This window comes from Mesorhizobium sp. LjRoot246 (assembly GCF_964254115.1).
GTDB lineage: Bacteria > Pseudomonadota > Alphaproteobacteria > Rhizobiales > Rhizobiaceae > Mesorhizobium.
Genome location: NZ_CAXUSN020000001.1, coordinates 5,229,651 through 5,344,993, shown reverse-complemented (window position 1 = coordinate 5,344,993; position 115,343 = coordinate 5,229,651). Strand labels below are relative to the sequence as shown.

100 protein-coding genes, 1 pseudogene and 1 riboswitch (1 of these 102 only partly in view) are annotated in these 115,343 nt (G+C 63.2%); of the genes and pseudogenes, 40 read left to right on the top strand and 61 right to left on the bottom strand.

What is annotated here, in order from left to right:
- The 3 genes in view from ACSQ3L_RS26230 to ACSQ3L_RS26220 are tightly spaced (each overlapping or abutting the next) and all read left to right on the top strand, a layout consistent with a single transcriptional unit that may run on beyond the window.
- A protein-coding gene (locus ACSQ3L_RS26230) for a sensor histidine kinase (protein ID WP_436162544.1) crosses the window boundary here: on the top strand, positions 1-1,044 show its 3' portion. It extends 780 nt beyond the left edge of the window; 1,044 of the gene's 1,824 nt are visible here — the last part of the coding sequence; its start codon lies beyond the left edge, outside the window; the stop codon is at positions 1,042-1,044.
- On the top strand, positions 1,037-2,428 hold the full coding sequence (locus tag ACSQ3L_RS26225; RefSeq protein ID WP_436162543.1) for a sigma-54-dependent transcriptional regulator: 1,392 nt from the start codon (positions 1,037-1,039) through the stop codon (positions 2,426-2,428). Before ACSQ3L_RS26230 ends, ACSQ3L_RS26225 begins: the two co-directional genes overlap by 8 nt.
- On the top strand, positions 2,425-2,850 hold the full coding sequence (locus tag ACSQ3L_RS26220; protein ID WP_436162542.1) for a GNAT family N-acetyltransferase: 426 nt from the start codon (positions 2,425-2,427) through the stop codon (positions 2,848-2,850). Before ACSQ3L_RS26225 ends, ACSQ3L_RS26220 begins: the two co-directional genes overlap by 4 nt.
- Here ACSQ3L_RS26220 and ACSQ3L_RS26215 read toward each other — a convergent pair whose 3' ends face one another.
- The 9 genes from ACSQ3L_RS26215 to murA form a co-directional block, all read right to left on the bottom strand.
- Positions 2,851-3,966 carry an anhydro-N-acetylmuramic acid kinase gene (locus ACSQ3L_RS26215; protein ID WP_436162541.1) on the bottom strand — a complete coding sequence of 372 codons (1,116 nt, stop codon included), beginning with the start codon at positions 3,964-3,966 and terminating at the stop codon, positions 2,851-2,853.
- Positions 3,967-3,975: 9 nt separating this feature from the next.
- Complete coding sequence (locus ACSQ3L_RS26210; RefSeq protein WP_436162540.1) at positions 3,976-4,974, bottom strand: serine hydrolase domain-containing protein; 999 nt, start codon at positions 4,972-4,974, stop codon at positions 3,976-3,978.
- Positions 4,975-5,203: 229 nt separating this feature from the next.
- On the bottom strand, positions 5,204-6,952 hold the full coding sequence (locus ACSQ3L_RS26205; protein WP_436162539.1) for an ABC transporter ATP-binding protein: 1,749 nt from the start codon (positions 6,950-6,952) through the stop codon (positions 5,204-5,206).
- On the bottom strand, positions 6,949-7,788 hold the full coding sequence (locus ACSQ3L_RS26200; protein WP_436162538.1) for an ABC transporter permease: 840 nt from the start codon (positions 7,786-7,788) through the stop codon (positions 6,949-6,951). Before ACSQ3L_RS26200 ends, ACSQ3L_RS26205 begins: the two co-directional genes overlap by 4 nt.
- On the bottom strand, positions 7,788-8,747 hold the full coding sequence (locus tag ACSQ3L_RS26195; RefSeq protein ID WP_436162537.1) for an ABC transporter permease: 960 nt from the start codon (positions 8,745-8,747) through the stop codon (positions 7,788-7,790). The genes ACSQ3L_RS26200 and ACSQ3L_RS26195 overlap by 1 nt, the downstream gene beginning before the upstream one ends.
- Before the next feature lie 37 nt (positions 8,748-8,784).
- Positions 8,785-10,308, bottom strand: coding sequence for an ABC transporter substrate-binding protein (locus ACSQ3L_RS26190; RefSeq protein ID WP_436162536.1), 1,524 nt, complete (start codon positions 10,306-10,308; stop codon positions 8,785-8,787).
- A 98-nt stretch (positions 10,309-10,406) separates the two neighbouring features.
- A complete protein-coding gene (gene murQ, locus ACSQ3L_RS26185; protein ID WP_436162535.1) occupies positions 10,407-11,330 on the bottom strand; it encodes an N-acetylmuramic acid 6-phosphate etherase in 924 nt (307 codons plus the stop codon).
- A 178-nt stretch (positions 11,331-11,508) separates the two neighbouring features.
- Entirely contained in the window at positions 11,509-12,393 is an 885-nt protein-coding gene (locus tag ACSQ3L_RS26180) for a BadF/BadG/BcrA/BcrD ATPase family protein (RefSeq protein ID WP_436162534.1), read from the bottom strand.
- Positions 12,390-13,646, bottom strand: coding sequence for a UDP-N-acetylglucosamine 1-carboxyvinyltransferase (gene murA / locus ACSQ3L_RS26175; RefSeq protein ID WP_436162533.1), 1,257 nt, complete (start codon positions 13,644-13,646; stop codon positions 12,390-12,392). Before murA ends, ACSQ3L_RS26180 begins: the two co-directional genes overlap by 4 nt.
- Positions 13,647-13,779: 133 nt before the next feature.
- Here murA and ACSQ3L_RS26170 point away from each other — a divergent pair, with 133 nt between their 5' ends.
- The 5 genes from ACSQ3L_RS26170 (at position 13,780) to ACSQ3L_RS26150 (ending at position 18,707) form a co-directional block, all read left to right on the top strand.
- The gene (locus tag ACSQ3L_RS26170) at positions 13,780-14,640 is read left to right on the top strand and encodes a MurR/RpiR family transcriptional regulator (protein ID WP_436162532.1); all 861 of its coding nucleotides are present in this window, start codon (positions 13,780-13,782) and stop codon (positions 14,638-14,640) included.
- Between the two features lie 153 nt (positions 14,641-14,793).
- A complete protein-coding gene (locus tag ACSQ3L_RS26165) occupies positions 14,794-15,483 on the top strand; it encodes an SDR family NAD(P)-dependent oxidoreductase (protein ID WP_436162531.1) in 690 nt (229 codons plus the stop codon).
- Between the two features lie 206 nt (positions 15,484-15,689).
- Entirely contained in the window at positions 15,690-16,529 is an 840-nt protein-coding gene (locus tag ACSQ3L_RS26160; protein ID WP_436162530.1) for a substrate-binding periplasmic protein, read from the top strand.
- A 1-nt stretch (position 16,530) separates the two neighbouring features.
- On the top strand, positions 16,531-17,892 hold the full coding sequence (locus tag ACSQ3L_RS26155; RefSeq protein WP_436162529.1) for a dicarboxylate/amino acid:cation symporter: 1,362 nt from the start codon (positions 16,531-16,533) through the stop codon (positions 17,890-17,892).
- Positions 17,889-18,707 carry an aspartate/glutamate racemase family protein gene (locus ACSQ3L_RS26150; protein WP_436162528.1) on the top strand — a complete coding sequence of 273 codons (819 nt, stop codon included), beginning with the start codon at positions 17,889-17,891 and terminating at the stop codon, positions 18,705-18,707. Before ACSQ3L_RS26155 ends, ACSQ3L_RS26150 begins: the two co-directional genes overlap by 4 nt.
- Here the strand turns inward: ACSQ3L_RS26150 and ACSQ3L_RS26145 are convergent.
- The 3 genes from ACSQ3L_RS26145 to ACSQ3L_RS26135 all read right to left on the bottom strand — a co-directional run bounded on the left by ACSQ3L_RS26145 (position 18,704) and on the right by ACSQ3L_RS26135 (position 22,240).
- Positions 18,704-19,665 (bottom strand): IS630 family transposase gene (locus tag ACSQ3L_RS26145; protein WP_436160203.1). Its coding sequence is split into 2 segments (ribosomal slippage): positions 18,704-19,324 and positions 19,327-19,665, totalling 960 coding nucleotides; the frame shifts between segments, so codons are not numbered across the junction. The two genes, ACSQ3L_RS26150 and ACSQ3L_RS26145, sit on opposite strands and share 4 nt — an antisense overlap.
- A gap of 90 nt (positions 19,666-19,755) precedes the next feature.
- Entirely contained in the window at positions 19,756-21,111 is a 1,356-nt protein-coding gene (locus ACSQ3L_RS26140; RefSeq protein WP_436162527.1) for a glutamine synthetase family protein, read from the bottom strand.
- A 430-nt stretch (positions 21,112-21,541) separates the two neighbouring features.
- Positions 21,542-22,240 carry a GntR family transcriptional regulator gene (locus ACSQ3L_RS26135; protein ID WP_436162526.1) on the bottom strand — a complete coding sequence of 233 codons (699 nt, stop codon included), beginning with the start codon at positions 22,238-22,240 and terminating at the stop codon, positions 21,542-21,544.
- A gap of 402 nt (positions 22,241-22,642) precedes the next feature.
- Here ACSQ3L_RS26135 and ftsZ point away from each other — a divergent pair, with 402 nt between their 5' ends.
- From ftsZ to ACSQ3L_RS26095, 8 genes are all read left to right on the top strand, one after another.
- Positions 22,643-23,680 (top strand): cell division protein FtsZ, encoded by a 1,038-nt coding sequence (ftsZ, locus tag ACSQ3L_RS26130; RefSeq protein ID WP_436162525.1) that lies wholly within the window; start codon positions 22,643-22,645, stop codon positions 23,678-23,680.
- Between the two features lie 410 nt (positions 23,681-24,090).
- Positions 24,091-25,113, top strand: a complete 1,023-nt coding sequence (locus ACSQ3L_RS26125; RefSeq protein ID WP_436158213.1) for an IS110 family transposase — start codon at positions 24,091-24,093, stop codon at positions 25,111-25,113.
- Between the two features lie 413 nt (positions 25,114-25,526).
- Positions 25,527-26,570 carry a substrate-binding domain-containing protein gene (locus tag ACSQ3L_RS26120; RefSeq protein ID WP_436162524.1) on the top strand — a complete coding sequence of 348 codons (1,044 nt, stop codon included), beginning with the start codon at positions 25,527-25,529 and terminating at the stop codon, positions 26,568-26,570.
- Between the two features lie 37 nt (positions 26,571-26,607).
- Entirely contained in the window at positions 26,608-27,879 is a 1,272-nt protein-coding gene (locus ACSQ3L_RS26115) for an ABC transporter substrate-binding protein (protein ID WP_436162523.1), read from the top strand.
- A gap of 87 nt (positions 27,880-27,966) precedes the next feature.
- A complete protein-coding gene (locus ACSQ3L_RS26110; protein ID WP_436162522.1) occupies positions 27,967-28,812 on the top strand; it encodes a carbohydrate ABC transporter permease in 846 nt (281 codons plus the stop codon).
- Positions 28,809-29,654 (top strand): carbohydrate ABC transporter permease, encoded by an 846-nt coding sequence (locus ACSQ3L_RS26105; protein ID WP_436162521.1) that lies wholly within the window; start codon positions 28,809-28,811, stop codon positions 29,652-29,654. Before ACSQ3L_RS26110 ends, ACSQ3L_RS26105 begins: the two co-directional genes overlap by 4 nt.
- 21 nt (positions 29,655-29,675) lie before the next feature.
- Positions 29,676-30,716, top strand: a complete 1,041-nt coding sequence (locus ACSQ3L_RS26100; RefSeq protein ID WP_436162520.1) for an ABC transporter ATP-binding protein — start codon at positions 29,676-29,678, stop codon at positions 30,714-30,716.
- Between the two features lie 22 nt (positions 30,717-30,738).
- On the top strand, positions 30,739-32,061 hold the full coding sequence (locus tag ACSQ3L_RS26095; RefSeq protein ID WP_436162519.1) for an amylo-alpha-1,6-glucosidase: 1,323 nt from the start codon (positions 30,739-30,741) through the stop codon (positions 32,059-32,061).
- A 129-nt stretch (positions 32,062-32,190) separates the two neighbouring features.
- Here ACSQ3L_RS26095 and fba read toward each other — a convergent pair whose 3' ends face one another.
- The 3 genes from fba to ACSQ3L_RS26080 all read right to left on the bottom strand — a co-directional run bounded on the left by fba (position 32,191) and on the right by ACSQ3L_RS26080 (position 35,350).
- Positions 32,191-33,255: a class II fructose-bisphosphate aldolase gene (gene fba / locus ACSQ3L_RS26090; protein WP_352631487.1), complete on the bottom strand. Its 1,065-nt coding sequence runs from the start codon at positions 33,253-33,255 to the stop codon at positions 32,191-32,193.
- 164 nt (positions 33,256-33,419) lie between these two features.
- A complete protein-coding gene (locus ACSQ3L_RS26085) occupies positions 33,420-33,893 on the bottom strand; it encodes a 6,7-dimethyl-8-ribityllumazine synthase (protein ID WP_436162518.1) in 474 nt (157 codons plus the stop codon).
- Positions 33,894-33,970: 77 nt separating this feature from the next.
- Positions 33,971-34,115: riboswitch (FMN riboswitch) on the bottom strand.
- A 65-nt stretch (positions 34,116-34,180) separates the two neighbouring features.
- Positions 34,181-35,350: an MFS transporter gene (locus ACSQ3L_RS26080; protein WP_436162517.1), complete on the bottom strand. Its 1,170-nt coding sequence runs from the start codon at positions 35,348-35,350 to the stop codon at positions 34,181-34,183.
- Positions 35,351-35,399: 49 nt separating this feature from the next.
- On the opposite strand from ACSQ3L_RS26080, the gene ACSQ3L_RS26075 reads away from it, so the two are divergent.
- Complete coding sequence (locus ACSQ3L_RS26075; protein ID WP_436162516.1) at positions 35,400-35,939, top strand: Lrp/AsnC family transcriptional regulator; 540 nt, start codon at positions 35,400-35,402, stop codon at positions 35,937-35,939.
- Between the two features lie 10 nt (positions 35,940-35,949).
- On the opposite strand, the gene mtnA is transcribed toward ACSQ3L_RS26075, so the two are convergent.
- On the bottom strand, positions 35,950-37,044 hold the full coding sequence (mtnA, locus tag ACSQ3L_RS26070) for an S-methyl-5-thioribose-1-phosphate isomerase (protein WP_436162515.1): 1,095 nt from the start codon (positions 37,042-37,044) through the stop codon (positions 35,950-35,952).
- Positions 37,041-38,315 carry an S-methyl-5-thioribose kinase gene (mtnK, locus tag ACSQ3L_RS26065; protein WP_436162514.1) on the bottom strand — a complete coding sequence of 425 codons (1,275 nt, stop codon included), beginning with the start codon at positions 38,313-38,315 and terminating at the stop codon, positions 37,041-37,043. Before mtnK ends, mtnA begins: the two co-directional genes overlap by 4 nt.
- Before the next feature lie 135 nt (positions 38,316-38,450).
- On the opposite strand from mtnK, the gene ACSQ3L_RS26060 reads away from it, so the two are divergent.
- The 4 genes from ACSQ3L_RS26060 (at position 38,451) to ACSQ3L_RS26045 (ending at position 43,088) form a co-directional block, all read left to right on the top strand.
- Positions 38,451-39,962 carry a sugar ABC transporter ATP-binding protein gene (locus ACSQ3L_RS26060; RefSeq protein WP_436162513.1) on the top strand — a complete coding sequence of 504 codons (1,512 nt, stop codon included), beginning with the start codon at positions 38,451-38,453 and terminating at the stop codon, positions 39,960-39,962.
- Positions 39,963-40,043: 81 nt separating this feature from the next.
- Complete coding sequence (locus ACSQ3L_RS26055) at positions 40,044-41,039, top strand: ABC transporter permease (RefSeq protein ID WP_436162512.1); 996 nt, start codon at positions 40,044-40,046, stop codon at positions 41,037-41,039.
- Between the two features lie 49 nt (positions 41,040-41,088).
- Positions 41,089-42,141, top strand: a complete 1,053-nt coding sequence (locus ACSQ3L_RS26050; protein ID WP_436162511.1) for a substrate-binding domain-containing protein — start codon at positions 41,089-41,091, stop codon at positions 42,139-42,141.
- A 101-nt stretch (positions 42,142-42,242) separates the two neighbouring features.
- The gene (locus tag ACSQ3L_RS26045; RefSeq protein WP_436163528.1) at positions 42,243-43,088 is read left to right on the top strand and encodes an acyl-CoA thioester hydrolase/BAAT C-terminal domain-containing protein; all 846 of its coding nucleotides are present in this window, start codon (positions 42,243-42,245) and stop codon (positions 43,086-43,088) included.
- A gap of 53 nt (positions 43,089-43,141) precedes the next feature.
- Here the strand turns inward: ACSQ3L_RS26045 and ACSQ3L_RS26040 are convergent, their stop codons facing one another.
- Positions 43,142-45,196, bottom strand: coding sequence for a bifunctional aldolase/short-chain dehydrogenase (locus ACSQ3L_RS26040; protein WP_436162510.1), 2,055 nt, complete (start codon positions 45,194-45,196; stop codon positions 43,142-43,144).
- A 92-nt stretch (positions 45,197-45,288) separates the two neighbouring features.
- Positions 45,289-46,254, bottom strand: coding sequence for a sugar-binding transcriptional regulator (locus ACSQ3L_RS26035; RefSeq protein ID WP_436162509.1), 966 nt, complete (start codon positions 46,252-46,254; stop codon positions 45,289-45,291).
- Positions 46,255-46,443: 189 nt separating this feature from the next.
- On the opposite strand from ACSQ3L_RS26035, the gene ACSQ3L_RS26030 reads away from it, so the two are divergent.
- The 4 genes from ACSQ3L_RS26030 to ACSQ3L_RS26015 all read left to right on the top strand — a co-directional run bounded on the left by ACSQ3L_RS26030 (position 46,444) and on the right by ACSQ3L_RS26015 (position 53,435).
- Complete coding sequence (locus ACSQ3L_RS26030) at positions 46,444-48,084, top strand: acyl-CoA synthetase (protein ID WP_436162508.1); 1,641 nt, start codon at positions 46,444-46,446, stop codon at positions 48,082-48,084.
- 189 nt (positions 48,085-48,273) lie between these two features.
- Positions 48,274-48,882, top strand: a complete 609-nt coding sequence (locus tag ACSQ3L_RS26025) for a TetR family transcriptional regulator (RefSeq protein WP_436162507.1) — start codon at positions 48,274-48,276, stop codon at positions 48,880-48,882.
- A 76-nt stretch (positions 48,883-48,958) separates the two neighbouring features.
- Positions 48,959-50,086: an efflux RND transporter periplasmic adaptor subunit gene (locus ACSQ3L_RS26020; RefSeq protein WP_436163527.1), complete on the top strand. Its 1,128-nt coding sequence runs from the start codon at positions 48,959-48,961 to the stop codon at positions 50,084-50,086.
- Positions 50,087-50,288: 202 nt separating this feature from the next.
- Complete coding sequence (locus ACSQ3L_RS26015; RefSeq protein ID WP_436162506.1) at positions 50,289-53,435, top strand: efflux RND transporter permease subunit; 3,147 nt, start codon at positions 50,289-50,291, stop codon at positions 53,433-53,435.
- A gap of 66 nt (positions 53,436-53,501) precedes the next feature.
- Here ACSQ3L_RS26015 and ACSQ3L_RS26010 read toward each other — a convergent pair whose 3' ends face one another.
- The 16 genes from ACSQ3L_RS26010 to ACSQ3L_RS25935 form a co-directional block, all read right to left on the bottom strand.
- Complete coding sequence (locus ACSQ3L_RS26010) at positions 53,502-55,211, bottom strand: APC family permease (RefSeq protein ID WP_436162505.1); 1,710 nt, start codon at positions 55,209-55,211, stop codon at positions 53,502-53,504.
- A 255-nt stretch (positions 55,212-55,466) separates the two neighbouring features.
- Positions 55,467-57,836 carry a DUF1989 domain-containing protein gene (locus ACSQ3L_RS26005; RefSeq protein WP_436162504.1) on the bottom strand — a complete coding sequence of 790 codons (2,370 nt, stop codon included), beginning with the start codon at positions 57,834-57,836 and terminating at the stop codon, positions 55,467-55,469.
- Between the two features lie 150 nt (positions 57,837-57,986).
- A complete protein-coding gene (locus ACSQ3L_RS26000; RefSeq protein WP_436162503.1) occupies positions 57,987-58,610 on the bottom strand; it encodes a sarcosine oxidase subunit gamma in 624 nt (207 codons plus the stop codon).
- Positions 58,603-61,584: a sarcosine oxidase subunit alpha gene (locus tag ACSQ3L_RS25995; RefSeq protein WP_436162502.1), complete on the bottom strand. Its 2,982-nt coding sequence runs from the start codon at positions 61,582-61,584 to the stop codon at positions 58,603-58,605. Before ACSQ3L_RS25995 ends, ACSQ3L_RS26000 begins: the two co-directional genes overlap by 8 nt.
- A 202-nt stretch (positions 61,585-61,786) precedes the next feature.
- A complete protein-coding gene (locus tag ACSQ3L_RS25990) occupies positions 61,787-62,062 on the bottom strand; it encodes a sarcosine oxidase subunit delta (protein ID WP_436162501.1) in 276 nt (91 codons plus the stop codon).
- Between the two features lie 16 nt (positions 62,063-62,078).
- Positions 62,079-63,332 (bottom strand): sarcosine oxidase subunit beta family protein, encoded by a 1,254-nt coding sequence (locus ACSQ3L_RS25985; RefSeq protein ID WP_127270293.1) that lies wholly within the window; start codon positions 63,330-63,332, stop codon positions 62,079-62,081.
- 35 nt (positions 63,333-63,367) lie between these two features.
- Positions 63,368-64,675, bottom strand: coding sequence for a type III glutamate--ammonia ligase (gene glnT, locus ACSQ3L_RS25980; protein WP_127397470.1), 1,308 nt, complete (start codon positions 64,673-64,675; stop codon positions 63,368-63,370).
- Positions 64,676-64,738: 63 nt separating this feature from the next.
- The gene (locus tag ACSQ3L_RS25975; RefSeq protein ID WP_010914750.1) at positions 64,739-66,067 is read right to left on the bottom strand and encodes an FMN-binding glutamate synthase family protein; all 1,329 of its coding nucleotides are present in this window, start codon (positions 66,065-66,067) and stop codon (positions 64,739-64,741) included.
- Positions 66,068-66,073: 6 nt separating this feature from the next.
- A complete protein-coding gene (locus ACSQ3L_RS25970) occupies positions 66,074-66,799 on the bottom strand; it encodes a protein GlxC (RefSeq protein ID WP_436162500.1) in 726 nt (241 codons plus the stop codon).
- 4 nt (positions 66,800-66,803) lie between these two features.
- Complete coding sequence (locus ACSQ3L_RS25965; RefSeq protein WP_436162499.1) at positions 66,804-67,700, bottom strand: class II glutamine amidotransferase; 897 nt, start codon at positions 67,698-67,700, stop codon at positions 66,804-66,806.
- A gap of 104 nt (positions 67,701-67,804) precedes the next feature.
- The gene (locus ACSQ3L_RS25960; RefSeq protein ID WP_436162498.1) at positions 67,805-68,128 is read right to left on the bottom strand and encodes a hypothetical protein; all 324 of its coding nucleotides are present in this window, start codon (positions 68,126-68,128) and stop codon (positions 67,805-67,807) included.
- Complete coding sequence (locus ACSQ3L_RS25955; RefSeq protein ID WP_436162497.1) at positions 68,125-68,814, bottom strand: hypothetical protein; 690 nt, start codon at positions 68,812-68,814, stop codon at positions 68,125-68,127. The genes ACSQ3L_RS25960 and ACSQ3L_RS25955 overlap by 4 nt, the downstream gene beginning before the upstream one ends.
- Positions 68,815-68,859: 45 nt before the next feature.
- Positions 68,860-70,254 (bottom strand): APC family permease, encoded by a 1,395-nt coding sequence (locus ACSQ3L_RS25950; RefSeq protein ID WP_436162496.1) that lies wholly within the window; start codon positions 70,252-70,254, stop codon positions 68,860-68,862.
- Between the two features lie 14 nt (positions 70,255-70,268).
- Complete coding sequence (locus tag ACSQ3L_RS25945; RefSeq protein ID WP_292180450.1) at positions 70,269-70,430, bottom strand: hypothetical protein; 162 nt, start codon at positions 70,428-70,430, stop codon at positions 70,269-70,271.
- Between the two features lie 14 nt (positions 70,431-70,444).
- Positions 70,445-70,822 carry a hypothetical protein gene (locus ACSQ3L_RS25940; RefSeq protein WP_013532899.1) on the bottom strand — a complete coding sequence of 126 codons (378 nt, stop codon included), beginning with the start codon at positions 70,820-70,822 and terminating at the stop codon, positions 70,445-70,447.
- Positions 70,823-70,835: 13 nt separating this feature from the next.
- Positions 70,836-71,123 (bottom strand): hypothetical protein, encoded by a 288-nt coding sequence (locus ACSQ3L_RS25935; RefSeq protein ID WP_436162495.1) that lies wholly within the window; start codon positions 71,121-71,123, stop codon positions 70,836-70,838.
- Positions 71,124-71,409: 286 nt separating this feature from the next.
- Between ACSQ3L_RS25935 and ACSQ3L_RS25930 the strand changes: the two genes are divergently transcribed.
- Genes ACSQ3L_RS25930 through ACSQ3L_RS25915 form a run of 4 tightly spaced genes read left to right on the top strand, consistent with a single transcriptional unit; the run spans position 71,410 to position 75,190 of the window.
- Positions 71,410-72,543, top strand: a complete 1,134-nt coding sequence (locus ACSQ3L_RS25930; protein WP_436162494.1) for an aminomethyltransferase family protein — start codon at positions 71,410-71,412, stop codon at positions 72,541-72,543.
- A 38-nt stretch (positions 72,544-72,581) separates the two neighbouring features.
- A complete protein-coding gene (locus ACSQ3L_RS25925; protein ID WP_436162493.1) occupies positions 72,582-73,178 on the top strand; it encodes a dimethylamine monooxygenase subunit DmmA family protein in 597 nt (198 codons plus the stop codon).
- Positions 73,175-74,140, top strand: coding sequence for a PDR/VanB family oxidoreductase (locus ACSQ3L_RS25920; protein ID WP_436162492.1), 966 nt, complete (start codon positions 73,175-73,177; stop codon positions 74,138-74,140). The genes ACSQ3L_RS25925 and ACSQ3L_RS25920 overlap by 4 nt, the downstream gene beginning before the upstream one ends.
- 9 nt (positions 74,141-74,149) lie before the next feature.
- On the top strand, positions 74,150-75,190 hold the full coding sequence (locus tag ACSQ3L_RS25915; RefSeq protein ID WP_127270288.1) for a heme-dependent oxidative N-demethylase family protein: 1,041 nt from the start codon (positions 74,150-74,152) through the stop codon (positions 75,188-75,190).
- A 158-nt stretch (positions 75,191-75,348) separates the two neighbouring features.
- Here the strand turns inward: ACSQ3L_RS25915 and ACSQ3L_RS25910 are convergent, their stop codons facing one another.
- Positions 75,349-76,065: a helix-turn-helix domain-containing protein gene (locus ACSQ3L_RS25910; RefSeq protein WP_436162491.1), complete on the bottom strand. Its 717-nt coding sequence runs from the start codon at positions 76,063-76,065 to the stop codon at positions 75,349-75,351.
- Positions 76,066-76,523: 458 nt separating this feature from the next.
- Between ACSQ3L_RS25910 and ACSQ3L_RS25905 the strand changes: the two genes are divergently transcribed.
- Entirely contained in the window at positions 76,524-77,882 is a 1,359-nt protein-coding gene (locus tag ACSQ3L_RS25905) for an NAD(P)-binding domain-containing protein (RefSeq protein WP_436162490.1), read from the top strand.
- Between the two features lie 15 nt (positions 77,883-77,897).
- On the opposite strand, the gene ACSQ3L_RS25900 is transcribed toward ACSQ3L_RS25905, so the two are convergent.
- The 10 genes from ACSQ3L_RS25900 to ACSQ3L_RS25855 all read right to left on the bottom strand — a co-directional run bounded on the left by ACSQ3L_RS25900 (position 77,898) and on the right by ACSQ3L_RS25855 (position 90,457).
- Entirely contained in the window at positions 77,898-78,275 is a 378-nt protein-coding gene (locus tag ACSQ3L_RS25900) for a GFA family protein (RefSeq protein ID WP_436162489.1), read from the bottom strand.
- Between the two features lie 30 nt (positions 78,276-78,305).
- Positions 78,306-80,288, bottom strand: a complete 1,983-nt coding sequence (locus ACSQ3L_RS25895) for an ABC transporter permease (RefSeq protein WP_436162488.1) — start codon at positions 80,286-80,288, stop codon at positions 78,306-78,308.
- The gene (locus tag ACSQ3L_RS25890; RefSeq protein ID WP_436162487.1) at positions 80,285-81,370 is read right to left on the bottom strand and encodes a quaternary amine ABC transporter ATP-binding protein; all 1,086 of its coding nucleotides are present in this window, start codon (positions 81,368-81,370) and stop codon (positions 80,285-80,287) included. The genes ACSQ3L_RS25895 and ACSQ3L_RS25890 overlap by 4 nt, the downstream gene beginning before the upstream one ends.
- Before the next feature lie 77 nt (positions 81,371-81,447).
- Positions 81,448-82,422 carry an ABC transporter substrate-binding protein gene (locus ACSQ3L_RS25885; RefSeq protein WP_436162486.1) on the bottom strand — a complete coding sequence of 325 codons (975 nt, stop codon included), beginning with the start codon at positions 82,420-82,422 and terminating at the stop codon, positions 81,448-81,450.
- 417 nt (positions 82,423-82,839) lie between these two features.
- Positions 82,840-83,604: an SDR family oxidoreductase gene (locus ACSQ3L_RS25880; protein WP_436162485.1), complete on the bottom strand. Its 765-nt coding sequence runs from the start codon at positions 83,602-83,604 to the stop codon at positions 82,840-82,842.
- A 119-nt stretch (positions 83,605-83,723) separates the two neighbouring features.
- On the bottom strand, positions 83,724-84,830 hold the full coding sequence (locus tag ACSQ3L_RS25875) for a mandelate racemase/muconate lactonizing enzyme family protein (RefSeq protein WP_436162484.1): 1,107 nt from the start codon (positions 84,828-84,830) through the stop codon (positions 83,724-83,726).
- Positions 84,831-84,865: 35 nt separating this feature from the next.
- On the bottom strand, positions 84,866-85,558 hold the full coding sequence (locus tag ACSQ3L_RS25870; protein ID WP_436162483.1) for a GntR family transcriptional regulator: 693 nt from the start codon (positions 85,556-85,558) through the stop codon (positions 84,866-84,868).
- 309 nt (positions 85,559-85,867) lie between these two features.
- Positions 85,868-87,019 (bottom strand): efflux RND transporter periplasmic adaptor subunit, encoded by a 1,152-nt coding sequence (locus ACSQ3L_RS25865; RefSeq protein ID WP_436162482.1) that lies wholly within the window; start codon positions 87,017-87,019, stop codon positions 85,868-85,870.
- Positions 87,020-87,038: 19 nt separating this feature from the next.
- A complete protein-coding gene (locus ACSQ3L_RS25860) occupies positions 87,039-90,215 on the bottom strand; it encodes an efflux RND transporter permease subunit (protein WP_436162481.1) in 3,177 nt (1,058 codons plus the stop codon).
- Positions 90,209-90,457: a hypothetical protein gene (locus tag ACSQ3L_RS25855; RefSeq protein WP_436162480.1), complete on the bottom strand. Its 249-nt coding sequence runs from the start codon at positions 90,455-90,457 to the stop codon at positions 90,209-90,211. The genes ACSQ3L_RS25860 and ACSQ3L_RS25855 overlap by 7 nt, the downstream gene beginning before the upstream one ends.
- Before the next feature lie 242 nt (positions 90,458-90,699).
- Here ACSQ3L_RS25855 and ACSQ3L_RS25850 point away from each other — a divergent pair, with 242 nt between their 5' ends.
- Positions 90,700-91,290 carry a TetR/AcrR family transcriptional regulator gene (locus tag ACSQ3L_RS25850; RefSeq protein WP_292180380.1) on the top strand — a complete coding sequence of 197 codons (591 nt, stop codon included), beginning with the start codon at positions 90,700-90,702 and terminating at the stop codon, positions 91,288-91,290.
- Positions 91,291-91,630: 340 nt separating this feature from the next.
- Here ACSQ3L_RS25850 and ACSQ3L_RS25845 read toward each other — a convergent pair whose 3' ends face one another.
- The 14 genes from ACSQ3L_RS25845 to ACSQ3L_RS25780 form a co-directional block, all read right to left on the bottom strand.
- Positions 91,631-92,653: a LacI family DNA-binding transcriptional regulator gene (locus tag ACSQ3L_RS25845; RefSeq protein WP_436162479.1), complete on the bottom strand. Its 1,023-nt coding sequence runs from the start codon at positions 92,651-92,653 to the stop codon at positions 91,631-91,633.
- Between the two features lie 138 nt (positions 92,654-92,791).
- Entirely contained in the window at positions 92,792-93,583 is a 792-nt protein-coding gene (locus tag ACSQ3L_RS25840) for an ATP-binding cassette domain-containing protein (RefSeq protein WP_436162478.1), read from the bottom strand.
- A gap of 3 nt (positions 93,584-93,586) precedes the next feature.
- Positions 93,587-94,573 carry an ABC transporter permease gene (locus ACSQ3L_RS25835; RefSeq protein ID WP_436162477.1) on the bottom strand — a complete coding sequence of 329 codons (987 nt, stop codon included), beginning with the start codon at positions 94,571-94,573 and terminating at the stop codon, positions 93,587-93,589.
- Positions 94,574-94,690: 117 nt separating this feature from the next.
- Positions 94,691-95,626, bottom strand: a complete 936-nt coding sequence (locus tag ACSQ3L_RS25830) for a substrate-binding domain-containing protein (RefSeq protein ID WP_436162476.1) — start codon at positions 95,624-95,626, stop codon at positions 94,691-94,693.
- Positions 95,627-95,845: 219 nt separating this feature from the next.
- Positions 95,846-96,868, bottom strand: coding sequence for an ABC transporter permease (locus ACSQ3L_RS25825; RefSeq protein WP_436162475.1), 1,023 nt, complete (start codon positions 96,866-96,868; stop codon positions 95,846-95,848).
- The gene (locus tag ACSQ3L_RS25820) at positions 96,865-98,403 is read right to left on the bottom strand and encodes a sugar ABC transporter ATP-binding protein (protein WP_436162474.1); all 1,539 of its coding nucleotides are present in this window, start codon (positions 98,401-98,403) and stop codon (positions 96,865-96,867) included. The genes ACSQ3L_RS25825 and ACSQ3L_RS25820 overlap by 4 nt, the downstream gene beginning before the upstream one ends.
- Positions 98,404-98,655: 252 nt before the next feature.
- On the bottom strand, positions 98,656-99,816 hold the full coding sequence (locus tag ACSQ3L_RS25815; protein ID WP_436162473.1) for a fumarylacetoacetate hydrolase family protein: 1,161 nt from the start codon (positions 99,814-99,816) through the stop codon (positions 98,656-98,658).
- A gap of 162 nt (positions 99,817-99,978) precedes the next feature.
- On the bottom strand, positions 99,979-100,848 hold the full coding sequence (locus ACSQ3L_RS25810) for an aldose 1-epimerase (protein WP_436162472.1): 870 nt from the start codon (positions 100,846-100,848) through the stop codon (positions 99,979-99,981).
- A gap of 16 nt (positions 100,849-100,864) precedes the next feature.
- A complete protein-coding gene (locus ACSQ3L_RS25805; RefSeq protein ID WP_436162471.1) occupies positions 100,865-101,620 on the bottom strand; it encodes an SDR family oxidoreductase in 756 nt (251 codons plus the stop codon).
- A gap of 16 nt (positions 101,621-101,636) precedes the next feature.
- On the bottom strand, positions 101,637-102,368 hold the full coding sequence (locus ACSQ3L_RS25800) for an ATP-binding cassette domain-containing protein (RefSeq protein ID WP_436162470.1): 732 nt from the start codon (positions 102,366-102,368) through the stop codon (positions 101,637-101,639).
- 3 nt (positions 102,369-102,371) lie between these two features.
- Complete coding sequence (locus tag ACSQ3L_RS25795) at positions 102,372-103,349, bottom strand: ABC transporter permease (RefSeq protein ID WP_436162469.1); 978 nt, start codon at positions 103,347-103,349, stop codon at positions 102,372-102,374.
- A gap of 76 nt (positions 103,350-103,425) precedes the next feature.
- On the bottom strand, positions 103,426-104,403 hold the full coding sequence (locus tag ACSQ3L_RS25790; protein WP_109662062.1) for a sugar ABC transporter substrate-binding protein: 978 nt from the start codon (positions 104,401-104,403) through the stop codon (positions 103,426-103,428).
- Between the two features lie 25 nt (positions 104,404-104,428).
- Positions 104,429-105,631, bottom strand: a complete 1,203-nt coding sequence (locus tag ACSQ3L_RS25785) for a mandelate racemase/muconate lactonizing enzyme family protein (protein ID WP_436162468.1) — start codon at positions 105,629-105,631, stop codon at positions 104,429-104,431.
- Positions 105,628-106,350 carry a FadR/GntR family transcriptional regulator gene (locus ACSQ3L_RS25780; protein WP_436162467.1) on the bottom strand — a complete coding sequence of 241 codons (723 nt, stop codon included), beginning with the start codon at positions 106,348-106,350 and terminating at the stop codon, positions 105,628-105,630. Before ACSQ3L_RS25780 ends, ACSQ3L_RS25785 begins: the two co-directional genes overlap by 4 nt.
- Before the next feature lie 100 nt (positions 106,351-106,450).
- Between ACSQ3L_RS25780 and ACSQ3L_RS25775 the strand changes: the two genes are divergently transcribed.
- The 9 genes from ACSQ3L_RS25775 (at position 106,451) to ACSQ3L_RS25735 (ending at position 115,065) form a co-directional block, all read left to right on the top strand.
- Positions 106,451-107,356 (top strand): SMP-30/gluconolactonase/LRE family protein, encoded by a 906-nt coding sequence (locus tag ACSQ3L_RS25775; protein WP_436162466.1) that lies wholly within the window; start codon positions 106,451-106,453, stop codon positions 107,354-107,356.
- Positions 107,357-107,499: 143 nt separating this feature from the next.
- Positions 107,500-108,783 (top strand): NAD(P)/FAD-dependent oxidoreductase, encoded by a 1,284-nt coding sequence (locus ACSQ3L_RS25770; RefSeq protein WP_436162465.1) that lies wholly within the window; start codon positions 107,500-107,502, stop codon positions 108,781-108,783.
- Between the two features lie 101 nt (positions 108,784-108,884).
- Complete coding sequence (locus ACSQ3L_RS25765) at positions 108,885-109,769, top strand: ABC transporter permease (RefSeq protein ID WP_436162464.1); 885 nt, start codon at positions 108,885-108,887, stop codon at positions 109,767-109,769.
- On the top strand, positions 109,766-110,635 hold the full coding sequence (locus tag ACSQ3L_RS25760) for an ABC transporter permease (RefSeq protein WP_436162463.1): 870 nt from the start codon (positions 109,766-109,768) through the stop codon (positions 110,633-110,635). Before ACSQ3L_RS25765 ends, ACSQ3L_RS25760 begins: the two co-directional genes overlap by 4 nt.
- Positions 110,620-111,714: an ABC transporter substrate-binding protein gene (locus ACSQ3L_RS25755; RefSeq protein ID WP_436162462.1), complete on the top strand. Its 1,095-nt coding sequence runs from the start codon at positions 110,620-110,622 to the stop codon at positions 111,712-111,714. The genes ACSQ3L_RS25760 and ACSQ3L_RS25755 overlap by 16 nt, the downstream gene beginning before the upstream one ends.
- Positions 111,715-111,978: 264 nt before the next feature.
- The gene (locus tag ACSQ3L_RS25750) at positions 111,979-112,587 is read left to right on the top strand and encodes a cupin domain-containing protein (protein WP_436162461.1); all 609 of its coding nucleotides are present in this window, start codon (positions 111,979-111,981) and stop codon (positions 112,585-112,587) included.
- A complete protein-coding gene (locus ACSQ3L_RS25745; protein WP_436162460.1) occupies positions 112,577-113,662 on the top strand; it encodes an ABC transporter ATP-binding protein in 1,086 nt (361 codons plus the stop codon). The genes ACSQ3L_RS25750 and ACSQ3L_RS25745 overlap by 11 nt, the downstream gene beginning before the upstream one ends.
- A gap of 286 nt (positions 113,663-113,948) precedes the next feature.
- Positions 113,949-114,578, top strand: a complete 630-nt coding sequence (locus ACSQ3L_RS25740; protein ID WP_436162459.1) for a 2'-5' RNA ligase family protein — start codon at positions 113,949-113,951, stop codon at positions 114,576-114,578.
- 133 nt (positions 114,579-114,711) lie between these two features.
- Positions 114,712-115,065, top strand: a complete 354-nt coding sequence (locus tag ACSQ3L_RS25735) for a SnoaL-like domain-containing protein (RefSeq protein ID WP_436162458.1) — start codon at positions 114,712-114,714, stop codon at positions 115,063-115,065.
- Between the two features lie 98 nt (positions 115,066-115,163).
- Here ACSQ3L_RS25735 and ACSQ3L_RS25730 read toward each other — a convergent pair.
- Positions 115,164-115,298 (bottom strand): annotated as a pseudogene (locus tag ACSQ3L_RS25730) (SRPBCC domain-containing protein); the annotation flags it as partial.
- Positions 115,299-115,343: the final 45 nt, after the last annotated feature.

The following is a 115,343-nucleotide window of genomic DNA, read 5'->3' as shown; positions in this document are numbered from 1 at the left end:
GACAGTTCTGGAAAGCCGCGCCGGTTCGTCGAAGTGGTGCAGGACCTGCCGGGCGCGGTCCCCGGCTGGCGCCTCTGGCTGCTCACGCCCGCTGACGCTGCTCTCTCGTCCGCCGCCAACACGGCGCGCCTGACCACGCTGCTCGGCTTGCTGCTTTTGGGCTTGATCGGCTTCGTGCTCACCCGGCGCCGGCGAACCCGCAGGCTGAGGCAGGAAGCGCTGGCGCGGATGAATGCCGAACTGGAGAGCCGGGTCAGCACGCGAACGGCCGAGCTGACCCGCTCCAACACCGCACTTGCAGGCGAAATCGCCGAGCGTGAAAATGCCGAGGCCAAGGTTCGCCGGTTGCGCGACGATCTCGCCCAGGCCAACCGGCTTTCCATCCTTGGCCAGATCGCCGCCGGTGTGGCGCATGAGATCAACCAGCCGGTCGCGGCGATCCGCACCTATGCCGAGAATGCCGGCCGCTTTCTCGACAGCGGCAAGACCGAACCGGCCAGCGGCAATCTGACGTCGATCGTGTCGATGACCGAACGCATCGGTGCGATCACCAGCACCTTGCGCACTTTCGCCCGGCGGCCGGGCGTCGCCGCCTCGCCGCTGCCGGTGCGCGAGGCGGTCGACGGCGCGCTGTCGCTGCTGTCGGGCCGCATCCGCGATTCCGGCGTGACCATCATCAAGCCGCGCGGCAACGCCTCGCCGGTGGTCATGGCCAGCCGCATCCGGCTGGAGCAGATCCTGGTCAATCTGTTGCAGAACGCGCTGGACGCGATGAAGGACCAACCCGATCCGCGCATCGAGATCGAGCTTGCCGAGCGCGACGACAGGGTGCTGATTTCGGTGCGCGACAATGGTCCCGGCCTCGGCCCGGAAGCCGCCGGCAATCTGTTCATGCCGTTCCAGACCACCAAGGAGAAGGGGCTTGGCCTCGGGCTGGTGATCTCGCAGGAGATCGCCCAGGAATTGGGTGGCACGCTGCGGCTCGATCCCGGCAAAGGCACCGGTGCATCCTTCACCATCGATTTGAGGCGAATGAATGATTGAGGGATCAGGGCTGGTCGCGCTCGTCGATGACGATGCGGACCTGCTGCACGCCACAACGCAATTGCTCGAGCTTGCCGGCTTCACCGTGGTCGCGCGCGACGCCGCCGAGGCAGCGCTTGCCGTCGTGGACAGGAATTTCGAAGGCGTGGTCGTCAGCGATATCCGCATGCCGGGCATGAACGGGCTGCAGCTGTTCGACCGCATCAAGGCGATCGATCCGGATATACCGGTGATCCTGGTCACCGGGCATGGCGACGTCGATCTCGCCGTCGCCGCGCTCAAGGATGGCGTCTACGATTTCATTCCGAAACCCTATGCGGGAGACCGCCTTGTCGAGGCGCTGAAGCGGGCGAGTGAGAAGCGGCGGCTGGTGATGGAAAACCGGCGGCTGCGCGAAGCCGCTGCACTGGCCGCCGACGGCCTGCCGCTGATCGGCGAGGCGCCTGCCATCAAACGGTTGCGCGAGACCTTGCGCCAGATCGCCGACATGGATGTCGACGTGCTGGTCGAGGGAGAAACCGGAACCGGCAAGGAAGTGGTGGCGGACCTCCTGCACAGATGGGGGCGGCGGCGCGCAAAACCCTTCGTGGCGCTGAACTGCGGTGCACTGCCGGAGACGGTCATCGAGAGCGAGTTGTTCGGCCACGAGGCAGGCGCGTTCACCGGCGCGCAGCGGCGGCGGATTGGCAGCATCGAGCATTCCAGCGGCGGCACGCTGTTTCTCGATGAGATCGAATCGATGCCGCCGGCGCTCCAGGTCAAACTGCTGCGGGTGCTCGAAACGCGCAGCCTCACCCCGCTTGGCTCGAACGAGATCCGGCGCATCGATCTCAGGGTCGTCGCGGCGACCAAGGTCGATCTCGGCCTTCAGGATCAGCGCGGGGATTTTCGCGAGGACCTGTATTTTCGCCTCAACGTGGTGACGCTGCGCATCCCGCCGTTGCGCGAACGGCGCGGCGATATCCCGATGCTGTTCGGGCATTTTCTCGGCAAGGCGGCCGAACGGTTCGGCCGGCCTGTCTCCAAAGTGAATGCCGCGGTCAGCGATCATCTCCAGTCGCATGACTGGCCGGGCAATGTGCGCGAACTCGCGCATTTCGCCGATCGCGTCGCGCTTGGTCTTGGCCCGGACGACGAGACGAAAACGGTTCCCGCGCACGCGCCGGAGCCAGAGGCAGCATTGCCCGAACGGGTCGGCCAATACGAGGCGCAGCTCATCCGCGATGCGCTGCGCGATCATGGCGGCGATGTGCGCGGAGCCATCGACGCACTCGGCGTGCCGCGCAAGACCTTCTACGACAAGCTCAAGCGCTACGGCATTGCCGCGTCCGAATTTCGCAATGGCGGCGACCCGGATTCACAACCCATCTCGGAAAAGCGATGAACACGACACTGGAAACGACGGCAAATCCCTTGCCGGAAGACCTCACCTTTCTCGCCGAACGGCTGACGGCGTTCAACGACGGCGATGTCGGCGCATCCGAAAGAAAGGCGCTGGCCGTGTTCGTGCGCGACGAGCACGGCGCGGTCGTCGCCGGCATTTCGGGTTACACCGCCTGGGGCTGGCTTTATGTGCAGTGGCTCTGGGTCGACGAGAGGCTGCGCGGCCAGCACATGGCCGGCAAGATGCTCGCTGCGGCCGAACAGGAAGCGGTGGCTCGTGGCTGCCGGAACGCCTGGATCGACACCTTCAATCCGAACGCCGCCAAGGTCTATCAGCGCAAGGGCTATCAGCCCTTTGGCACGCTCGCCGACTTCCCTGTCGGCCGCAGCCGCATCTTCCTGCAGAAGAAATTGGTTGCCTGATCAACCCGCGAGTTTTCCGCCGCGCATGGGTTGCGGCGCGCCGGTCGTGCTCGGGAAACTGATCGGCAGGCCGCGCAGCACGCGGACCGCGAGGAAGGCAAAGCACTCCGCCTCCACCGCGTCGCCGCTCCAACCGAGGCTTTCGGCCTGTACCACCTCGACGCCGGCGCGGCTGGCCAGCATCGCCATCATGGTCGGGTTGTGGCGGCCGCCGCCACTGACGACCAGTTTTTTCGGCCGGTGGGGCAAAAGGTCGAGCGCTTTGCCGACGGCCGCTGCGGTAAAGGCGGTGAGCAGGGCAGCGCCATCCTCCGCATTCAGCCCGTCCGCCATCGCGGCGCCGAAGTCGAAGCGGTCCAGTGATTTGGGATAGGGCTTGCTGAGATAAGGGTGCTGCAGCAGCTTGGCCAGCCGTTCCTCGTCCACCTTTCCCGCACGGCCAAGCGCGCCGTCGCGGTCCATTTCGCCGAGCCCTTTCGACTTGATGAAATCGTTCAGCGGCGCGTTGGCGGGGCCGGTGTCGAAGGCAACGACATTGTCGGCGCCGTCCCACCAGGTGATGTTGGCGACGCCACCGAGATTGAGCACGGCCACCTCGCCGCTGGCGCCGGCGCTGCGCATCAGCGCGGTGTGATAGGCCGCGGCCAACGGCGCGCCTTGCCCGCCGGCGCGCATGTCGGCCGAGCGGAAGTCGTAGGCGACCTTGGTGCCCAATAGGGCATGCATCAGTTCGCCGTCACCGAGCTGCCTTGTCTGACCAAGCCGTCCGACCTGCGGCGCACGGTGCAGCACGGTCTGGCCGTGAAAACCGACGACGCCGATATCGGCCATCCTCATGCCATAACCTTCGACCAATTCCTTGACCGCCGCCGACTGGGCTCGCGTCAGGGCTTCCTCCGCGGTGCGAAAAATCGCCGGCTCTGGCCCGACAAAATTCCAGGCCCGCGCCTGCGTCAGCGTCTCTTCCAGCAGGGAGCGGATCGACGCGGGATAGGGCATCAGCCGATAGGTGCCGAAATCGTCGATCCGTTCGCCGTCGGTCTTGATCAGCGCGACGTCGATGTTGCCGTCCAGCACGGTGCCGGTCATCAGGCCGACGGCCCAGATTGGTTTCATGTTCACTTCCTAGTCCCCATTGACGAGATCGCCGACCGCCTGCCGAAGCGAAACGATGCCGCTGTCGAAATGACGTGTCGGATGGATCCGGTTGGTGAGCAAGGTCCACGCCTTGCCTCTGTCGAAGTCGATCCACAGCCCGGTGCCGGTAAAGCCGGTATGGCCGATGGTTTCGGGGCTGCACAAGGCTCCGCCCGACCACCCTCCATAGGGGCGCTCCCAGCCATGCGTGCGGGTGGCGGACAAGGGCGTGCGCATCAGCGCGATGGAACGCTCGGTTGCGCCCGTCAGCAGCCCCTGCGCGAAATCCAGCACCGACGCGGCCGTCCCGAACAGGCCGGCATGCCCGGCACCTCGCAGCGCCGAGCAATTGTCGTCGTGCACCTCGCCGGACAGCACGCGATGGCGCCAGGTGCAGTCCTCGGTCGCCGCCGCGACGTCGGGCTCTGTCGACCAGGCAAAGCCCGGGCCGGGATCCATGTCCCGGATGGTCTTTCCCGACAGCCGCTCCAGCGCGAAGCCGAGCAGCATGAAGTTGATGTCGGAATAGACCGGGTCCCGAGCCCGCCATTCGCGCTGCAGGATGAAGGCGCGCAGCAGTTCCGGGTCACGCCCATAAGTGTAGATCGGCTCGACGGCAGGAAACGGCGTCTGGTGGCCGAGGCACTGGCGAAACGTCACCGTCCGCTCCCAGGCCTGCGCATCATACTGGCGCAGGTCCGGCAGGACGGAGACCAGCGGTGCATCGAGATCGATGACGCCGTCTTGCGCCAGCGCCAGGATGCGCGGGGTGGTGAAGATGACCTTGGTCAAGGAGGCCAGGTCGAACCAGGTGTTGTCCTGCATGGGGCGGGAGTTCGGTACGAGTTGCGCCGCGCCGATCGATCGGATGATGCGGTCGCCGTTGCGGTTGACAATGCCGAGCACGCCGCCGGGGATGCGCTTGGTGGAAACTGCGGTTGCCAGTGGCTGGAATGCGCGATCGAAGAGTGGGGGGAGGTCGCTCATGGGCAGCCTCCATCGGAGAGGCAGCGATCCTTGGCGCCCCCCTCTGCCCTCCCGGGCATCTCCCCCTCTAGGGGGGAGATTGGCAGCTTTGACGTGCCGCCCGCACTCCAACGTTGGAGATTGGCGAAAGCGATGGCGACATCCAATCTCCCCCCTTGAGGGGGAGATGTCCGGCAGGACAGAGGGGGGCGCTGTCCCGCCGACCTCACGTACTTTGGCTCACCACCCATCACACCTCCGCCCGCGCCATGTGATCCGCCCCAAACTGCTCCCACCTTGCCGGAGCCGGCTCAAACCCTTGTGGGCGCACCAGCGAGGGCACCTGCCGCGTATCAAGCTCGAAATGCTCGTGCCGCCGGTCGATGGTCGGAACGGCAGCAATGAGCTTCTTCGTATAGGAATGCTTCGGCTTCGACAGCACCGAGGCCGCATCGCCGATCTCGACGATCTGGCCGGCATAGATGACGGCGATGCGGTGGGCGATGCGCTCGACGACCGCCATGTCGTGCGAGATGAACAGATAGGCCAGCCCAAACTCGCGCTGCAAATCGACCAGCAGTTCCAGCACCTTGGCCTGCACCGAGACATCCAGCGCCGACACCGCTTCATCCAGAACGACCACCGAAGGATTGAGCATCAGCGCGCGGGCAATGCACAGCCTTTGCCGCTGGCCGCCGGAGAATTCATGGGGGTAGCGCTCCAGGCTGTTCTTGGGCAGGCCGACGCGTTCCAGCAGGCTTGCCATCCTGGCCCGCGTTCCGGCATCGACCCGGCCGCCGGTGGCGATCACCGGTTCGGCCAGGATGCTCTCGATGCTGAGCCTCGGGTTGAGCGAGGCATATGGGTTCTGGAACACCATCTGCACGGGCAGCGCGCTCTGCTCAGCCGAAGCCTTTCGAGCGCCGACCGAGAAACTGCCGCGCGTCGAGCGCACCAGTCCCAGCACGGCGCGCGCGGTGGTCGATTTGCCCGAACCGCTCTCGCCGACGATGGCCAGCGTCTCGCCCGGCATCAGGTCGAAGTCGACGCCGTCGACGGCATGCACCGCGCCCGTGGCTCGGCTGAAGAAATTGCCCTTGAGCGGAAACTGCACCACCAGGCCGTCCACCTTCAAGGCCGGTTCCGTGCCTGCGCCCTTGTCGCGCCGCCCGTCCGAACGCGTCGTGCTGCCGTTGGTGAAATGCGGCACGTCCTGCAGCAGATGTTGCGTGTAGGGGTGCTGCGCATTGTCGAGGATCTGGTTCAGCTCGCCCTGTTCCACGGCCTGACCGTTCTGCATCACCATCACCTTGTCGGCGATGCCGGCCACGAGGCCGATGTCATGCGTGATGAAGATCATCGACATGCCGGTTTCCCGCTTCAGCTCGGCCAGCAGCGCCATGATCTGCGCCTGCACCGTGACGTCGAGCGCCGTCGTCGGCTCGTCGGCAATGAGCAGGCGCGGATTGCAGGCCAGCGCAATGGCGATCATCACTCGCTGCAGCATGCCGCCCGACAGCTGGTTGGGGGTGTATTTCAGCCGCCGTGCGGCATCGGGAATGCGCACCCGGTCGAGCGCATCCTTGGCCGCCGCGGTGGCTTGCCTGCCGGTCAGGCCACGGTGCAGCCGGAACGATTCCTCGATCTGCGAGCCGATGCTCAGCACCGGATTTAACGACGTCATCGGCTCCTGAAAGATCATGCCAATCTCGGCGCCGCGAATGCCGATCAGTTGCCGTTCGGTCGCGCTCATCAGGTCGAAGATGCCGCCGTCGGCGCGTTTCAGCTTCATCGCGCCGCCGGTGATGCGGCCGCCGCCAAAATCGATGAGCCGGTTGATCGACAATGCGGTGACGGATTTGCCCGAGCCGCTTTCGCCGACAATGGCCAGCGTCTCGCCATCGGCGAGGTCGAAGCTTATGCCGCGCACCACCTCATTGGCTTGCGGATTGCGGCCGAAGCCGACGCGCAGGTCGCTGACGGACAGCAACGGTGTCATGCCGGCGCCCTCCGCATCTTCGGATCGAGGATGTCGCGCAGAGCGTCGCCAAGCAGGTTGAAGCCGAGGATGCTGATCATGATCGTCAGCCCCGGAAAGATCATCAGCCAGGGCGCGGTCTCCATCAGATTGCGGCTGTCGCTCAGCATCAGGCCGAGCGAGGCGGCGGGCGGCTGTGTGCCGAGACCAAGAAAGCTCAGACCGGCTTCGGTCAGGAGAGCCCAGGCCAGCGCCAGCGTCACCTGAACGGTCAAGGGCGCCACCAGATTGAGCAGCAGATGGCGTGTGACGATGTAGGATGAACTGCTTCCAAAAGTGCGCGCGGCGTCGACGAATTCGCGCGCCTTGAGCGACAGAGCAGGGCCGCGCACCACGCGGGTGAAGATCGGCGTGTAGACGATGCCGATGGCAACGATGCTGGTCCATGTGCCCGGCCCGGCAACGGTGACGATGAGCAGCGCCAGAAGGATTGCCGGGAAGGCCAGCAACACATCCATGATCCGCATCACGACACCGTCCCAGCGGCGCCCGAGCCAGGCTGCGGCCAATCCCAGAACCGTGCCGGCAAGAGTCGCAAAGGCGACGGAAAAGAAGGCAACCGTGAACGACTGGCCGATGCCCGCCATCAGCCGGCTGGCCACGTCGCGGCCGAACAAATCGGTGCCCATCCAGTAGGCGCCATTGGGCGCATGCAGCCGGTCGACGCGGAATTGCGTGATGGGGTTGTGCGGCGTCAGCCCCAGCATGCCGAGGATGGCTATCAGCAGATAGACGCCGACGATGACGCCACCGATGCGGCCGCTGCCGTGGGCGAAGATGGCGCGCAGGATGCGCATCAGGGTTCTCCCAGCCGGATGCGCGGATCGAGCGCGACATAGGCGAGATCGACCAGGAGATTGACGATCATGAAATTGAAGGCGATGAACAGCACGCTTCCCTGCACCAGCGCATAGTCGCGCTGCTGGATCGCGTCGAGCACCATGCGGCCAAGGCCCGGCAGGGCGTAGATCTGCTCGACGATGACGGCGCCGCCCAGCAAATAGCCGAACTCGATGCCGCTCAGCGTCACCACCGGGATCAACGCATTGGGCAGCGCGTGTCGCCAGATGACGCTGCGCGCCGAGGCGCCCTTGCTGCGCGCGGTGCGGACGTAATCGTCGCTCAACACGTCGAGCATGGCCGAGCGCGATATGCGGGTGACGGACGCTGCGAAGGCAAAGCCGAGCGTAATGGCGGGCAGGATCAGCTGGCTGAAATTGCGCAGGGGATCCTGCCAGAGCGGCGCGAATTCGCCCATCGCCGGCAGCACGCCGAAGCCGGCCGACAGCGTGTAGATGATCAGCAGGCCAAGCACGAAGCTCGGCGTCGACTGGCCGATCATGGCAAAGATGCGCACGCCCAGATCGGACAGTTTCTCATTGTGCGTGGCGGCATAGATCCCGGCCGGCATGCCGACCGCAAGCGCGATGATCATCGACAGGACGGCCAGCTCGAGCGTCAGCGGGAAGCGCTCGAGGATGACGTCGAGCACCGGCCGGCCATAGGTGACGGAGATGCCGAAATTGCCGAGCAGGATGCCGCCGATCCAGCGCCAGTACTGGACGAACCAGGGCTGGTCGATGCCGAAATAGGCGGCGAGCGAGTCACGTTGCGCTGGCGTCAACAGCCCGGCCTCGGTGCCTAGCATCGCCGTGATCGAATCGCCCGGCACCATCCGGATCGCCACGAAGACCAGGATGGACACGCCAAGCAGGACGAGAGGAAACGTCGCCAGTCGTCGCATCAGATAGTTCACGCGAAGAAGTCCTCTCGTCCGATACCAGAGCGGGCGGCTACTGCTGGATGGTAACCTTGCTCAGGCTGAACAGCGTGCCGGTCGGCGTCGGCACGAAGCCGGCGACGTTCTTCTGCTGGGCCGTATAGCTGTACGAGGTATAGAGCCAGATCCATGGGGACATCTCGGCGAGGTGCTTCTCGAACTCGGCGAAGATTACCTTGCGTTTCGCTGGGTCGGTCTCGGCGCGGCCCTTCTGCATCTGGCTGTCGAGCGTGTCGTCGATGTAGTTCGCCACCTTCTGCAGATTGCCCGCCTTGGTCCAGTAGCGATTGTACATGGTGTAGGGGTCGGCGCGGCCGCCATTGAGCGCGATCGCCATGTCGAAATCGCCCTTCAGCCAGGCGTCGACATAGACGTTGAGCTCCATCATCTTGATGTCCAGCTTGACGCCGATTTCAGCGAGCTGCGACTGGATGATCTGGGCTTCCGCCGCCGCCGTCGGCGGCTCGCCGGTGGCGCCGATCACGGTCGCCGAAAAGCCGTCGGCATAGCCGGCCTCGGACATCAGCTGCTTGGCCTTTTCGACGTCGCGCTTGTAGCAGAACAGCTGGCTCGGATCGGTCGCCAGAGCGGGAATCGTCAGCGGTCCAGTGACTTTGCCTTCGCCGAGCGAAGCGGTGTCGAGCACCTCCTGCCGGTCGATGGCGCAGGAGATCGCCTGGCGCACCTTGAGCTCGGTCATCGGCTTGCGCGACGGATTGAGCTGCAGCACGTGATAGGCCAGCACCGGCACACGGTTCAGCTGCAGGCTTGCCTCCTTCGGCACCAGCGTGGCGACGAGCGGATCGTTGAGCAGGGCGAAATCGATCTGCTTGGTGCGCATTGCGGCCAGGATCGCCGCTTCATCGGGAAGCACGCTGATCTCGATGCCGTCGACACCGGTCGCGCCGCCGGCCCAATCCTTGTTGGCGCTCAACACTTCCTTGGCGTTGGGGTCCCATTTGTCGAGCTTGAACGGGCCGGAGCCGAGCGCCTTGGTGCCGATCGAGCCGGCCTTGATCTCGCTGGCCGGAACGATGGCCGCGTTGGCGTCGCTCATCGCCGTCAGGATCGGCGCATCGGGCTGCGACAGATGGAACACCACGGTCGCCGCATCCGGCGTGTCGATGCTGGCGATCGACAGGAAGTTGGCGCGTGCGGCAGCACCGGTCTTCTCGTCGAGGATACGCTCGAACGAGGCCTTGACGTCGGCCGAGGTCAGCGCGGTGCCGTCCTGGAATTTCGCCTTGGGATCGAGCTGGAAGGTCAGTTCCTTGCCGTCCTTGGAAAACTCCCAGGACGTGGCGATGGCTGGGATGATCTGCAGGCTGGCATCGACCCGCACCAGCGGCTCATAGATCAGCTCCAGCAGCCGCAGCGACGAGAACGCCGTCTGCTTGTGCGGGTCGAGCCCGGTGGCGTCCTGCGACCAGGCCATGTGCAGCGTTGCCGCATTCGCCTGCGTTGAAACCGCAGCCAAGCCGAGCATCGCCGCCAGCGTGATACCCGACAGCAGCGTTCTTGTGAGATGCCCTATCATTTTCGTCTCCCATTGTCGTTGAACTCGATGCCTTGCAGTTTCTGCCGACCGCTTCCAAGACACACATGCTTTGGACTATCGGCCCAGTCTATGCGGCCTCATGCCTTTCTGTCGCTGATTGCCTTGCGCAGGAAGCCTCCTGCCTTGCCGAGAGCCGCGCGCGCCTCTTCGGCGCCCATGCCGGTGATGGTCACCAGGATCGCCAGTTTCACATCATTGCCGGTCTGGGCGAGCGCCTGTTTGGCCTGCTGCGCAGCGCAGCCGGTCGTCTGCATGACGATCCGGATCGCCCTGGCGACCAGCTTCTTGTTGGAGGGGTTGAGATCGACCATCAGGTTCTCATAGCTCTTGCCGATGCGGATCATCGAGGCGGTGGTCAGCATGTTGAGCACCAGCTTCTGCGCGGTTCCCGATTTCAGCCGCGTCGAGCCTGTGAGCACTTCCGGACCGACCACCGGCGAGATGGCAATGTCGGCGATGCCGGCGATGGTCGAGGCCGGATTGCAGGACAGCGCGACCGTCGTGGCGCCCACCTGTTTGGCATAGTTCAATCCGCCGACGACATAGGGCGTGCGCCCGCTGACCGCGATGCCGACCACCACGTCGTCCGATGTAAGTCCGATCTCCTGCAAGGCCTTGGCGCCCAGCTTGGGATTGTCCTCGGCGCCTTCCGTCGACCGCAACAGGGCGTCGGACCCACCGGCGATCAGGCCGACGACCATGCTTTCGGGCACGCCAAAGGTGGGTGGGCACTCCGAAGCGTCGAGCACCCCAAGCCGGCCGCTGGTGCCGGCGCCGATGTAGATCAGCCGCGCGCCTTTCTGGAAGGCAAGCACGATCCGGTCCACGGCGGCTGCGATTTCAGGCAGGACCTTTTCGACCGCCGCCGGGACAGCCTTGTCCTCGTCGTTGATCTTGCGCAGCACGTCGATGGTCGGCAGCAGGTCGATGTCCATCGTCTTCGGGTTCCGGCCTTCGGAAACCAGCCGATCCAGCTCGGACATCAACCCTTGTTCGGTCATTCCAGTGCTTTCAAAACCATGCGGCACAGCCGATGGCGAGGATGGCTCGCCGACTGGCGCTCACATACGGACGATGGCCCGTTGCCGTTACCCTGTTTTCTTTTGTTAACTTTTTAGAATTGAATATTCATAGCGTCAACAGAAATTTGGAATATTTTATTCCTCACCTGACAACGCGCTATCGTCCGCCGAGGGATCTCTTGGCAAGGATGATCGCGCCCGACACGGCATCGCCGTCGGCGGGCTTCAGGCGGCGCCGGACATCGGGGGAGAGCCAGGGTTCGAGCGGACTGGCGAGGCCGCCGAGCAAGGTCACCCGCGGCGCACCTTGTTCGAACAGCACCCGCACCAGCGTGTCGATCTGCTCGGCGGCACTTTGCACGATACGCCGTCCGACCGGATCGCCCTGGTCGGCATGGCGCATCACCATCGGCGCCAGGGCCGCATAGTCCGTTGCGGTTGCCCGATCCATCCAGGCGACCGCTTCCATTGGGTCGCTCTGGAAACGCTGCATCACCTCCGCCAGAAGTGCTGTCCGCTCATGCCGGCCGTCATGGCCGCGCAGCGCCAGCTGTACCGCCTTCAATCCAAGATCGGCGCCGCTGCCCTCGTCGGAGATCGGAAACCCGTAGCCGCCGACCCGCAGGTCGCGGCCCTCGACGAAGCCCAAGCCGATCGAGCCGGTACCGGCAATGACGATGGCGCCGTCCTGACCTGAATGCGCGCCCAGGCAGGCGCCGACGCCATCGCTGACGAAATCGATGCTGGCAAAGGGATGCGCGATCGCCCTGAGTGCTTCCAGCGCGCCCTTGCGGCCGATGCCGGCAAGGCCGATGCCGGCGTGAATTCCAGCGATTTCGGCCGATCCCAGACCTGCTTCCTCGATCGCCGTGCCAAAGGCTTTCGCGACCGATGCCCAGGCGGCATCGATGCCGAGCCGCGTTGTCGCCGGACCGGACAGGCCTTGCCCGAGCACCGTCCCGCCAGCATCCTCGATACGAGCCCGGCAGCCGGTGCCGCCGCCGTCGACACCGAGAAAATAATGTTTGGCGCTGGCGCTCATGCGCTCAGCCGCTCGATGTCGGCGCCGCACAGACGCAGTTTCCTGTCCAGTTGCTCATAGCCGCGGTCGAGGTGATAGACGCGGTTGATGATGGTTTCGCCCTCGGCGACCAGCGCCGCCAGCACCAGCGACACCGAAGCGCGCAGATCGGTGGCCATTACCGGCGCGCCATGCAGTTTCTCGCCACCACGCACCAGCGCCGTGGTGCCCTGCAGCTTGATGTTGGCGCCGAGCCGCATCAGTTCGGGAACATGCATGAAACGGTTCTCGAAGATGGTTTCACGCAGCAGCGATGCACCTTCGGCGCAACACATCAGCGCCATGAACTGCGCCTGCAGATCGGTTGGAAACCCGGGATAAGGTTCCGTAGTGAGATCGACGGCTTTCAGCGGCCGGTCGCGTGATACGATGAGCCCGCGGTCGCCGGGCCAGACGCTGACACCGGTGGCCTCCAGCAATTGCACCACCGAGGCCATGTGTTCGAGCCGGGCATGGGTCAGTTCAAGCTGGCCGCCGGTGATCGCCGCGGCGATGGCATAGGTGCCGGCCTCGATGCGGTCGGGGATGATGTCGTGCGTGGCTGCATGCCAGTTGGTGTCGCCGGCAATCAGGATGCGGTGCGTGCCGGCGCCCTCGATGCGTGCGCCCATGGCGTTGAGGCAAGCGGCGAGATCAGCCACTTCGGGCTCGCGCGCCGCGTTGAGGATCTCGGTTTCGCCCTTGGCCGTGGTCGCCGCCATCATGGCTGTCTCCGTCGCCCCGACCGATGGCGAGCTCAACACGATGCGCGTGCCGGTCAGTCCGTTGGGCGCAGAGGCGACGATTGAACCGTTCTCGATGGCGATCCTGGCGCCCAGTGCCGCGAGTGCCGCGACATGCATGTCGACCGGCCGCGCGCCGATCGCGCAGCCGCCCGGCAGCGAAACCCGCGCATGGCCGAACCGGGCCAGCAGCGGCGCCAGCACGAGCACCGTCGCCCGCATCTTCCGCACCGTGTCGTAGGACGTCTCCTTGGAAACGGCGGCGCTGGTGTCGATCGTCGCGGCATGCGCCGACCGCGTCACTTCGGCACCGTGCAGCCGCACCACGCCGAGCATGTTTTCGACGTCGGTCACATCTGGCAAATTGGTCAGTTCGAGCGGGTAGGGGCTGAGCAGCGCGGCCGCGATCTGTGGCAAAGCGGCGTTCTTGGCGCCGGATATGGTGACCGCGCCTTCCAGTCTCTGTCCGCCGACGATCCGCAATCTGTCCATGGGCTGAAACCTTGTTTCACGAGAGCCGAACCGCACTCGGGCCAATCGAGAAATTAATTCTACGTTCTTGGCTGTCAATCGGAATTGGAATAATTTATTCCTTGGCCCGGCATCTGAAGCGCGAGGGAATCCCGTGTCCGTTCTGAAAAGGATCAATGCGAAGCTCGACGGCATGGCGCCTGGCGATCGCGAGATCGGCCGCTACATCGTCGACAATCCCGACCAGATGCTGCGCCTGTCGACGGCGGCGCTCGCGGCCGAGATCGGCCGCAGCCAGTCGAGCGTCGTCAAGTTCAGCCAGAAGCTCGGCTATGCCAGCTACCAGGAGCTCAAGCTCGCCGTCAGCCAGGCCAAGGCGCGGGAATGGCAGGTGCCGGCGGGCGTGATCCACGGCTCGATCGAGGCCGGCGACAGCTACCAGGTCATCCTGAAGAAGCTGATCGGCAGCAAGCTTCTGTCGATGCAGCGGACCGCCGAGGCCAACACCGAGCGCATCATCTCCAGGACGCTTGAGCTGCTGGATGGCGCGCGCCGCATCCACCTGGTCGGCGTCGGCGCTTCCTCGCTGGTGGCGCGCGATTTCTCCTACAAGCTGATGAAACTCGGCCGCAATGTCCTGCATGACAGCGACAGCCACATCCAGATGGCCAATGTCTCGACGTTAGGCCCTGACGACGTGCTGTTCGCGCTGTCCTATTCCGGCGCCAGCATCGAAACCTTGCGTATCGCCGAACTTGCTCGCAAGCGCGGCACGACGGTGATCGCCGTCACCGGCCTGCACGACAATCCGCTGAGCCGCGTCGCCGACATCCGCCTCTACACCATCGCCGATGAGGAGCGTGCGCGCTCCTCATCCATCACCGCGCGCGACGCGCAGCTGACGCTGACCGACCTGTTGTTCATCCTGCTGGTGCAGAAGCAGCCGGATGCCAACGACTATGTCCACAACAGCGAAGCGGCGGTCTCGGTGCTGAAGGCCGAGCGGTCTTCGTAGCGCCACAGCCGATGCTGGACTGCACAGCGCCGGTTCTGCAGCCTCCTGGCTCAACAACCGCAGCGATGCCACCTCTTGCCTGTCGGCCCCGAAGGCGCGACCCTGCCTGATCTGGCGAAACGCTCCCGCAGAAATTCGCAAGGAGAGAAAATCATGACATCTGATGTGGCCGTCATTGCAGGCGCGGGCGCTGGTCTGAGCGCCTCGCTTGCGCGCCTTCTCACCCGGGAAGGCTTTCGCGTGGTTCTGGCAGCCCGCAACGTGGAGAAGCTGAGCGCTCTGGTCGACGAGACCGGTGCGCTGGCCGTCGAGACGGATGTCGCCGACACCGCGTCCGTCGCCAGGCTGTTCGAGGCCTCCGACAAGGCCGGCCCGTTGGCGCTTGCGGTGTTCAACGCCAGCGCGCGCACGCGCGGCCCGATCGCCGAACTCGATGCCGAAGCGGTCAAACAGGCGTTGCTGGTCGGCGCCTATGGCGGCTTCCTGGTCGGCCAGCAGGCGGCGCGCCGCCTACTGGCGCGCGGTTCCGGATCGATCCTGTTCACCGGCGCCACCGCCAGTGTGAAGGGGTTCTCCGGCTCGGCCGGCTTTGCCATGCCGAAATTCGGCCTGCGCGGCTTGGCGCAGTCCATGGCCCGCGAACTCGCCCCGCAGAACATCCACGTCGCCCACTTCATCATCGACGGCCAGATCGAGCCGCCCGGACAGGCCGGCGACCCCGACCGGCCGGACCGCCGCCTGTCGCCGGATGCCATCGCCGAGGCCTATCTCGCGGCCCATCGCCAGCATCGCAGCGCCTGGAGCTCGGAGCTTGAGCTGCGGCCTTGGGTCGAGACGTTTTGACAATCCAGCTGATCGCCTAGGGGTCAGCTGATCGCCTAACGGAAAGTAACGCGATCCCTCCGCTGCTCCTATATACATTAGGCAATTCTCATATTTTGTAGTGCTAAGCTGCTTATCCAATACATAAAAAAGCACAGTGTAATATACACGTTTGTTTAACGTCGGTTGTGCATGTTGCGGCTTTCCCGGGCTAATTGAGAACGCGCATGCCGGTCACACGTCGTACACTGCTTGCGGCCGGAAGCGCTGGGTTGCTGATCTCGCAAGCCCGGGCAGCCAGCACTCCGGGACAGCAGGCGGAGAACGCCCCAAATCCTATAGCCAGCGGCAATGCGTTGCGCATCGCAATGCCGGCCTTCGCTTCCAATCCGTTCTTCCCGGCCGACGGATCGGGGGACAATGGCATAGACATGGAACTGGCCCACGGCATCGCCGCGGCGCTTGGTGTCGAGCCGGTGTTCGACCGATCCGCCGCAACTTTCGACGATATCGTGAAACAGGTGAGTTCCGGTCAGGCCGACATGGCGATCGGCAAACTCAGCCGGACCCTTCAGCGCGGCCGGTCGATCGTCTATTCCCGGCCCTACGCCATGTTGCGCCAGGGGCTGATCGCCAACCGCCTCAACCTGGCGCGTATTGCGCAGGGAAAGCCGCCCGAACAGATCGTCCGCGATTTCTCAGGCGATCTCGGCGTCATCGAGGGCTCTTCATTCGCCACCTACGCGGCCACAACCTTTCCGCACGCACAAATCCGCCGCCTGGCAAGCTGGGATCTGATCATCGATGCGATCCGGAACGGGACGATCGACATGGCCTATCGCGACGATTTCGAGATCAAGAAGCTGATGGTCGACGATCCGTCCATGACGGTCGTCGCGCGCTCGATCACGCTGACGGACAAGGTCGACACGATCGCAATCGGCGTGCGGCCGGACAACCCGCATCTCGCGGCCTTTGTCGATCTCTATCTCGATCTCGCGCGGGGTCAGCAGGTTCTCAACACCGACGAGATCATCGCCCGCTATCGCCAGGGGAGCAAAGCCTGACATGGCCATCTCCGAGGTAGCCGGACCCCTGCCTTTCGATTGGCGCCTCGCGGCAAGGCGCATCCTGCGCTCGCCGGTGACGACGATCGCGATGATCGCGGCAGGGATCCTGTCCGGCCTCTACTATCCAGGCTTTGCCCATGCGATCAGTCCTGTCGCACAGCTCTACCTGAATTTCCTCAAGATGGTCGTCCTGCCCTACCTGGTCTCCTCGGTCATCTTCTCCATCACGGCGATGGTCCAGGACCCGAAATCGGTCCGCTACCTCGGCAAGGTGGGTATTGCCGTGCTGCTCGTGTCGTTCCTGGCCGTGCTGGTGAGTGGCACCTTGTCGCTGATCCTGCAGCCGGGCCAGATCGAGAATCCCCAGTCGCGCATCGAGCTTGGCGAGTTCATCAATTCGCAAGGCAGCGTGTCCACCGATCTCGCCTTCCCGTTCCAGCCGCCGCCCTCCAATGGGGATCCCAGCGGCGGGCATTCGATCCTGCTCGACCTCGTGCCGAACAACGTCTTCAATGCGCTGGCCTCTGGCCAGACTATCCAGGTGCTGCTGTTCTGCCTACTTTTCGGGCTTGCCATGGGGAAGATTCCCCAGCCCTCGTCCATGAGCCTGACCCAGGCGCTCAACGCGGTCTACCGGGCCTGCACGGTCCTCACCAACTGGTTCATCTGGGGATTGCCCTTTGCAACCTTCATCCTGATCGCGGACCAGACCGCGTCGACCGGAACCAAGCCGCTCACGCTCATGGGCGGTTACCTGCTGGTGATGGGTCTTTCCTGCCTCACATTCGTTGCCGGTGCCTTTGCCATTATCGCCATCCGGTCGCGACGAAGCTATTGGACGACGATCAAGACCTGCCAGCCGCTTCTCATGGTGGCCATCACCACACGCTCTACGGTCGCCTCGCTGCCGTGGGTCATCAACCTTTTGAGCGAGCGCCTGCGGTTCAGCCTGGTGGTCGTCGAACTGCTGGTGCCGCTGCAGGCGGCATTGCTGCGCACAGGCCCGGCGCTGCTCTATACGTCGGGCGCGTTGTTCATCGCCCAGCTCTACGGCCATCCGCTTGCAGTCGCCGACCTCGTGCTCGTCGGCATCATCTCAGCGCTTCTCGCGCTCACCACCGGCGGCATGGGCAGCCTGCTCATCCTGTCCCAGATGTCCATCGTCTGCGGCTACCTGAAGCTTCCCTTCGAGGCGGCGTTCGCCTTGTTCGTCGCGGTGGATGCGGCCGTCGACACGTTCATGACGCTGGCCAGCGTCTGCACCGTCGCGGCGAGCACGGCAATGATCGCTCCCAGCCACAGGGAGACGACGCAGCCTGACGCCGCTTCGGACCAGCTCGAAGCCGAGCCTGCCGGATGATCGACGACAGCATCCGTCCCCAGCTCGGTATCATCGGCGGCCTCGGGCCGCTTGCGTCGGCCGACTTCTACTTCAAGCTGACCCGAATGACCCAGGCGTTCAGAGACAACGAACATGTGCCTGCCGTCATCCTCAGCGTCCCGCGGCTGCCCGACAGGACCGAAGCGATCCTTGCCGGCCATGACGGCCCGCTGGCGCCTTTGAAAGCCGCGGTCGCGACGCTCGATGCGCTCGGAGTCGCCTGTATCGCGATGCCGTGCAACACCGCCCATCATTGGTACGGTCAACTGGCGGCGAATTCGCACGCGGAAATCATCCATATCGGCGACGCGGTGGTGGCGGAAACGCGTCGCAGCCTGGACCGGGGCCGGATTGCTGTCCTCGCCACCCAAGGCACGCTGGTCTCCGGCTTCTATCAGGACAGGATGTCGGCGGCGGGATTTGAGCTCTGCCTTCCCGCGAACACCGAGTTTCAGCAGTGTGTCGACAGCGCAATCAGCCTCGTCAAGGCGGGTTCGATCGCGGACGCGGCGGTCGAAACCGAGCGCGCGCTCGACATCGCGCAAGCGGCCGGCGCCGATGCCGCCCTTCTCGGCTGCACCGAATTGTCGGTGGTGGCCGCCAGCCTCAACGATGTCAATGGATTGGTCGTCATCGACAGCAATGCGGCCCTGGCGCGAGCCTGCCTGACGCGATTGGGTTTCGGTGTGCAGGAAGCCCGAGGCCTACCGACCGTATCGCGGCCGCCTGGACATGACCGACCGATGCGGGCCAGCTCGGTCGCACTGGCCCAGCTATCGGTGAGTTCGATCTAGAGCGGGATGAATTTAGGTTGGGCATAGCCTGCCTCTGTGAAGTAATTTCTGCATTCGGTTGGAGTGACGGTGCCGAGGATTTGGCCGATGGCGTCACAGACGGTCTCAACTGTTCGCTTGGCGGCCTTGCGCAGCCAATGCTTGAGCTTGGCGAAGAGCTTCTCGATAGGGTTCAGATCGGGCGAGTATTTCGGCAGGAGGAACAACCTGGCGCCGGCCGAGCGGATGGCGCGGCGCACGGCCTTGCCCTTATGTGAGCCAAGATTGTCCATGATGACGATGTCGCCGGGCTTGAGGGTTGGGACAAGAACCTCATCGACATAGAGCTGGAAGCGCTCGCCATTGATCGGTCCGTCGATCAGCCATGGTGCTTCGACACGGTCGTGGCGCAGCGCCGCCAGGAAGGTCATGGTCTTCCAGTGGCCGTGCGGCACCTTGGCTTTGATCCTCTCGCCGCGCGGCGCCCATCCCCTGAGCGGGGCCATGTTGGTCTTGGTCCAGGTCTCGTCGATGAACACCAGGCGGGAAGGATCGATGCGGTCCTGATACTTGGTCCACTGCGCCCGCCGGCGCGCCACATCGGGGCGATCCTGCTCGGCCGCGATCAGCGTCTTTTTTTGTGACTGAGCTTCTCGGCGTGGACGAACTCCCACACCGAGCGATAATCGACCTTCAAGCCGCGCTCGCCAAGTTCGGCCACAAGGCCACGCAACGTGAAATCAGCGGCCCGGCAGCGCAGCAACAGCCACTCCCGATGCTCTCCGACAATGTTCTTGGGCCTGTGCCCACCCATCTTGCCGGGCGCAAGACTGCTCGTCTCGCGCAAGCGGCTTACCCATCTGATGACGGTGCTGATCCCAACCTCAAAGCGCACTGCCGCCTGCCGCCGCGACAGGCCATCCCGCTCAACTGACGCAACAACCCGTTCGCGAAGATCCATCGAATAAGGCTTGCCCATCCATGCTGGCCTCCTGATCCAGCCAGCAGGTTGAATCAGATTTGCAAGCCTAAGGGAATCCCCGCCGATTCAGCCTCAATTCATTCCGCTCTAGACGCTTTCGAGATAGGTCTCGATCTCGAAATCGCTGACATTGAGCGCGAACGTGTTCAGCTCCTGGCGTTTGCAGGCGACGAAAGAGTCGCGCAGGATTGCCGGGAAGATCTCCGCTACATGCGTCCCGCTTTCAAAGGCGGCGATCGCGGACGCCCAGTCCGGCGGCAGCTTTGCCGGCGGAAGTCCCTGGCCGTCGCTGCCGGTCGGATCACCTGGCGACAACTGCCTTTCAATGCCCGTTAGAGCGGCGCCCAATATGGCCGCCAGCACCAGGTAGGGATTGGCGTCCGCTCCTGAAACGCGATGTTCGATGCGGCGCGCGGCGGTCGGTCCGCCGGGAATGCGGATCGCCACCATGCGGTTCTCATAACCCCAGGCGACCGCGGTCGGTGCGTAGGATCTTGGGCGCAGCCTGCGGTAGGAATTGAAGTGCGGCGCGAACACCAGCGTGCTCTCGGCCATTGCCGCAAGCAGGCCGCCGACCGCATGGCGCATGATCTCCGAGCCCTGGTCGGTGCCGTCGTCGAAGACGTTGCGCCCTTCGCCGTCGACCAGGCTGAAATGAACGTGAAAGCCGTTGCCGGCGCGGTCGCCATAGGGCTTGGCCATGAAGCAGGCGGCAAAGCCGTGCTTGCGGGCAATGCCCTTCACCGTGCGCTTGAACAGTACCGCATCGTCAGCCGCCCGCAGGGCGTCCGCGACATGGTTCAGATTGATCTCGAACTGACCGACGCCGTTCTCGGCGATGGCGGTGTCGACGGGAATGCCTTGCGTCCGGCAGGCCTCGTAGACGTCGTGTATGAAGGACTCGAAATCGTCGATCTCGTCGATCGACAGCGCCGCATCGGAATCGAGACGGCGCCCGGTCACCGGCGAGACAGGTCCGACCGGCCGCTGCGATTGCGGATCGACGAGGTAGAATTCGAGTTCCGTTGCCGCGACCGGGGTCAGGCCCAGGGCCTTGTAGCGATCGAGGATGCGGGCCAGCGCCCGTCGCGGGTCGCCGAGATAGGGCGCGCCGCTTTCGTCGGCAAGCCAGAGCGGGACAAGCGCCGTCGGATGGGCGGTCCAGGCCACCGGCAGAATGCCGCGCCCCGTCCATTGGCACAGTCCGTCGGCATCGCCGGTCGAGAACACCAGTGTGTTGCCTTCGATGTCCTCGCCCCAGACATCGAGCCCGATCAGCGAAAAAGGCATGCGCAGCTTGCCTTCCAGCGCCTTCCTTGCCTGCTCGACGGGGATGCGCTTGCCGCGCATGATGCCGTTGAGATCGCACACCGCCGCCCTCAGGCTCTGGATGTCGGTTCGGCTTTCAAGCCAGTTCAAAACGTCCGCAATTGCATCGCTCAATTTATAACCTCTGGTTTTTTGAAGGTGCCGCAGCCTGACCGGCCGCACTGTCCCTGGTAAAAATAGCTTGTGAGTTTTGGGAAAGCATATCCGGCTGCGCCGGATATTTTTTCTTATTTTTTCAAGTCACTAGCTGGGATGTCGGGAGGCATTTCAAAACCAATTGCGCGATCTGCGATCGCAACATAGAGGCAAGAGAAGGGAAAGCCAAGGGGCATTCGGGCAGTGATGTCGGACGCAAACGCCCTTCGCGTCGTCATCCACGGCGGAGCAAGGAGCGCAGCGACGCAGCGCAGACCCGAGGATGACGAAGGCAGGGAGGGCGTCGGCCAATCGCGAATGCTTCTGATGGTCCACCGCGTTGAACGATGAAATTCCCGACTGCAAAGAGGCCTCCAATCCAACCCGTCAAATCCTCTGCGCTGCGGTTCTAATTCCTCGTTTGCGGAAACCTAGCCTGCTGCAGGATATGCGAGGCGCCTTCGTCGATATCGCGCACGATGGCCGCGCGGGCGCGCTCTCCGTCCTGGGCTTCGATCGCCGCGACGACTTCCTCGTGATAGTCGATGTCGAGAATGGAGGCGAGGTCATCCTCGAATCCCATGGCAAGGTTCCTGAGAAACGGGCCGACTTGCATCCATACGGTCTCGATCAGGAAGATCATCTGCTCGTTGCCGCAATGGCGGTAGATCGAGAATTTGAAGTCGTGATTCTTGCGCAGATAATCGTCGATATCGCCCTTGCGGGCCGCCAATGTCAGATCGGTGGAATGGCGTCGGATCGTCCGCAGATTGTTGCCGTTGATGCGTTTTGTCGCCAGTTCGGTCGCCGAACCTTCGAGGATCGTGCGCACCGCGGTCAACTGCGAAAACCGGTCGGCCGATATCACCGGCACCTCGACGCTGCCGTTCGGCATCGGGCTGAGCGCCCGCAGCGCCTGCAGCCGCATGAAAGCGCTGCGCACCGGCATGTCGCTGGTGCCGAGTTCCCTAGCGAGTTTTCGCGACGTCAGCTTCTGGCCCGGCACGAACTGGCCGGACATCAGCGCCCGCACGAGTTCCAGATAGACTTTCTCATGCAAGGGAACGGTGTCGACGGCGGTCAACCCGAATTGTGTTTTGTCGGCCATTGGCGGGGGCGCTGCTTCATTCGTTCTGAAATCTACCCTGATGACAACAGCCGCAGATAATCTTGCTTTGCCAAGCGCGGCGAGAACGCCGAAGTCAGCGATTTATCAACGCATGATAGACGCTTCGATCGTTGCGCGGCAAGCCAGCTCGTCACCCTGCCGGCAGTTGCACCCAAGGCTAGGCGGCCTGGTTCTCAGGCGAGCGGCGTCTCTGCCATGCTGTGCAAAACCGTCATCACAAATCTTGACCTTGCGCGCACTTGCACCTCTGGCCGCTCTCTGGCTTTTTGGGGTACCCATCCGAACGGACTGATTCGCGTCACGCCGCTCGATTGCAATGTCCCCAAGGCAGTCTGCGGGTGGATCGTGAAGCGCGCGCAATTTGGCGAAGGAGAAACAGGCATGGCCGAGTTCAAGAAGCCCGAAATCTCCGAGATGAGACCCAAGATCACCGTCATCGGCGTTGGTGGTGGTGGCGGCAATGCCGTCAACAACATGATCGCGGAGCAGCTTCAAGGAACCGAGTTCATCGCCGCCAACACCGACGCGCAGGCGCTGACCATGTCGAAGGCGACGCGGCTGATCCAGCTTGGCGCGCATGTCACCGAAGGATTGGGCGCCGGATCGCTTCCCGAGATCGGCCGCGCCGCGGCCGAGGAATCGCTCGACGAGATCATGGATCATCTGGCCGGCACGCATATGTGTTTCGTCACCGCTGGCATGGGCGGCGGCACGGGAACCGGTGCTGCTCCAATCATCGCCCAGGCGGCGCGCAAGGCCGGCATCCTGACGGTGGGCGTCGTCACCAAGCCTTTCGCCTTCGAGGGCAGGCGCCGCATGCAGATGGCCGAAGAGGGCATCGAGCGGCTGCGCGAGAGCGCCGACACGGTCATCGTCATCCCGAACCAGAACCTGTTCAGGATCGCCGATGCCAAGACCACCTTCGCCGATGCGTTCGTCATCGCCGACCGGGTGCTCTATGCCGGCGTCAGCTGCATCACCGATCTCATCGTCAAGGAAGGCCTGATCAATCTCGACTTCGCCGATGTCAAATCGGTGATGCGCGACATGGGCCGCGCCATGATGGGTACCGGCGAGGCGTCCGGCGAGGGCCGGGCGATGAAGGCGGCGGAAGCCGCGATCGCCAATCCGTTGCTCGACGAAGTGTCGATGAAGGGCGCCAAGGGCGTGCTGGTTTCGATATCGGGCGGCAGGGACATGACCCTGTTCGAGGTCGACGAGGCCGCCACCCGCATCCGCGAAGAAGTCTACGAGGACGCTGACATCATCGTCGGCGCGATCTTCGACAAGGGCATGGAAGGTCGCTTCAGGGTCTCGGTGGTGGCGACGGGTCTCGACCGTGCGTTTGGAGCCGAGGATGGCGATGCCGGCATCGCCCGGGACCACGCCGGCCAGCCGCCGGCGCGGACGCTGCAGTAGGATCTGCCTGATCCGGATTGATTGGGCTGCTTGCGGCCCTGGTAGCGCTGCGCAGAGGATTTGACGGGTTGGAGCTGTTGGTCATCGCCCGTTTCGATGAACCACCTCGGCACTAGGCCGGGCTTCCCCAATGTCGTCATCCCTGGGCGGAGCAGCCGCGAAGCGGCGTCGCGTAGACCCTGGGATCCATGCCGCGACCTTGGTCGCGGAGTGCTGCGGAGCAGAATTCTGCACCGCAGCAGTGCTTTGAAGTCGCGGCATGGATCCCTTGGGCTGCGGAGCAGATCCTCGGGTCTGCGCTGCGTCGCTGCGCTCCTTGCTCCGCCCGTGGATGATGGGTGGACGGCCCCTTGCGGCATCGAATGTGCCAAACTGGTCGTGTTGAACCCAGCGGAAGGAGACCGTCCGTCATGCAAGTTATCAGATTTGGAATCGATTTGGCCAAGAATGTGTTCCAGGTGCACGGGGTGGATGCGACCGAGCGAGTGGTCGTGCAGCGCCAATTGCGCCGCGCGCAGGTGGTGAAGTTTTTTGCCGCGCAGCCGCCGGCGCTGATCGGCATGGAGGCCTGCGGTTCGGCCCATCATTGGGGCCGCACGCTCAGCGCGCTCGGCCATCAGGTCAAGCTGATGCCGCCGACCTATGTGAAGCCCTACGTCAAGCGCAACAAGAACGATACCCGCGATGCGCAAGCCTGTTGCGAGGCGGTGAGCCGGCCCGACATGCGCTTCGTGCCGATCAAGACGGTCGAACAGCAATATGCCCGCGCGCTGCATCGTGCGCGTGACCTTCTGGTACGCCAACGCACGCAGCTGGCCAATGCCATTCGCGGCCATCTCTACGAAATGGGTCTCGCGAACGCCAAGGGGGCGGCGGGCATCGAGGGCCTGCTGCAGCTCATCGAAACGGCCGATGAAGCCATCCCCGCGGCGTTGTTGATCTGCCTGCTGCCGCTGGCCGGGCAATGGCGGGCGCTGGATGGCGAGATCGGCAAGCTGGACAAGCAGATCCTGGCTCAGGTCAGGCAGCAGCGGGCGGCCTTGCGGCTGATGACGATCCCGAGCGTCGGCCCGATCATCGCGCATGCGACGATCGCCGCCATCGGCGATGGCCGCCAGTTCGCCTCGGCCAGGGACTTCGCCGCCTGGGTCGGCCTGACCCGCAAGAACCACGACACCGGCGGCAAGCACAGATTGACAGGCCATATCAGCCGCGCCGGCGATGGCGGCTTGCGAAGGCTGCTCATTCTCGGCGCCAGTTCCTGGTTGCGGCAGGTCAGGGCCAAGCCCGACAGAGGCTCGCCCTGGATACGCGGCCTGCTGGCCAGGCGGCCGGTCAAGGTCGCCGTCGTCGCCCAGGCAGCCAAGACCGCCCGCATCATCTGGGCAATGCTGAACTCGGGACAGGAATACAGGGCACCGGCTGCGGCATAAACCGCAAAGCAAGGCCCTTAACAGCGTAAGGAGCAAAAGGCAGCACGGCAAAATGGTCAGGACCTGGGTCGGGACACTCCGCCTTCGTCATCGCGATACAAGAGCGCGTGTGGATGATTGGAACCCGATCCGCGTAACCCTTGAGGGCCAGCGGTCCAAATTCGACCGCATCAAAAGGCCGAATACATGACCGCTCCAGACTATCTGCCGAATATGCCAATTGCACCTTGCCAACAGGGGGCCGTCCATACATGACGAAGTGACGGTGTTCCGCCAATCGCTGGGGCACGCCCCAACCTCCACCACGCCGATGTTTGGATTGCTTGTCAGCCCAGCCTCAGTTCAAATTTAAAACGTTTGCAATTTTGCGAAAGGCAATTACAAACGTTTCAAACTCGTTCGAGGGAGAAACGATGACGACCCGCGTCATCACGCTCAAGGAGCTTGCCTCTAGTCTAGATCTGTCGATCACGACGGTCTCGCGAGCGCTTGCCGGCCATGAACAGATCGCGCTGAAGACGCGCGAGCGTGTCGCGCAAGCGGCGCGTCAGGCCGGCTACGTGCCCAACACGGCGGCGCGCACGCTTGTCTCCGGCCGCAGCGGTTTCGTCGGCCTTGTGCTGCCGATCCGCGGACCGAACCTTGTCGACTCCTTCCTTGGCGAATTCGTCACCGGGCTTGGCGAAGGGCTGGTGTCGCACGGTGCCGACCTGATCCTGGCCACCGCGGCCTTTGGCCATTCGGAACTGTCGGTGCTGCGCCACGTCGTCGAATCCGGGCGCGCCGATGGCGTCGTTGTTACGCGTATCGCCGAAACCGATGAGCGCCTGGCCTACCTGCGCCGGCGCGGCTTTCCGTTCGTTGCCCATGGCCGGCTGCTCGACAGCGACTTCGGCTACAACTGGCTAGACACCGACGGCGCCCATGCCTTCGGCGAGGCTTTCGACATGCTCTACGACCTCGGCCATCGCCATTTCGGTCTGGTGACGATTTCCGAGCCGATGACGTTCCGGCATCTCAGACAAGACGGCCTTGCCGCCGCCATTGCCCGTCGCGGCGATCCGTCGGTGCGGCTCGATGTGGTGACGGCGCCGCGCTTCGATAACGAGGCCCGCATCCAGGCCGTCAACCGCATGCTGCAAGGGCCTGACAGGCCGACAGCCATCGTCGCCCTGTTCGACGAACTGGCGCTGACCGTGATGGAGGAGGCCGCCCGGGCGGGTCTCAGCGTGCCGCGCGATCTCTCCGTCATCGGCTTCGACAACATCGCCGCGTCGGCCTACGCGCCGCCCGGCCTCACCACATTCGACGCCTCGATCCGCCAATGCGCGCGTGAGATCGCCGACATGCTGCTCACGGTGATCGCCGACAGGCCGGCCGCGCCGCTGACGCGGCTGGTCCGGCCGACGCTGGTTGCGCGCGCCAGCCACGGACCCGCACCGCAGACAAGAAGCTGACGCCGCCATGTCGGCGCTCAATCCAGGGAGGAAGACCATGATGAAGACGTTGAGAAGCTTGGCGGGTGCCGTGCTGGCGCTGTCGTTTGCCGCCGGCGGCGCGCAGGCGCAGCAGGTGCTGTTCTGGTCGACGCAGGCGCGCCCGGTCGAGGAAACCCAGAAGATGCGCGACGAGGTGCTGAAAGGCTTTGACGGCTCCGTCGACTATCAGGTCGCCGAGGACGGTCCCTGGCTCACCCGCCTTCAGGCTGAGCTGCAGGCCGGCTCCGGCACCATCGGCCTGCTTGGCGGCCTGCATGGCGATTTCTCCACTGTCGGCGCGAACCTTGTCGATCTCACAGGCGTCGATGTCGGCAGCGTCAAAGTCAACGAAGCCTACAAGAAGCTCGGCATGCTCGGCACCGGAGAGCAGAAATACCTGCCGTGGATGCAGGCCACCTATTTGATGGCGGCAAACAAGCAGGCCTTGCAATATCTGCCGGCCGGCGTCGATCTCAACACCATCACCTATGACCAGTTGATCGAATGGTCGAAGAACATCGCCGAGAAGACCGGCTCGCCGAAATTCGGCTTTCCCGCCGGTCCAAAGGGACTCAAGCACCGCTTCTTCGAGGGTTTCCTCTATCCGTCCTACACCGGCTCGATGGTGACCAAATTCCGCTCACCGGAAGCCGAGATCGCTTGGAACAAGTTCAAGGAGTTGTGGCAGTACACCAACCCGAACTCGACCAACTACGCCTTCATGCAGGAACCGCTGCTGTCAGGTGAAGTCTGGGTGGCGTTCGACCATGTCGCGCGGCTTGCCGATGCCTTCAACAAGAAGCCGGACGAGTTTGTCGCCTTCCCGGCGCCGGCCGGCCCCGCGGGTCGCGGCTTCATGCCTGTGGTGGCCGGCGTCGCCATTCCGAAGACTTCGCCGGACATGGACAAGGCCAAGGCGCTGGTCGCCTATATGCTGAAGCCGGAGACCCAGATCGCGACGCTCAGGGCGACCAATTTCTTCCCGGTCGTCGAGGTCAAGCTGCCCGACGACATGCCGGCTTCGGTGAAGGCTTTCGGCCCGGCGATCGCTACCATGACCGGTGCTCCCGATGCACTGCCGGCTTTGCTGCCAATGGGGCTTGGCGATCTCGGCGGCAAGTTCAACCAGATCTACACCGACAGTTTCGAGCGCATCGTGCTCGGCGGCGAGGATGTGCATGGCGTCCTCGGCGAACAAGCGACGGCGCTCAAAGCAATTATCGATCAGTCGAAGGCGCCATGCTGGGCACCCGACAAGCCGTCAACTGGCGCTTGCCCGGTCGACTGAAATCCTCCCGAGGGGGCGCCCGGAGTTTGTTGCACTCCGGGCGCCCAGACCGTCGCACTCGACCGCCCTACAGCAAAGGACACAACCATGCACGGCAAGGCTCTGCCCTATCTGCTGTTGATGCCGGCAACGTTGTTCCTGTGCATCTTCTTCCTCTATCCGTTCGCGTTGGTCGCCTTCGAGGCGGTGACCCGCGACGGCGCCTTCACCCTCGACAATTTCCGCACCATGGCCGGCAGCTGGAAATTCCCCGTCACGGTCCGCAACACGCTGCTGCTGGCGGCCATCGTCGTGCCGATCCAACTGGTCATGGCACTGCTGATGGCGAGCGTGGTGTCGCGGCTGGAGACCGGACGCAGTGCGGCGCTCTATGTGTTTGCCATTCCGCTCGGCATTTCCGATCTTGCCGCCGGCTTGATCTGGCTCGCCATTTTCGACCAGTCCGGCTTCCTCAACACGCTGCTTTCCAGCCTTGGCGTCGTCGACAAGCCAATCATGTTCCTCGGCTACCAGAGCAAGCTGACCATCTTCATCGCCGTGGCGCTCGCCGAGATCTGGCGGGCCACTGCGATCATGATGGTCATCCTCGTCGCCGGCATGGGCCTGATCCCCAGGGAATATTACGAGGCGGCGGAAGTGTTCGGCGCCAGCCCATGGCAGCGCTTCTTGCGCATCACGCTGCCACTGCTTCGCCCCAGCCTGCAGACGGCAATCATCCTGCGCGTCATCCTCGCCTTCGAGGTCTTTGCGGTGGTCGCAGCCCTTGGCGGCACCAATCTGCCGGTGCTGATGGGCGAGACCTACAATTGGCAGTTCACATTGCAGGACCGCAACGTCGCCGCCGCCTCGGCGCTGCTCATCCTCGCCATCTCGATCGGCTTCACGCTGTTCTTCCTGCGGGTGCTGCGCGTGCCGAAGGAGGCGCGGATATGAGCGCCATCACCGAAGTGCCGGCTGCCGCGACAGCCGATGCGCGCAAGGCCGGCGACTGGCTGCTGATCGCCACCGCCATCCTGCTCTGCGTCTGGGTGCTGCTGCCCATCTACCTGTTGATCGCCAACGCGCTGTCGTCGCCGGGGGAGGTCACAGCCTTTCCCAAGCGTTTCTTTCCGTCCTTTGATTTTGGCAGCCTGTCCTTCTTCGTCGAATTCGCCGGTGTCGCCAGGGCGTTGTGGAACTCGGTGCTCGTCGCCACCCTGACGATGATCCTGGCCATCGGCTTCGGTGCGCCGGCTGGTTACGCGCTATCGCGCTTCGACTTTCCAGGCAAGGAGACCTTCCGCCTCCTGGTGCTGATGACGCGCGCCTTCCCGTTGCCCCTGCTGGCCTTGCCGCTGGCGGTGATGTTCATCCGCACCGGCCTCGACGACACCGCCATCGGGCTGGCGCTGGTCCACACCACGCTGGCGCTGCCATTCGCCGTGCTGATCACCTTCTCGCTGTTCTCAGGCATTCCCGTCGAACTCGAGGAGGCGGCCTGGACGCTCGGCTGCACACGGCTTCAGGCCTTTCGCAAGGTCATCCTGCCGCTGGCGCTGCCCGGCATTGCCGCCTCGGCGGTGTTTGCCTTCACCATCTCCTGGAATGAAGTGTTCGCCGCCGCCGTGCTCACCATCGAGAACCGCACGCTGACCGCCTTCCTGCTGCAGAGCCTCGGTGAATCGCCGCTCTATCTCAAATTCGCCGGCGGTGCGGCACTGGTCGTGCCGGCGCTGATCTTTATCTTCGCCGTCCGGAAATACCTGTTTGCCATGTGGGGGATCGCCAACCGATGACGCAGGGCACGGAGACCGCTCATGGCTGAAATTGCGATCAAGGGCGTGGCCAAGCGCTTCGGCGGCTTCACCGCGCTGCATCAAGTCGATCTCACCATTGCCGATCAGGAATTCATGGTGCTGCTCGGCGCCTCCGGCTGCGGCAAGACCACGCTGCTCAGGATCGTCGCCGGGCTGGAGACGCTGAGCCAGGGCGAGGTCTGGATCGGCGGTCGCCGCGTCGACCATCTGCCGCCGCGCGACCGCGGCATCGCCATGGTGTTCCAGAACTATGCCGTCTTTCCGCATCTGACCGTGTTCGAGAACATCGCCTTCGGCCTGCGCATGAAGAAATTGCCGCAGGCCGACATCGAGCGCCGCGTCACCCGCACCGCCGAGCTGATGCATATCGAGCAGCTTTTGAAGCGCTATTCGGGCCAGCTGTCCGGCGGCCAGCGCCAGCGTGTCGCCGTCGCCCGTGCGCTAGCGATGGAACCGGACGTCATCCTGATGGACGAGCCGCTGTCGAACCTCGACGCGCTGCTGCGGTTGGAAATGCGCGCCGAGCTAAAGGGCGTGCTTGCCGCGTCGAAGACCACCACCATCTATGTCACCCACGACCAGGTCGAGGCGATGAGTCTTGCCGATCGTATCGCCGTCATGCATCAGGGCCGCATCGTCCAGGCCGCGTCGCCGGTCGAGGTCTACCGCAATCCGGCCGCGCGTTTCGTCGGCTCGTTCATCGGCAACCCGCCGATGAATTTTATCCCGGCGACGAAAGCCGCGAATGGAGACTGGACCGTCGCCGGCCTGACACTGCCGGGTCCTAAATCAGAAAAGCAGAGAATAGAATTCGCCATACGCCCCGAGGATGTCGACGCCGGCGGCGAGGGCCTGCACGCCACCGTGCGCGTCATCGAGCCGCTCGGACCGCACACGCTGGTCACCTGCGACGTCGAGGGCGGCCTGTTTCGCGCCATCCTGGACTCGAACGCCGGCGTCCAGGTCGGCGACCGACTGCGCCTTGCGCCCAAACCCGACCGCATCCGCTGGTTCGATCCTGAAACCACCAACGCCCTTTGATAGTGAAAGCCTCTGAACTCCCATGACTGCTTCTGCCACCAGTGACATCATTGCCCGCGCCGTCGAGGTGCTGAAAGAGAACGACCAGGGCGCCTACACCATCCCGACCAAGGGCCTTTATCCGTTCCAGTGGAACTGGGATTCCTGTCTGACCGCGCTCGGCCTTGCCCATTATGACGAGGCGCGTGCCTGGACCGAGATCGAGACGCTGTTCGCACACCAGTGGCCGGATGGCATGGTGCCGCATATCGTCTTCCATGTCTGGAGCGACGGCTATTTCCCTGGACCCGAAGTTTGGCAAACCGGCCGTCCGACGGCCACATCAGGCATCACCCAGCCGGCCGTCGCCGGCTTTGCCGTGCGCCGCCTGTTCGACCGCGCCAGGGACAAGAAATTGGCTGCGGAGCGGGCTCGTGCGCTGCTGCCGAAGATCGACGCCTGGCACCGCTGGTTCTATGAAAACCGCGACCCCGGAGGCGAGGGGCTGGTCGCCATCATCCATCCCTGGGAATCCGGCCGCGACAACTCCATCGACTGGGACGATGCCTTCGAGCGTGTACCGACCGAGGGCGTCGAGCCCTACACACGCCGTGACACCTTGCATGCCGACCCGGCCCACCGTCCGACACAGCAGCAGTATGACCGCTACATCTGGCTGCTGCAGCATTTTCGCGGACTTGGCTGGGACAATGCCAGGCTGCATGACGCCTCGCCATTCCAGGTCGTCGATCCCGGCTTCAACGCAATCCTGATCCGCGCTTCGACCGATCTTGCCGATCTAGCGCAAGCGCTGGGCGAAACCGGGATTGCCAGTGCAAACCGCGCCCGCGCTGAAAAGGGCCTCGCGGCCATGGAGCGCCTGTGGAGCGAGGCGCACGGCCAGTATCTCTGCCTCGACCGCGTCACCGGCAAGCTCATCGACAGCGCCTCCGTCGGCGGCATCCTGCCGGCCTTCGCGGCCATACCCGGGGCTCGCACGGCTGCGCTGGCCGCCACCGTCGAGCGACTTGCCGGCAGGGCGGGCTACGTCGTGCCGTCGCACGATCCCGACGATCCGCGCTTCGATGCCAAGCGCTACTGGCGCGGCCCGGTCTGGCTGGTGGTCAACTACATGATATCAGACGGCCTTGCCGACGCCGGCCATAACGACGCCGCACGGCGCATCACGCAATCCAGCCTGAATCTGATCCGGGAGAGCGGCTTTGCCGAATACTACGATCCGCTCACCGGCGACCCGCTCGGCGGCGGCCGCTTCACCTGGACGGCGGCGATGGTGATCGAATTTTTGCGGGAGGCACCTCTCTTGCCTTCTCCCCTTGTGGGAGAAGGTGGATCGGCGCGATAGCGCCGAGACGGATGAGGGGTGTTCCAGCGGAGTGGGACGCTGATGTTTCCTGGAGCACCCCTGATCCGTCGCCTTCGGCGACACCTTCTCCCACAACAAGGGGAGAAGGCAAGGCTGCGCCAATGCAGACTATCCAAACTTCGGGTCGAGGCTGCCCGACTTATACCGCTTGGCCATTTCCGCGACCGGCAGCGGCTTGATCTTCTGCGCGTTGCCGGCGGTGCCGAACTGTTCGAAGCGCTCCTTGCAGAGCTTGCGCATCGCCGCCATCGCCGGTGTCAAATATTTGCGCGGATCGAACTCGCTCGGGTTTTCGGTCAGCACCTTGCGGATCGCGCCGGTCAGCGCCATGCGGTTGTCGGTGTCGATGTTGATCTTGCGCACGCCGTGCTTGATGCCGCGCTGGATTTCCTCGACCGGCACGCCCCAGGTCGGCTTCATCTGGCCGCCATATTTGTTGATGATCTCCTGCAGATCCTCCGGCACCGAGGACGAGCCGTGCATGACCAGATGCATGTTCGGCAGCCGGCGGTGGATTTCCTCGATGACGTTCATGGCCAGCACCGCGCCGTCGGGCTTGCGCGAGAATTTGTAGGCGCCATGGCTTGTGCCCATGGCAACCGCCAGGGCATCGACATGGGTGTCCCTAGCGAATTCCACCGCCTGTTCGGGGTCGGTCAAAAGCTGGTCATGGCTGATCGCGCCTTCGACGCCGTGGCCGTCTTCCTGCTCGCCGCCGCCGCTCTCCAGCGAGCCGAGCACGCCGATCTCGCCTTCCACGGACACGCCGCCCCAATGCGCCATGTCGACGACGCGCTTGGTGATGCCGGAATTATAGGCGTAGTCGGCCGGCGTCTTGCCGTCTTCCTTCAGCGATCCGTCCATCATCACCGAGGTGAAGCCGTACTGGATCGCGGTCACGCAGGTGGCTTCGTTGTTGCCATGGTCGAGATGCATGCAGACCGGAATGTCGGGATGGATTTCGACCAGAGCGTCGATCAGCTTGGCCAGAACCACGTCATTGGCATAGGCGCGCGCGCCACGGCTTGCCTGCAGGATGACCGGCGACTTGGTCTCCTCGGCGGCCTCCATGATGGCAAGGCCCTGTTCCATATTGTTCATGTTGAAAGCGGGCACGCCGTAGCCGTATTCGGCGGCGTGGTCGAGCAATTGTCTCAGTGTTATGCGAGCCACCCAATAGTCTCCCGTATCTGGTTTCAAGCGCAACGTCACGGGCCGGCCGGTTGCCGGCCGGCCCTTGATGCTTCTGGCCGGATTTCGAGCCAACCGCAACCTTCAGCGCTCTTCTCGATCGCAATTCTTGTTGCAGGGCTGAAATCCGGCCTGTTTGAGAGACCTCAGGCCGCGATCTGTTCCCGCGCCGCCAGGAGCTGCACGCAGGCATTGGCCGCCTCCTTGCCCTTGACGGTGAAGTGCTCGAAGAAAAAGCGGTGGTGCTCGGCGCTGTCGTGGTAGTTGTGCGGGGTGAGAACCGCCGACAGCACCGGCACGCCGGTCGACAGCTGCACGTTCATCATGCCGTCGATGACAGCACTCGCGACGAATTCATGCCGGTAGATGCCGCCATTGACGACAAAGGCTGTGCCGAGGATCGCGCCATAGCGGCCGGTCTGGGCCAGGGTCTTGGCATGCAGCGGGATCTCGTAGGCGCCCGGCACGTCGAAGACATCGACAGTGAAGCGCTCGCCTGCGATGTCGGCCAGTTCTGCCTGGAAAGCCTGCACGCACTGGTCGACGATATCGGCATGCCAGCGCGCCCTGATAACGGCGATGCGGGTCGTTTCGTAGTCTTTATGGGAATGCTGATTCATGGGTCCATCCTTCCGTTTCGAACCAGAATCAGGACGCACGATACGGATTAAGCCCGCGAAAAGCGGGCCGGCTTCCGTTTCGTTCTCTTCCATCCGGACTGTAACCGTCGGCTCCGGAATCACACCGGATCTGCTGACCTTTCCGAAACCGGAAAGCGCTCGCGGGCTCAGGCCGAAACCTTTACCGCCGGTGGGGACTTTCACCCCGCCCTGAGAACATTAACGGCTTTGTATGGAAGGGCAGGGCGCAGCTGTCAACCGTGAGAAGGTTGGGCCAACCCGGTCGACTACCGCGTCCGCCAGGCCGCCGCAGCAGCGGCGATCAGCATCAGCAATGCGGCAACCATTGCGCAGGTGGCAAAGCCGAAGGTCGAATAAAGCGGGCCGAAGCTGGTGGTGCCGACGAAGACCGCCAGATAGGTCACCGCGCTGTTCAGGCCCATGATCGTGCCGCGCCGCGACGGATCGAGTGCAGACAGGCGCATCACCAGGACGTTCAGGCCAAAATGATTGGCCAGTCCCCAGATTGCCACCATGGTCAGGGTCAGCCCGAAACTGCCGCTCGTTGCGGCCATCGCGACGTAGACGACGGCAACCAGAAGATAGGCGAACGGCATGACGCGCCGCGCACCCAGCCGATCGATGACGCCATCGAGGAGAGCGGCTGTACCGAACCCGATGCCATAGGCGACCGCCGCCAACCCATTGGCGCTGACCGGCTCCCCAAGCCCAGCGTGGAGGTGGTCGCCAAGGTAGCCATAGACACCGTAGAAAGCGGTCATGAAGGCGGCGCAGGCAATGAGAAGCGGGACGATGCCGGGAATGCTGAGCGCCTCCAGCGGCGTCGGCGCCGGACCGCTCTTCCTGACGTCGCTCAGCGACGACAGTGTGAGGCCGGCCAATGCAAGAATGGCCAGCAGCGCGACCGCTGCGAAAACGGCGCGCCAATGCACCAGATCGGCAAGCACCGCCGACAGCGAGACGCCGGCCACCATGCTGAGCGTCCATCCGGTGAGCACGACGCCGATCGTGCTGCTTTCACGGCCCGGCGGAGCGATCGCCGCCGAACTCCCATAGATTGCCGGCATGGCGATACCGGCAGCGATGCCGGCGACCAACTGGGCCGCGACCAGCATCGCCACCGTCGGCGCCACGGCACTGGCGGCGAGCGCTATCGCCAGCAACAACAGTGCGCCCTGCAGCATCCGGCGTGCGCCGAGCCGGTCGATATAGCGGGCTAGGAACAAGGCGCTTGCGGAGGTGCCGAGGCCGAACGCGGCCGCCGCAATCATCACGGCCGGCACGCTGGTTCCGAACGACGAGGCCACGGCAGGTGCAATCGGACCCAGCACAAGCGAGTTCGAGCCGATGACCGCGATGCACCCGGTCAACAGATAGGCAAGCGCCGGAATCGGTGCTCGGGCAGTCAATGGCGCGACTTGATCAATGTTCGACATATCAGCATAATGGCCGTATTCTATTCAGTGGAAAACCAGGAATTTCGCCATGGATGAAGAAACAGATGGTATTCCGCAGAACAAGGCTGCGGCCCGCGACCTCGACGCGATAGACCGAAGAATATTAGGCGTCCTGGTCGATGATGCCACGATCAGCTACGCCGAACTCGGCGATCGCGTCGGTTTGTCGCCACCCGCGGCGCATGAGCGGGTCAAACGGCTCCGGCGCAGCGGCGCCATCAGAAACACCGTCGCCATCATCGATCCCCGGGCGGTGAAAAAGCCCTTGCTTGCCTTTGTCCATATCGACACCAAGGGCTGGGGAAAGACGCCGGAGCTGATGGCGGTCTCGCAATATCCCGAAGTCGAGGAGATCCATACCGTCGCCGGGGATACCTGCATGCTGCTGAAGGTCCGCACGGAAGACACCAGGGCACTCGAAGGCCTTTTGGCGCGCCTCTACGAAACACCGGGGGTCACCTCGACGCGCAGCTATGTGGTTTTATCGACCTATCTCGAGCGGCCGGTGCAGCCCGGCATCACGGAGACGTGGCCGACCCCGAAGCATATGGCCGAGCCTCTGTACTAGAAGCGAGCGGCTACGCTCGCTCGGGGAACATCGCCTTCAGGCCCTCGCGCGACGCTTTGGCGACGCCGCGTTCGGTGATCAGGCCGGTCACCAGCCGCGCCGGCGTCACGTCGAAGGCCGGGTTTGCCGCCGGTGTCGTCTCCGGCGAAATGCGCACCTGGGCGATCTCGCCGCCGGCTGTCTTGCCCCAGACCAGCGAGACTTCGTCGGCCGAGCGCTGCTCGATCGGGATTTCGGCCAGACCGTCATGCACCGTCCAGTCGATGGTGGGCGAGGGCAGCGCGACATAGAACGGCACGTCATTGTCGGCGGCGGCGAGTGCCTTCAGATAGGTGCCGATCTTGTTGCAGACATCGCCGTCGGCGGTGGTGCGGTCGGTGCCGACGATGACCATGTCGATCTCGCCACGCTGCATCAGATGGCCGCCAGCATTGTCGACGATCAGCGTGTGCGGCACGCCGTGGCCGGCCATCTCCCAGGCGGTCAGCTGGGCGCCCTGGTTGCGCGGCCGTGTCTCGTCGACATAGACGTGGACCGGAATGCCGGCCTCCGTCGCCAGATAGATCGGCGCGGTGGCGGTGCCGTAATCGACGGTGGCCAGCCAGCCGGCATTGCAATGGGTCAGGATGTTGACCGGTTCGCCCTTCTGCTTGCGCGCCGCGATCGCCTTGATGATGGCGAGACCGTTCTCGCCGATGGCGCGGTTGAGGCCGACATCCTCGTCGGCGATCTCTCCGGCACGCCGATAGGCGGCTTCGGCGCGTTGTTCTGTCGGCAGGGGCCGCAGGAAGCGCCGCATCTCGTCGAGCGCCCAGCGCAGATTGATCGCGGTCGGGCGCGTTTCGTGCAAGGTCTCCCACACGGCGTCGAGCGCTGCATCCGACGGGTCGTCCGCCATCTGCATGGCGACGCCATAGGCAGCGGTGACGCCGATCAGCGGCGCGCCGCGCACCCACATGTCGCGGATGGCGGTGGCGATGCCGGCAACCGTGCCGATGGTCTCGATGCGGAAATCATGCGGCAGCCAGCGCTGGTCGACAATATCAACCGAACGCCCGTCGTCGCTCAGCCAGATGGTGCGATAGTGGCGGTCGCCGACGTTCAAATGCTGCTCTCCTGTTCGATCAGCGCGGCCAGTTGGTTGACCTCGTCGATGCTGTGGATCTGGCGCCGGTTGACGGCGAGATGGCGGCCGAATTTCAGCGCCTTTGCCTCACAACTGGCGCGCAAATCCTCGTCGGCAATGGTCTCGAAATCGGCATTGTGGGCGAGGCCGAGGATGCGCCTGTGCACCTCGATGCCGGCAAAGCCGAGCAGGTCGGTCCAGATCTGGTGCAGCACATGGTCGAGCGCCTGCTCTGAGGCAAGGATGTCGCCCTGATCTTCGAACAGGCTCCTCTGGTAGAGCATGCCGGTGCGCTCGGTGCGCCACAGATGCGAGAATTCGGCGCGGAACACGGCCCAGGTCTCGGTCGTCACCCCGAGCAGATAGGCGCGCATGGCGTCGCGCTTGCCCTCCTGCTCGTGGCCGCGCTGCGAGAAGAACGACATCCAGAAATTGGCGAGCAGCATGCCGACATCGAAGGCCATCGGGCCGTAGAAAGCGAATTCCGGATCGATCATCCGGGTTTCGGTGTCGGTGACCATGATCGAGCCGGAATGCAAATCGCCATGCAGCAGCGTTTCGGCATTGGCGGCGAAGATGTGTTTCAGCCGCTGCGCCTCGACCTTGAGGTCGCGGTCGGCGCGGAGTTCGGCGACGAGGCCGTCGAGCTGCGGGCTCGTATGCCGGTTCATCTTGGCATCGAAATAGGGGTCGGAGAACACCAGGCTCTCGGTGATGTCGCAAAGCTCGACATTGTCGGCGAACAGCGCCAGATCGGCCTTGCGGTCCTTGGCAGCCATATGCAGGTCGGAGCCGCGAAACAGCGTGCGGGCCATGAACAGGCCGATATCCCGGGCAATGTTCGGCAACTGGCGGCCATCGATCAGGGCGCGGCGCAGGATGATGTGCGGCGGCGCAAGATATTCCATGATGATCAGCGCCTGGCGTTCATCGAAATAATAGATCGCCGGCACCGAGCCCGGCGCGCGCGCCTCTTGCCTTGTCAGCGCGTGATATTCGAAGAAGGAGCGCTTCAGCGGCAGCGGCCAGCTGTCGCCGACCAGGCGGACGTAGGGCAGGGCCTGCTTGACCACCACAGCGCCGCTGCCGCCCTCGACGATGAACACCAGGTTGAGATTGCCGTCACCGACCTCGCGCACCTTCCAGGCGCCAGTGTCCTTGCCGATCTTCGCGCACAGCGGATCGTTGCCGCCAAGGCGGGCAGCCAGGGTTTCGACCGACAGGGCTTCGAACGGCAATTCTTCAGTCATCGTCATCCTCCCGCATATGCGCTCCGAACATAACGGAGGCATGGCGGCCGAGCCAAGCTAGGAAGCGATCTGGCAATTGTCAATCGTGTTGACAATTGCCGATGTAGCCCATAGCGTCATGTCAGGGAGGAACGCATGGTCGGCAATGGCGTGTTCCGCGTAGAGGGACTGAGGAAATCCTTTGGCCATAACGAGGTGCTTGGCGGCGTCTCGCTTGAATTGCATGCCGGCGAAGTGACCGTGCTGATGGGCGCCAACGGCGCCGGCAAATCCACCCTCGTCAAGATCATTTCCGGCGTCTACGAACGCGGCGGCGGCACGATGGCTCTCGTCGGCCAGGATTTTGCACCCAACACGCCGGCCGAGGCGATCCGTGCCGGCGTCGTCACCGTCCACCAGAATATCAATGACGGTGTCGTCGCCGATCTCGACGTCGCCACCAATTTGACGCTGGACCGCCTGAGCGGCAGCGGCGCGCCGACCCTTTTCAATCCGGTCCGCGTGCGACGGGAGGCAAAGGCCGTTGCCGACCGCATGGGGCTGGTCATCGATTTGAAGGCGCGCGTCAGCGATCTTTCGCTAGCCGATCGCCAGATGGTGGCGATTGCCCGCGCGCTGGCGCACCAGCCGAAAGTGCTGATCCTCGACGAGCCAACCTCGTCGCTGTCCAGCGCCGAGGCTGATCGGCTGTTTGCGTTGATCGACAGGCTGCGCGAGCAAGGCGTGGCGATCCTCTACATCTCGCACCGCATGTCGGATATCAGGCGGCTGGCCGATCGCATCGTCTCGATGCGGGACGGCAATATCTCAGGCGCTTTCGACAGGAAACCGCTCGACTATGAAGGCGCGGTCAACGCCATGCTCGGCCGCAAGATCCATCTCGACCAGATCGTCGTCAGGAATTCGGCCAAGGCAATCTTGACGTTGGACGGACTGCGGATTGCACAAGGTGCCCGGCCGATCTCGCTCACGCTCGGCGATGGCGAGGTCGTTGCCATTACCGGCCTCGTTGGGGTCGGCAAGACGGCGCTGGCCGAGACGCTGTTTGGCGTGCGCCGGCCATTGTCCGGCACCATGATGATGAACGGCAAGCCCTATGCGCCGAATTCGACGGGTGAGGCGATCGCCGCCGGTGTGTTCCTGGTCGCCAAGGACCGCGGCGAGAACGGCATCGTCGGCGGCTTCAACATCCAGGAAAATATTAGCCTGCCGTTTCATAAGCGCATGTCGCGTTTCGCTGTTCTCAGGCGCCGTCTGGAACGCGCCACTGCGCGCCGGCAGATCCAGGATCTGGGCATCGTCTGCCGGTCCGAGAAGGACGACATGTCGGAGCTCTCCGGCGGCAATCAGCAGAAGGTGATGGTCGCCCGCTGGATGGCACAGGATGCGAGATTGTTCATTCTGGACGAGCCGTTTCAGGGCGTCGATATTTCCGCCCGGCGCGACATTGCCGCCAAGCTCCGGGCCAGCGCAAACGGCCGCGCCACGCTGTTGTTCGTCACCGAGCTCGACGAGGCGCTAGAGACCGCCGACCGCATCCTGGTCATGTCGGAGCAGACCATCGTCGGCGAACACCGCAATGCCGATGTCGATCTCGATCGCCTGCTGGCCGAAGTCGCCGGCGGGCCGTTGCACAGCGCGGCCTGAAGGGCGCGAAAATGGGAATTGGAATGGAGAGAGCATGGGTTCGAGTTGGGTAAAGACGGCAGCGGCGCGCGGGAGCGCTGAATGACGTTGCGCGACCACGCTATTCGCTACGGCTTCATCGTGCTCCTGTTCGGGCTCGTCGCCTATTTCGCGATCGCCGCCGACGGTTTCGTTTCGCCGCAAAGTGCCGTCTTCATCTTCCAGTCGGTCGCCATCACCGGCGTGCTGGCGCTCGGCGTCACCGCCACGCTCGTCGTCGGCGGCTTTGATCTCTCGATCGGCTCGGTCGCCACATCGGCCATGATGGCGGCGGCCTATGTGATGGTGGTGCTGGAGCAGAACGCCCTTGTCGCGGTCATCGTCTGCCTGCTGATCGGCGCCATGGTCGGCCTGATCAATGGCTGGCTGATCGTCTACATGCGCGTGCCCGATCTGCTGGCGACGCTCGGCATGATGTTTCTGCTCGTCGGCCTGCAGCGCATCCCGACCGAAGGCCGTTCGATCGCCACCGGCATGACGATGCCGGATGGCTCGGTCGCCAACGGCAAATTCTCCGATGCCTTCCTGGCGCTCGGCCGTCACCGCTTCGACTTCTTCATTCCCAATCTCATTCCGGTGTCGGTGGTGGTGCTGCTCGTGCTCGCCGTGCTGATCTGGTTCTTCCTCGAATACACGCGCTTCGGCCGCATGATGTATGCCGTCGGCAGCAACGAGCGGGCCGCCGAACTCGCCGGCGCGCCTGTCAAGGCATACAAGATCTGGGCCTACGTTATTTCAGGCGTTTTTGCCTCGATCGGCGGCATTTTGCTGGCTGCCCGGCTTGGACGCGGCGACATCGCCTCGGGTAATAATCTGCTGCTCGATGCGGTTGCCGCGGCGCTGATCGGCTATGCGGTGCTGGGCGCCGCCAAGCCGAACGCCTTCGGCACAGCCGTCGGCGCGCTGTTCGTCGGCATCTTGCTGCAAGGCCTGACGATGATGAACGCGCCTTACTACACGCAGGATTTCGTCAAGGGCGTGGTTCTGGTCGTCGCCCTTGTCTTCACCTTTGCGCTTTCGGGCAGGGGCAGGAGGTAGTTTCGACCGGGACAGGATTTTCGAGTTCAACAAGAGTGGAGGAAACAAAGTGAGCATTACAAGAAGACTTCTGGGGAAGGTGGCGCTCGGATTGGCCGGCGCAACCGTGCTGATGCAGTTCCCGGCTTTTGCCGCGGACAAGCCAGCGCCCTTCGACAAGCCCGGCGTCAAGATCGCGCTGGTGCGCTATCTCTCGACCGGCGACTTCTTCCAGGCCTATCTCTCGGGCGTCGAGGCGCAGTCGAAGGCGCTCGGCATCGACCTGCGCGTGCTCGACAGCCGCCAGGACGCCGCCCTTCAGTCCGACATGGTCGACCAGGCCATCGCGCTTGGCGTGCAGGGCATCATCATCCAGCACGGCCTGACTGAATCGATGAAGGACGCCGCCCAGCGTGCGGTCGATGCCGGCATCAAGGTGGTGGCTTTCGACGTCAATGTCGAAAACCCCAAGATCCCGCAGGTCGAACAGTCCGATCGTGACTTGGCCCGCCTGGCGCTCGAGCAGGCGGTCAAGGACAATGGCGAGAGCTGGAATGCCGGCTATGTCTATGTCGCCGGCATCGCGCCGCTCGACCGCCGCAACGAGACCTGGGTCGACGTGAAGAAGAAATATGCAGGCGTCAAGGAAGTCGCGATGTTCGGCACGCTCGACAATCCGATCGCAAACTCCGTCGCCAACCAGGCGCGCTCGGTGCTGTCGGCCCATCCCGACATCAAGGTGATGTTCGCCCCCTATGACGAATTCGCCAAGGGTGTGAAGATCGCGGTCGACGAGGCCGGCCTGAACAAGGGCATCAAGATCTATTCGGCCGACATCTCGACCTCCGACATATCAGCGATGCGCGAACCCGACAGCGCCTGGGCAGCAACCGCCGCGACCAATCCGGCAGTTGTCGGCCAGGTCTCGGTGCGTGCGCTGGCGCAGCTGCTGGCCGGTGAAGACCCCGGCCACAACGTCGTCGTGCCGCCGACGCTGATCACCCAGAAGGACCTCATCGACAAGGACATCAAGAATATGGAGGACCTGTCTGCCAAGCTGCCGCAGTTCGCCCATGCCGATGTCGCGATGCCGGCCTGGATGCCGAACCCGAACGCGAAGTAGGGTTCGCTATCGAAGGCCGCTTGCAGCAGCTTGCCGCAGGCGGCCTTTTTGCCGAATATTTGCAGAGCCAATCCGCAGGTTCTGGAAGGTTCGGTGCGCATATGGAAGCACAAGCGGTAATCGAGGAAAGCCTGTCCGGCGCCGTCGCCGGAAGATTGTTTCGATGCCCGCAAGCCACCACGGGTGTCGTCGTACTGAGTGGATCGAGTGGCCGCGTCGATGTCGGGCGCGCGCGGCTCTTTGCAAACGAAGGCTCGTCGGCCTTGGCCCTGCAATGGTTTGGCGGCCAAGGTCAGGCTCCCGGAATATGCGAGATTCCTCTCGAAACCTTCTTCGCGGCAACCGATTACCTCCTTGAAACAGGATGCCGCCGCGTCGTCTATGTCGGCACATCCAAAGGTGCCGAGGCCGCATTGCTCGCGGCGGTCCATGACCCGCGCATCAACGCCGTGGTTGCAATCAGCCCATCATCGGTGGTTTGGGGAAATATCGGCGTGGGCCGGGATGGTGTCAGCTGGCCGGAACGATCCTCATGGTCGCTCGACGGTGTCGCGTTGCCGTTTGTGCCAACGGATCCGAATTGGACACGAGAATACGCAGATGGCCTGGTGTCTTACCGCGGGCTTTTCGAACATTGTTTGAAAACCTTCGAGCGCGAAGCAGAGGCGGCAACCATCCCCGTCGAGACCGCATCGGCCGAGATCCTGCTTGTCGCAGGCGGCGACGATGCGCTGTGGCCCTCCCTATGGTTCGCGACGGATATCGTCCGGCGGCGAGACAACACGGGCAAAGTCACACATCTCGTTTCGTCGCCCGATGCTGGCCACCGCATTCTGTTGCCGGGAGAGGACACACCACGCTCGACATTGCATGCACATGGCGGCAATGACGAGGCCGATTCACGGTTGGGCAGAATGGCATGGGAAGGCATCCGAGAACTGCTGTAGCCGCAGGTCCCGAATACTTTCGCCTGTTTTGCGTCAGTCTCGGCCGGTTCTGCCTACCGCAGCGCAGCCGCGATGTTGCCGCCATCGACCGTGGTCACATCGGCGGTGGTCCGGTCGGCCAGTGCATGATGCAGGAACGCCTGCGCCACGTCCTGCGCCGTCACTTCCTGGCCGAGCAGGTTGCCGGACATGTAGTCCTTCTCCGACACGCCGCGCGCGCCCGAACGGCTGGCGATCATGGCGTCCGTCAGAAGACCCGAGCGGATGCGGTCGGCATTGACCGCGTTCGAACGGATGCCGTGCGCGCCATAGTCGAGCGCGTATTGCCTGGACAGGAACAGCGTCGCCGCCTTCGGCACGCCATAGGCGCCGAACTTCGGACCCGGATTGACCGCCTGCTTGGAGGTGTTGAACAACAGCACGCCGCCGGTGCCCTGTTCGAGCATGATGCGCACGGCATTCTGCGCCACCGACTGGTGGGCGAAGAAATTAAGCTCGAAGCTTTTGCGCAAAAGTGCGTCGTCGAGTTCGCCGATGCGGCCTTCCCAGGCAGCACCGGCATTGGACACCAGGATGTCGACGCCGCCGAACACGGCGACCGCCTTGTCGAAGGCGGCACGCACCTGTGCCGGGTCGGTGATGTCGGCGGCAACGCCGATCGAATTGTTGCCGGCCTTCTTGGCGGCTTCAGCGGCCTTTTCGGCATCGAGATCGACGACAACGGCATGGGCGCCATTGTCGGCGAACAATTTGGCCGTCGCGGCACCGATCGCGCCGGCGCCGCCGGTGATCAGCACGACCTGGCCGGTCAGCGGCTTCGGCTTGTTGGAGGCAAGCTTGGCCTGCTCCAGCGACCAGTATTCCAGCGGGAACAGGTCGGCCTTGGAGAGCGGATGGAAACGGCCGACCGCCTCGGCGCCGCGCACCGCCTCGATCCACATCTCGCCGACATCCGACGCGATCTTTGCGTCCTTCAGCGTGCGGCCATGGCCGAACATGCCGAGGCCCGGCACCAGCGTCAGCCGCGGCATCTGGTCGAGCATGGTGCGCTTGACGTCATCGAGCGCGTCATTGGTTTCGAAATAAGCGCGGTAATCCTTGGCGAAGGCGTCGACATGGCTTTTGATCACGGATTTGTAGTCGCCGGCCTTGTCGGCATCGGGCGCCGGCAGCGCCATCGGTCCGGTCTTGATGCGGATCGACAAATCGGGCGTCGACACGCCGCGCCCGGCATAGTCGGCAATCTCGGATGAATTGATGAAGTCGACGATTGCCGGCGAAGTGCGGAAATCGCTGATCATGCGGTCGTAGCGGCCTTCGCCGCGCGCTACCGCCACCGCGCCGCGCAGCGTCGGCGCGATCGAGGCTGGTGTCGCGAGCTTTGCCGGCAAGGCTGCCTTTGCAGCCTGAGGCTTGCCGTGAGTGGCGATGTAGTCCTCGGCGACGTTCACATAGTGGATCATCCGGTCGTAGGCCTGTTTGGCATCGTCGCCGAAGGTGAAGATGCCGTGCTTGTCGAGGATCAGTCCCTCGACATCAGGGTCGGCGTCGAAGATGTCGGCCGCCGCCTTGGCGAGGTCGAAGCCGGGCATGATGTAGGGCACGTAACCCATCTTCGACCCGAAGACCGTCTTCACCAGCGGCCTGGAGTCTTCCTGGTCGACGATGGCGAGGATAGCGGTCGAATGCGTGTGGTCGACGAATTTGTGCGGCAGGAAGGCGTGCAGCAGCGTCTCGACCGACGGGTTGGGCGACGACGGATCGATGAGGTTGACACGCTGCAGCGCGACCATGTCCTCGTCGGCCAATCTGCTCAGCGCGCGCGCCTTGAGCAGCGGCTTGAGCTTGACCGCCGGCAGGCCCTGCGGCTCGATGACGCCCATGTCCCAGCCGCTGCCCTTGACGCACAGCACGTCCCACTGGTCGCCGACGAGATCGGTGGCCGTCGTCTTGCAGGAGGTGTTGCCGCCGCCATGCAGGACCAGCCGTGGTTCGCCGCCGAGCAGCCGGGTCGTGTAGACGCGCAAGGCCAGGTCGCGGCCGACACCCTTCTTTGCATAGTCGGCAACGAGTTTTTCGGCTGCGTCGTCATTCCACAAATTCTTCATGTTCGCTTCGTCCGGTTGTTGTCTTTGATGGTGAAACAGGAATGCCGCGACGCTTTGATGACAATGCGTCGGCGATGGAAATTTGTGCTTTTCTAGGAGGCCTTTTCTGTTGCGGCTCGGGCATGATCGAGCAGCCGCTGCGCCATGCGCGCGCCGACCACCAGATGCGTGCAAAGGCCGCCGGCGATCGCCGCGAGCAGCGGTTCGAACTTGCTGTCTTCCTGCACCACCATCAGTCGCCTGGCGATGGCGCGCAGCGAGGCCAGTTCGGCGGATATTACCCGGCGGTTGTAGCTGCAGTCGAGCAGCTTGCCGTCGGCGTCGATGATCTGCCCGGCGATGACGCCGGCAGCGCCTCGGCTGCGCAAGTCGGCCATTTCGCCCGGTGTCAGCGCACCGCATTTGACCAGATGGCTGTCGGCATCGACCGCGCCGACCGAGTACAGCGCCAGGTCGCATTCGCTTACGCCCGACAATTGTTCGCGGATCACCGGCTCGTCGCGCAGCGCCCGCGCCAGCTCTTCCGTCGACAGCACCAGCGGCGCGTAGAAATTGAGCCCCTTGGCGTTGAGCCGCCGCGCGATTTCCATCGTGCATTGGTCGGGCCGGTAGGAATAGGGCGCGCCAAGATTGCCGCAGAGCTGCACCACCGTGACGTCCTGCAGGTCGGCATAGGACATGACGTCGGCGATCATGTAGACGGTGCGGCCCCAGGCGACGCCGATGCGGTCGCCCTTCTTGACCAGTTCGAGGAAGACGCTCGCCGCCAGCACGGCGATTTCCGTCGACGGATCGGCGATATGGGCGTTTTCCGGCGCGATCCAGACCGCGTCGAGGCTCAGAGCATCCTCGAGCTTGCGCGCCAGCACATCGTCGGTGAAAAGTTGGGTCGAGGTCGAGATGTTGACGATGCCGGTCTCGCGCGCCTTGCGCAGATACATGGCGACCGAGGCACGGGAAATGTTAAGCTGGCTCGCAACCTGGTCTTGCCGCAGGCCATGGGCGTAATAGAGCCAGGCGGCCTTGTGGATGAGCTGTTCTGCCGGTCGGATCGCCATGCCGTCTCCTTGGCTGACATTATTCACGGCTCTCGACAAAAGTCAAATTAAGCTGGGGTATGCGATGCCATTTGGCGCGGCGAATCTGGATCATCATTGCGCCAAATGCGCCCTATCGTGGCATCGTTGATGGTGACGCGGCCCGAGCCTGCGATTAGAAGGTCTAAAGAAAAGCGCGGGGAGCATGGGATGGGCAATCCTTACGAACAGGATCTCGACAAGAACGCGGCCAACCACCAGCCTTTGACGCCGCTCACCTATCTGGAGCGCGCGGCCAAGACCTATCCCGACCATACTGCCATCATCTATGGCAGCCAGCGCATCGACTACCGCAATTTCTGGCGCCGCTCGCTGAAGCTCGCCTCTGCGCTCGACAAGCGCGGCATCGGCAAGGGCGATACGGTCACCGTCATGCTGTCCAACACGCCGCCGATGCTGGAGGCGCATTTCGGCGTGCCGATGACCAAGGCGGTGCTGCATTCGCTAAACACCCGCCTCGATGCCGCGGTCATCGCCTTCCAGCTCGATCATGCCGAGACCAAGGTGCTGCTCGTCGACCGCGAATTCTCCGGCGTCGTCAAGCAGGCCCTGGAGCTGGCCAAGGTCAAGCCGTTGGTCATCGACTATGACGATCCCGATTTCGCCGCCGACGCGCCGTATCCGAAGGGCGACCGGATCGGCACGCTCGACTATGAGGCTTTCGTTGCAGGCGGTGATGAGGATTTCGCCTGGTCGATGCCCGATGATGAGTGGGATGCGATTTCGCTCAATTATACTTCGGGCACCACGGGCAATCCGAAGGGCGTGGTCTATCACCATCGCGGTTCGGCGCTGATGGCCTACACCAACACCATCCATGCCGGCATGGCCAAGCACGCCGTCTATCTGTGGACGCTGCCGATGTTCCACTGCAATGGCTGGTGCTTTCCATGGACGCTGGCGGTCCAGGCCGGCACCCATGTCTGCCTGCGCTGGGTGCGGCCGAAGCCGATCTACGATGCCATCGCCGATCACGGCGTCACCCATCTGTGCGGCGCGCCGGTCGTCATGTCGGTGCTGATCAATGCCAGGGACGAGGACAAGCGCGAATTCCCGCAGACCGTCACCTTCAACACCGCGGCCGCTCCGCCACCGGAAGCAGTGCTGTCCGGCATGGCCGATGCCGGATTTGCCGTCACCCATCTCTACGGCCTGACCGAGACCTATGGCCCGGCGGTCGTCAACGAATGGCACGGCGAATGGGACGATCTCGAAAAGGGCGAACGCAGCGCCAAGAAGGCACGGCAGGGCGTGCGCTATGCAGCCCTCGAAGGCCTGACTGTCATGGATCCCGATACGATGCGGCCGACGCCGGCCGACGGCGAGACCCTCGGCGAGGTCATGTTCCGCGGCAACATCGTCATGAAGGGCTATCTGAAGAACCGCAAGGCCAGCGACGAGGCCTTCGCCGGGGGCTGGTTCCATTCCGGCGATCTCGGCGTCATGCACCCCGACGGCTACATCCAGCTCAAGGATCGCTCCAAGGACATCATCATCTCGGGCGGCGAGAACATTTCCTCGATCGAGGTCGAGGAGGCGCTTTATAAGCACTCTTCCGTTGGGTCTTGCGGCGTCGTCGCCAGGCCCGACGACAAATGGGGCGAGGTGCCGGTTGCTTATGTCGAGCTGAAGCCTGGCAAGACCGCGACCGAAGCCGAGATCATCGATCATTGCCGCGCGCTGCTTGCCCGCTTCAAGGTGCCGAAAGCGGTGATTTTTGCAGAGATCCCGAAAACCTCAACGGGAAAGATCCAAAAATTCCGGCTACGGGAAATGGCCAAGCTCGCCTGAAGTCTCCGACTGCCTGTCGCGAAAATATTTTCTGCGGACCGCATCCTCGGACCGCCTTGTGACGTCTATTGGATGTCACCATCTGTCACCAATCGTACGCGTACGTCGAAATCCCGTTGACAGGTCGCTCATTTCGATTTACGAGTGACGAAAATTGAAATTCGTCACTCGTAAAAACAACAGAGAGCCATGTCCGAAACCGCCATCATAGTTGCCGACACCGCCCGCCAGGAGAATGTCACCCGCATTCTCGATTGCGCCGAGCGCCTGTTCCGGCATTACGGCTACGGCAAGACCAATGTCGCCGACATTGCCCGTGAACTCGGCATGTCGCCAGCCAACATCTACCGCTTCTTCGCCTCCAAGGTCGAAATCCACCAGGCCGTCTGCGCGCGCATGCTCAACACTTGCTATCAGATCGCCTACGATGCCTGCCACGCGCCGGGCAGCGCCAGCGAGAAGCTTCGCCGCTATGTGCACAGGCACTATCAGTGGACCCTCGACACCATGCTCGACCAGGAGAAGGTGCATGAGATGGTCATCGTTGCCATCGAGCGCGACTGGCATGTCATCGAAAAGCATATCGACAGCTTGCATGACTTGGTGGCCGAGGTGATCCGCGAGGGCATCGAAGCTGGGGAATTTGTCGATCAGGATCCGGTTGTCGCGTCGAGATGTTTCGCCGCGGCCACCATCAATGTTTGCCACCCTCAGATGGTGGCGCAGTGCCTCGCCAAGAAGAACCGGGCGGAGCCGGACGACCTCATCGAATTCGCGATCAGAGCCTTGATGAAGTGAATTCTGCCGAGCCTTGCGTTCGGTGGTTCATTTCCGCAGTTTCAGGAGTACGCAATTGTCTTCGCCCCAGTCCACCATCCCAGGCAGGCTATCAGCCATCATCTTGGCATTTGCCGGCGTCGCCGTGCTTGCTGGCTGCAGCCAGGAAAAAGCCGAAGTCAAGGACATCATCCGCCCGGTCAAGGTCGTCGAGATCGCGAAGGCGCATGACACCCGCACGCTCTCCTATTCCGGCTCGGTGCGTGCCCGCACCGAAAGTGCTTTGGCTTTCCGCGTCAACGGCAAGATCACCGATCGCCTCGTCGATATCGGCCAGCATGTGGCCTCGGGCGATGTGCTCGCCCGCATCGATCCCATCGACTACGACCTTTCGGTAAAGAGTGCGCAGGCGGCACTTGATGCAGCCGATCGGCAGGTCGAGACATCAGAACTATCCCGCAAGCGCGCCGAGCAGCTGTTTGACAAGAAGTTCGCGCCGAAATCGCAGCTCGAGCAGGCAACGCTGAGCTACGACCAGGCTGTCGCCACCCGCGATTCCGCCCGCTCGACCCTTGCCCAGGCCAGGAACCAGGTTGGCTACACCGACCTCAAGGCCGACAGGGACGGCATCGTCACCGCGGTCAGCGCCGATGTCGGCCAGGTGGTCGGCTCCGGCACGCCGGTCGTCACCGTCGCCGTCGACGGCGAAAAGGAAGTGCTGATCGCGGTGCCGGAAATGGAAATCGCCGAATTCAAGCCGGGCAAAATCGTCAAGGCGGGCTTCTGGTCCGACGACGCGCTGGCACTCGACGGCAAGGTCCGCGAGGTCGCCGGCAGCGCCGATCCGCAGTCGCGCACCTTTGCCGTCCGCGTCAGCCTGCCCAATGATCCGCGCGTGCTTCTTGGTATGACCGCCAGCATCGAAGCGTCGGCGGCCAATGAGCGGCAGCTCGTTTCGATCCCGCTGAGTGCATTGGCTGAGAAAGACAGCCAGTCGATCGTCTGGACCGTCGATCGTGGCGCCGACACCGTTCATGCCCGCCCGGTCAAGGTCGCCGAATTCGCCGCCGATGGCGTGCGCGTTGCCGAAGGTCTGAAGCCCGGCGACGTCGTGGTCGCCGCCGGCACGCAGTTCATGACCGAAAACTTGAAAGTGAAACCCGCCGGCGACGCTGCGCTGCAGTCCGCTTCCGCGGCAGACGGCGACGCCAAGCAGGTGCGCTGACGACAGACAACCGGCTGCGCGTTCCCGCAGCCACTGGTTTCCGGGCGGCAGGAGCCCGATCTGAGACGCTCGATTGATGTAACCCCCACATCGATTTTCGCGTCCCACCGCGATGAGTGTTTCTCCGCTCGGAGAGCCTTGCCGCCCGGAAGCCATTACCGAACCCTCGATTTTGTTGCGCTAGATAGATGGACCAGCGTCGATGACCAATTCCACGGACGAGAAGCGGCCCTTCAACCTGTCGCGCTGGGCAATCGGCCATCCCGCCATCGCGCGGTTCCTGTTTGGCCTGATCATCATTTCCGGCGCGCTCGGTTTGATGCGCATGGGCCAGAAGGAAGATCCCGATTTCACATTCCGGGTCATGGTCGTCCAGGCGATCTGGCCGGGCTCCTCGATCAAGGAGATGGAAGACCAGGTCGTCAACAAGATCGAGCGCAAGCTGCAAGAGACGCCGCATCTCGATTTCGTGCGCTCCTTCACCCGCGCTGGCAGCGCCATCATCACGGTGCAGATCAAGGGCGACACCAACACCGCCGAGGTGACGGACGCCTTCTACCAGGTGCGCAAGAAGGTCGGCGATATCCAGGGCGACCTGCCGCAGGGCCTGCTCGGCCCGTACTTCAACGACGAATTCGGCGACACCTTCATCACTCTGCACTCGATCAGCGGCGATGGCTTCAGCTATCCCGAGCTGAAGAAATTCGCCATCCAGGCGCGCGACATGCTTTTGACGACGCCCGGCGTCGAAAAGGCCGTCATCATCGGTGACCAGCCGGAAAAGCTCTATATCGACGTCTCGTCCAAGGCGCTGGCCGAACGCGGCCTGACGCTGACTGATCTGCAGAACGCGATCAAGGGACAGAACAATGTAGACCCGGCCGGCTCCGTCGACACCGGCACCAATTCGGTGCGCATTTCCGTCGAAGGCGATGTCGGCAAGGTCGAGGACATCAGGAACCTGCGCCTGCGCGCCGGCGGCCAGGTCACAAGGCTGGGCGACATCGCCACGGTGACCTCGGGGCTGGAAGATCCGTTCCAGCGCAAATACCGCTTCAACGGCCATGACAGCGTGCAGCTTGGCGTCGTCATGGCCAAGGGTTTCAAGGTCACCGATGTCGGCAAGGATGTCGAGGCGACCTACAAGCGCTTCGAGGAGGCACTGCCTTACGGCGTTTCCGTCGACCAGATTTCCGACCAGCCTGGCGTCGTCACGGATGCGGTGGCCGAATTCATGCATGCGCTCGGCGAAGCGCTGCTGATCGTGCTCGTCGTCTCGTTCCTGTCGATCGGCTGGCGTTCCGGCCTGGTCATCGCCATCGCCATTCCGCTGGTGCTGGCCGCGACCTTCGCCATCATGTACGAGCTCGGCATAGACCTGCAGCGCATCTCTCTCGGCGCCCTGATCATCGCGCTCGGGCTGCTCGTCGACGACGCCATGATCGTCGTCGAGATGATGGAGCGCAAGCTGGAGGAGGGGCTGGTCAAGGTCGAGGCGGCGAGCTTCGCCTATTCCTCGACCGCCTTCCCGATGCTGACCGGCACGCTGATCACCACCGCCGGCTTCATTCCGGTCGGCTTCGCTGCGTCGACGGCCGGCGAATATGTCCGAACGCTGTTCTACGTCGTCGGCATCGCGCTGATCGTCTCCTGGTTCGTCGCGGTCTATTTCACGCCGTGGCTCGGCAACATGATCCTCAAGCAGCGTAAGCATGCCGGCAGCCATCACGATGTCTTCGACACGCGTTTCTACCGCCGGCTTCGCGCTACCGTCAGCTGGGCCGTACGCCATCGCATCATCGTCCTGGTGATGACGCTGGTCACCTTCGGCACCAGCCTGTGGGCGTTCCAGTTCATCCCGCAGAACTTCTTCCCGCAATCGTCGCGGCCGGAAATCCTCGTCGATCTCTGGCTGCCTGAAGGCACCAGCATCAAGGAGGTCGAGGCGCAGGCCAAGGCGCTTGAAACCAAGATGATGGACGACAAGGACAAGCGTTTCATCGCCACCTATATCGGCGAAGGCGCGCCGCGCTTCTTCCTGCCGCTCGACCAGCAGCTGAGCAATCCGAACTTTGCCCAGCTCTTGGTGATGGCCAATGATGAGCCGGCCCGCGAACGGCTGATCGTCAAGTTGCGCACCGTCCTGGCCGAAGACTTCCCGTCTATCCGCGCCAAGGTCGACCGTCTGTTCCTCGGTCCGCCGACCGGTTGGCCGGTGCAGATGCGCGTCATGGGGCCGGATCGCCAGGAGGTGCGCCGCATCGCCGACCAGGTGAAGGCGAAATTCCGCGAGGATCCGCTGCTGGGCGCCGTTCATGACGACTGGCTGGAGCCGGTGCCGGCGATGAAGCTGGTCATCGACCAGGATCGTGCCCGCGCACTCGGCGTCACCTCGCAGCGCATCCGCCAGATGCTGCAGGCGGCAATGTCCGGCGCGTCGCTCGACGACTTCCGCGACGGCGAGGAAACGGTGTCCATCGTCGCCCGCGAGCCGGATGCCAGCCGCAGCCTGCTGTCCTCGGTCGACTCGGTCTATATCCCGACCGATTTCGGCGGCTTTGTGCCGCTGTCGCAGGTGGCCAAGGTGGTGCCGGTGCTTGAGCAAGGTATCGAGTGGCGCCGCGACCGTCTGCCGACCATTAGCGTGCGGGCAACGCTGCCCGACGGCATCCAGTCCAACGACGTCGTCACCAAACTGTACAAGGACATGCAGGGCCTGCGTGACGGGCTTGCGCCCGGCTACAAGATCGAGATCCAGGGTGGTGCGGAGGATTCGGCTGAAAGCCAGGCTTCGATCGCCGCCAAGGCGCCGATCATGCTGGCCGTCATCGTCGTGCTTTTGATGATCCAGCTGCAGCATTTCGGCAAGGCGATGCTGGTTCTGGCGACCGGTCCGCTCGGCATCATCGGTGCTGCAGCGGCGCTCTTGATCAGCGGCGCGCCGTTCGGCTTCGTCGCCATCCTCGGCGTCATCGCGCTGCTCGGCATCATCATGCGCAACTCGATCATCCTGGTCGATCAGATCGACCAGGACATCGCCGCGGGCATGGATCGTTACGAGGCGATCATCGGTTCGGCCGTGCGCCGCTTCCGGCCGATCACGCTGACGGCGCTGACGGCGGTGCTGGCGTTGATCCCGATCTCGCGCGGCGTCTTCTGGGGACCGCTCGCTTACGCCATGATGGGCGGCATCCTCGTTGCCACCGTGCTGACCATCCTTGTCCTCCCGGCGGGCTACGCCCTGTTCTTCGGCCGGGAGCCGAAGAAGCGTGGGGCCGAGGGGCGGACGGACGAGTTGGAACTGAGCCAGGAAGCCGAAAAGCCGCAACTGGCACTGGCCGCCGAATAGATCGACTACGCCAGCCGAAAAGGATCGGGCGCGCCGAAGCGCGCCCGATCCTTTTCATTCACGAGGTCAGATGACGAAATACCAGTTGGCGAGTAGCATCACCGCGACACCGGCAACCAGCGTCAGATAGGGCAGCATACCCGCCTTTTTGACCGAGAGGTCGGCCCCCGCCATGCCGAGGTCGGCCAGCATATGGTCGGGGAATTTCCCCTTGTCCTGGATGTAGTGGCGGAAGCAGAACACCGGGATGATCAAGGCTGCGGTGATGAGCCCGGCCCACAGCGCCATCGGGTTCCACACCTTGGCGCCCGCGCCCATGAAGATCGCGTTGACATAGGCGAAGATGGCCCCGATCCCCAGTAGCCAGCTCGGCGCCTTCCAAGGCCGCGCGATGTGGCCGTTGTCGATGCGGTGGATCCAGCCGGCGTTGAGGTTGAGGAAGTTGAAGATGATGTAGCCGCAGTTCGACACGGCGAGGATGAAGAAGAAGCTCGTCGCGTCGGCCGATGCGATGGCCAGCACGATCAGGTTGAAGACGAGATCGGTCCACATGGCGCGGGTCGGTGCGCCATGTTCGTTGACGTGGCTGAGATAGCGCGGCAGCCAGCCATCGACCGAGCCCTGGTACAGCGTGCGCGAAGAGCCGGCCATCGCCGTCATGATGCAAAGCACCAGGGCCAGGATCATCAGCATCACCAGGAGGCTGTGGATCAGCGCGCCGCCGCCGACCATGCCTGCCAGTGCGTCGGCGACACCGGAGCCGTCGACGATCGGCGTCGCCAGCATACCGTTCAGGCCAAGCACGCCCTGGAAGGTGAACGGCACCAGGATAAACAGCAGCATGCAGAGCAGGCCGGAATAGAAGATGGCCTTGAACGTGTCGGTGCCCGGGTTCTTGAACTCGGACGTGTAGCAGACGGCGGTCTCAAAACCGTAGGTCGACCACGCCGCAATGAACATGCCGCCAAGAACCAGTGTCCAGCCGGCAATGTTCCAGGCGCCGGGTTCAGGCGCATAGGCGGCGGCCAACGGCACCAGCGGCGAAAAATTCGCCCAGTTGATCTGGCCGGTGATGATCGGCACGACGCCGACGATCAGCATCGGGATGATCACCAGCAGGCCGATATATTTCTGCACGTTGGCGGTGCCGAGGATGCCGCGATGCTGGATGGCGAAGATGATCAGCATCAGCACCGCGCCGATAAAGAAGGTCGCGTTGAAGGTGAACGAGACCGGACCCAGTGTGTGGCTGTAAAGCGTCCAGTTGCGGATTGCCGGCGTCGCCGCCGCGGTCACCGCCGTGATGGCGTCGGCGGCACTCGTCCCGGCATGGGCCGCGATATAGGCGACGACATCGGGCGAGGTTTCGGTGAACAGCGGCACCGGCGCCAGCGCGTTGAGGATGTAGGCGGCCGCGATCGAGCAGCCAAGTGACAGCACCGGCGACCAGGCGAACCAGTTGCACCAGACCGACAGCGGGGCGATGAACTTGGAATAGCGCAGCCAGGCGGTGGCGCCGTAGATCGAGGCGCCGCCCGACTTGTTCGGGAACAGGCCGGCGATCTCGGCATAGGTGAAGGATTGCAGGAAGCCCATGATCATGGAGAAGATCCAGATCGCGAAGGCCAGCGTTCCGGTCGTGCCGGCAATGCCGCCGATCGAAAACAGGACCAGGGCCGGCACGCCGCTCGCCACCCAGAAGGCGCCGCGCCAGTCGATATTTCGGTGCAACTTGCCCTCCGCAGGCTGCTCCAGGACAGTGGTAATCGTGCTCATGTGTTTGGCTTCCCCATTTTGATGTTCCCCGTTCGTGACGGCCGCGACTTCGCGAGGCTTCATCATCGACGCATGCGGTGAGCGACTGCCGGTGTTTCCACTCAGTCGCATTTTTTTCTTATGAGTGAAGATTGATCCGACGCGCTTTCAGGTCAAGCGATTTATGAAGCCGTGCACATCACGCTTGCGAGCGCGCGGACTTTACACGCTCGCGAGCTCACCGACCGGCCGGCCTGTCCGTCGCGAAAGTGGCCGTCAGGAGCGCGGTTTGGTCTTCTGCGGATCGTAATGCGCAAAGGCAACGACGCGCGCCGGCAGCCGCTTGGCATGGCCGTCGAGCTTGCCGATCTCGACCTCGGTGCCGATGGCTGAATGGGTGACGTCGAGCCTGGCCAAGGCGATGGTTTTGTTCAGCACCGGCGAGCGCATGCCCGACGTGACGGTGCCGATCTGGGCGCGGCCGACATGCACGCAGTCGCCATGGCCAACGTCGACATTGGCGTCGATGTCGAGGCCGACCAGCTTCGTCTGCGGGTGCTCCTTGCGGCGGATCAGCGCCTCGCGGCCGATGAAATCGTCGGTCTTGCTCTTCAGCGGCACGGTGAAGCCGATGCCAGCCTCGAACGGGTCGGTCTGGTCGGAGAATTCGTAACCGGCAAAGATCAGCCCGGCCTCGATGCGTACCATGTCGAGTGCCTGCAGCCCCATCGGCTTCAGCCCATGCGGCTGGCCGGCCTCCCAAATAGCGTCGAACACTTTTTCGGCGTCGCGCGGGTGGCACCAGATCTCGTAGCCGAGTTCGCCGGTGTAGCCGGTGCGCGAGACGACGACCGGAATGCCGTTGCCGCCACCGATGCGGGCGACGGCGAAACGGAACCATTCGAGCTCGTCGATCGACGGCTGCAATGGCGAAGTCCAGATGACTTCCCGAAGAATGTCGCGGCTCTTCGGTCCCTGCACGGCGACATTGTGCATCTGGTCGGTGGAGGAGCGCACCAGCACGTTGAGGCCGAGTTTCGTCGCCGTCTCGCGCAGCCATTCGCCGGACAGGTCGTCGCCGCCGACCCAGCGAAAATTGTCCTTGCCGAGCCGCAGCAGCGTGCCGTCGTCGATCATGCCGCCATGCTCGTAGCACATGGCCGAATAGACGACCTGGCCGATGCCGAGTTTCTTGACGTCACGGGTCAGCGTATACTGCAGCAGCGCTTCCGAATCCGGGCCGGTGACCTCGAACTTGCGCAGCGGCGACAGGTCCATGATCACCGCATCCTGCCGGCAGGCCCAGTATTCGGCGATCGGCCCGTCCTTGGCGAAGGAGTTGGCCAGCCAATAGCCTCTATACTCGACGAAATTGCGGGTGTGCTTGGCAAAGCTCGAATGAAAAGCGGTCTCGCGGGTCATTTTCGGTTCCGAATCGGGCGTCATGCGTCTGGCGATCGCTCGCGAGAATTTGTGCTGGCCGGAATAGGTCCGCACATGGATGTCGGTCGGGTTCCAGCCATTGGCTGGCGTCGTGTCGTCGGGGCAGGCGGAGGACACGCAGACGATGTCGGTCAGAGCACGCAACAGCACGTAGTCGCCCGGCCGCGACCACGGCTCGTCGGACACCATCACGCCATGCGCGTCGATCGCCGTGTTGAAGAAGAAATTGATCGCCATCCAACCGGCTCGGGGATTGACGCCTCTGTCCGCCAGTGCGCAATTGAAATTCTCGGAGCAGTTGGTGTGGCCGGGATAGCCGATGTCGTCGTAATATTTCGCTGCGCAAGCGAGTGCGAAAGCGTCGTGACGGCCGCATGTGTCCTGCACCACCTCGACCAACGGCTCCATGTCCTGATCGTAATATTTCGAATGCAGGCCAGGCATCGGATAGCTCGCGCCCATCAGCGTGCGCGTCGTCGTCACGTCGAGTGGATGATCGCGACCCTTGTCCAACTTGCGCGCTGAAAAGCACTGGAAGTCGGTGCACTGGCGTCCGTCGACATCGATGATCTGCAGATAGTCGCCAGCCTTGACGAAATAGGCCTCCGCGGTCGCCGAATGGACGCGCAGATCGAGCACAGGGTCGGCCAGCGGGTCGGCCAACTGCGATTTCGCCGCCGGTCGGATCGTGGCGCGGCGGACGATGACGGTCAGCGAAGTCGCCGTGTCATGGCCATCGACCAGCATCGGCCCGCCAGGAGCGGCAATCAGCATTGCGCCATCGCGCGCGATCGTGAAGGCCTGTTCGGTGCCGGCGGGAGTCGCGCCGCCGAACACCCGCACCGCCTTGGCCTGATCGAGTTGCACCTGCCGTCGCGCGAGCCCGCGACGCAGGGAAGCGAGGCTGTCGTCGCCCTCTATGAGCAGGGCCTTGATGCCGGCGGCGTTGCTGTTCGACGTCTCGCCAAAAATGCTGGGATCGGTCGCGCCGGTCTTATCCCAGGCCAGAAGTTCGCAGGCCTGGCCACCCTCGACATTACGCACGGTGATCGTATCACCGGCCTCGATCTCGATCAGCACCGCGCCGTTGCCCTGGACCGTGTAACGCTCCATGCCCGGCGGCAGCGCGATCTGGCCCGGCCTCTGGATGAGGCTTGGCCGCGGCGGTCCGGCTGCAATTACGGGGTAGGGCGACTGGCTCATCTCAGCCTTGCGGTTAGAGAAACAAGTTTGCCTGTGTGTAAAATTACTTTAGCAGCAAGAATAGGCAGCATGGTCGGATTTGGCAAGGCGGAGGTGGCACAAGCTCCACCTTCTCCCACAAAGGGGAGAAGGGAAGAAGTGCGCAATCCTCTACGTCAGTTCCTCGGAATGGCTAATAGCAACTCCATACTCGGCACCCGCGTCCAGCATCGTGTGCCACAGGCTTTCGGCGAACGTCGCAAACACCAGAAGGTTGAACACAGCCTGTCCATCCGACTTGTCGCCGCCGCGCCACAGCGTGACGCTGGTGTGATCCATCGATGTCGCGGCGGCGGCGCCAACCGGGAACGATGTGGCATGCAAGTCGATCGACGACAGCTTGGCCAGCATGGCGCGCGCCTTGGTTCCGGAAATGCTGATCAGGACGCGTGCATGCGACTGGTCCGACAGCGAGCCGGACAATGCCGGCGCCAGCGTTTGCATCGTGTGCTTGCCGCCCTTCGACAGCACGAAGAACTGATCCGGCCCTGACCAGACAAGCGTTGCGTCCGAAGTCTGGGCCGCCTTCGGCGCATCCGGTGGCGCCACGCCAAACCGGGCCTTGGCCGCCTTTGCCAGTTCGGCCGCTTGGCCGCGCCGTGCCATCACCTGGATCAGGTCGAAATTGCGGATCTCGGTCAGCGAGACGCCTGCCTCGATACCGCGCGCGCCATGCGCGCCGGCGACAAGCGCATGCTCGACGGGACTGCGGGGAGCCCAGGAAAAATCAGCCACGCTGGCGCCCTCCATCCGGATCGTAGAAGACGGGATTGCAGAGTTCGACGTCATAGTCCTCGCCACGAATCGGATCATGCGCATGGACGATTTCGCCGATGCGCTCGCGGCCGCGCTCGACCAGGCCAAGACCGATCCACTGGTCCGATGTCGGCGAGAAACAGACCGAGGTGACGTAGCCTTGGTCGTTACCGGGGCCGGGTGTCTGCCCTTTCGGGATGATGTGCGCGCCGGAGCGCAGCCGGCGTGCCTTGTCCGTCGGCTTGATCCCGACCACGACCTGGCGATCGGGGGCGATCAGCGCCTCGCGGCCGGCCATGACGCGGCCGATATAGTCCTTCTTGGTCGACATCATCTTGCCCAAGCCGAGATCGGCCGCCGTCGTCGTGCCGCTCAGTTCCGGTCCGGCGATGTGGCCCTTTTCGATGCGCATGACGCCAAGCGCCTCGGTGCCATAGGGCGTCACGCCGAACGGCGCGCCAGCCAGCATCAGATTGCGCGCCATGGCATCGCCGAAGCGCGCCGGCACCGAAATCTCGAAGGCCATTTCACCGGAGAACGAGATGCGAAACAGCCGTGCCCTGAGACCACCGCGCAAGCGGACTTCGCGCGCGCCCATGAACGGAAAGCCTTCGTTCGACAGGTCTTCGGCCGGGTCGACGATTTCCTTCAGCAGGTCGCGCGTTTTGGGTCCGGCGATCGAGAATTGCGCCCACTGGTCCGAGACGGAAGTGAGCTGCACATCGAGTTCGGGAAACAGCACCTGCCGACAGAATTCGAGATGCTGCATCACCAGCCCGGCTTTGGCTGTGGTGGTGGTCAGGAAGTAATGGTCCTCGGCCAGCCGCGACGTGGTGCCGTCGTCATAGACGATACCGTCCTCGCGCAGCATCAGTCCGTAGCGTGCCTTGCCGACAGCGAGGCTGGAGAAGGTGTTGATGTAGACGCGGTCGAGGAAGGCGCCGGCATCGGGGCCGTGCACGTCGATTTTGCCGAGCGTCGAGACGTCGCAGAAGCCGACGCCACTGCGCACCGCCTTGACCTCGCGGGTCACCGAGTCCAGCCAGTCCTTCTCGCCGGCGCGGGGATACCATTGCGCACGCTTCCACAGGCCGGTGTCGACGAAGACGGCGCCCTGTTCGGTAGCCCAGTGATGCGATGGCGTCAGCCGCGTCGCATGGAACGTCTCGTCGCGGTGATGGCCGGCAAAGGCGCCGATGGCGACCGGCACATAGGGCGGCCGGTAGATCGTCGTGCCGGTCTCGGGAATGGACCGGCCGCTGACGGCAGCCATGATGGCAAGGCCGGCGACATTCGAGGTCTTGCCCTGGTCGGTCGCCATGCCGAGCGTCGTGTAGCGCTTCAGATGCTCGACCGATTCAAAACCCTCGCGCTGCGCCAGCTCGATGTCTGACGCCGTCACGTCGTGCTGATAATCGACAAAAGCCTTGCCCTTGCCGGCGACATGCCAGAGCGGTGTCAGCGAAAAAGCCTCGTCGTCGGCGACAGGTGCCGTGCCCACCGTGCCGTTGTGTCCGGTGTCACGCGCGGCTGCCGCGCCGGCGGCAAATCCCTGGCTTAGGCAGGCGCCGAGGCCAAAGTCACCGTTGGCGGCGCCCGCTGCGACCATACCAGGCGGCGCGCCGTCCGGTACGAAAGCAGCAATTTCGTCGCGCCATTTCGGCCGGCCACGGTGGTAGGAGGTCAGTCCAACCGCCGGGTTCCAGCCGCCGGAAACGGCGAGCCCGTCGGCTTCGACCTCGGCGCGCGCGCCGCCAGTCAGCGAGACCGCGACTTTCCTGACGCCGTCCTTGCCGCCGTCGACGCTGCTGACGGAACCGTGCAGCACGGGGAAGCCACCCTTGGAGGCCAGCGAGCGATGCGCCGACGAAACGTCGGGCCGCGCATCGATGACCGCCGCGATCTGCAATCCTGCCCCAAGCGCTTTCTCGACCGTGCGCCAGCCATCCTCATTGTTGGTGAACAGCGCGACGCGTTTGGCCGGCGTCGCCGCGTAGCGCGCGACATAGGTCCGCATGGCGGACGCCATCATCACGCCGGGCGTGTCGTTGCCGGCAAAGACGATCGGCCGTTCGATGGCGCCGGCCGCGACCACGCAGCGCCTGGCCACGATCCGCCACAGGCGCTGGCGCACCTGGTGCTCGGGCGGCGAGGGCAGGTGGTCGTTGACCCGCTCGATCGCGCCATAGGTGCCGCCATCGTAGACGCCGAACAGCGTCGTGCGGGTCATGATGCGGACGTTGGGCATTGAGCCGAGCTCGGCCAGGGTCCGCGAAAGCCACGCGGCTGCCGGTTCGCCGTCGATCGTGTCGCCATCCGAAAGCAGGCGGCCGCCGAGAGAGAAATCTTCCTCGCACAGGATGACGCGGGCGCCACTGCGGCCGGCCGCCAATGCCGCCGCCAGCCCGGCCGGACCCGAACCGGCGATCAGCACATCGCAATGCGCCCATGCCTTGTCGTAGTGGTCGGGATCGGCGATGCCTGCGGCGCGGCCGAGACCGGCGGCGCGGCGGATCGCCGGCTCGTAGAGCGCTTCCCAGAACTTCGCTGGCCACATGAAGGTCTTGTAGTAGAAGCCGGCGACGAAGATCGGCGCGAACAGCTGGTTGACCGACATCAAATCGTGGCGCAGGGACGGCCAGCGGTTCTGGCTGGCGGCCTCCAGCCCCTCGTAGAGTTCCGCCGTCGTCGCCTTGGTGTTCGGCTCGCGCCGTGCGCCCGTGCGCAGTTCGACCAGCGCGTTGGGCTCTTCCGAACCTGATGTCAGGATGCCGCGCGGGCGATGGTATTTGAACGAGCGGCCGACCAGCTTGACGCCATTGGCGATCAGCGCCGAAGCGAGCGTATCGCCCTGGAAGCCGGAGAAAGCCTTGCCGTCGAAACGGAAGGTGAGCGGCGCCGAGCGGTCGATAAGACCGCCGGAGGTGAGGCGATGGGATTGGCTGGAAGTCACGATTGCCGGCCTTCCGCGAGTTCCATGAAATGCGAGACGGTTGCGCTGCCCCTTACCCTCCCCCTTGTGGGGAGGGTCGCTGCGCAGCAGCGGGATGGGGGTGCGGCGCTGACCCCCACCCGGACCTGCGGTCCGACCTCCCCACAAGGGGGAGGTAGAGGGTTGGCGCTTTTCGCAACGGCGCCGACCTGGACAAGAATACTCATTTCGCAACCTGCCTCGCCCCAGCACCGGGCGCCGACTCAACCGAATAAACCTCGTGCGTCAGCGTGTTGCGGGTGACCTCCAGCCAGGCCCGGCAACCGCCGCCATGGTACCAGTATTCGCTGGTCTCGCCGGCGACGTTGTCGCGCAGATAGACATAGTCGAACACCTTGTCTTCCGAGGCGCCAGCCACCGGCCGCACCGGCTTGGCGTCGCCGAGATAGGTGAATTCGCCGAGTTCGCGTTCGCCGCAGAAGGGACAGACAATGCGCATTTCTTCTAGACCGCCTTCAATGCAGGTTCGGTTGGGCGCCCTGGCCCTTTTCGTCGATCATGGCGCCAGTCCGGAACCGGTCGAGGCGGAACCGCGCCGCCTCTTCGTGCGATTCATCGCGGGCCAGAAGGTGGGCAAAGACGAAGCCGGAGCCAGGCGTCGCCTTGAAGCCGCCATAGCACCAGCCGGCGTTGAGATAGAGCCCGTCGACCGGCGTCTTGTCGATGATCGGCGAACCGTCCATCGACATGTCCATGATGCCGCCCCACTGGCGCAACAGGCGCACGCGGCCGATCATCGGCATCAGCGCCATGCCGCCCTCGCAGACATCCTCCATCACAGGCATGTTGCCGCGCTGGGCGTAGGAATTGTAGCCGTCTATATCGCCGCCGAAGACGAGGCCGCCCTTGTCCGACTGGCTAACATAGAAATGGCCGGCGCCGAAGGTCATGACGCCAGGGATGAGCGGCTTGATCGCCTCGGAGACGAAGGCCTGCAGCACATGGCTTTCGATGGGCAGGCGCAGGCCGGCCATTGCCGCGACGCGCGACGAACTTCCGGCAACAGCCATGCCGACCTTGCCGGCGCCGATCTTGCCGCGCGATGTCTCGACGCCGGTCACCTTGCCATTGGCGTCCCTGACAAAACCGGTGACTTCGCAATTCTGGATGATATCGACGCCGAGTTCGCTCGCCGCGTGCGCATAGCCCCAGACCACAGCGTCGTGCCGCGCCGTGCCGCCGCGCCGCTGCAAGAGCCCGCCTTGCACGGGAAAGCGCGCATTGTCGAAGTTCAGGAAAGGGATCATCTTCTTGACGGCAGCGAGGTCGAGCAGTTCGGCGTCGATGCCGTTGATGCGCATGGTGTTGCCGCGCCGCGCATAAGCGTCGCGCTGTGCGTCGGAGTGGTAGAGATTGATGACGCCGCGCTGGCTGACCATCGCGTTGTAGTTGAGGTCCTGCTCCATCCGCTCCCACAGCTTCATCGACAATTCGTAGAAGCCGGTATTCCCAGGCAGGCCGTAATTGGAGCGGATGATGGTGGTGTTGCGGCCGGCATTGCCGGAGCCGATCCAGCCTTTTTCGAGCACGGCGACATTCTTGATGCCGTACTCGCTGGCCAGGAACCATGCGGTTGCCAGGCCGTGGCCACCGCCGCCGATGATCACCACGTCGTAGCGATCCTTCGGCGTGGCGTCACGCCAGGTGCGCTGCCAGTTCTTGTGGCCGGACAGGGCAGCACGGGCGAGCGAGAAGATCGAGTATTTCATACGTTCATTCCGAGGCCGCTCGCGTCGCGCTGGGGTCAGATGTCCAGCGTGTGGTCGCGCTCCCATTGCGTGAAGTGCGAAGCATAGGAATTCCATTCCTGGTGCTTCAGCTTTAGGTAGGCCGACGAGAATTCCTCACCCAGCGCCGCCTTGAGCGATTTGTCCTTGTCGAACTCGCGCAAGGCATCGAGCAAATTGAGCGGTAGCTTCGGCGCGCCCTTCACCGTATGGCCGTGCTGGTACATGTCGATGTCGTAGCGCTTGCCGGGGTCGGCCTTCGAGCGGATGCCGTCGAGACCGGCCGCGATGATGACCGCCTGCAGGAGATAGGGGTTGGCCGCGCCATCAGGCAGGCGCAGTTCGAAGCGGCCAGGGCCGGGCACGCGCACCATGTGGGTGCGGTTGTTGCCCGTCCAGGTCACCGTGTTCGGCGCCCAGGTCGCGCCCGAAATGGTGCGCGGCGCGTTGATACGCTTGTAGGAATTCACCGTCGGGTTGGTGATCGCGGCCAGTGCCGAGGCATGCTTCATGATGCCGCCGAGGAAATTCCGGCCCTTGGCAGACAGGCCGAGTTCCATCGCATTGTCGGCGAAGACGTTGGTCTTGCCGGATTTGTCCCAGACCGAGATATGGGCATGGCAGCCATTGCCGGTCAGGCCCTGGAACGGTTTGGGCATGAACGTCGCGCGCAGGCCATGCTTCTCGGCGATCGACTTGACCATGAACTTAAAGAAGGAGTGCTTATCGGCGGTCGCCAGCGCGTCGTCGAAGGCCCAGTTCATCTCGAACTGGCCGTTGGCGTCCTCATGGTCGTTTTGATAGGCGCCCCAGCCGAGCGCCAGCATGTGGTCGCAGATTTCGGCGATGACGTCGTAGCGCCGCATCACCGCCTGCTGGTCGTAGCAGGGTTTTGAGGCCGTATCGTATTCGTCGGAAATCGTCTTGCCGTCGGGCGAGATCAGGAAGAACTCGGCCTCGACCCCGGTCTTGACATGCATGCCGTCGCTGGCGGCCTCGGCGATCAGCCGCTTCAGCGTGTTGCGCGGCGCCTGGTCGACCTCCTTGTCGTCCATGATGCAGTTGGCGGCGACCCAGGCGACCTCCGGCTTCCACGGCAGCTGGATCACCGAATCCGGGTCCGGCACTGCCAGCATGTCGGGATGCGCCGGCGTCAGATCCAGCCAGGTGGCGAAACCGGCAAAGCCGGCGCCGTCCTTCTGCATGTCTGCGATTGCCTGCGCCGGCACCAACTTGGCACGCTGGCCACTGAACAAGTCAGTGTAGGAAATCATGAAATATTTGACGTTTTTCGCCCTTGCGAATTCTGCAAGATCAGTTGCCACGGTAGTTCCCCATTTTTTGTCGATTGTTGGCCCCAGAGCGTGTGGGCTTCGGCCCTTCGTTGATCAGAAGCCGTTCTTCCCCGGTATCCAGTTGGTGCCGGCCAGCGGCACGCCAGCCATGGCGGCTGCCTCGATCGTCAGCGCGACGAGGTCCTCTGGTTCAAGATTGTGCAGGCTGTTCTTGCCGCAGGCACGCGCGATCGTTTGAGCTTCCAGCGTCATCACCTTGAGGTAGTTCGCCAGCCGGCGTCCGGCGGCGACCGGATCGACCCGCTTCATCAGTTCGGGGTCTTGCGTGGTGATGCCCGCGGGGTCGCGGCCCTCGTGCCAGTCATCATAGGCGCCGGCGGTGGTGCCGAGCTCGTTGTACTCCGCCTCCCAGCGGGGATCGTTGTCGCCGAGTGCGACGAGGGCAGCCGTGCCGATCGAGACCGCGTCGACGCCGAGCGCCAGCGCCTTGGCGACGTCGGCGCCGTTGCGGATGCCGCCGGAGACGATCAATTGCACCTTGCGGTGCATGCCGAGATCCTGCAGCGCCTGCACCGCCGGCCTGATGCAGGCAAGCGTCGGCTGGCCGACATTTTCGATGAACACTTCCTGGGTGGCGGCGGTGCCGCCCTGCATGCCGTCGACGACGACGACATCGGCGCCGGCCTTCACGGCAAGCGCTGTGTCATAATAGGGGCGGGCGCCACCGACCTTGACGTAGATCGGCTTTTCCCAGTCGGTGATTTCGCGCAGTTCGAGGATCTTGATCTCGAGATCGTCGGGTCCGGTCCAGTCGGGATGGCGTGAGGCCGAGCGCTGGTCGATGCCTTTCGGCAGCGTGCGCATTTCGGCGACACGGTCGGAAATCTTCTGGCCAAGCAGCATGCCGCCGCCGCCCGGCTTGGCGCCCTGGCCGACGACGACCTCGATCGCATCGGCCCGGCGCAGGTCGCGCAGGTTCATGCCGTAGCGCGACGGCAGATATTGATAGACCAGCTGCTTGGAATGGCCGCGCTCTTCCTCGGTCATGCCGCCATCGCCGGTGGTGGTCGAGGTGCCGGACAGCGTCGCGCCGCGCCCGAGCGCTTCCTTGGCGGGACCCGACAGCGAGCCAAAGCTCATGCCGGCGATGGTGATCGGGATTTTCAGCTCGATCGGCTTCTTGGCATGGCGCGATCCCAGCACCACGCTGGTGTCGCAGCGCTCGCGATAACCTTCGAGCGGATAGCGCGAGATCGAGGCGCCGAGGAACAGAAGGTCGTCGAAATGCGGCAGCTTGCGTTTGGCGCCGGCGCCACGGATGTCATAGATGCCGGTCGCCGCGGCACGGCGGATCTCGGAAAGCGTGTAGTCGTCGAAGGTCGCGGATTTGCGCGGCGTCGTCGGCGGGTTGCGATAGGTCATGCTGCCTCAATACGCGTCGGCGTTGTCGATATTGAAATTGTAAAGCGTGCGCGCCGAGCCGTAGCGCTTGAACTCCGACGGCTTGACGCCTGTGACGCCCGCACGGTCGAGCAGGCCCTGCAGCAATTCCAGATGCTCGGTCCGCATCTCCTTGGCGATGCAGTCGGCACCCAGGCTGTCGACCTTGCCGCGCACGAAGAGCCGCGCCTCGTAGATGGAATCGCCCAGCGCGTCGCCGGCATCGCCCAGCACCACCAGATTGCCTGACTGTGCCATGAAGGCCGACATGTGGCCGATATTACCGTGCACAACGATGTCGATGCCCTTCATCGAAATGCCGCAACGCGACGAGGCATTGCCTTCGATGACCAGCAGGCCACCCTTGCCGGTGGCGCCGGCATACTGGCTGGCGTCGCCTTTGACGGTGATCGAGCCCGACATCATGTTCTCGCCGACGCCGGGTCCCGCCGAGCCATGCACGGTGATCGCGCTGCCGGAATTCATGCCGCCGCAGTAATAGCCAACGCTGCCGCGTACATCGATGGCAACGGGCTGGTCGACGCCGACGGCGACCGAATGACTGCCTTTCGGGTTCAGCACTTCCCATGCCGTTTCGTTCGAGCCGGGGGCCAGATTGTGCAGCGCCTGATTGAGTTCGCGCAGCGACAGCTGGTCGAGATCGAAAACCCGAGGGTCGTGCGCCGTAGTCTTTGAAAGCGTGATTGCCGGCATGAACTCAATGCTCCCAGAAATAGACGGTCGCGGGCTCGGGTTCCCAGACCCTCGCATTGTCTATGCCGGGCAGTTTGGTCAGCGCGCGATATTCCGAGCCGAAGGCGACATACTGGTCGGTCTCGGCCATCACGGCGGGCTTGCAGGCGATCGGGTCGCGCACCACGCCAAAACCGTTCTTGGTGCCGACGACGAAGGTGAAGAAGCCGTCGAGATCGGAGAGCGTGCCCTCCAGCGCCTCGCCGAGATTCTTGCCGTGTGCCATCTGCGAGGAGAGATAGGCGGCGGCGACTTCGGTGTCGTTCTCGGTCTCGAACGTCATGCCTTCGCGGATCAGCTCGCGGCGGACGTTGTTGTGGTTGGACAGCGAACCATTGTGCACTAGGCACTGGTCGGCGCCGGTCGAGAATGGATGCGCGCCCATCGTCGTCACCGCCGATTCCGTCGCCATGCGGGTATGGCCGATGCCATGCGTGCCGGTCATCTTGCGGACATCGAAGCGGTCGACGACCGCCTCCGGTAAGCCGACTTCCTTGTAGATCTCGACCACGTCGCCGGCGCCCATGATGCGGATGTCGGGGCGCAGCGCCTGGATGGTTTCGCGCGCCTCGTCGATCTTGGCAGGAGTGGTCCTGACGACCGCATGAGTGGATTTCACCGCGATCGTCACCGGCGTGCCGATGGCCTTGGCGAGCTCCGCCTCGAGGCCGCGGAAATCGCGGTCGGGCCTGGCCGACTGGATGGTGATCTTGGCCTCATTTTTGGACGGGGCGCCATAGATGGCGATGCCGGCGCTGTCGGGACCGCGATCGCTGAGCGAGATCAGCATCTGCGACAGCATCGCGCCAAGCTGGGGTTCCAGCGCCTTGTCCTTCAAAAACAGTCCGACAATTCCACACATGTCAGCCTCCCCGTGTTTTGTAGCTAAGAGATCGTTTGTAGCTAAGAGATGATGTATCGAATGAGTCCCATAAATTCAATCGTATGAAAAAAATTTTCCTGTAGTTACGTATGCGTCTCGATGTCGCTCTGCGCACTGCCGCCGTCCCGCCGGGCATTGTGAACCCATTTTGCGGTGCGGATGCGGGCGATCTTGTAGGCGTCGAGGATCGACAGCGCATAGATAAGAAAGCCGCCGGCATGCCGGCCGACGAAGCTGGCGTCGGGCGGCGCGATCTTGGCCGTGACCCATGCCAGGATCACCATGAAGAAAAGGAACTGCAGCCCGCGCACGGGCACGCCCAGAATGACATGTCCGCTTGCCGGCAGCACGATTGCGGCACCAAGAACAACATAGGGGTTGGTGGGTGCGGTGGCGGAACTGGTCATGCGGCCTGCCGTTCGCTTTTGTTGATCGCGTCGCGAAGCGCCGACGCCGACACCAGCAGCCTTTCGATCAGCGCGGGATCGAGTACGGCGTCGCCGAATTCGGCCTGCCGAAAGACGCCATAGCGCGCCCGCTCGGCCTCCGCCAGCAGCCAGACGATGCGCACCCCTTTCGGGGTGATCAGCAATTCCTTCGCGCGCCCTTCGGAAAAGATCGCGATGTGGCTGGCAATAAGGCCTTGTGGAAAGCGCGCCGCCCTGCGGTCGGTGCGCAGCACCGCCTCGGCTGGAAATCCAGGCGCCTTGGGCAGCGTATGCTCGAGGTGATCGAAATTGGAGAAGGTCGTCGGCGAGCCCGGCCGCATCATCATGTCGAAGGTGGCCGGCACCGCGACCTCTTCGGTGATCGAAACACTGAGCCAGCGCGCCGGCAGTTTCCGAGTCGCCAGCGTATCGACGATGGTGCGCACCTGGACATGTTGGCTGTTCCAGGATCCTTCCCAGGTGGTGACACCGGCGGTGCCGTCCGAGACATTTGCTGCGTCGGCGATGATGGTGCGGATATTGGCCTCGTCGATGGCGAGCGCCATCGATGCCCTGTTGTGGCTGGCGCGCGCCTGCCAGGCAAGGTGGAGGACAAGAGCCAGGACAATGGCCCCGGCCAGCAGTGCTGATGTCAACTCGGACATTTTCTCATGCCAGACCCGCCCGGGATCCGGACGGGTCTTCTCCCATCAATACCCCTGCGGCTTCGGCCACGGCATGGTGAACTGGTCGCCCCGCCGGACGAATCTGTAGCGATAGAAATGGAACCACAGCGAGATCAGGAAGTAGAAGGCGACCATCGCGATCAGTTGCGAGCCGAAGCCGAGGAAGATGGCGAAGAAGGTCACCACGCACAGGCAAAACAGCACGATGGCCGGGATCGGGTGGAAGGGGTGCGTGTAGCCGCGGCGGATCGAGCCCAGCGGCCACTTCTTGCGGAACATGATGATGTTGATGCTCATGAACGTGTATTGCAGCACGCCCGAAAGGATCGAGAAGGTGATCGCCTGGTTGAGGTCGGCGATAAAGGCGAAGGCCAGCGCGATCGGCAGCAGGAACAGGATCGAGCGATACGGCGTGCGATATTTCGGATGCACGGCCGAGAACCAGGTCGGCAGATAGCGGTCGCGGCCGAGCGAGAACCAGGCGCGCGCCGCATCGTTGATGCAGCCATTGGCCGAGGCCAGTGCGGCAAGCAGCGTGGCGACGAACAGCAGGTTCTCGAGCAGCGGACTGCCGGTCAGCTTGCCCGCGTCCCACAGCGGATAATAGGTGATGCCCAGATATTCCCACGGCATCATCGAGGCGCAGACATACCAGGTCATTGCGGCGGCGATCAAAAGCGTGATCATGCCGGCCATCGTGCCGTAAGGCAGCGAGCGGGCGGGCGAGCGCACTTCCTCGGCGGCCTGCGTGGTGCCCTCGATGCCGAGATAGTACCAGATACCGAACTGGAAGGCGGCGATGACGCCGATCCACCCATACGGAAGCGCATTGCCGGGCGTGACCAGTTCGTTCAGCTTCAGCACCGCGCCTTGCGTCCACGGGCTGACCGAAAAGAACAGGATGACGATCGAGATATAGGCGATCGCGGTGATGACGAAGTTGACGTTGAGCGTCATCAGAACGCCGCGATAGTTCAGCCACGCCAGCACGACGATGGTCGCGGCGATGAAGGAATTGTGGGTGAGCCCTTCGACCCCCGCCTTGGCGACGATGGTGTCGCCGAGCAGGATGGCGTCGGACACTTCAAGCATGGTGTAGGCAAAGACCAGGAACAGCGCGACATTGAAGGCCATCAGCGGTCCGACGATGTGCTTGGCCTGCGCATACTGGCCGCCGGCGGCGGCGACGGTCGATGTCACCTCCGAATCGATCATGGCGACCGAAGTGTATAGCAATCCGACGACCCAGCAGACGATCAGCGCCGCCAGTGCGCCGCCCTTGTCGGCGGCAAAATTCCAGCCGGTGAATTCGCCGACGAGAACGATGCCGACGCCGAGTGCCCAGACATGGGCCGGGCCGAGCACGCGAAGCAGTGAAACCCTGTCCCCGTGGACTGCCGGTTCAAGTGCGATCGTCATTGTTCAATCCCCACTCAGATCCGGTGTTTTTCGGAAACGGCTTCCAGCTCACCTTCGCGCGATGAGGTCAGCACCTCTTCGGAGAAGGTCGTGTCGACCTTGAACCAGTCGTAGAGCATCCACAAAGCGAGCACGATCGAGATGCCCCAGCATGCGTAAGAGAGTGCCACCCACATGATCGTGTCTCCCGTTACTTGTCGTCGAATTTTTCGTTGATGACGTCGCGATATTCGCGGTCGGATGCGCGAAACAGGAAGACGAAATAACCGATCAGCACCGCGGCCATGATGATCAGCGTCGGCCAGTCGATGACATAGTGGAAGCGGTTCTGGATGATGTCGTGCGCGGTCTCGGGCGTGTAGCCGAGCTTTTCCCAGATCGAGGCCATGGTCGGGTTCTGGCCAAGCGCCTCCCAGGTCTTGGCATCGAGCGCATCGATGGATTTCGCCGCACCGGCGAGGCCCAGTTTCAGCGGCAGCCACAGCGCCACGAAAATGGCGACCACGACGACGGCGATGTCGAAAACCTGCCCGGCTTTGCTTTGCTCTGGCGGCGTGTAGCGGGACATCTCTTCTACCCCCTCAGGACTTGCGGTTGCGGAACGCGTCGGCATTCTTGATATCGAGCCCGTAGATGAATTCCTTGTCTTCCTTGTAGTGCTTGACCATCGCCAGGATCGCCGCGGTGTTGAAGATCAGCACGGCGGCGGCGGCGATCGCGACGACGGCCTTGATGCCGCCGTGCGGGATGTAGGACCATGTCATCAGGAGGACGAAGAGGATCGTCGCCCACAGGCAGACGATCAGGAGCGCGGATCCGCGCACGTCGGAACGGTACAGCGCTTCGATGCGCTGATGCATGTCTGACATCGGTTTTCCCCTTTTTCCAACGCTCGACCCCGAATTGGCCGGCCGCTGCCCTCTTTCAAGAGAGTGAAATTTTTTTCACAAATTCCGTCCGAATTCCGCAATTGTCAAGCGCGATTTACGCGGGGTTAACCGTTTGCTTGGCGCAACGAATTTTGCCTGACAATGAAATTAATTGCTTATGGGTATTGCGGCGCCGTGGCGTTTGCGATCAATATTCGGTCAAAGCTCTCGCCGCTGCGCAGGGGGCAGGGAACAGCAGAGAATTATCGAAACGGAGGACGAGCGGATGACGGCATCCTGGAGATTTTCGACCTTGGCGGATCGCCACCGCGCGCTCGGCTCGAGGCTCGAAGACTGGAGCGGCATGGGAACCGCCTGGACCTACGACAAGGATGCCGACGAGGAGTACATCGCCATCCGCACCAAGGCCGGGCTGATGGATGTGTCGGGCCTCAAGAAGGTCCACATCACCGGGCCGCACGCCTCGCACCTGATCGACCTGGCGACGACGCGCGATGTCGAAAAGATCTACCCCGGCAAGTCGGCCTATGCCTGCATGCTGAACGAAGCGGGAAAATTCACCGACGATTGCATCCTCTACCGCACCGGCCCCAACGCATGGATGGTCGTGCATGGTTCGGGCACCGGCCATGAGGAGCTGCAGCGGGCGGCGATGGGGCGGGATGTCTCGCTGCGCTTCGACGACAGTCTGCACGATCTTTCGCTGCAGGGGCCGACCGCCGTCGACTATTTCTCAAAACATGTGCCTGGTATTCGCGACCTCAACTATTTCCATCATATGCAAACGCAGCTGTTCGGCCTTCCGGTGATGATCTCGCGCACCGGCTACACCGGCGAGCGCGGCTACGAGATCTTCTGCCGCGGCCAGGATGCCGGCACGATCTGGGACAGGATCCTCGACGAGGGCAAGGGCGCCGGCATCATTCCCTGCCGCTTCACCACGCTCGACATGCTGCGCGTCGAAAGCTATCTGCTGTTTTATCCCTACGACAATTCGCAAAAGTATCCGTTCGAGAATGAAGGCCCTGGCGACACGCTGTGGGAACTCGGCCTCGACTTCACCGTCAGCCCAGGCAAGACCGGCTTTCGCGGCGCCGAGGAGCATTACCGCCTGAAGGGCAAGGAGCGCTTCAAGATCTATGGCGTTCTGCTCGACGGCAAGGAGCCGGCCGACGAAGGCGCGCCGGTCTATCGCGACGGCAAAAAGGTCGGCGTGGTGACCTGCGCCATGTATTCGCCGCTGGTCGAGAAATCGATGGGCATCGCCCGGCTCGATGTCGACTGCGCGATCAAGGATACCAAGCTCGAAATCCGCAACAAGAGCGGTGCCATCAAGGCCACCGCTCAGCCATTGCCGTTCGACGATCCCAAGAAGACCAAGCGCACGGCGAAAGGTTGAGGCATAGTTAGGCGAGGGGTTCGAGGCACGAAGAGAGAATGGCAGCCAAGACGATCATCAGCCGGCCGGTTTACGGAACTTTGTCTCCGCAGCCCGGAAAGCATCATCTTTTCGTGGCGGATGCGGAAGGGGCGCTGGCGATAAGGGACATGACTGGGAGCGCGCCGACCGGGTTCTTCGACGAGGCCGAGATCGTCTTCATTCCGGGGCCGAACGACAAGCACGTCGCCGCGCTCGAAGCGCTGAAGCCGGCACAATTTCATCAGGCGCCGTCCTTCGCCAGCCTGCTGCCTCGGCTCAGGCAGACCCTGGCCAACGCGCATATGGGCTTGCGCCTATACCTCGCCGGCACCGAAGGCCTGATCGGCCAGGCGATGCAGGTGGCACTTGAAGCCGGCATCGACCACACCTCGATCCAGAGCGAGCATCGAGGCTCCCTGGCGCGGCGCATGCAATGCGTCCACTGCAAGGGCATCACCGAGAATGTGACGACGCAGCCAGCGACCTGCGCGCATTGCGGGCTTCTGCTCTTGGTGCGCGATCACTATTCCAGGCGCATTGCCGCTTTCCAGGGCGTCTGCATCAACGCGGAAGATCGCTCGGAGATTCCTCCGATGGAGGAGATTTTCCGATGAGCACCGGCACAACAAAACTCGATGTCGTCGTCAGTGACGTCGTGCCGGTCAACGACTTGGTCACCCGTTTCCATTTCCGCCGGCGCGACGGGCAGCTTTTGCCGACCTTTTCCGGCGGTGCCCATGTCGTGGTCGAGATGCGCGATGGCGAGCGCACCAGGCTCAACCCCTATTCGCTGATGGGCTCGCCGCTCGACACGCGCGAATATACGATCTCGGTGCGCCGCGACGATGTCGGCCGTGGTGGCTCGCTGTTCATGCACCGGAGCGTCAAGCCCGGCATGGAGATGGTGGTCAGTTATCCCGTCAATCTGTTCTCGCTCGACCTGCGCGCCAGGAAGCATCTGATGCTGGCCGGCGGCATCGGTATTACGCCATTCATGGCGCAGACCGCGCAACTGGCGGCCGAGGGCGGCAATTTCGAGCTGCACTACACCTGCCGCACCGCATCGCTCGGCACCTATGCCGATGTGCTGCGCGAGCGCTATAACAGGCGCATCAGGCTCTATCATGACGACCGCGAGGAGCGCATCGAACTCGACCGGCTGCTGTCGACACAGCCGCTCGGCACGCATCTCTATGTCTGCGGCCCGGCTGGCATGATCAACTGGGTGCGCGATCACGCAGCAAGCCTTGGCTGGCCAGCGGAAACCGTGCATTTCGAACATTTCGCGGCACCCCAGCCCGGACTGCCTTTCGACGTGACGCTCGCCGTCAGCGGCAAGTCGATCAGGGTCGATGAACAGCAGAGCCTGCTCGAAGCGATCGAGGCGGCCGGCGTCGATCCGCCCTATCTCTGCCGCGGCGGCGTCTGCGGCCAGTGCGAAACCAATGTCATCTCGCATGACGGCAAGTTCATCCACAACGACCACTGGCTGAGCGAGGAAGAGCACCGTTCCGGCTGCAAGATCATGCCGTGCGTGTCGCGCTTCGAGGGCCGGTCGCTAGTCCTGGAACGGTAGGAGAAAATCATGGGCATCACCTTTCGCAAGGAAACGTTCCGCGACGACTTCACCTTCAAGAACAGCCCGGAGCACATCAGGCGGTTTCCGTTCCCGTTCCACGAAGACGCCTACATGTATGCGGTCAACATCGAGCCGCATGTCGTCGGACCCAGGGGCAGCGTGCTTGAAAACCTGATCGACGTCGACGAGCATTATGTCGCCGAGATGCAGGACCGCGCGCTGGTGCTGGCCGAGGATCCGCTGCGCTGCCAGTCGCTGCCGCACATGACGCTGGCCGGCTGGGACCTGCTGGAACTGCTGATGGAGCAGCAGGCGCTGGGCTATCCCGAGCATTTCACGCTGACGCGCGACGGCGATCGCTGGCGCTGGATCAACCGGCCGCTCGGCATTGACGACACCTTCACCTTCGGCGACACCTCGACGCTGCCTTACGGGCCGATGGAATACATCACCCGGCAGAGCCAGGGCGATTTCTGCATCCTCGACCAGCGCGACGGCAATCTGTGGATGGATGCCGGCATGGTCACCACCCAGGCCGACTGGTCGCTCGATTTCGACATCGGCATGAACTTCTTCGAGTGGCATGCGCCGGTGCCGCTGGCGCATGAGAAGGGGATTTTCGTCAGGGCGCTGAAATTCCTCACCAACATCCAGCAAGGCAAGCCGGCCCGGCGGCTGAACTGGACGATGACGATCAATCCGCGTCTCGACACCAGCCCCGAAAATTATCACAAATGGGGTCCGGACCGGGCGACGGTGACGCCGGAGAATGTCGGCGACAAGGTGCACCTGCGCGTCGAGTTACAGAGCTTCTGGCGCCTGCCACGCTCCAACGGCATCGTCTTTCCCATCCGTTGCTATCTGATCAAGATGGACGAGCTGGTGACGCAGCCGAAATGGGCACGGCGCCTGCACCGTGTCATCCGCGACCTTCCCGACGAACTCGCCAACTACAAGGGCCTGACGCGCTATCGCCCGGCGTTGGTCGAGTGGTTGTCGAAGCTGGATGATGGCAGTGCGACCAGCCCGGGGTTTGGGCCGGACTGAAGACCCCCTCATCCGGCCGCTTCGCGGCCACCTTCTCCCCGAGGGGAGAAGAGATCGCCAACGCTAGCTCCTCTCCCCTCGGGGAGAGGTCGGATTGCCCCGAATTGCCCTTCGCAATTCGGTTGGCAATCCGGGTGAGGGGGCTGCTTGCGTCCTGCTCAACCCGCGCTCTGCGGATAGCAGATGATCGACAGATAGCGCATCGGCAGCTTCGTCAGCTGCTCCGGCCCGTGCGGCGCGTCGGCGTCGAAGAACAGGCTGTCGCCGGGCTTCATCGGATAGAGATTGCTGCCGTGCCGGTAAACGACCTCGCCTTCGAGCATGTAGAGGAACTCCATACCCTCATGCTGGAAGGTCGGAAACACATCGGAATCCTCGGTCAGCGTGATCAGATAGGGTTCGACGACGACGCCGCTGGTGTTGGAGCCGATATGGCCGAGCAGATTGTACTGGTGGCCGGCGCGGGTGCCACGACGCTCGACATCGAGGCCTTCGCCGGCCTTGACGAAGACGGCGCTCCGCTCTTCCTCGAAGCGGCGGAAGAAGGCTGTCACCGGGACGCCGAGCGCGCGTGACAGCGCCTGCAAGGTGGTCAGCGACGGCGAAGTAATGCCATTTTCGATCTTCGACAGCATGCCCAGCGAAATGTCGGTGGCGACCGCGAGATCGGCGACGGTGATGCCGAGCTTCTTGCGGAACGCCCGTACCTCGCGGCCGATCGCCACCTCCAGAACTTTCTCGCGGGTGTCGCGAATGGCATGCGGGTTCTGCGTCAGCGGCGCGCGAATGGTTTTCCCGTCGGCCGAAACTTTTGGCAGCGGCTTGGCCTTTGGACCGGCAGGACCAGCCTTGGAATCGGAAACTGTCTTCGCCATGTCGCCCCCGGCACTTTGCGGATTTATTTCACTCTAGGTGAACATGTCAGGTGCCGATACAGGAGCGCAACCGCGACGGCAAGTCGCCTGAAGGCGCATGCAGGGCTACGAACTCGGGCTAACGTGTTCCTTCGGAGCCTTCGCTGGCGCGTAGGCTGACGGAGTATTAAACGAAAAACCCGCCTCTGCGGCGGGTCACTGGCGCAAATCAGCACCATAGGTAAATATGTACCATAGCTGACGTCACGGAGTCAAGAAAAAATTCCTATCATGGATTTTCGCCTGAAATCCACCACCGCGGAACCTTGTTTCCGCACGGGGCTGTTGACAGCACGAAAGGGCCAATTACTGTCCTGTGAGTGAAATTTGTTTCGTAAGAGCAATTCCAGGAAATCGCAAAACAGTTCCGTCGGGATTTGCGTCGAGACAAAAGCCGAAATCAGATCGGGAGGCCTGCCATGAAAAGTCGCGTTGCCGTCATCGGAGCCGGACCGTCCGGCCTGGCACAGCTCAGGGCCTTCAAATCGGCCGCCGATAAAGGCGCCGACATTCCCGAAATCGTCTGCTTCGAAAAGCAGTCCGACTGGGGCGGCCTGTGGAACTACACCTGGCGGACCGGCCTCGACGAGCATGGCGACCCGGTGCACGGCTCGATGTACCGCTACCTCTGGTCGAACGGACCGAAGGAATGCCTGGAATTCGCCGACTACACTTTCGAGGAGCATTTCGGCCGGCCGATCGGCTCCTATCCGCCGCGCGCCGTACTGTGGGACTACATCAAGGGCCGCGTCGAAAAATCAGGCCTGCGCAAATGGGTGCGTTTCAACAGCCCGGTGCGCATGGTCACCTTCTCCGAGGCGACGAAGAAGTTCACCGTCACCGCGCATGACCGCACCAACGACGTCACCTACTCGGAAGAGTTCGACAATGTCGTCGTCGCCTCCGGCCACTTCTCGGTGCCCAACGTGCCCTATTTCGAGGGCTTTTCGACCTTCAACGGCCGCATCCTGCACAGCCATGATTTTCGCGACGCGATGGAGTTCAAGGGCAAGGATATTCTGATCATCGGCCGCTCCTATTCGGCCGAGGACATCGGCTCGCAATGCTACAAATACGGCGCCAAATCCATCACCTCCAGCTACCGCTCGAAGCCGATGGGCTTCAAATGGCCGGAGAATTGGAAAGAGGTGCCGCTGCTGCAGAAGGTCGTCGGCAAGACCGCGCATTTCAAGGATGGCACCACGAAAGACGTTGATGCCATCATCCTGTGCACCGGCTACCTGCATTCCTTCCCCTTCTTGACCGACGATCTGAAGCTCAAGACCGCCAACCGCATGTGGCCGCTCGATCTCTATGAAGGCGTCGTCTGGGAGAAGAATCCGCAGCTCTCCTATATCGGCATGCAGGACCAGTTCTACACCTTCAACATGTTCGACGCGCAGGCCTGGTTCGCCCGCGACGTCATCATGGGACGCATCAAGCTGCCGTCGGCCGAGGCGATGGCGGAGCACGGCGCGAAATGGCGGGCGCGCGAGGAGACACTCGAAGACGCCGAGCAAATGATCTGGTTCCAGGGCGACTACACCAAGGAATTGATGGACCAGACCGACTATCCCGGCTTCGACGTCGAGGCGGTCAACCAGACCTTCATGGAGTGGGAACACCACAAGGGCGAAGACATCATGAGCTTCCGCGACCACGCCTACCGCTCGCTGATGACCGGCACCATGGCGCCGCTGCATCATACGCCATGGCTGCAGGCGCTGGACGATTCGATGGAGAGCTATCTCGAGGTGAAGGGCGTCGCGGCGGAATAACGGATCGGTTTGCCGTCAGGCCGGCACCGCGACCCAGCCGTGGCGATTCTCGCCGTAGACGGACTGCGTCGGCGCTGGGAATGACGGGTCTCCGAAACAGCCGACAGCGACGGCCACCGCCGCCGATTTTCGTGATGGATACCAGAAGACCGTCGAGCCGCACGTTCCGCAGAAATGGAAGGTGACGGGAAAGCCGCTGTCGGAATCGCGTTGGTACGTCTGGAATGAGCCGCTGATCTCGATCGCTGCGGCATCGAAGAAAGCGGCGATCCCGAACGGACTGCCGGTTCGCCGCTGGCAGTCCAGGCAATGGCAAAGCGACACCTTGGCCGGCTCTTGCGGGCAGCGGATTTGCAATTGGCCGCAGGTGCAGCGCGCTGTCCGGTCGGTCATCACTCTCTCCTGTGTTGGGGCAGCAGAATCCTACCCGAGCCTTGCCCTGGCCTTCGCCGTCCAGGCGCTGAACAGCCGGTCGGCGACGATGCCGATGAAGGCGATGGCGAGGCCGGCGACGATGCCGCGGCCGGAATCGGCCTTGGACAGCGCGATGAACACTTCCTGGCCGAGATCGCGCGTGCCGACCATGGCGCAGATGATGATCATTGCCAGTGCCATCAGGATCGTCTGGTTGACGCCAAGCATGATCTCCGGCAGCGCCAGCGGCAACTGCACGCGAAAGAAGGTCTGGCGCGGCGTGCAGCCGGAAACCTTGGCCGCCTCGATCAGCGCTGGCGGCACCTGCCTGATGCCGTGATTGGTGTAGCGGATCGCCGGCACCACGGCGAAGGCTATCGTTGCGATCATCGCGGTGACGTCGCCGACCCGAAACAGCATCACCACCGGAATGATGAAGCAGAAGGACGGCAGCACCTGCAACGTGTCGATGATGGGTGTGACGATCTTCTCGAAACGGTCGCTGCGCGAAGCCATCAGGCCGATCGGGATGCCGATCAGGCAGGCGATGAAGGCCGAGATGCCGCAGAGATAGACCGTTGCCATGGTCTTTTCCCACAGGCCGGTGATGGCGCAGAAGGCGGTCAGCGCCGCGACGAGAACGGCCAGCCGCGGCCCGGAGAGTTGATAACCGGCAAGGCCGAGCAGGAACACCGCGCCGAGCCAGGGAAAACCTTCGCAAAAGGCGCGCAGCGGGTTCAGCAAATTGAGGATGAGCGCCACACGAAACGCTTCGATCGTGTCGAAGAAATTGATCGTCACCCAATTCACCGCCGCCTTCCACAGCGGCGCCGTAGTGAAGGTGATCGCTTTCGGCACCGCCGCGAAGGCCGGCACAAACAGGCCGAGCAGCGTCGTCACGACAAGGATGGCGATGGCCAGCGACAGATTGGGGTAGCGCCGCCAGAGGCTCGGGCTCATCTCCCGATGGACATGGCCCTTGGCCTGCTTGTGCGCGATGGCCTGGCTCAGCCGGTCGAGCGCGATGGCCAGCGCGACGATGGCGAGGCCGGCTTCCATCGCCTCACCGACCTTCAGTGCGCGCAGCGCCAACAGCACGTCGTAGCCGAGGCCGCCGGCACCGATCATCGAGGCGATGATGACCATGTTCAGCGCCAGCATGATGACCTGGTTGACGCCGACCATCAGCGTCGGCCGCGCCGAGGGCAAAAGCACCCGCCACAGTTTCTGCCGCGCCGTGCAGCCGGCCATCTCGCTGAAATCGTCGATCTCGGAGGGTACACGCGACAGCCCCAGCATCGTCGCCCGCACCATCGGCGGGGTGGCGAAGATGGCGGTCGCGATCATCGCCGAGACCGGGCTGTTGCCGAACAGCAGTAGCATCGGAATGAGATAGGCGAAGGTCGGGATCGTCTGCATCAGGTCCAGGGCAGGGGAGACGATGAGCCTTTCGGCCCACGGCTTGCGCCACGCCCAGATGCCGGCGAACAGCCCGGTGACGATGCAGAACGGCACGGCGATCGAAATCAACGCCAGCGTCAGCATGGCGCTGGTCCATTGGCCGAACAGCGCGATGTAGAGAAAGCAGCCACCAACCAGCAGGCTGAGCTTTCTGCCGCCAACGGCATGTCCGGCGAGGAAGGCGGCAGCGCAGACGCCGACCCAGGACAGGCGCGGCAGGAGATAGGCCTCGGCGCCATGGCCGATCTTGAAATTCTTGGCCAGCAGATCGAGCGCGAAATCGAGGGGAACGCCGAGCACCGCGGTAATCGAGCGGGTCAGCCACGACAGGTTCGACTTGATCCAGCGCATCAGCGCGCTGACCCAGTCGGCGACCGGCACGACGGCGCTGGCCGGATAGTTGACGGCCCACGGAATTCTGTCCTGCAGCAGGAAAACGACAAGCACGGCGGCAAGCGCGAACGCCCAAATCAGCAGCCAGATCTGAATTGGCCGCGACCTTGCCTCGCTGGCGCTTGCCGTCACCGTCATGCGCCGGCTCCGGGACGCTCAATGCCGGCCAGCAGATCGATCACCGCTTGCGGCGTCACCTCGCCGATCGGCTTGCCGGTGCCGTTGATCACCGCGAACGGCTTGTTGGCAGCAACGATACCGGCCGAGAAGCTGGCGATCTTGGCATCTGGGGTAACCGTGCCACCATGCTCCGAGCCGTCGCAGGCGCGCATCAGGCTGCGTGCAGAGATCACCTTGGCGCGGTCTACGTCACGGGTGAACTCGGCGACATAGTCGGTCGCCGGATTGACCACCAGTTCTTCCGGCGTGCCGATCTGGATGACCTCGCCGTCCTTCATGATGGCGATGCGATCGGCCAGGCGGATGGCCTCGTCGAAATCATGGGTGATGAAGACGATGGTCTTGTGCAGCATTGTCTGCAGCCGCATCAGCTCGTCCTGCATTTCGCGGCGGATCAGCGGATCGAGCGCCGAGAACGGCTCGTCGAGGAACCAGATTTCCGGTTTTGTCGCCAGGCTGCGCGCGATGCCGACACGCTGCTGCTGGCCGCCGGACAATTCGCGCGGATAGAAATGCTCGCGGCCACGGAGCCCAACAAGCTCGATAACCTCGTGGGCTCGCGCTTCACGTGTCGCCCGGTCCTGCCCCTGAATGCTTAGCGGGAAGGCGATGTTCTCCAGCACGTTGAGATGCGGCAAGAGGGCAAAATTCTGGAACACCATGCCCATGCGATGGCGCCGCAATTCGATCAGCGCCGCATCCGAGATTTTCAGGAGGTCCTTGCCCTCGAATTCGACCTTGCCATGGGTGGGCTCGACCAGCCTCGACATGCAGCGCACCAGCGTCGACTTGCCGGAGCCCGACAGGCCCATGATGATAAAAATCTCGCCCTGGCGGATTTCGAGGTCGACCGCGCGCACCGCGCCGACCAGCCCGGCCGCGGTGACATCGGCCATGCTGGCCTTGCCGTCGCGTTCGCGGATGAAATTGGCCGCGTTCGATCCGAACAGCTTCCAGACATTGCGGCAGGCAAGCTTTATCGGACGGGCATCTTTTGGCGTGCCCGCCCCATTGGACCCCTGTTCAGTCTTGTCCGTCATTCAAATTTCCTTCTGGAATATCAACAAGTGAGGCCCGGCTGATCAGCAGCCGGGTCTCATTTTTCCAGTCGGAACGGTCACTGCGCCCAGGCTTTCCAGTCTGCCTCATGGGCGGCGATCCAGGCGGCGGCGATGTCTTCCGGCGTCTTGCCGCCGAGGTCGATCTCGCCGCTCATCTTGTTGAGCTCGTCGGTGTCGACCGTGTAGGCCTTCGCTACCTTGTAGGCGACCGGCCATTTGTCCTTCATGCCGGCCCAGGAGTATTTCCAGATCTCGCCATGCGGCTTGCCGCAATCATATTTGGCGTCGGGATTGGTGCCCCATTTCGGGTCGCTGTAGCACTCGGGCGTGTATTCGGGGAATTCAACCCACTCGCCCTTGTATTTGGCCGGCGCCCAGTGCGGCGAGTAGATCCACAGCATGATCGGCGCCTTGCGCTGATAGGCCGAGTCCAGCTCGGCGAACATCGCCGCGTCGGTGCCGGCATGGATGACGGTGAAGGGCAGTTTCAGCGCCTCGACTCGCTCGTCGTCAAAGCCTTCCCAGGTCACCGGGCCACCGAGATAGCGACCCTTCGGTGCGGTCTCCGCCGTCGAGAAGGCTTCCGCGCATTTCGGATCCTTCAGCGCTTCCCAGTTGGGCAGGCCGGGGCATTTCTCCTTCATGTATTCGGGAAACCACCATTCTTCCTTGGCCTTGGGGCCGAGCTTGCCGAGCCGTTCGGTCTGGCCGGTCGCGTCGGAAGCCTTCATGGCCTCGCCGGCGGTCGTGTCCCAGAATTCCAGGCCGACATCGAGATCGCCATTGGTGAGGCCCGTGGTCAGGCTGGAGAGATAGTCGGCGGTCGGATATTCGACGGTGTAGCCGAGTTTTTCCAGGATGCCGCCGAGGATCTTGGCGTTCAGATTGACGCTGGTCCAGTCAAACAGGGCGATCTTGATCGGGTCGTTGGATTCGGGTGCGGCGGCTTGGGCGGACGGTGTCAGCAGGCTTAGCGTCGCGAGCGCGACGGCGCCCATCGACAGTTTCGAGATCTGGCTGCGAAATGACATGCTTGTTCTCCTTCAAGCTGTGAAATTATCGTTCGTTCCCTTCTTGCGGCTTTTCTTGATTGTGTTGGAAAGGCTGGTCTTTGCGCAAGGCCGTCGGCACCAAATTGTTGCCCTGGCTTTGGCCAGCGCAGGCAATATGGTGCTCAATTCTGGTGATGGCGGAATAGGACTGAAGTGCCAGCGTCATGGCTGCCGACGGATCGCTGCGGCAGCGATCATCTGCGGATCAATTGCTACTCCTGCGGCGCCTTGCAAGATGCGAGCCATCAAGGTTCCCATGCTCTCGGCTGTCGGCCCGGCAAGCCCCTTCTCGCCAAGGCAGTTTCATAGGATGAAATTATATATACCAAGGTTCATGCCGCGCAACGACTAACGCCTCGCGGGATGTATAATTCGGACTGCAAGCTACGTCGAACCCTACCAGCAGACGTAGCCGCCATCGACGATCAGGTCGAGGCCGGTGACGAAGCTCGAGGCGCGGCTGGCCAGGAACACGGTCGGCCCGACCATTTCCTCAGGCGCAGCCATACGCCCCATCGGCGTGTCGCGCTTGAAGATCTTCACCTCTTCGGCCACCTCCGGCCGCTTGTTCATCGGCGTCAGCGTGTAGCCCGGGCTGACGACATTGACGCGCAGCCCGCGATCGGCCCACTCCATGGCGAGGCTTTTCGACATGTGGATGACGGCGGCTTTCGACGAATTGTAGTGCGCTTGCGTCAGGCCACGGTTGACGATGGTGCCCGACATCGAGGCGATGTTGATGATCGAGCCCTTGCCTCGCGCCAGCATCTTGCGCGCTTCGGCCTGACAGGACAGGAAGACGCCGGCAACATTGACCTCGTGCACCTTCTGCCATTTTTCCAATGACAGCGTCTCGGCGGGTTCGGAGCCGGCAATGCCGGCATTGTTGACGGCGACGGTCAGTGCACCGAGCTCCGCCTCGACGCGATCGATCGCCGCCGCGAGATCGCCTTGCGACGTCACCGTGCCGGTCAGCACCAGCGCCTTGCGGCCAAGTGCTGTTATCCTGTGCGCGGTTTCGTCCAGTCCACCCTTCGACGCATGGCCGAAACAGGCGACGTCGGCGCCTGCCTCGGCCAATCCGATCGCGATTGCCTGGCCGATACCGCTGCCGGCGCCGGTGACCAGCGCCACATCGCCGTCCAGCTTGAAAAGATCCATCGATAGCCCTCCCTGTCCCAGGGAGGGTATGCGCTGAGCCATGCTTCGATCAAGCGCAGTTCGCAAGCGCCTCGAGGCGAAGGTTGATCGGCGTGGCCTTGATGCCGCGGATTTTCATCTCAGCGGCCGACTTCGAAGAACGGCGTACCAAGCAAATCGGGAACGACATCGATGCCGAGGCCGGGTCCGTCCGGAATGCCCATGCGGCTCCCGGTGACCGGCGGCATGTTGGACGCGGTGCGCACCGTCACCCATTCATGGAAGGCAATCGCATGCAGCCGGCGCTCCTCCGGCGTCGACAGCGACAGGTGCGCCATGGCAGCGGTGTCGATCTCGGCGCCGCCCGTGTCCTCGACCGTGATCATGAAGCCGAGGTCGACGGCAACGTCGCGGATTTGGCGCGTCTTCGTCACGCCGCCGAGCCGCGAGATTTTCAGCGTCAGCCCGTCGGCTGCACCCCGGCGATGGATTTCCAGCATTTCCTCGAGGGAGGTGACGGATTCGTCGAGCACCATCGGCTTGTCGAGCATGCGGCGAACCGACATGTTCTCATCGATCGTGGTGCAGGGCTGCTCGAACGTGTAGTCGATGGCGCGCGTGGCGTCGGCGAACTGGCGCGCCTGGTAGGGTGTCCAGCCGGCATTGGCGTCGCAGAAGATGACCGTGCCTTTCGGCACCGAAGCGGCGACCGCGGCGACGCGCTCGATGTCGTCATGGACATTGCCGCCGACCTTGACCTGCAGCCGGTGGAAGCCGTCCTTGACGATCCGCTTGGCCAGCGCGGCCATGGCGTCGACGCTGCCGTGTGTGACGACCTTGTAGAGTTCTGCGGTATCGCTCTCCTTGCCGCCCAGCAGCGTCACCAGCGGCACATCGGCGGCTCGCGCCGCCAGATCCCAGCAGGCCATGTCGAGCGCCGACTTGATGTAGGGATGGCCCTTGAACACCGTGTCCATCAGCCGGCCGATGCTGGCAAGCCCGCGCGGATCGTGGCCGATCAGATGCGGCGCGATCTCCGGCACGCCGGCGCGGGTGCCGGCCGGGAAGGCGGCTGAGTAAAAATTGCCGAGCGGCGCCATCTCGCCCCAGCCGGTCAGCCCGCTGTCGGAGGTGATCGACACGATCACCGCGTCGAAGGCGTCGGCAACGCGTCCCTTGGACATGCGGTAGGGTCCGTCCACGAAAGGCTGAACGACATGGTAGGCTTTGATGGTTTGGATACGCACGTGTCTTGTCCGCTGTCTGTGATGGTGGAAACGGGTCAGATGCCTTTCGACGGGCGCTGTTCGAGGCCGCGCGCATAGGCGAGAAGCTCTTCGAAATCGAGATCGATGTGCTCCCTGGCATGGCGCTGGGCTGCATGCACGTCCTTGCCCTTCAGCAACCGCACATAGGTCTCATGAATGTCTTCGGCCGGCACCGCCTCGTTGCGTGCCTGCTGGTGGATCGCAAAATACATCTGCAGCCGGCTGGTCAGCCTTTGCCATGTTTCCAGCAGCACCGAATTGTCGGCCCATTCGTAGATCAGGCCATGCAGCTGTAGCGCGGTTTCGATCTGGCGTGTCGTGTCCAACGCACGTGTCGCCTGCTTCACCGCTTCGTGGCGCCGGTCGAGCTCGTCGAAGAAGCGCTGGTCGCGCAGTGGCCATGTCCGCTCGATGGCGAACTCGTCCAACACCTTGTTGAGCGAATAGGCATCGTCGATGTCCTTGGCGGTAACCTCGATGACGAAGGTGCCGGCATAGGGAATGCTGGTCAGGATGCCTTCCTGCACCAGCTCGCGCATCGCCTCGCGCAACGGCGCGCGGCTGACCCGCATCTGTTCGGAAATCCGGAGTTCGTTGAGCTTCTGGCCCGGTTCGAGTTGCCCGGTCAGGATCGCGCGCCGAAGCAGCGCGACGATCTCGGCGCGGCGCGTCGTGTCCGCGATTGGACTGAAATCCGCTTTCGCCATTCGGCTGCTCCCAAGGAAACCGAAAGCAAGACAAGCAGATTGTCGACAATCTAACAAGAGGTCATTTTTGGATTCTTGGGAACCGTTGGCAGGTCGGCCTTTCGATCTCAGGCGGCGCGGCCGTAGAAGCCGATCCGCTCCTCGGTGGGGAAGCCGAGTTGGGGTTGTTCCCGTGACTTCGATTCTTGCAGCCGCTCCCGAAGTCTGCTTGTCGGTCAGTTTCCGGCACAACTCCAAACGGTCGAGCGGCGCCCGCGACCTGTGGGAAGGTCGGGGCGCCGCGCTGAAGCCGGGTCCTGACGGGGGTGTTCAGGTGGCCGGCTTTTCCGGTATCGGCGACACCGGCGCTCCGGGACCGATCTTTTGCAGATTGCCCGTGATCACCTGGTCGCCCTCGGCGACGCCACTCAGGATGGCGACCTGATCGCCGCTCGTCGGCCCAAGTGAAACCAGCCGCTGATCGACCGTGTTGCCCTTGCCGACGACGTAGAGATATTTGCCGAGCTGGCTGGAACCCAGCGCCGTCTGCGGCACCATCAGCGCGTCGGCCTGCTCTCTCACATGCAGCCGGACACGAACATATTGGCCCGGCAGCAGCGTGAACTTGCCGTTGCCGATCGTCGCGCGTGCCGTGATCGTGCCGGTCGAGCGGTCGACCGAATTGTCGATGAAAGTGAGTTCGCCCTTCTGGCTGGCCTCGGTCTGGCCGGGAAGCAGCACCTCGACCTCGATCGGGCCGTTCGCGCGGGCCTGCTCGATCTCGGCCAGATCCGTTTCGCTTGGGTTGAAGGTGACGTAGATCGGGTCGAGCTGCACCAGCGTGTTGAGCACGGTGCCAGCGACGCTGACCAGCGTTCCGACCGAGGCCTGGTTGCGGCCAAGGCGCCCGCCAAACGGCGCGCGGATTTCGGCATAGCTCAAATTGAGCTCGGCCGTGCGGACCGCCGCCTGGTTGAGCGCCAGCGACGCCTGTGCCTCGCGCAAGGTGCTGGTGCGCTGGTCGAAGCCGTCCTTGGCGAGGTAGCCGCTCTTGGCGAGCTCGGAGCCACGGCCGAGATTGGAGCGGGCATAGTCGAGCGTTGCTGTGTCGCGCTGCACCTGCGCCTTCGCCTGATCAAGAGCTGCCTGGAAGTCGTCAGGCGAGATCTTGTAGAGAAGATCGCCTTGCCGGACATCGACACCGTCGGCGGCGGTCTGCTCCTGCAGATAGCCGGGAATCCTGGCCTGCAAGGTGATGCTGCGGATCGGTTCAGTCCGAGCGGCATAATCGAGATAGATCGGGATCGTCTTCTTGACGACGCTGACCACCGGCACCGGCATGACGAACGCCGCCGGTGCGGGCGCCGCACCCGCTGTGCCGGCATTGAGGCTGAGATTGCCCATGTCGAGCAGGTGAACGCTGGCCACCGAGATCGCTCCCAAGGCGACGGCCGTTCCCAACGCGATTTTCCATTTACGCATGATTAGTCTCCAATCTTACTTATTCGGCCGCTTCCGCCAGGGGCGGCAAGGCGTGCTCAGCAGTTGGTTCATTGTCTTGAGAGGCGGGCTCGTCATTGCCGCGGCGTTCGCGCAGCTGTTCGATGACCGCGTAGAACACCGGCACGAACACCAGCGACAGGATGGTCGCTGCGACCATGCCGCCGAACACGGTGGTGCCGATCGACTGCCGGCTCGCCGCGCCGGCGCCGGTCGCAAACATCAGCGGCAGCACGCCGAGGATGAAGGCGAAGGCCGTCATCAGGATCGGCCGCAGCCTGAGCCGTGCCGCTTCCATCGCCGCGTCGACGATGCTGAGGCCTTCCTCGCGCCGTCGCCGGGCGAATTCGACGATCAGGATCGCATTCTTCGCCGCCAGGCCGATCAGCATGACGAAACCGATCTGCGAGTAGACGTCGATCTGCATGCCACGCAGCAACAAAGCTACGAAGGCGCCGAACAAGGCCAGTGGCACCGCCAGCAGCACCATGAACGGCATCGCCCAGCTCTCATACTGCATCGCCAGGATCAGGAAGACGAAGACAATGGCGAGGCCGAAGACGACGGACGCGATCGATCCTGCCTTGAGCTCCTGGAAGGTGATGCCGGTCCATTCGAAACCGAAATCCCTGGGTAGCGCCGTGGCGGCGGCTCGTTCCATCGCGGCAACCGCCTGGCCCGAGGAGAAGCCGGGTGCGGCACCGCCATTGATCGAGGCCGAGGCGTTGTTGTTGTAGTGCGGCACGGTTTCCGGACCGACGAAGGGCACGAGCTTGCCCAGCGTGCTGAGCGGCACCATGCCGCCCGAGGCATTGCGCACATAGAGCCGCGAAATGTCGGCTGCGCCCGCACGTGCATCCTTGTCGGCCTGGATGGTCACCCGGAAGGTGCGGCCGAACAGGTTGAAGTCGTTCACGTAGAGGGAGCCGAGATAGATCTGCAGCGTGCTGAAGACATCGGGCAGGTTGAGGCCAAGCAGCTTGGCCTTGCTGCGGTCGAGGTCGTAGTTGAACTGCGGCGTCGAGGTCGAGAACGGCGAGAACAGCTGCTGCGGATTGATCTCGGGTTGCTTGCGCGCCTCGGCGATCACGGCTTGCGTGGCGTCGTTGAGCGCGGAACTGCCGCGGCCAGTGAGATCCTCTACGACGAATTCGAAGCCGCCCGTGGTGCCGATACCGGGGATCGACGGCGGATCGAAGCTCAGCGCAAAGGCTTCCGGGATCTGCATCAGCTTGCCGCGCACGTCGGCGACGAGCTTCGAGGCGCTCTGGTCGGGGCCGCGTTCTTCCCATGGCTTCAGGATGGCGAATTCGACCGCCGAATTCGACTGTGCGGCACTAGTCAGGAAGTTCAGGCCGCTGATCGAGCCGACGATTTCGACGCCGGGCGTTGCCTGCAGGATGTCGCGCGCCTTTTGCGCCACCGCGTCGGTGCGTTCCAGCGACGCGCCGTCGGGCAACTGGATGACGACGAAGAAGTAGCCCTGGTCCTCGACCGGAAGGAAGGTCGAAGGCAGGCGCTGCCAGACAAAGTAGGTGGCGACCAGCCCGGCCGCGAACAGGCCGAGCATGATCCAGCGCAAGCGGATAAGAATACGCACGCCGTTGGCATAGGCATGCGACAGCCTGTCGAAGCCGGTGTTGAACCAACGGAACGGGGCGAACTGCGTCTCACCTCGATGGCGCAGGAAGGCGGCGCTGAGCGCGGGGCTCAGCGTCAGCGAGTTGAAGGCCGAGATGCCGACGGAAATCGCCACCGTCAGCGCGAACTGGTTATAGAGCTTGCCGGAGACGCCCGGAATGAAGGCAACCGGCACGAACACCGCCATCAGCACGGCGGTGGTGGCGATGATCGGGCCGGTGACCTCGGCCATCGCGGCTTTGGTCGCTGCCAGCGGCTTAAGCCCGGCCTCCAGCTGTCGTTCGACATTCTCGACCACGACGATGGCGTCGTCGACGACGAGGCCGATCGCAAGCACCATGCCGAGCAGGGAGAGCATGTTGAGCGAGAAGCCGAGCATTTCCATGACGACCAGCGTCGCCACCAGCGACACCGGAATGGCGATGGTTGGGATGATCGTCGTGCGCCAGCTTTGCAGGAAGATGAACACAACGGCGACGACCAGCACCAGCGCTTCGCCGAGCGTGATCAGCACGTCATGCATCGACGCCGAGACGAAGCGCGTCGTGTCATAGTGCATCGCATAGGAGACACCCTTCGGGAAACGGCCCGACAGCTCCTGCATCTTGTCCTTGACGCGCTGCTGCAAATCGAGCGCGTTGGAGCCGGGCATCTGGTAGACGGCGAGCACCACGGTCGGTTCCTTGCCGAAGAAGGCGGACGACGAATATTGCAGCGCGCCGAGCTCGATGCGGGCGACGTCGCGCAGCCTGACCAGCGAGCCGGTGTCCGTGTTGGCGCGCACGACGATCTCGCCGAATTCCTTCGGGTCGCTCAAGCGGCCGACAGCGTTGACCTGCATTTCGAAGGCGGTGCCGGCCGGTGCCGGCGACTGGCCGATCTTGCCGGCCGCCACCTGGACGTTCTGTTCGGCGATGGCGTTTTGTACGTCGACCGCGGTGATGCCGAGATTGGCAAGCTTGTCCGGATCGAGCCAAACGCGCATCGAGTAGCGCCGTTCGCCGAAGATCTGTACGTCGCCGACGCCAGGCAGGCGCTTCAGCGGATCGACAACCTGCAGATAGGCAAGGTTGCTCAGCGCCACCGGATCGACCGAACTGTCGGGCGAGGTCAGGTTGACGATCAGGACGAAGTTCGGGTTCTGCTTCTTGATCGTCACGCCGCCCTGGTTGACGATCGCCGGCAGCGACGAGGCGGCCTGCGAGACGCGGTTCTGGACGTCGACGGCGGCAGTGCTCAGCGAATAACCGACATCGAAGGTGATGGTGATGGTCGAGGAGCCGTCATTGGAGCTCGTCGACGACATGTAGGTCATGCCTTGCACGCCGTTGATCTGCTGCTCAAGCGGCGTCGTCACCGTGTCGGCCACCACTTGCGCGCTGGCGCCCGGATAATGGGCGCTGACCACGACCTGCGGCGGTGTGATGTCGGGAAACTGCGAAACGGGCAGCAGGAAATAACAAATTGTCCCGGCGAGCACCATGATGATGGCGATCGCTGAAGCGAAGATCGGACGATGAATGAAAAAGTTTACCACGACACGCACGCCTCTCCCGCTGCTCTTGCCCGCCCGAAGGCGCTGGCAACCCTGGACAGCCTCTGGCCGCGCTTGTCACCGTCCCGCGAACGCAGCAACGGCACCTCGTCGCGCTGCGCATCGGCGAGCGAGCGCAGCATCGTCTCGAAGGCGCGCGGGTCGACGCCATCGGCTTTCATGACCAGCCGGATCATCGGATCCCGGACGGCTTCATCTATGGTAAGATCGCGGCGCTGTGGCATTGGCCGGCTCCTTGTCTGTCGATTCGCAGCCCATGCTCGCGAACCGTTTTCATCTCTTCACCGGCCGAGGCCGCATGATTGGCAGTTCCCCGTCCCTCTCGTCTGGCAGGACCAGATCACGGCCTTGTTATTGACGGAGGGCAACATAGGTGTTACCAGTAAGTAACATCTGGAAGTTACAGACCGGTAACACCCTAGTCAAGAGGTGGCCGAGGGTTTTTTGGAAACGAAAGGAGATCATGATGACAGACGGCGTCGTGGAGCGCTCTCGTCCCCGGGATCGAATCTTGGAGACGGCACGCGACATGTTCCACAAGCATGGCATCAAAGGCGTCGGCGTCGACGCCATCACCGAAGCTGCCGGCACGAACAAGATGACGCTCTATCGTCACTTCGAATCCAAGGACGAGCTGATCGTCGAATGCCTGCGCGCCAATGCGGCCAAGGCCGGCGCTATGTGGGATGCGTTCGAGGCCGAATTTCCTGGCGACAAGCTCGCCCAACTGCATGCGTGGGTTCGCAAGGCGGCTGCCATGCTCAATGCTGACGGCCGTGGCTGTGACATGGCTAACGCCGCCGCTGAACTGACCGAGCCGGACCATCCGGCCAGGCTGGTCATCAAGGAGCTCAAGGAAGCCCAGCGCTCGCGCCTTGTGGCGCTGTGTCGGGATGCCGGCATTGGTCAGGCCGAACTGCTCGCGGATACGCTGTCGCTGCTGATCGAGGGCGCGCGTGTCAGCGTGCAGACCGTGGGTACCGAAGGTCCGAGCACGCAGTTCGTGCGCATGGCCGAAGGGTTGATCGTTTCCTTCCGGGGCACCGCCGCCGGTTGAAATCCGGCGCGACTGTTGGCGATTTACCGATCTGTGACCGGGGCGATGCCTGGCGCCCTTGGCGCAGGCCGCACCGGAGTTTCCGACGGCAGAACGAAAAAAGCCCGCTGCCGGGAGGAGGTGGCAGCGGGCTCGATTTCGAATGTGGCGCGGGAGGAGGTGCACCCCACTCAGCGTCGGCATCGCATCTGGGAGGAGTAGATGGCCGACAACCAGAACCTACGATTTGCCCAATGATTCGGCAATGATAAAAGTTGCATAGCAGGTGTGCAGAATTGCCGCACCACGCACCAATCCTCCTACAAATCCGAACAACGCGACCTTGATCCGGCGCGCTAACTTATTGAACCGGCACATTTTCCTTGAAGATCACGCGCGGCTCGATGAACTTTTTCGTCAGGTAAGGCGCCGAGGACGCAATTGAGCCGAGCAGGCGGATGACCGACTGCTCGGCGATCAGCCGGGCATTCTGGTCGATGACGACATCGAGCAGGTCGTCGACGAGATGGCCGCGCGTGTCCTTGGTGAGGTCGTGGCAGATGAACACCGGCTTGCGGTTTGGCCTGGCCTCCCGGATCGCCCTTGCAACGCCCGAGTGTCCGGCCCCGACGCAATAGATGCCGAGCAGCTCCGGCTCGTTGTGCAGCGCCTTCATGGTCTCGGTGTAGCTAACGTCGGGCTCGTCGTTGATCTCGACGGCGCTGCTGACGGTCAGGTTAGGGAACTCCTCATTGAGCACCGAGCGGAAACCCATTTCGCGTTCCTCGTGGCCGCGATAGGAGCGTGAGCCGACGACCATCGCCAGATGGCCGGTGCGGCCGCCAAGGAAGCGTCCCATCAGCAGCGCCGCCGTTCGCCCCGCCACCCGGTTGTCGATGCCGACATAGGCCGAGCGCGGTGCTGCCGGAACGTCGGACACCAGCGTCACCAGGCGCATGCCGGCGTCGACGATGTCGCGCAGTATGTTTCGCGTGCGCGGATGATCGACGGCGATGACACCGACGCCATTGGCCCTGAGCGACAGGTTTTCGACAGCGCTCTGCAGTGCGTTCGGCGAAATCCCTGCGAGGTTGTGAATCCGGCACGAGGCGACAAGCGGCAGGCGTGCGGCGTAGTCCTCGATATGTCCGGCGAGGTCGCGCATGAAGGCGTTGCTGCCGATCGGCAGCAGGAATTCGAGGTGGGCGGGCCGCGAAGGCAGCGTCACCTGATCGGCGACCGGCAGATAGCCAAGCTGCTTGGCAGCCTCCATGACGCGCTGCCGGTTGGCCGCACTCGCACCTGGCCGGTTATTTAGCACCCGGTCGACCGTTGCGGTCGACAGCCCGCAATTGCGCGCGATATCGGAGACGGTGGCTTTCATGCCGCTACCCACAGCCCGCAATTGCGGGGAATATCCGAGACGGTGGCTTTCATGCCGCAACCCTATACGCCCTGCGATGCCGCGCCAGACAAGCGATGCGATTTGAGGTGACGGGTGATTGCCGCCCATCACCCGTTCTTAGTGCGATGGCTTGCCATCGGCGATGGCATCGCGGATTTCCTTGTCCGACATGCCGGTGATGATCCGCTCGACTTCCGCCACGCTGGTCTTCTTCGGGTCGATGTCGTCGGCGACCACCTTGCCCCGGCGCATGACGACGATACGGTCGACCACCTGGAAGACATGGTGGATGTTGTGCGCGATGAAAATGCAGGAATGGCCGGAATCGCGGGCGTTGCGCACGAAGCTCAGCACGCCCTGTGTTTCAGCGACGCCGAGATTGTTGGTCGGCTCGTCGAGAATGATCAGGTCGCTGTCGAAATGCATGGCGCGCGCGATCGCCACTGCCTGGCGCTCGCCGCCCGACAACGAGCCGATCGGCGTCGTCGGCGGGATGTTCTTCGAGATGCCGACCTGCTTGAGCAGGTCGCGGGCGACCGTGTTCATCGCGTCCTGGTCCATCCGATTGAGGAAGCGCGGCGGCTTGATCGGCTCGCGCCCGAGGAACAAATTGCGGGCGATCGACAGTTGCGTGACCAGCGCCGAATCCTGGTAGATCGTCTCGATGCCCTGGGCGATGGCGTCGCCGGTGTTGCGCAGGCTCACCTTCTTGCCGCGGATAAAGATGTCGCCGCTGGTCAGCGGCACGGCACCCGAAAGCACCTTGATCAGCGTCGACTTGCCGGCGCCATTGTCGCCGAGCAGACCGACGATCTCCCGTTCATTGACGTGGAAATTGGCATCCTCCAGCGCCTGCACGCGGCCATAGGACTTGCGGATGTTCGTCATGCGGATCAGTGGCTCGGCCATGGTTCAAGTCCCTGCCTGATGCCGGCGTTCCAGCCATGAATGCAGCGCCATCATGCCAAGGATGATGGCGCCGATGAAGATGTTGTAGGCAAGGCCGGGCACGCCGATCAGCACGATGCCGTTGCGCATCACGCGCAGGATCAGGATGCCGAGCACGGTGCCGATGATCGTGCCGCGCCCGCCGGTCAGCGCGGTTCCGCCGATCACCACCATGGCGATGACCTCGAGCTCATAGCCGGTGCCGCTGTTGGGGTTGGCTGCCGACGTGCGCAGCGAAGAGATGACGCCGGCAAGCGAAGCCATGACCGACGACAGCACGAAAAGGCCGATCTTGACGCCGCTGACATTGACGCCGCGCGCCCTTGCAGCACTCGGGTTGCCGCCGGCCGCCTGGATCCAGTTGCCGGTGCGGCTTTGCGTCAGGACGTAGCCGAGCGCGATGGCCGCGGCGATGAACCAGAACAGCGACATGTAGATGCGGAATGGACCGACGAAGAAATCGCCGACCAGCGCTTCGGCCAACCAGCTGCCTTCCGCACTCCAGGTGCGCTGCGGAAAACCGTCGGTGACGAAAAGAGCGGTGCCGCGTACCACCAGCAGCATGCCGAGAGTCACCAGGAAGGACGGGATCTTGAGCTGTGTCACGAACCAGCCATTGACCAGCCCGATGAAGGCGGCAACCAGCAGCGCGACGACAAAGCCGACTTCCAGTGAAGTCAGGCCGCTGTTGAACAACGTCCACATCAAGACCGGCGAGAAACCGAACAGCGAGCCGACCGAGAGGTCGAATTCGCCCGACGTCATCAACAGCGTCATCGCCAGCGCGATCAGGCCGAGCTCGACCGTGAAAGCCAGCGTGTTGGAGATGTTCTGCGGCGACAGGAAGTCGTGGTTGATGCTCCAGAAAACGGCAATCTCGACGACGAGCAGCACCAGGGGGCCGAATTCAGGCCGTGCGATCAGGTGTTGGATGGGCGAACGATTTTCCACAGGCAATCCGCGACATGAGTGGAAGGCTGAGCGTTGCACATTCGCGTGCGAAGGGCTCGGCGAGAATGGAGCGGCAGTCGCGACCGCCGGGCGGTCGCGACTGCTAGGGTTGGAGTGTTACTTGCCGGACAGGATGTCGTCGTAGACCTGCGCGGTGTCCTTTTCGTAGAGCGCGCCGGTGATGACGTTGAAGCCCGGAGGAATGCCGCTGGCCGCCATATTGGCCAGCGAGAGCGCGACATAGCTGGTCGCCTGCGGATCCTGCCACTGGCCGGCATTGACGTAGCCGCTCAGCACTTCCTGGGTGGTGTCAAGCGAGTTGCCCCAGCCGACGACCGGGATTTCGCCCGCCTTGATGCCGGCCTGGTCGAACACACGCTTGATCGAGCCGGTGACGAGATCGCCGAGGCCGATGATCGCCTTGACCTTGGCCTTGTTGGCCGTGAGATAGTCGACCATGCGGTTGATGGCTTCGGCCTGGTCGAGCGTCGCTTCGGTGATTTCATAGGTGATGCCGAGCGGCTCGAAGACGCTCTTGATGCCTTCTTCTTCCTGCACGCCGTAGGTGGCGCCCGGGATTTCGACCGGCATCCAGACGAAGTCGCCCTTCTTCACCAGGCCCTTGTCGACCAGATACTGCGCCCAGTGCTTGCCGAAGGTGACGTTGTCACCGCCGACATAGGCGTTGAAGTCGGCTTTCGGGTCGGGCGTGTTGAAATTGATGATCGGCACTTTCGCCGCCCGCGCTTCCTTGACGATCTCGATCAGGCTGCCCGGATCGGGGCTCGTGGTGACGATGCCATCGGCCTTGGCGGAGAGGGCGGCGCGAACCGCTTCCTGCTGCGAGGCGACATCGCCATTGTGGAACGAGGTGTTGACCGTGTTGCCGGTGTCCTTGGCCCATTGCTTGGCGCCGGCCAGGAAGTAGGTCCAGACCGGATCGGCCGGGCCGCCATGCGAAATCCAGTAGAACGTCTTGGCCTGTGCCGCTGCCGGAACAATCGTCAGCGCCACCAACAGGCCGTATAGAACGAGTCTTAGCCGTGTCAGCATTTGATTTCCTCCCGTTTGTAGATGGTCAGTTCAAAAATCCGTCCCTTGTTTTGCGTCTTTTGCCAGTGCCGGTTGAATGCGTCAGAGCATTCCCTTTTTCGACGGATGGCAAGCCTCCATCTGCAGATGTAGTTGGCGTCTGACGAGGCGCCATCAACGGTCCCATCAGATTGCATCAGTTGAGGTGATTTTCCGACTGTCGGATAATTGGTGTCGAGCCTAGCTGAGCGGATAGTCCTCATCACGGTCGGCGCGCCGGTTACGCCACAGCCTGATCATCCGATCGACCGCGAGGGCAAGCACGACCAGAGCACCGGTGGTGAAGCCGGCCCAGATGGCGTCCACGCCAAGCAAGGTCATGGCGCTCAGTATTGTCTGCAGAACCAGCATGCCGATCGCGGCACCGATGACGCTGCCGTTGCCACCCGAAAGCGATGTGCCGCCAATGATGGCCGCCGCGATCGCCAGCAGCGCGAAAGTGCCGCCGTCACCGGGGGCAATGGCGCCCTGCGCGCCGACATGGATCACGCCGGCAAGCCCGGCCATGGCACCCATCAGAACCAGTGTCAGCAGCTTGACCTTGCCTGTAGGAATGCCGGCATAGGCGGCAGCCTGCGGATTGCTGCCCACGGCCTGGACCCGGTAACCGAAGCGGGTGCGATGGAGCACGACATGCATCGCCACCGCCAGCACGACAAAGACGATGCTTGTCACCGGCACAATGACGAACGCGTTGCCCGCGAAGACACTCCCATCCGCACCCGGCGCGATTGTCTCTCCCTTGCCGACGACCAGCGACAGGCCCTGGATCATCCACCATGTGCCGAGCGTCACCAGCAGAGCCGGCAGCCGCAGCGCGATCACCAGAAGGCCGTTGATCAGGCCGAGCCCGGCGCCGGCCGCGACACCCGCCAGGGCGGCGAGCCATGGGTTTATTCCGGCAACCATGAGCAGCGCCGTGAAGGTTGCCGCGAGATGGAACACCGCACCGGCCGACAGGTCGATCTCGCGCGTGGCGAGCACGAACACCATGCCGATCGCCAGCAGGCCGGGCAGGGCGGCTTGCCCCAGCAGCGACGACAGATTGGCCAGATCGAAGAAGGATGGCTGCAGCCAGCCGAGCAGCGCAACCAGGGCGACGAACGCGACAACGGCACCGGTCTCGGCCGGCAGCCGAATGCCGCGCCCCGGATTACGGTTCGTAGATCCGGCCAAAGGCGGTGCGGTATCGGTTCTGGTCATACAACGCCCTCGCGACTGGTCTGTTGGCCTTCGCTCACCGTCTCGTCCGCCGCGATCAGCTGCAGCAGCCTGCCGCCATCCATATCGGCGCCGGCGATCTCGCCCGCGAGCCGGCCCTGGTGGAAGGCAAGGATGCGATCGCTCAAGCCGGTCAGCTCGGACAGTTCCCTCGAATGCAGCAGCACGATGCAGCCGCTGGCCGCCATCTGCCGGATCAAGGCGTAGATCTCCTGCTTGCTGCCGATATCGATGCCGCGCGCCGGCTCATCGAGCAGCACCACTTGCGGGCCGATTTCCAGCCATTTGGCGATGATCACCTTTTGCTGGCCGGCGGCCGATAGCGAGCCCGCCGGCATCTCGGGAGTTGACCTGATGCGCAGCGCCTCGATCTGCCGTGCGGCGCGCTCGAGCGCTGTCCTGGGAGAATACCAGCGCGAGCCCCAGTCGCGTGCGCCGACGACAACGTTCGCCAGGTTGAAGGCGATGGACTTGTCTTGCATCAGTCCGTTGCCGCGCTCGCCTGAAATCATGCAGATGTTGCGCCGTGCCGCTTCGGTGCGGGTCTTCGGCAACCCGTCGCCGTCCGGGAAGCGCACTCTGCCCGCGCGCGCCTTTTGCGCTCCGAACAAGAGGGCAAGCAGGTCCGACACGCCGGAGCCGGCGAGCCCGGCAAGGCCGACGATCTCGCCCGCGCGGGCCGTGAAGCTGACATCCGACAACCTGCCGCCGCCGAGCCCGGAAACCGCGAGCTGCGACCGCAGCGTGCCGGCAAGCGTCGGCATGGCTCTGAGCGGTAGCGGAAACAGCGACTGGCGCAACTGGCCGATCATCGCTTCCTCCGACGTCGTCAGCTCGTGCCGCGCCTTTGACAGCACGTCGCGGCCGTTGCGGATGACCGTCAACTGGTCGGCAATGGCCAGCGCATCCTCGAGCCGGTTCGATGCGTAGAGCATGCTCATGCCCTTGGCTTTCAGCCCCCGCAGCACGGCGAACAGCCGATCTGTCTCACGCCGGTCGAGCGCCGAATGAGGGTCGTCGAGGATCAGCAGTTTCGGGTTTTCCAGAAGCGCGCGGGCGATCGCAATGAGTTGCCGCTCACCTGGCCCGAGATCGCGGAGCGGGGCGCGGACATCGACGGAGAGGCCAAGCTGGCGAAGCAGGTCACGGCTGCGCGCCTCCATTTCGCGCCGCGAGATCAGCCCGTTGTGCAGCGGTTCGCGGTTGACGAACAGATTTGCCAGCACCGGGCGCTCCGCAAACAGCCCGGCCTGCTGCAGGACGACGCCGATGCCTAGCTTTCGCGCCGCATTGGGGCTGTCGATCGTTGCCTTCTTGCCGTCAAACTCGATCGTGCCGCTGTCCGGCCGGACGATGCCCGCCAGCACCTTTATCAGCGTCGATTTGCCGGCGCCGCTTTCGCCAACCACCGCGTGGATCGAGCCGCGCTCGACCACAAGGTTCATATCTTCGAGCACGACCGTGCCGCCAAAGCGTCTGGCAACATTGCGCAAGAACAGTATCGGCGAATCGGACATGCGGACGGCCCCCCGACCGCGCCACGATCTTGGAGTGGATTGCGTCCGCAGTCACCCAGCTTCCGCATAAAATTGTGTTGATGGCGATCCCTTCGAGGCGAGGGCGGATAGGGTTTGTTGAGATTCAGGTCAGGCCGAGTCGAGAATAGTGGGTTCCGAGAACCGGAACGGAGCGTACGTTCGGGTACGCGAGTACCGGAAGCGCAGGAAACTGCTATTCGCAGACCGGCATCACCTGAATATCGGCAAACCCTAGATCAGATCGGCCTTGGCCAGCTCCCTCATCAGATGGCTGGCGCCGTAGGTCCAGTGCGGGCAGTCCGGCGACAGCCGCACCCGGTTGACCAGCGCGCCGAATTTCTCCGACGAGATGGTGACGATATCGCCGACCTTGTGGGTAAATCCCTTGCCCTTCTCGCCGCGATCCTTGGACGGAACGAACATGGTGCCGAGATAGAGCGCCAGCCCGTCCGGATACTGGTGGTGCGGACCCATGGCAGCGGCGACCAGCTCCTCCGGCGAGCGGCTGATCTCGGCCATCGAGCTTGCGCCCTCCAGCGAGAACCCGTCTTCGCCCTCGACCTTCAGGCGCACGACGGCCCGCTTGACGTCATCGATCGAGAACGTGTCGTCGAAAAGCCGGATGAAGGGACCGAGGGAGGCCGAGGCATTGTTGTCCTTCGCCTTGCCGAGCAGCAGCGCCGAACGCCCTTCGACATCGCGCAGATTGACGTCATTGCCGATTGTGGCGCCGACGATCCTGCCGCTTGAGGCGGCGATCATGGCGATCTCGGGCTCCGGATTGTTCCAGGTCGATACCGGGTGCAGGCCGACATCGGCGCCGAAGCCGACCGAGGCCATCGGCTGGCATTTGGTGAAGATCTCGGCATCGGGGCCGATGCCCACTTCCAGATATTGTGACCAGGCGCCACGCGAAATCAGCTTGGCCTTGATCTCCATCGCCTCGGGCGAACCGGGCTTCAGCTTCGACAGATCGTGGCCGATCAGCCCGGCAATGTCGGCGCGAATGGCGTCGGCTTTTTCAGCCGAACCGCGCGCCTGTTCCTCGATCACCCGTTCCAGCAGGCTGACGACGAAGGTGACGCCCGACGCCTTGACCGCCTGCAGGTCGACCGGGGAGAGCAGATACGGCTTTGCCGGATCGCGCCTGGTCTCAAAACTGTTGGCGGCGATGTCATCGAGCGATCCGATCGGTCTGCCCTTGGCCGATAGCACATGGCCGGCAGGATCCGGCATCTCGCAGATGTCACGCACAGTCGGTGCCGCACGCGACGTGATGTCGAAAACCGTGCCGTCGCGGACCGTGACCACCAGGGGATGGGGCGCGGCCGATGATCGGGCGCGGCCGAGAAAGACACCATCGTCGTCAGGCAGAACGGTCATGTTCGTCACTACTCTTCTCTCGTCACAGGGAGGGATGTTTCAACATTGTGGAGTGCCGTGGTCTCTTCTTCAAGTCGGCGTGTGGCAGAGCGGCAGACGCCCAACGGAAAGACCCATGTCGGCCATGTCCCCGCGCCGAAGAACACCGCCTCGCAAACTCTCGATTCGGGGCTACAGTCCATCCCAGCGTAGGCGCAAATGCGCGCTTGTCGATCTGCCTTGGTCCAGCGCGGTCAGGCCGCTGCCGTGATGGGCGTCCACGACATGTGAAACCGGTTCGAAACAGAAGAAATCGGCATCTCGTGCCGGCGAATAGAGAACGAAGACGTTCAGCGTCGACGATGCCTCGACCGTGACCAGGATGGCGTCATCCGGCTGGGCGATCGAGGCACGGCCGTCCCAGCCTTCGAACGCGTTGTTGACCCAGGTGTCGGGAAGGGGCGCGGCTTGCGAGAAATACCACTCCGGGCGGGAGGCAAGCGGCACAACCGCCGTCGGCAGGTGGCGTTCGTCCTCCAGCCAGACCCTTGTCGCCGATGCTTGGAGCGAGGTGTGCGGACTGCGCGGAAACCACGGATGGAAGCCGAGCCCGTAGGGCAGGCGTATGGTGGCCCGGTTCTCGACGGTCAGGACCACGGCCAGTGCGCCATCCTCCAGTGCGTAGCGGACACTTGCATGGTAGCGATAGGGTCCGATTGCACCGTTTTCCAAAACCAGCTCCATTTCAGTGCCGGTTCGTCGTGTCAGCCGCCACGGCCTTTGAAAACCGTCGCCATGGAGCGGGAACGGCTCGCCTTCGACATTGGGTTCGATCGCATGGTAGCGCCCTTCGAACTCGAAGCCCCCGCCGGAAATACGGTTCGACCATGGTACCAGCAGTTGAGACCCGAACTTCATCAGACCCGTCGATGGTTTGATGACGGGCGTGGGCACCCGGCCGGGGCGCAGCGCGTCGTAGCGCAGGATGGCGGCGCCCTGGCGAGGGCTCACCACCAGGCTTGCGCGTCCGTCGGCAAGCTGGACCGCATCACTGTTTGTCATCGACGGAAAGCCACTTCTACCAGCCACCATCGACGCTGATATTCTGGCCGCTGATCATGTCCGAGGCCGGGGAGACAAGGAACAGCACGAGATCGGCGACATGCCGCGGCTCGATGCGACGCTTCAAGCTCTGGTTGGTCAGAATCCAGTCGTTGTATTCCTGGAGCCGTTCGCCGAAAACGCGCTCCTCCGCCTCGGAAACGACAGCGCCCGGCGATACTGCGTTCACGGTAATGCCGTGCGGTCCCAATTCCCGCGCCAGCGACTTCGTGAGACCCAGCATGGCGCCCTTCGAGGCTACATAGGGCACGTAACCCTCCCAACGGCCGTTCAGCGTCACCGAACAGAAATTGACGATCCTCCCCTGGCCCTTCTTCTTCATACCAGGAGCGCAGGCGCGCGCCAGCGCGAAGGCAGCCGAGGAATTCACGCGGATCTGGTCCTCATATTCGGTGAGTGAAAAGTCTTCGAACGGACGGTTGATGATAAGCGCCGCGTTGTTGATCAAAATGTCGATCGCGCCTTCTTCGTCGGCGAGCGCCCTGACCACCGCTTCGGCTTCGGCCAACTGGTTCAGGTCGCAGCCGATATAGACGATCGCACCCTTGCTTGCCGACGCCAATTCAGCGGCGATCCCAGGTCCTTCGACAGTCTCGGGGCGGTCAAGCAGAAGCACGCGAGCGCCGGCGCGCGCAAGTGCGGCAGCCTGGGCACGACCGAGCGAACCCAGACCGCCGGTCAGGAGCGCAACTTTGCCGGAAAGGTTCGTCATCACCATTCCCCGCTTCTCAAAGCACGTTATGGACTTCGTCGATGGAGGTTTCCTCGATGCGCTTGTCGAGCACAATCTCGCCGCGCGCCATCGCGACCACGCGATCACAGCAATCAAAGACGTGATGCATGTTGTGGCTGATGAAGACGCCGGTGACACCTTGCTCCTTCAAGCCCCGAACAAAGCCGATCACCTTATGCGTTTCCTTGACCGACAGATGGTTGGTCGGCTCATCGAGAATCATCACCTTCGACTTGAAGTGCATGGCGCGCGCGATGGCGACGCCCTGCCGCTGGCCCCCTGACAGTTCGCCGACCAGCGCGTCGGGCGAGCGCAGATGCAGATCGACATTGGCGATCGCCTTGATGCTTTCGCTGCCCATCTTCTTTTGGTCGAGGATGCCCACGCCGAACACGGAAAACCGCGTCGGTTCCCGCCCGATAAACAGGTTCCTGGCAATCGACATGGTGGGAACCATGGAATTGTATTGGTAGATGGTCTCGATACCGAGGTTCATCGCATCGCGCGGCCTGGCGATCCGCACCGGCTTGCCGTCGACCAGGATTTCGCCCTCATCGGCTGTTTGGACGCCGGATAGAATGTTGATCAGCGTCGACTTGCCGGCGCCATTGTCGCCTATCAGCCCGAGCGCCTCGCCCCGTTTGAAGTCGAGGCTCACGCCCTTCAGCGCATGCACGCCCGAGTACCATTTGTGAAGATTGCGGACGGAGATGATCGCGTCGTCCATATCTCAATTCTCCATCTTGATCGCCTTGGCGCGCTTGCGCATCCAGGCATTGGCGACGACGGCGAAGATGGTCAGGAAGCCGATCGCGAACTTGAACCAGTTCGCATCGACTTGCGAGAGCACAAGCCCATTGTCGATAATGCGGATCAGGATCGTGCCGATGATACCGCCTGCGACCGTACCGATGCCGCCTGCCAGCGAAGCGCCGCCGATGACCGCTGAGGCGACTGCCTGGAGTTCCAGACCCTCGCCGATGGAAGGCAGGGGAGAGCCCAGTCTCAGCACCTGCAACATGCCGGCGAAACCGGACAGCATCGAGCAAAGCATGAAACATGCGAGTTTCACCCTTGCGGTCGGGATGCCCATCGAGGCGGCAGCGGGATGGAAGCCGCCGGTGGCCTTTATCCAATTGCCGAAATTGGTTCGGGAAAGCATCAGCGACGTCAGCACGGCAATTCCGACAAACCACAGGAACGACATGCGGAACATGTGGCCGGGACCGACAAACGACGTGAACAGCCAGTTCGGCAGATCAGCGGGAAGCAGGGGTGGAAACCCGCCCGAGACGACGATCGTCAGCGACCGGGCGATGAACAGCATGCCAAGCGTGGTGATGAAGCTCGGGATCTCGAACCTGATCGTCACATAGCCGTTGATGAAGCCAATGACCGCGCAAACGCCAAGGCCGGCCAGCAAAGCGAGTGGGAAAGGCACACCCTCGACCATGAGGACGGCCATGGACATCGGCATCAGCGCAAACACCGATCCAACCGACAGGTCGAACTCGCCGCTGATCATCAAGATCGTGACGCCGATGGCGACGAGGCCCGTTTCCGGCAGAATGCCGAGCATGCCACGAAGGTTGTCCTGGTTGAGGAACACGCCGTCCGATCGGATCTCGAAAATCACCACCAGAAGCACCAGCAGGATCAGTCCAGCCAGTTCCGGTTTTTCCAGATAGGTCTTGAAGAGGCGTTTCAAGGCAGGCTCCAGGAATTGAGGCGGGGGACCACCCGGCGGCGCGGGCACCGCCGGGTGAACACATGGCGTGCGGGGCCTAACGAAGACCTTGCGCGGAAAGCGCCATGATCGCGTCGGCCTGGTCCGGGCGTACGATACCCTGGCCCGTATCGATGTCGGAGGGTGCCAGACCTACCTTCTTGTTCAGGTAGGCTTCCATCACTGGCATAAAGCCTTGCATGTAGGGCTGCTGGTCCACCAGGGCCTGCACATAGCCCTTCTGCATTTGCTGCAGAACTTCCGGCACCAGATCGAAGCCGCCAAGCAGGACCTTGCCGGGAGCGACACCGCGATCCTGCAAGGACCGCGCAACGCCCGCGCACCAGAAGCCGGTGTCGAAATAGGCGGTGGTGTCGGGATGCGCGTTGAGATAGGCGCCGACACGATCGGACGTGACCGCAAGGTCCGTCCCGCTGTCGATCCGCTCCCATGAGACCTGGCGGTCGGGATGGGCCGCCTTGTACTCTTCGAGGAACTGCATCACGCCTGCGCCGCGGCTCTCCGACCAGTTCTGGCCTGGTGCCGAAATGCCGACCAGAACCTTGATTGGCCCTTCTTTCGGGAAGCTCTCGGAAATCGCCTTGCCGAGCGAATAGCCCGCCGGCTTGAAACCTTGCCCTATAAAGGCCTGCCGGGCGTTGCCCTTGGCGCCTTCGGTGTCATCGACATTGACCGCAATCACCAGGACGCCGGCGTCGCGCGCTTCCTTGATGACGTCGTCGAACGCCTTGTTGTCGACGATCGAGGTCAGCAAGGCATCCGGCTTGGCGGCAAGTGCCGCGCGCATGTTGGCGAGTTGCTGCTCGACCGAACCCTCGGTCTGGGTGAAGATCATGTTGCACTTGGCTTCGACCTTGCCGCAGGCATCGTCATAGCCCTTCTTCACCGCCTGCCAGAAGGTGTTCGAGGCCGACGAATGGTGCGTAAAGACGATGTTGAGCCCGTCGGCGCTGGCGATGGAAGGCCCGGCGAACAGCGTCGTGGCCAGCAAAAGCGTTGCAGTCAGTCGTTTCATTACTATTCCTCCCGTTGAGTGTACTTCAGATGTCCGCCTTGTCGGAGACGCGGCGATGGACGGTGTAGGCCCGGCCGAGGTCGGGATTGAGCTCCAGTCCGAGGCCCGGGCCGGGCGGCACGGTGATCATGCCGTCCTTGACTTCCGGCAGCGCGGTCACAAGGTCGCGATACCAGGTCCGGTAGAATGCCCTCACACTCTCCTGTACGAGTGCGTTGGGCGCGTTGAGAGACAAATGCGTGGACGCCGCCAGAACCACAGGCCCGGTGCAGTCGTGCGGGGCGACTGGCAGGTGCCAGGCCTCCGCCATCGCGGCGATCTTGCGTGCTTCCGAAAGTCCGCCGCACCAGGAGATGTCCAGCATCACGATGCCGGCGGCGCCGGTCTCCAGCAGATCCCGGAATGCCCAGCGACTGCCCAAGGTTTCTGACGCAGAGATCGGCGCCGGGCTCGCGGCCTCATAGCGCTTGAGATCGCCGAGACTGTCCATGCGGATCGGGTCCTCGTGCCAGTATGTGCCGTAAGGTCCGAGCGCTTTGGCGATCTTGATCGCCGGCAGGAGCTGCCACATCGAATGGAACTCGACCATGATGTCTATCTTGTCGCCGACAGCTTTGCGGATCTTCTCGAAAGGCTGCAGCGCCGCTCTGAGATCGGCGGCGGAAATATCGTGCCCCCGGCTCTTCTCAGCGGCATGGTCGAAGGGCCAGATCTTCATGGCCGTGATACCGTCTTCAAGGAGCTCCGCCGCCAATTCGTCGGCACGGTGGAGAAACCCGTTCAGATCGTCGTAGCCCTGCTTCGTGCCGAGACCATAGTTTGCGGTGGTCTGTCCCTTGCCGTCCTTGATGTATTCGGTGCCGGCGCAGGTGTTGTAGGTGCGGATGGACTGCCGCGAAAAGCCCCCGAGAAGCTGCGCGATCGGCTGACCTGTCGCCTTGCCGAAAATATCCCAGAGCGCGATGTCGAAGGCGGAATTGCCTCGAACCTCGACGCCGCTCGAGCGGAAACCGAGATAGCCAACCAGATCCGCGGAAAGCAGATCGATCTGCAGGGGATCGCGGCCGATGACGCGTGGCGCAACATATTCGTGCAGGTATTCCGCGACCGTGCGCGCCATGAAGAACGTTTCGCCAAGGCCGGTGATGCCTTCGTCTGTATGCACCTCGACCCAGAGCAGATTGGGCCGCTCTTCGATGCGAATGGTCTCGATCGCGCGGATTTTCATGCGATCCCCGCATCGGTCAGCGCCTTGACGCTTTTGTCGAAATGCGCGGCCATGTGTTCGGCGGCGAGTTGCGGATTTCCCGCCACGATCGCCCGGGCAATATCTGCGTGACCCTCGATCATCTTGATCTGATCTTCCACGGAGGCGCGTGTACGCCAGCCGATCACCCAGGTGCGCCGCGTGACGCCGCCGAAGGCGGTGATGATCAACGAGAACACCGGGTTGTGAGAGGCCCGCGCGATCGCCTCATGGAATGCGATGTCGTGCTCCATGACCATCTGGGGCGCATGATAGTTCTCGCGCATCAGTCGCGCGTATTCTTGGATTTCAGCCGCCTCGGCATCGCTCCGCCGAAGTGCGGCGAGCGCCACCGTGCGCATTTCGATGGTACGGCGAACATCATAAACCTGGTGGACGCTGATCTGTTCGGTGGTGACGCCGTGCTCGATCACCATCGACATGGCACCGATGTCGAGCTTGGCGACGCTGGCGCGCCGGCCGGCGCTCATGTCGATCAGGCGCATCGCCGACAGCGATCGAAAGGCCTCCCGCACCACTGTCCGCGAGACGCTGAGCCTGCGGGTCATATCGGCTTCGCTGGGCAAGAGGTCGCCGGGGCCGAGTCCCTCGACGCGGATGTATTGGGTGATGGCCTGAATAGCGGCGCTGACCAGCCCGGGATTGGTCTCTTCCGGCATCACGCTGCGATTGGCCACCATTTGCCCTCAACCTGTATGACATGTTTTCTTGAAATGCCTATATCTTTGTGAAATGCTGTCTGTCAAGGGACGTCAACCAGCGCGCCAAATGAGGGAATGCATGGATAGCGGAGAGATGCAGGCAGTTCTCGTTTTCGGTGCCCGGGATGTCGTCGGGGAGAGCCTGATCTGGGACGAAAACAGGAAAACATTGATCTGGGTGGATATTATCGGGCGGCGCATCCACCAGCTCGATCCGGACACTCTCGATCACCAGAGCTGGCAGGCACCGGACCTCGCAACCTCGATCGGCCTGTGCAGGAACGGTGGCGCAATCGTCGGGCTGCGAAAGGATGTGGCGCTGTGGGATTTCGGGGAAACCTTCAGGACAATCGCGACGATCGAACCGGATAGCCCGGACACTCGGTTGAATGAGGGCGTGGTCGCCCCAGACGGCTCATTGTGGGTTGGAACCATGGAAAACAATATCGGCCCGGATGACCTTCCGCGCGATATTTCGCGAGATGCGGGGCGGATCTATCGCGTCGACACGACCGGCATTGTGGACGCGCTCAGCGCCGATCGTTTCGGCATCACCAACACAATGATCTGGACGGCGGATGATACTTTCATCACGGCGGACACGACGAAGAACCGGATGTTCCGCTATCGCTGGGACAGGGTGCGATCGCGAATAACCGACAGGCGCCTTTTCTTCTCGGGCTTTCCGCGCGGTCTGCCGGATGGGTCGTGCATGGATGCGCAGGGCTATGTCTGGAATTGCCGCGTTGCGGGCGGCGGCTGCCTCGTGCGCATTTCTCCCAATGGGGTTCTCGACAAAGTGGTGGACCTGCCCTGCAGCTGGCCTACGAGTTGCGCTTTTGGCGGCGAGAATTTCAATACTCTCTTCGTCACGTCGGCGCGATTTACCATGAGCAGGGAACACTTGCAGGCAAATCCCCAAGAGGGCGGGTTGTTCGCGGTACGGACAGGCGTTCGAGGCACGCCGACCAACCGGTTCGGATGAGAGGTGCGTTGTTTCATCCGATACTACCCGCAGTGCCTGGAACTCCCTCAGGCTCGATCTGCGAAGCGCCGGATCAAAACCCGCTTTCAAAATAATGAAATCACATCTAGGATTTTCATTTTACAATGAATCCCAGGTGACCCTTGCCCGCACCATTCTCCGATCCGATCTGGCGCAAGCCGCAGCCGGCTTCCAGGTTTCAGTCGCTTTTTCCCGGTGGCGAAAAGGCCGATGTCGTCATTGTCGGCGGCGGCATCATGGGTCTGTCGACCGCATTGCATGCTGCCAGGCTTGGCATGTCGGTGCAGGTGCTGGAGGCCGGCGAGATCGGCCAAGGCGCATCGGGCCTCAATGGCGGCCAAGTCATTCCCGGCCTGAAATACGATCCGGAATGGCTGCTGGAGCATTTTGGCCCGGAGCGCGGCGAGGCGCTCGTCAATTTCGCGGCTTCGACCGCCGATGCGGTCTTCGAACTGATTCGCGACGAGAAGCTCGCGGTGCCGTTCGTGCGCAATGGCTGGATCCAGGCGGCGCACACCGAGGTCGCGCTGAAGGCGGCGGCAAACCGTGACCGGCAATGGCGCGCGCGTGGCGCCGATGTCCGGTTGCTCGATGCGGCGGAGATCGCTGCGATGACCGGCGCACAGGGCTATCTCGGCGGCTGGCTCGATCGCCGCGCCGGTGTGATCGATCCGCTCGCCTATACGTCGGAACTCGCCCGTGTCGCGGCAGCGGCTGGAGTGCGAATAGCCGAGCGTCAAAAGGCCGTGCGGCTCACCAAGGCCGCCGGTGTGTGGCGTATTTCGACTGAAAATGGCCCGGAATTGCAGGCGAAAGCGGTCGTGCTGGCGACAAACGCCTATACGGACGGTCTGATCCCCGGCCTTGCCCAGACGATCGTGCCGCTGCATTCCTTTCAGATCGCCACGGCGCCGCTGTCCGCCAATCTGGCGGCCACGATCCTGCCGGAAGGGCAGGCGGTGTCGGACTCCAGGCGCATCCTCGTCTACTACCGCAAGAGCGCCGATGGCCGACTGGTGCTTGGCGGCCGTGGCCGCATGGCGCTGCCGACCAGTGCCGGTGACTGGGCGCATCTCGAGCGTGCGCTGGTACGGCTCTATCCCTTGCTGTCCGGTGTCGCCATCGAGAAGCGCTGGTTCGGCCGGGTGGCGATGACGCCGGACCACCGGCCGCACATTCACGAGCCGGAGCGGGGCCTGCTGGCCGTGGTGGGCTGCCAGGGCCGCGGTGTCGGCCTGATGACCGCGCTTGGCGAGCGCGTTGCTGGTTATCTCCAAGGTGGCGACGCTAGGCAATTGCCCTTCCCGGTCTCGCCGATCCGGCCGATCCCGTTCCATGCCTTCCGCCAGGTCGGCGTCGCGGCGACCATTGCCTGGTATCGCCTGCTCGATGCGCTGGAGCGCTGACAAGGCAATTCCTATCAGTGTGATTCCGTTTGGGATTCCGCTTGACAGTTTCATGAATATGAAAAATTCTAGGCTAATTTCAAATTTCCTTGGGCAGGTCGATGTCGACCACAGTTGCAGCACCAGCACCAGAGGCCCGGTCTTCTCAGGGCTTCCGGGTCGCCATGTTGCTGCCGGGCGCGCTGGTCACCTTGCTGCTGATCCTGTTTGCGCTTGGCCTGGTGCTTTTCCTCGCCTTCCGCGGCAATGACGGATCGCTGCTCGGCGCAGGTTTCACGGTGGCGAATTTTGTCACTGTAGTGTCCGATCCGCTGTACTGGACCGTGACGCTACGCTCGCTGATCATCGCCGCTTTGGTCACGCTGGCGACCGTCGTCACCGCCTATCCCGTCGCCTACTACCTTGCCTTCCACGCCGGCCGGCGGCGCGGCCTGCTGCTGTTCCTGGTGACGCTGCCGTTCTGGACCAGCTATCTCCTGCGCGTCTTCGCCTGGAAGATCGTGCTCGCCTATAATGGCGTGCTGAACTCGGCGCTGATCGAAAGCGGCATCTGGTCCGAGCCGACATTGGCCTTTCTCAACACGCCGGCCGCTGTCGTTGTCACGCTGGCGCACGCCTATGCGCCGTTCGCCATCCTGCCGATCTATGTGGCGCTGGACACGATCCCGAAATCGCTGATCGAGGCCGCTTCCGATCTCGGCGCGCGGCCATTCACCTCTTTCCGCCGTGTCGTGCTGCCCAATTCGATGCCGGGCGTGCTGGCGGCGGCGCTCGTCGTCTTCGTGCCGACGGTCGGCGACTATGTCACGCCGGCTCTGGTCGGCGGTCCGGCCAGCACCATGATCGGTACGCTGATCCAGGCTGAGTTCGGCAAGGCCAATGACTGGCCGTTTGGCGCCGCACTCTCCGTCGCCGTCATGCTAGTCATCCTCTGCGTGGTGCTGGTCGCGCGCTTCGCCGACCGCAGATTTGGCAGCCGCACATGAGCGCTGAGCGCACGCAGGGAGGCGGCCGCTGGCTCGGCGTCTATGTCATCGCCTATCTGGTCTTTCTCTATCTGCCGGTGCTGCTGATCCCGCTGTTTTCCCTCAACAACTCGATCCAGGCAGCGTTTCCGCTGCAAGGCTTTACCTTGCAATGGTACGCGACTTTGTTCGGCAATTCGGCACTGACCAATGCGCTCCTGAACAGCCTCGTCATCGGTGCCGTTGCCGCCACTTGCGCTACTCTGTGCGGCATCACCGTGTCCTACATGGATCTCTATGGCCGCTCGCCGCTGGCCGCCACCATCAGCGCCATCGCCCGGCTGCCGATCCTGATCCCGGGCGTCATCGTCGGCATATCGCTGCTGATCCTCATCAACCTCATCGGTCTCGGTCCATCGCGCATCGCCATCGTTCTCGGCCACATACTGGTGGCGCTGCCAACGACAGTGGTGATCATGCGCAGCCGCTTCGCCGCCATCCCGAAAACCATTCGCGAGGCGGCGCTCGATCTCGGCGCTTCCGACTGGACGACGTTCCGGCGGGTGATGCTGCCGCTCAGCCTGCCGGCCATCGTCTCGGCCTTCATGCTGGCCTTCCTGATCTCCTTCGACGAATTCATCGTCGTCTTCTTCCTCGCCGGCACCGAGCCGACGCTGCCGCTCTACATCTGGAGCCAGCTCAGGTTTCCAAAGTCGCTGCCGACGGTCATGGCGCTGGGTACGTCGATCCTGGCGGTGTCCTTTGTCATCGCTGCAGCAGCCGAAATCCTGCGCCATCGCGGTCTGTCCGCACCGGCACCAAGACCCGCGGATCCATCACAACCAAAACAAACCAAGAGAGGAGAACTGCAATGGCATTCCACCTGAAATCTGGCGACCTGAAATCTGGCGACCTGATATCCGGAAAGACCGCCCGGGCCGGCTTTGCCGCCTTGGCATTGGCGCTGTCGTCGACCGTCGCTTTCGCCGGCGACAAGCTGCAATATTTCACCTGGTCGGGCTACGAACTTCCCGATTTCAACAAAAGCTTCCTCGCCGCACATCCCGATGGCGTCGAGGCCTCCATCTTCGGTGACGACGATGACGCCTTCACCAAGGTCAAGGCCGGCTTCCGCCCCGATATCGCGCATCCCTGCTACGACAAGGTGGCGCGCTGGAACAAGGAAGGCCTGCTGCAGCCGATCGACACCAAGCGCATCAAGAACTGGGATTCGATCTTCCCGGTGTTCAAGAACCTGCCCGATCTGCAGGCCGGTGACGGCAAGGTCTGGATGGTGCCGTGGGACTGGGGCAACACCTCGATCCTCTACCGTACCGATCTGGTGAAGAACCCGGAAGCGAGCTGGAACCTTTTGTGGGACAAGCAGTATGCCGGTCGCATGGCGACCATCGATGCCGTGCATGACACGCCGATCGTTGCCGCGCTTCTGGCCGGCGTCAACCCGTTCGACATGACGCCGGAGCAAATGGACAAGGTGGCCGAGAAACTGCGCGAGCAGCGCCCGTTGCTCTCCAACTACACCACCGACATGACCTCGGTCGAACAGGCGCTGGCAAGCGGCCAACTGGTCGCCGCCATGACCTGGAACGCGTCCGCCACCTCGCTCAAGAAGCAGGGCGTGCCGGTCGAGTTCATGAAGCCGAAAGAGGGCATGCTGACTTGGGCCTGCGGCTTCGTCATGCTCAAGGATGCCAAGAATGTCGATCTCGCCTATGACTTCATCAACAGCCGGCTGGACGCCGACTCGGGCAAATACCTGATCGAGGCCTATGGTTATGGCAGCTCGCTGAGCTCCGCCTTTGCCACGGTTCCGAAGGAGGAGCTGGAGAAACTACAACTGCCGTCCGACCCGGAAGTGATGCTGAAGACCACCATCTTCACCGGTCCGATGAAACAGAATGACGATCTCGCCAAGATGTTTGAGAAGGTGAAGGCGGGGGGATAAAGCTCCCCCTTCTCCCCTTGTGGGGTGAGCAGCCGGTTCGCGTAAGCGAATTCATCGTGCCAGTGGCACGATGAAAGGCCGGCGAACGCCGGGACGCTGCGAAGCAGCGGGGACCCGGCAGGGTGGATCGACTAACCACGCCCGGCCCTTCGCAGGCTCAGGGCGTTCGAAGCTCGAAAAGCCAAGCAATTGGCTTTTCGTTCGCTGTGCGAACCGCTTCTCACCCCACAAGGGGAGAAGGGAAAAGCAAACGAGGACCGACTGATGGACATGCTGGATGAAGCGGCTGAGAAGCCGAAGGACGATGCCGATGTGCGGGTCGGCCGGCGCGTGCGGGCGCTGCGGCTGGAGCGCAACCTGTCACTGGCCGATCTTGCGGCAAAAGCCGGCGTGTCGATCGGTGCGCTGAGCCAGATCGAACGCGGCATGTCCTCGCTGCGCGTCAAGGTGATCTGGCCGCTCGCCGCCGCCCTCGACATCGAGCCGTCGGCGCTGATCGCCGACGGCAACGATGCCGTCAACGACCTCTATTGCGTACGCGCTAGCAGCCGGCGGCAGATCCCGGTCAAGTCGGAAGGCATCGCCAAGGCGCTGCTGTCGCCGCCGGGCGCGACGCTGACCGGCATGCTGGTGACGGTGGAAGCAGGTGGCGGCACCGCCGAGGCCTATGCCCATGCCGGCCATGAATTCGGCTATGTGCTGGAAGGCGAGGTCGAACTGGTGGTGGATTCGACAAAATACGGGCTGAAGACCGGCGACAGTTTTGCCTTCAAGAGCACGCTTTTGCATGCCTTCCGCAATCCGGGCGCCGAGCGCTGCCAGATTCTCTGGGTCAACACCACGAAGCCGTCCGAGGTTCGCGATGGCGCCTGATCCACTCGTCCGGCTGCAGGCGGTTTCGAAGATTTTTCCTGGCGGTATCGTCGGGCTCGACGCCGTCGATCTCGACATTATCAGCGGCGAGTTCATCACGCTGCTCGGCCCGTCGGGCTGCGGCAAGACCACCAGCCTGCGCGTCATCGCCGGTTTCGAAAGCCCGTCGAGCGGAAAGGTCTTGCTCGATGGTCGCGACATCACCGCACTTCGGCCGTTCGACCGCCCTGTCAACACCGTGTTCCAGGACTACGCGCTGTTCCCGCACATGAATGTCGCCGAAAACGTCGGCTTCGGCCTGTCGCTGCGCAAACTGTCTGGAGCCGAGCAGGCAAAGCGCACCGGCGAAGCCCTCGACATGGTCGGCCTCGCCGACAAGATCGGCGCCCGCGTCTCCGAACTGTCGGGCGGCCAGCGCCAGCGCGTCGCGCTGGCGCGTGCCATCGTCTGCGAACCGCGCGTGCTGCTGCTCGACGAGCCGCTGTCGGCGCTCGACGCGCATCTGCGCGAACAGATGCAGGTCGAACTGAAGCGGCTGCAGTCGCGGCTCGGCACCACTTTCGTCATGGTCACCCACGACCAGACCGAGGCGCTGTCGATCTCCGACCGCATCGTCGTCATGAACAAGGGCCGCATCGAGCAGATCGCGCCGCCGGCCGTACTCTACGACCGGCCCGCCACGAAGTTTGTAGCAAGCTTCATCGGCACCATGAATCTCCTGCAATCACGGTTTCTCGGCCGCGATGGAGATCGCTTGCGTTTCACCGCCGGCGCCCTGCCGCTGGAGGCCATTTCTGAAACCGACCGGTCACCCGGCGAAGGCGAGGTGCGGACCATTGGCGTGCGTCCGGAGGATTTGCTGGCGATGACGGAGGCCGCGCCGGGCACGGCGCCGGCACGCGTCAACAGCATCGTCTTTCACGGCCGCACGTTGCGCCTGCATGCCGAGCTCGGGCAGGGCGCACCTGTTGTCATCGACGCGCCGCGCCAGGCCGAGGGTTTTCAATTCAGCGTCGGCGACATCGCTCATATCAGTCTGCGCCGTGGCGCCAACTGCCCGGTGCTGCCAAGCTAGTCCAACCGATCTCTAAAACCGGAGCACACGTTCGGCGGCTACAAGCAGTCGGGCAACGGTTGCGAGTATGCCGACTGGGCAATCCACGATTTTTTCGAGGTCAAGGGCATCATCGGCTACGGGGGCGTAGGCTTAAGCCCTGCTCAGCAGGCTTCTTCAACCGTTGAGCTCGCGGGCGCTGATGCGGAAAGCACCAACGCTCGCTTCGTTTTCTGCTTGATTTGTTCTCTTTTTGTTCTAAAATTTCCGGCTTGGCGGAGATGGGGTGGCGCACAGGAGGAAGGACATGAATGAACTGCCCACGTTCAACACAGCTGAAAACGGTCAAACATCTTTCAATTGGCATGAGCGGAACAGGCGTCGTCGCACCGATCGGTTGTTCTTCTGTCACCTGATGGAAGGCACCATCGCCGACCCTGTCGCTTTACAAGCGACTGCTTGGCGCGAGGAATTCGGGCTGAAAGGGAAAATAATTGCCAATCACATCTCGCTTGTTGGACTCGGCGACCATGACGGACTGCCGGACGGCTTGGTCGAACTCGCTAGCCACATAGGTTCAATGATTGTCGCAAAACCCTTCGACGTTTCTTTTGATCGCTTGTGCGCTTTTGGCGGTGGCGCGCTTGTTTTGCGTAGCAGCGACGGTAATCCGTCGCTGCAAGAGTTCTGGCGAAACCTCACGGCAGTGATTTCGGATAGCCCGTTAAAGCTCTTTCTCACGAAGTCCATTGAACCGCATGTCACGCTGCTTCGCGACAAAATGGGAGTGCCCAAAATTCGCGAAAAGACGATCGACCCGATTAGTTGGACAGTGCGTGGTTTTGCTCTCGTCCATAGCTTCATCCAGGAAGGTCGGTATGATGTGCCTCACCATTGGCAATTGACCGGCCAGGACGATGCCCGGCCCGCGATGTGAACGCCTTAAATCGTCGTCACGTGATCCACGCGCCCATCATCCTGACATGGCTTGTCAGCTACCGCACTGTCCGACGATGGCAGGCTGGCAAGCTGTTCCCTATTTGCAATTCGTCTGAACAGGAGGAACACAAATGACCATCGCGGAAATTGCCAAGGATTTCACCGAGCTGCTCAAGCAGGGCGACAACGAGGCTGCAGCTGAGAAATACAATGCCGACGATATCGTCAGCCTCGAAGCCATGGAGGGGCCAATGGCCATCGCCCGGGGCAAGGAGGCTCTCAGGCAGAAGGGCCAGTGGTGGCAAGAGAACAATGAAGTGCATGGCGGCTCGGTCGAGGGTCCCTATGTCAACGGCGACCAGTTCGCGGTGCGCTTCAAGTTCGACATCACGCCCAAGGCGACCGGCGAGCGTGTCACCATGGATGAAGTCGGCCTCTACACGGTCAAGAACGGCAAGATCACCGAAGAGCGCTTCTACTATTGAGGCCGGGAAAATCCACCGGCTTTAGGGAGCCTGCTCTTGTCGCTGGGTCGAAACAGGCATGGCGACCGGGACGATGTTCTGGCCGCCATGTGGGATGCTCAAATCGACTTCACATACTGCGAAAGCTGATCGGCCACCGTGCCCCAGCCGTCGAAGAAACCCATCTCCTCGTGGTTGTTGCGGGTCGCCTCGTCGCGGTGGATGGCGGTAGCGGTGTAGCGCGTGCCCCTGCCGTCTGGCTGAAAACCCGAACATTCCGAAGATACCGCAGTGGCGCT

Excerpts from the sequence above, each read along its gene's own strand:
- ACSQ3L_RS26225 (WP_436162543.1), top strand. The coding sequence starts at position 1,037 with ATGATTGAGGGATCAGGGCTGGTCGCGCTCGTCGATGACGATGCGGAC.
- ACSQ3L_RS26220 (WP_436162542.1), top strand. The coding sequence starts at position 2,425 with ATGAACACGACACTGGAAACGACGGCAAATCCCTTGCCGGAAGACCTC.
- ACSQ3L_RS26215 (WP_436162541.1), bottom strand. The coding sequence starts at position 3,966 with ATGAAACCAATCTGGGCCGTCGGCCTGATGACCGGCACCGTGCTGGAC.
- ACSQ3L_RS26210 (WP_436162540.1), bottom strand. The coding sequence starts at position 4,974 with ATGAGCGACCTCCCCCCACTCTTCGATCGCGCATTCCAGCCACTGGCA.
- ACSQ3L_RS26205 (WP_436162539.1), bottom strand. The coding sequence starts at position 6,952 with ATGACACCGTTGCTGTCCGTCAGCGACCTGCGCGTCGGCTTCGGCCGC.
- ACSQ3L_RS26200 (WP_436162538.1), bottom strand. The coding sequence starts at position 7,788 with ATGCGCATCCTGCGCGCCATCTTCGCCCACGGCAGCGGCCGCATCGGT.
- ACSQ3L_RS26190 (WP_436162536.1), bottom strand. The coding sequence starts at position 10,308 with ATGATAGGGCATCTCACAAGAACGCTGCTGTCGGGTATCACGCTGGCG.
- murQ (WP_436162535.1), bottom strand. The coding sequence starts at position 11,330 with ATGACCGAACAAGGGTTGATGTCCGAGCTGGATCGGCTGGTTTCCGAA.
- ACSQ3L_RS26180 (WP_436162534.1), bottom strand. The coding sequence starts at position 12,393 with ATGAGCGCCAGCGCCAAACATTATTTTCTCGGTGTCGACGGCGGCGGC.
- murA (WP_436162533.1), bottom strand. The coding sequence starts at position 13,646 with ATGGACAGATTGCGGATCGTCGGCGGACAGAGACTGGAAGGCGCGGTC.
- ACSQ3L_RS26165 (WP_436162531.1), top strand. The coding sequence starts at position 14,794 with ATGACATCTGATGTGGCCGTCATTGCAGGCGCGGGCGCTGGTCTGAGC.
- ACSQ3L_RS26160 (WP_436162530.1), top strand. The coding sequence starts at position 15,690 with ATGCCGGTCACACGTCGTACACTGCTTGCGGCCGGAAGCGCTGGGTTG.
- ACSQ3L_RS26155 (WP_436162529.1), top strand. The coding sequence starts at position 16,531 with ATGGCCATCTCCGAGGTAGCCGGACCCCTGCCTTTCGATTGGCGCCTC.
- ACSQ3L_RS26150 (WP_436162528.1), top strand. The coding sequence starts at position 17,889 with ATGATCGACGACAGCATCCGTCCCCAGCTCGGTATCATCGGCGGCCTC.
- ACSQ3L_RS26135 (WP_436162526.1), bottom strand. The coding sequence starts at position 22,240 with ATGGCCGACAAAACACAATTCGGGTTGACCGCCGTCGACACCGTTCCC.
- ftsZ (WP_436162525.1), top strand. The coding sequence starts at position 22,643 with ATGGCCGAGTTCAAGAAGCCCGAAATCTCCGAGATGAGACCCAAGATC.
- ACSQ3L_RS26125 (WP_436158213.1), top strand. The coding sequence starts at position 24,091 with ATGCAAGTTATCAGATTTGGAATCGATTTGGCCAAGAATGTGTTCCAG.
- ACSQ3L_RS26120 (WP_436162524.1), top strand. The coding sequence starts at position 25,527 with ATGACGACCCGCGTCATCACGCTCAAGGAGCTTGCCTCTAGTCTAGAT.
- ACSQ3L_RS26115 (WP_436162523.1), top strand. The coding sequence starts at position 26,608 with ATGATGAAGACGTTGAGAAGCTTGGCGGGTGCCGTGCTGGCGCTGTCG.
- ACSQ3L_RS26110 (WP_436162522.1), top strand. The coding sequence starts at position 27,967 with ATGCACGGCAAGGCTCTGCCCTATCTGCTGTTGATGCCGGCAACGTTG.
- ACSQ3L_RS26105 (WP_436162521.1), top strand. The coding sequence starts at position 28,809 with ATGAGCGCCATCACCGAAGTGCCGGCTGCCGCGACAGCCGATGCGCGC.
- ACSQ3L_RS26100 (WP_436162520.1), top strand. The coding sequence starts at position 29,676 with ATGGCTGAAATTGCGATCAAGGGCGTGGCCAAGCGCTTCGGCGGCTTC.
- ACSQ3L_RS26095 (WP_436162519.1), top strand. The coding sequence starts at position 30,739 with ATGACTGCTTCTGCCACCAGTGACATCATTGCCCGCGCCGTCGAGGTG.
- ACSQ3L_RS26085 (WP_436162518.1), bottom strand. The coding sequence starts at position 33,893 with ATGAATCAGCATTCCCATAAAGACTACGAAACGACCCGCATCGCCGTT.
- ACSQ3L_RS26080 (WP_436162517.1), bottom strand. The coding sequence starts at position 35,350 with ATGTCGAACATTGATCAAGTCGCGCCATTGACTGCCCGAGCACCGATT.
- ACSQ3L_RS26075 (WP_436162516.1), top strand. The coding sequence starts at position 35,400 with ATGGATGAAGAAACAGATGGTATTCCGCAGAACAAGGCTGCGGCCCGC.
- mtnK (WP_436162514.1), bottom strand. The coding sequence starts at position 38,315 with ATGACTGAAGAATTGCCGTTCGAAGCCCTGTCGGTCGAAACCCTGGCT.
- ACSQ3L_RS26060 (WP_436162513.1), top strand. The coding sequence starts at position 38,451 with ATGGTCGGCAATGGCGTGTTCCGCGTAGAGGGACTGAGGAAATCCTTT.
- ACSQ3L_RS26055 (WP_436162512.1), top strand. The coding sequence starts at position 40,044 with ATGACGTTGCGCGACCACGCTATTCGCTACGGCTTCATCGTGCTCCTG.
- ACSQ3L_RS26045 (WP_436163528.1), top strand. The coding sequence starts at position 42,243 with ATGGAAGCACAAGCGGTAATCGAGGAAAGCCTGTCCGGCGCCGTCGCC.
- ACSQ3L_RS26040 (WP_436162510.1), bottom strand. The coding sequence starts at position 45,196 with ATGAAGAATTTGTGGAATGACGACGCAGCCGAAAAACTCGTTGCCGAC.
- ACSQ3L_RS26035 (WP_436162509.1), bottom strand. The coding sequence starts at position 46,254 with ATGGCGATCCGACCGGCAGAACAGCTCATCCACAAGGCCGCCTGGCTC.
- ACSQ3L_RS26030 (WP_436162508.1), top strand. The coding sequence starts at position 46,444 with ATGGGCAATCCTTACGAACAGGATCTCGACAAGAACGCGGCCAACCAC.
- ACSQ3L_RS26025 (WP_436162507.1), top strand. The coding sequence starts at position 48,274 with ATGTCCGAAACCGCCATCATAGTTGCCGACACCGCCCGCCAGGAGAAT.
- ACSQ3L_RS26015 (WP_436162506.1), top strand. The coding sequence starts at position 50,289 with ATGACCAATTCCACGGACGAGAAGCGGCCCTTCAACCTGTCGCGCTGG.
- ACSQ3L_RS26010 (WP_436162505.1), bottom strand. The coding sequence starts at position 55,211 with ATGAGCACGATTACCACTGTCCTGGAGCAGCCTGCGGAGGGCAAGTTG.
- ACSQ3L_RS26005 (WP_436162504.1), bottom strand. The coding sequence starts at position 57,836 with ATGAGCCAGTCGCCCTACCCCGTAATTGCAGCCGGACCGCCGCGGCCA.
- ACSQ3L_RS25990 (WP_436162501.1), bottom strand. The coding sequence starts at position 62,062 with ATGCGCATTGTCTGTCCCTTCTGCGGCGAACGCGAACTCGGCGAATTC.
- ACSQ3L_RS25985 (WP_127270293.1), bottom strand. The coding sequence starts at position 63,332 with ATGAAATACTCGATCTTCTCGCTCGCCCGTGCTGCCCTGTCCGGCCAC.
- ACSQ3L_RS25975 (WP_010914750.1), bottom strand. The coding sequence starts at position 66,067 with ATGACCTATCGCAACCCGCCGACGACGCCGCGCAAATCCGCGACCTTC.
- ACSQ3L_RS25970 (WP_436162500.1), bottom strand. The coding sequence starts at position 66,799 with ATGCCGGCAATCACGCTTTCAAAGACTACGGCGCACGACCCTCGGGTT.
- ACSQ3L_RS25965 (WP_436162499.1), bottom strand. The coding sequence starts at position 67,700 with ATGTGTGGAATTGTCGGACTGTTTTTGAAGGACAAGGCGCTGGAACCC.
- ACSQ3L_RS25960 (WP_436162498.1), bottom strand. The coding sequence starts at position 68,128 with ATGACCAGTTCCGCCACCGCACCCACCAACCCCTATGTTGTTCTTGGT.
- ACSQ3L_RS25955 (WP_436162497.1), bottom strand. The coding sequence starts at position 68,814 with ATGTCCGAGTTGACATCAGCACTGCTGGCCGGGGCCATTGTCCTGGCT.
- ACSQ3L_RS25950 (WP_436162496.1), bottom strand. The coding sequence starts at position 70,254 with ATGACGATCGCACTTGAACCGGCAGTCCACGGGGACAGGGTTTCACTG.
- ACSQ3L_RS25945 (WP_292180450.1), bottom strand. The coding sequence starts at position 70,430 with ATGTGGGTGGCACTCTCTTACGCATGCTGGGGCATCTCGATCGTGCTC.
- ACSQ3L_RS25940 (WP_013532899.1), bottom strand. The coding sequence starts at position 70,822 with ATGTCCCGCTACACGCCGCCAGAGCAAAGCAAAGCCGGGCAGGTTTTC.
- ACSQ3L_RS25935 (WP_436162495.1), bottom strand. The coding sequence starts at position 71,123 with ATGTCAGACATGCATCAGCGCATCGAAGCGCTGTACCGTTCCGACGTG.
- ACSQ3L_RS25930 (WP_436162494.1), top strand. The coding sequence starts at position 71,410 with ATGACGGCATCCTGGAGATTTTCGACCTTGGCGGATCGCCACCGCGCG.
- ACSQ3L_RS25925 (WP_436162493.1), top strand. The coding sequence starts at position 72,582 with ATGGCAGCCAAGACGATCATCAGCCGGCCGGTTTACGGAACTTTGTCT.
- ACSQ3L_RS25920 (WP_436162492.1), top strand. The coding sequence starts at position 73,175 with ATGAGCACCGGCACAACAAAACTCGATGTCGTCGTCAGTGACGTCGTG.
- ACSQ3L_RS25915 (WP_127270288.1), top strand. The coding sequence starts at position 74,150 with ATGGGCATCACCTTTCGCAAGGAAACGTTCCGCGACGACTTCACCTTC.
- ACSQ3L_RS25910 (WP_436162491.1), bottom strand. The coding sequence starts at position 76,065 with ATGGCGAAGACAGTTTCCGATTCCAAGGCTGGTCCTGCCGGTCCAAAG.
- ACSQ3L_RS25905 (WP_436162490.1), top strand. The coding sequence starts at position 76,524 with ATGAAAAGTCGCGTTGCCGTCATCGGAGCCGGACCGTCCGGCCTGGCA.
- ACSQ3L_RS25900 (WP_436162489.1), bottom strand. The coding sequence starts at position 78,275 with ATGACCGACCGGACAGCGCGCTGCACCTGCGGCCAATTGCAAATCCGC.
- ACSQ3L_RS25895 (WP_436162488.1), bottom strand. The coding sequence starts at position 80,288 with ATGACGGTGACGGCAAGCGCCAGCGAGGCAAGGTCGCGGCCAATTCAG.
- ACSQ3L_RS25890 (WP_436162487.1), bottom strand. The coding sequence starts at position 81,370 with ATGACGGACAAGACTGAACAGGGGTCCAATGGGGCGGGCACGCCAAAA.
- ACSQ3L_RS25885 (WP_436162486.1), bottom strand. The coding sequence starts at position 82,422 with ATGTCATTTCGCAGCCAGATCTCGAAACTGTCGATGGGCGCCGTCGCG.
- ACSQ3L_RS25880 (WP_436162485.1), bottom strand. The coding sequence starts at position 83,604 with ATGGATCTTTTCAAGCTGGACGGCGATGTGGCGCTGGTCACCGGCGCC.
- ACSQ3L_RS25870 (WP_436162483.1), bottom strand. The coding sequence starts at position 85,558 with ATGGCGAAAGCGGATTTCAGTCCAATCGCGGACACGACGCGCCGCGCC.
- ACSQ3L_RS25865 (WP_436162482.1), bottom strand. The coding sequence starts at position 87,019 with ATGCGTAAATGGAAAATCGCGTTGGGAACGGCCGTCGCCTTGGGAGCG.
- ACSQ3L_RS25855 (WP_436162480.1), bottom strand. The coding sequence starts at position 90,457 with ATGCCACAGCGCCGCGATCTTACCATAGATGAAGCCGTCCGGGATCCG.
- ACSQ3L_RS25850 (WP_292180380.1), top strand. The coding sequence starts at position 90,700 with ATGACAGACGGCGTCGTGGAGCGCTCTCGTCCCCGGGATCGAATCTTG.
- ACSQ3L_RS25845 (WP_436162479.1), bottom strand. The coding sequence starts at position 92,653 with ATGAAAGCCACCGTCTCCGATATCGCGCGCAATTGCGGGCTGTCGACC.
- ACSQ3L_RS25840 (WP_436162478.1), bottom strand. The coding sequence starts at position 93,583 with ATGGCCGAGCCACTGATCCGCATGACGAACATCCGCAAGTCCTATGGC.
- ACSQ3L_RS25830 (WP_436162476.1), bottom strand. The coding sequence starts at position 95,626 with ATGCTGACACGGCTAAGACTCGTTCTATACGGCCTGTTGGTGGCGCTG.
- ACSQ3L_RS25825 (WP_436162475.1), bottom strand. The coding sequence starts at position 96,868 with ATGACCAGAACCGATACCGCACCGCCTTTGGCCGGATCTACGAACCGT.
- ACSQ3L_RS25820 (WP_436162474.1), bottom strand. The coding sequence starts at position 98,403 with ATGTCCGATTCGCCGATACTGTTCTTGCGCAATGTTGCCAGACGCTTT.
- ACSQ3L_RS25810 (WP_436162472.1), bottom strand. The coding sequence starts at position 100,848 with ATGACAAACAGTGATGCGGTCCAGCTTGCCGACGGACGCGCAAGCCTG.
- ACSQ3L_RS25805 (WP_436162471.1), bottom strand. The coding sequence starts at position 101,620 with ATGACGAACCTTTCCGGCAAAGTTGCGCTCCTGACCGGCGGTCTGGGT.
- ACSQ3L_RS25800 (WP_436162470.1), bottom strand. The coding sequence starts at position 102,368 with ATGGACGACGCGATCATCTCCGTCCGCAATCTTCACAAATGGTACTCG.
- ACSQ3L_RS25790 (WP_109662062.1), bottom strand. The coding sequence starts at position 104,403 with ATGAAACGACTGACTGCAACGCTTTTGCTGGCCACGACGCTGTTCGCC.
- ACSQ3L_RS25785 (WP_436162468.1), bottom strand. The coding sequence starts at position 105,631 with ATGAAAATCCGCGCGATCGAGACCATTCGCATCGAAGAGCGGCCCAAT.
- ACSQ3L_RS25780 (WP_436162467.1), bottom strand. The coding sequence starts at position 106,350 with ATGGTGGCCAATCGCAGCGTGATGCCGGAAGAGACCAATCCCGGGCTG.
- ACSQ3L_RS25775 (WP_436162466.1), top strand. The coding sequence starts at position 106,451 with ATGGATAGCGGAGAGATGCAGGCAGTTCTCGTTTTCGGTGCCCGGGAT.
- ACSQ3L_RS25765 (WP_436162464.1), top strand. The coding sequence starts at position 108,885 with ATGTCGACCACAGTTGCAGCACCAGCACCAGAGGCCCGGTCTTCTCAG.
- ACSQ3L_RS25760 (WP_436162463.1), top strand. The coding sequence starts at position 109,766 with ATGAGCGCTGAGCGCACGCAGGGAGGCGGCCGCTGGCTCGGCGTCTAT.
- ACSQ3L_RS25755 (WP_436162462.1), top strand. The coding sequence starts at position 110,620 with ATGGCATTCCACCTGAAATCTGGCGACCTGAAATCTGGCGACCTGATA.
- ACSQ3L_RS25750 (WP_436162461.1), top strand. The coding sequence starts at position 111,979 with ATGGACATGCTGGATGAAGCGGCTGAGAAGCCGAAGGACGATGCCGAT.
- ACSQ3L_RS25745 (WP_436162460.1), top strand. The coding sequence starts at position 112,577 with ATGGCGCCTGATCCACTCGTCCGGCTGCAGGCGGTTTCGAAGATTTTT.
- ACSQ3L_RS25740 (WP_436162459.1), top strand. The coding sequence starts at position 113,949 with ATGAATGAACTGCCCACGTTCAACACAGCTGAAAACGGTCAAACATCT.
- ACSQ3L_RS25735 (WP_436162458.1), top strand. The coding sequence starts at position 114,712 with ATGACCATCGCGGAAATTGCCAAGGATTTCACCGAGCTGCTCAAGCAG.